Annotated in this window: 112 protein-coding genes, 1 tRNA gene, 1 other RNA gene and 1 riboswitch (2 of these 115 cut by a window edge); of the genes, 76 read left to right on the top strand and 38 right to left on the bottom strand. The window is 51.0% G+C overall.

Annotated elements, in window-relative coordinates; translation table 11 throughout:
* The 5 genes in view from ROJ03_RS03600 to ROJ03_RS03580 are tightly spaced (at most 49 nt apart) and all read right to left on the bottom strand, a layout consistent with a single transcriptional unit that may run on beyond the window.
* Positions 1-1,664, bottom strand: partial view of an adenine deaminase C-terminal domain-containing protein gene (locus ROJ03_RS03600; RefSeq protein WP_313725621.1) — the 5' portion only. The gene continues 10 nt to the left of window position 1, outside the view; only the first 1,664 of its 1,674 coding nucleotides appear in the window; it begins with the start codon at positions 1,662-1,664; its stop codon lies off the left edge, out of view.
* On the bottom strand, positions 1,664-2,719 hold the full coding sequence (locus tag ROJ03_RS03595; protein WP_313725620.1) for a polyamine ABC transporter substrate-binding protein: 1,056 nt from the start codon (positions 2,717-2,719) through the stop codon (positions 1,664-1,666). The genes ROJ03_RS03600 and ROJ03_RS03595 overlap by 1 nt, the downstream gene beginning before the upstream one ends.
* Positions 2,720-2,768: 49 nt before the next feature.
* A complete protein-coding gene (locus ROJ03_RS03590; RefSeq protein WP_313725619.1) occupies positions 2,769-3,776 on the bottom strand; it encodes an ABC transporter ATP-binding protein in 1,008 nt (335 codons plus the stop codon).
* A 13-nt stretch (positions 3,777-3,789) separates the two neighbouring features.
* Entirely contained in the window at positions 3,790-4,590 is an 801-nt protein-coding gene (locus tag ROJ03_RS03585) for an ABC transporter permease (protein WP_313725618.1), read from the bottom strand.
* Positions 4,583-5,419: an ABC transporter permease gene (locus ROJ03_RS03580; RefSeq protein ID WP_313725617.1), complete on the bottom strand. Its 837-nt coding sequence runs from the start codon at positions 5,417-5,419 to the stop codon at positions 4,583-4,585. The genes ROJ03_RS03585 and ROJ03_RS03580 overlap by 8 nt, the downstream gene beginning before the upstream one ends.
* A 370-nt stretch (positions 5,420-5,789) precedes the next feature.
* Between ROJ03_RS03580 and ROJ03_RS03575 the strand changes: the two genes are divergently transcribed.
* A complete protein-coding gene (locus tag ROJ03_RS03575) occupies positions 5,790-6,566 on the top strand; it encodes a hypothetical protein (RefSeq protein ID WP_313725616.1) in 777 nt (258 codons plus the stop codon).
* Position 6,567: 1 nt separating this feature from the next.
* A complete protein-coding gene (locus tag ROJ03_RS03570; RefSeq protein WP_313725615.1) occupies positions 6,568-7,158 on the top strand; it encodes a CYTH domain-containing protein in 591 nt (196 codons plus the stop codon).
* A gap of 34 nt (positions 7,159-7,192) precedes the next feature.
* Here ROJ03_RS03570 and ROJ03_RS03565 read toward each other — a convergent pair whose 3' ends face one another.
* The 7 genes from ROJ03_RS03565 to ROJ03_RS03535 all read right to left on the bottom strand — a co-directional run bounded on the left by ROJ03_RS03565 (position 7,193) and on the right by ROJ03_RS03535 (position 12,833).
* Positions 7,193-7,687, bottom strand: coding sequence for a heme-binding protein (locus ROJ03_RS03565; RefSeq protein WP_313725614.1), 495 nt, complete (start codon positions 7,685-7,687; stop codon positions 7,193-7,195).
* Positions 7,688-7,689: 2 nt separating this feature from the next.
* Complete coding sequence (locus ROJ03_RS03560; RefSeq protein ID WP_313725613.1) at positions 7,690-8,658, bottom strand: Gfo/Idh/MocA family oxidoreductase; 969 nt, start codon at positions 8,656-8,658, stop codon at positions 7,690-7,692.
* 78 nt (positions 8,659-8,736) lie between these two features.
* Complete coding sequence (locus ROJ03_RS03555; protein ID WP_313725612.1) at positions 8,737-9,507, bottom strand: hypothetical protein; 771 nt, start codon at positions 9,505-9,507, stop codon at positions 8,737-8,739.
* A gap of 2 nt (positions 9,508-9,509) precedes the next feature.
* Positions 9,510-10,181, bottom strand: a complete 672-nt coding sequence (locus ROJ03_RS03550) for a lysophospholipid acyltransferase family protein (RefSeq protein WP_313725611.1) — start codon at positions 10,179-10,181, stop codon at positions 9,510-9,512.
* 42 nt (positions 10,182-10,223) lie between these two features.
* Complete coding sequence (locus ROJ03_RS03545; RefSeq protein ID WP_313725610.1) at positions 10,224-10,982, bottom strand: ABC transporter ATP-binding protein; 759 nt, start codon at positions 10,980-10,982, stop codon at positions 10,224-10,226.
* Positions 10,975-11,955, bottom strand: a complete 981-nt coding sequence (locus tag ROJ03_RS03540; protein ID WP_313725609.1) for an iron ABC transporter permease — start codon at positions 11,953-11,955, stop codon at positions 10,975-10,977. Before ROJ03_RS03540 ends, ROJ03_RS03545 begins: the two co-directional genes overlap by 8 nt.
* Positions 11,952-12,833 (bottom strand): ABC transporter substrate-binding protein, encoded by an 882-nt coding sequence (locus tag ROJ03_RS03535; protein ID WP_313725608.1) that lies wholly within the window; start codon positions 12,831-12,833, stop codon positions 11,952-11,954. Before ROJ03_RS03535 ends, ROJ03_RS03540 begins: the two co-directional genes overlap by 4 nt.
* A gap of 62 nt (positions 12,834-12,895) precedes the next feature.
* A riboswitch (cobalamin riboswitch) is annotated at positions 12,896-13,082 on the bottom strand.
* Between the two features lie 42 nt (positions 13,083-13,124).
* Between ROJ03_RS03535 and rnhA the strand changes: the two genes are divergently transcribed.
* Genes rnhA through ROJ03_RS03520 form a run of 3 tightly spaced genes read left to right on the top strand, consistent with a single transcriptional unit; the run spans position 13,125 to position 14,683 of the window.
* Complete coding sequence (rnhA, locus tag ROJ03_RS03530; RefSeq protein ID WP_313725607.1) at positions 13,125-13,580, top strand: ribonuclease HI; 456 nt, start codon at positions 13,125-13,127, stop codon at positions 13,578-13,580.
* Between the two features lie 3 nt (positions 13,581-13,583).
* Complete coding sequence (locus ROJ03_RS03525) at positions 13,584-14,138, top strand: chromate transporter (protein WP_313725606.1); 555 nt, start codon at positions 13,584-13,586, stop codon at positions 14,136-14,138.
* The gene (locus ROJ03_RS03520; protein ID WP_313725605.1) at positions 14,138-14,683 is read left to right on the top strand and encodes a chromate transporter; all 546 of its coding nucleotides are present in this window, start codon (positions 14,138-14,140) and stop codon (positions 14,681-14,683) included. The genes ROJ03_RS03525 and ROJ03_RS03520 overlap by 1 nt, the downstream gene beginning before the upstream one ends.
* On the opposite strand, the gene ROJ03_RS03515 is transcribed toward ROJ03_RS03520, so the two are convergent.
* The 3 genes from ROJ03_RS03515 to ROJ03_RS03505 form a co-directional block, all read right to left on the bottom strand.
* A complete protein-coding gene (locus tag ROJ03_RS03515; RefSeq protein WP_313725604.1) occupies positions 14,628-15,239 on the bottom strand; it encodes a hypothetical protein in 612 nt (203 codons plus the stop codon). The two genes, ROJ03_RS03520 and ROJ03_RS03515, sit on opposite strands and share 56 nt — an antisense overlap.
* Positions 15,236-16,300 (bottom strand): uracil phosphoribosyltransferase, encoded by a 1,065-nt coding sequence (locus ROJ03_RS03510; RefSeq protein ID WP_313725603.1) that lies wholly within the window; start codon positions 16,298-16,300, stop codon positions 15,236-15,238. The genes ROJ03_RS03515 and ROJ03_RS03510 overlap by 4 nt, the downstream gene beginning before the upstream one ends.
* A gap of 62 nt (positions 16,301-16,362) precedes the next feature.
* Entirely contained in the window at positions 16,363-16,614 is a 252-nt protein-coding gene (locus ROJ03_RS03505; protein WP_313725602.1) for a hypothetical protein, read from the bottom strand.
* A gap of 129 nt (positions 16,615-16,743) precedes the next feature.
* Here ROJ03_RS03505 and ROJ03_RS03500 point away from each other — a divergent pair, with 129 nt between their 5' ends.
* Together ROJ03_RS03500 and ROJ03_RS03495 are read left to right on the top strand one after the other, a co-directional pair.
* On the top strand, positions 16,744-17,370 hold the full coding sequence (locus ROJ03_RS03500) for an adenylate kinase (protein WP_313725601.1): 627 nt from the start codon (positions 16,744-16,746) through the stop codon (positions 17,368-17,370).
* A 473-nt stretch (positions 17,371-17,843) separates the two neighbouring features.
* Entirely contained in the window at positions 17,844-18,371 is a 528-nt protein-coding gene (locus ROJ03_RS03495; RefSeq protein WP_313725600.1) for a hypothetical protein, read from the top strand.
* A gap of 30 nt (positions 18,372-18,401) precedes the next feature.
* Here ROJ03_RS03495 and malQ read toward each other — a convergent pair whose 3' ends face one another.
* From malQ to ROJ03_RS03465, 6 genes are read right to left on the bottom strand one after another with little or no spacing between them, the layout of a single operon-like run.
* A complete protein-coding gene (malQ, locus tag ROJ03_RS03490; protein WP_313725599.1) occupies positions 18,402-19,994 on the bottom strand; it encodes a 4-alpha-glucanotransferase in 1,593 nt (530 codons plus the stop codon).
* Positions 19,991-21,058, bottom strand: coding sequence for a LacI family DNA-binding transcriptional regulator (locus ROJ03_RS03485; RefSeq protein WP_313725598.1), 1,068 nt, complete (start codon positions 21,056-21,058; stop codon positions 19,991-19,993). Before ROJ03_RS03485 ends, malQ begins: the two co-directional genes overlap by 4 nt.
* Before the next feature lie 2 nt (positions 21,059-21,060).
* The gene (locus ROJ03_RS03480) at positions 21,061-22,881 is read right to left on the bottom strand and encodes an alpha-amylase family glycosyl hydrolase (protein ID WP_313725597.1); all 1,821 of its coding nucleotides are present in this window, start codon (positions 22,879-22,881) and stop codon (positions 21,061-21,063) included.
* 3 nt (positions 22,882-22,884) lie between these two features.
* The gene (locus tag ROJ03_RS03475) at positions 22,885-23,760 is read right to left on the bottom strand and encodes a carbohydrate ABC transporter permease (RefSeq protein ID WP_313725596.1); all 876 of its coding nucleotides are present in this window, start codon (positions 23,758-23,760) and stop codon (positions 22,885-22,887) included.
* A 1-nt stretch (position 23,761) separates the two neighbouring features.
* Positions 23,762-24,670 carry a sugar ABC transporter permease gene (locus tag ROJ03_RS03470; protein ID WP_313725595.1) on the bottom strand — a complete coding sequence of 303 codons (909 nt, stop codon included), beginning with the start codon at positions 24,668-24,670 and terminating at the stop codon, positions 23,762-23,764.
* A gap of 46 nt (positions 24,671-24,716) precedes the next feature.
* Positions 24,717-26,195 (bottom strand): hypothetical protein, encoded by a 1,479-nt coding sequence (locus ROJ03_RS03465; protein ID WP_313725594.1) that lies wholly within the window; start codon positions 26,193-26,195, stop codon positions 24,717-24,719.
* A 168-nt stretch (positions 26,196-26,363) separates the two neighbouring features.
* Here ROJ03_RS03465 and ROJ03_RS03460 point away from each other — a divergent pair, with 168 nt between their 5' ends.
* From ROJ03_RS03460 to ROJ03_RS03395, 14 genes are all read left to right on the top strand, one after another.
* Positions 26,364-28,223 (top strand): glycoside hydrolase family 13 protein, encoded by a 1,860-nt coding sequence (locus ROJ03_RS03460; RefSeq protein ID WP_313725593.1) that lies wholly within the window; start codon positions 26,364-26,366, stop codon positions 28,221-28,223.
* Between the two features lie 105 nt (positions 28,224-28,328).
* Positions 28,329-29,639 carry an extracellular solute-binding protein gene (locus ROJ03_RS03455; protein ID WP_313725592.1) on the top strand — a complete coding sequence of 437 codons (1,311 nt, stop codon included), beginning with the start codon at positions 28,329-28,331 and terminating at the stop codon, positions 29,637-29,639.
* 71 nt (positions 29,640-29,710) lie between these two features.
* A complete protein-coding gene (locus ROJ03_RS03450) occupies positions 29,711-30,598 on the top strand; it encodes a sugar ABC transporter permease (RefSeq protein ID WP_313725591.1) in 888 nt (295 codons plus the stop codon).
* 6 nt (positions 30,599-30,604) lie between these two features.
* Positions 30,605-31,453, top strand: coding sequence for a carbohydrate ABC transporter permease (locus tag ROJ03_RS03445; RefSeq protein ID WP_313725590.1), 849 nt, complete (start codon positions 30,605-30,607; stop codon positions 31,451-31,453).
* A gap of 62 nt (positions 31,454-31,515) precedes the next feature.
* On the top strand, positions 31,516-32,286 hold the full coding sequence (locus tag ROJ03_RS03440) for a copper homeostasis protein CutC (RefSeq protein WP_313725589.1): 771 nt from the start codon (positions 31,516-31,518) through the stop codon (positions 32,284-32,286).
* Positions 32,283-33,758, top strand: a complete 1,476-nt coding sequence (locus ROJ03_RS03435) for a M81 family metallopeptidase (protein ID WP_313725588.1) — start codon at positions 32,283-32,285, stop codon at positions 33,756-33,758. The genes ROJ03_RS03440 and ROJ03_RS03435 overlap by 4 nt, the downstream gene beginning before the upstream one ends.
* A 475-nt stretch (positions 33,759-34,233) precedes the next feature.
* Entirely contained in the window at positions 34,234-35,211 is a 978-nt protein-coding gene (locus ROJ03_RS03430) for an ROK family protein (RefSeq protein ID WP_313725587.1), read from the top strand.
* A gap of 109 nt (positions 35,212-35,320) precedes the next feature.
* Complete coding sequence (locus ROJ03_RS03425) at positions 35,321-36,829, top strand: IMP dehydrogenase (RefSeq protein WP_313725586.1); 1,509 nt, start codon at positions 35,321-35,323, stop codon at positions 36,827-36,829.
* Positions 36,830-36,931: 102 nt separating this feature from the next.
* Positions 36,932-37,003: transfer RNA gene (locus ROJ03_RS03420), tRNA-Val, on the top strand.
* A gap of 50 nt (positions 37,004-37,053) precedes the next feature.
* Positions 37,054-37,992: a DMT family transporter gene (locus ROJ03_RS03415; protein ID WP_313725585.1), complete on the top strand. Its 939-nt coding sequence runs from the start codon at positions 37,054-37,056 to the stop codon at positions 37,990-37,992.
* Between the two features lie 40 nt (positions 37,993-38,032).
* Positions 38,033-38,857, top strand: a complete 825-nt coding sequence (locus tag ROJ03_RS03410) for a putative ABC transporter permease (protein ID WP_313725584.1) — start codon at positions 38,033-38,035, stop codon at positions 38,855-38,857.
* A 4-nt stretch (positions 38,858-38,861) separates the two neighbouring features.
* On the top strand, positions 38,862-39,554 hold the full coding sequence (locus ROJ03_RS03405; RefSeq protein WP_313725791.1) for a YggS family pyridoxal phosphate-dependent enzyme: 693 nt from the start codon (positions 38,862-38,864) through the stop codon (positions 39,552-39,554).
* The gene (locus ROJ03_RS03400) at positions 39,554-39,889 is read left to right on the top strand and encodes a hypothetical protein (RefSeq protein WP_313725583.1); all 336 of its coding nucleotides are present in this window, start codon (positions 39,554-39,556) and stop codon (positions 39,887-39,889) included. The genes ROJ03_RS03405 and ROJ03_RS03400 overlap by 1 nt, the downstream gene beginning before the upstream one ends.
* Positions 39,889-40,833: an RluA family pseudouridine synthase gene (locus ROJ03_RS03395; RefSeq protein WP_313725582.1), complete on the top strand. Its 945-nt coding sequence runs from the start codon at positions 39,889-39,891 to the stop codon at positions 40,831-40,833. The genes ROJ03_RS03400 and ROJ03_RS03395 overlap by 1 nt, the downstream gene beginning before the upstream one ends.
* Before the next feature lie 2 nt (positions 40,834-40,835).
* Here the strand turns inward: ROJ03_RS03395 and ROJ03_RS03390 are convergent, their stop codons facing one another.
* Positions 40,836-41,444, bottom strand: coding sequence for an MBL fold metallo-hydrolase (locus ROJ03_RS03390; protein WP_313725581.1), 609 nt, complete (start codon positions 41,442-41,444; stop codon positions 40,836-40,838).
* Positions 41,441-42,019, bottom strand: coding sequence for a pentapeptide repeat-containing protein (locus ROJ03_RS03385; protein WP_313725580.1), 579 nt, complete (start codon positions 42,017-42,019; stop codon positions 41,441-41,443). The genes ROJ03_RS03390 and ROJ03_RS03385 overlap by 4 nt, the downstream gene beginning before the upstream one ends.
* Before the next feature lie 72 nt (positions 42,020-42,091).
* Between ROJ03_RS03385 and rsgA the strand changes: the two genes are divergently transcribed.
* The 5 genes from rsgA to udp all read left to right on the top strand — a co-directional run bounded on the left by rsgA (position 42,092) and on the right by udp (position 47,142).
* Positions 42,092-43,066: a ribosome small subunit-dependent GTPase A gene (rsgA, locus tag ROJ03_RS03380; protein ID WP_313725579.1), complete on the top strand. Its 975-nt coding sequence runs from the start codon at positions 42,092-42,094 to the stop codon at positions 43,064-43,066.
* The gene (locus ROJ03_RS03375) at positions 43,047-45,383 is read left to right on the top strand and encodes an endonuclease MutS2 (RefSeq protein WP_313725578.1); all 2,337 of its coding nucleotides are present in this window, start codon (positions 43,047-43,049) and stop codon (positions 45,381-45,383) included. The genes rsgA and ROJ03_RS03375 overlap by 20 nt, the downstream gene beginning before the upstream one ends.
* A 90-nt stretch (positions 45,384-45,473) precedes the next feature.
* A complete protein-coding gene (locus ROJ03_RS03370) occupies positions 45,474-45,824 on the top strand; it encodes a GIY-YIG nuclease family protein (protein ID WP_313725577.1) in 351 nt (116 codons plus the stop codon).
* Positions 45,821-46,300 (top strand): DUF6530 family protein, encoded by a 480-nt coding sequence (locus ROJ03_RS03365; RefSeq protein ID WP_313725576.1) that lies wholly within the window; start codon positions 45,821-45,823, stop codon positions 46,298-46,300. The genes ROJ03_RS03370 and ROJ03_RS03365 overlap by 4 nt, the downstream gene beginning before the upstream one ends.
* A gap of 65 nt (positions 46,301-46,365) precedes the next feature.
* Positions 46,366-47,142: a uridine phosphorylase gene (udp, locus tag ROJ03_RS03360; protein ID WP_313725575.1), complete on the top strand. Its 777-nt coding sequence runs from the start codon at positions 46,366-46,368 to the stop codon at positions 47,140-47,142.
* A gap of 7 nt (positions 47,143-47,149) precedes the next feature.
* On the opposite strand, the gene ROJ03_RS03355 is transcribed toward udp, so the two are convergent.
* Together ROJ03_RS03355 and ROJ03_RS03350 are read right to left on the bottom strand one after the other, a co-directional pair.
* The gene (locus ROJ03_RS03355; protein WP_313725574.1) at positions 47,150-47,584 is read right to left on the bottom strand and encodes a hypothetical protein; all 435 of its coding nucleotides are present in this window, start codon (positions 47,582-47,584) and stop codon (positions 47,150-47,152) included.
* A 45-nt stretch (positions 47,585-47,629) separates the two neighbouring features.
* A complete protein-coding gene (locus tag ROJ03_RS03350) occupies positions 47,630-47,938 on the bottom strand; it encodes a hypothetical protein (protein WP_313725573.1) in 309 nt (102 codons plus the stop codon).
* Positions 47,939-48,153: 215 nt separating this feature from the next.
* Between ROJ03_RS03350 and ROJ03_RS03345 the strand changes: the two genes are divergently transcribed.
* From ROJ03_RS03345 to ROJ03_RS03305, 9 genes are all read left to right on the top strand, one after another.
* Positions 48,154-48,756, top strand: coding sequence for a V-type ATP synthase subunit E (locus tag ROJ03_RS03345; RefSeq protein WP_313725572.1), 603 nt, complete (start codon positions 48,154-48,156; stop codon positions 48,754-48,756).
* A gap of 9 nt (positions 48,757-48,765) precedes the next feature.
* Positions 48,766-49,299: a DUF2764 family protein gene (locus ROJ03_RS03340; RefSeq protein WP_313725571.1), complete on the top strand. Its 534-nt coding sequence runs from the start codon at positions 48,766-48,768 to the stop codon at positions 49,297-49,299.
* 11 nt (positions 49,300-49,310) lie between these two features.
* A complete protein-coding gene (locus tag ROJ03_RS03335; RefSeq protein WP_313725570.1) occupies positions 49,311-51,068 on the top strand; it encodes a V-type ATP synthase subunit A in 1,758 nt (585 codons plus the stop codon).
* Positions 51,069-51,078: 10 nt separating this feature from the next.
* A complete protein-coding gene (locus ROJ03_RS03330) occupies positions 51,079-52,383 on the top strand; it encodes a V-type ATP synthase subunit B (RefSeq protein ID WP_313725569.1) in 1,305 nt (434 codons plus the stop codon).
* 9 nt (positions 52,384-52,392) lie between these two features.
* Entirely contained in the window at positions 52,393-53,004 is a 612-nt protein-coding gene (locus tag ROJ03_RS03325; RefSeq protein ID WP_313725568.1) for a V-type ATP synthase subunit D, read from the top strand.
* A 1-nt stretch (position 53,005) separates the two neighbouring features.
* Positions 53,006-54,844, top strand: coding sequence for an ATPase (locus tag ROJ03_RS03320; RefSeq protein ID WP_313725567.1), 1,839 nt, complete (start codon positions 53,006-53,008; stop codon positions 54,842-54,844).
* A 32-nt stretch (positions 54,845-54,876) separates the two neighbouring features.
* Positions 54,877-55,314 carry a V-type ATP synthase subunit K gene (locus ROJ03_RS03315; protein WP_313725566.1) on the top strand — a complete coding sequence of 146 codons (438 nt, stop codon included), beginning with the start codon at positions 54,877-54,879 and terminating at the stop codon, positions 55,312-55,314.
* Between the two features lie 328 nt (positions 55,315-55,642).
* On the top strand, positions 55,643-55,837 hold the full coding sequence (locus ROJ03_RS03310) for an SHOCT domain-containing protein (RefSeq protein ID WP_313725565.1): 195 nt from the start codon (positions 55,643-55,645) through the stop codon (positions 55,835-55,837).
* A gap of 11 nt (positions 55,838-55,848) precedes the next feature.
* Positions 55,849-56,118, top strand: a complete 270-nt coding sequence (locus tag ROJ03_RS03305) for an SHOCT domain-containing protein (protein WP_313725564.1) — start codon at positions 55,849-55,851, stop codon at positions 56,116-56,118.
* 63 nt (positions 56,119-56,181) lie between these two features.
* On the opposite strand, the gene ROJ03_RS03300 is transcribed toward ROJ03_RS03305, so the two are convergent.
* Together ROJ03_RS03300 and ROJ03_RS03295 are read right to left on the bottom strand one after the other, a co-directional pair.
* Positions 56,182-56,643 (bottom strand): methylated-DNA--[protein]-cysteine S-methyltransferase, encoded by a 462-nt coding sequence (locus tag ROJ03_RS03300; RefSeq protein ID WP_313725563.1) that lies wholly within the window; start codon positions 56,641-56,643, stop codon positions 56,182-56,184.
* A 99-nt stretch (positions 56,644-56,742) separates the two neighbouring features.
* Positions 56,743-57,342 (bottom strand): nitroreductase family protein, encoded by a 600-nt coding sequence (locus tag ROJ03_RS03295; RefSeq protein ID WP_313725562.1) that lies wholly within the window; start codon positions 57,340-57,342, stop codon positions 56,743-56,745.
* A 263-nt stretch (positions 57,343-57,605) separates the two neighbouring features.
* On the opposite strand from ROJ03_RS03295, the gene ROJ03_RS03290 reads away from it, so the two are divergent.
* From ROJ03_RS03290 to ROJ03_RS03215, 16 genes are all read left to right on the top strand, one after another.
* Entirely contained in the window at positions 57,606-58,046 is a 441-nt protein-coding gene (locus ROJ03_RS03290; protein ID WP_313725561.1) for a YhcH/YjgK/YiaL family protein, read from the top strand.
* Positions 58,047-58,129: 83 nt separating this feature from the next.
* Positions 58,130-59,173 carry a (E)-4-hydroxy-3-methylbut-2-enyl-diphosphate synthase gene (gene ispG, locus ROJ03_RS03285; protein WP_313725560.1) on the top strand — a complete coding sequence of 348 codons (1,044 nt, stop codon included), beginning with the start codon at positions 58,130-58,132 and terminating at the stop codon, positions 59,171-59,173.
* Positions 59,163-61,997 (top strand): excinuclease ABC subunit UvrA, encoded by a 2,835-nt coding sequence (gene uvrA / locus ROJ03_RS03280; RefSeq protein ID WP_313725559.1) that lies wholly within the window; start codon positions 59,163-59,165, stop codon positions 61,995-61,997. Before ispG ends, uvrA begins: the two co-directional genes overlap by 11 nt.
* Entirely contained in the window at positions 61,984-65,106 is a 3,123-nt protein-coding gene (locus ROJ03_RS03275) for a hypothetical protein (protein WP_313725558.1), read from the top strand. Before uvrA ends, ROJ03_RS03275 begins: the two co-directional genes overlap by 14 nt.
* Before the next feature lie 8 nt (positions 65,107-65,114).
* Entirely contained in the window at positions 65,115-66,098 is a 984-nt protein-coding gene (locus ROJ03_RS03270; RefSeq protein ID WP_313725557.1) for a PhoH family protein, read from the top strand.
* Positions 66,095-68,329 carry an HDIG domain-containing metalloprotein gene (locus ROJ03_RS03265; RefSeq protein ID WP_313725556.1) on the top strand — a complete coding sequence of 745 codons (2,235 nt, stop codon included), beginning with the start codon at positions 66,095-66,097 and terminating at the stop codon, positions 68,327-68,329. Before ROJ03_RS03270 ends, ROJ03_RS03265 begins: the two co-directional genes overlap by 4 nt.
* 11 nt (positions 68,330-68,340) lie before the next feature.
* Entirely contained in the window at positions 68,341-68,841 is a 501-nt protein-coding gene (gene ybeY / locus ROJ03_RS03260; protein WP_313725555.1) for an rRNA maturation RNase YbeY, read from the top strand.
* Positions 68,838-69,608 (top strand): hemolysin family protein, encoded by a 771-nt coding sequence (locus ROJ03_RS03255; RefSeq protein WP_313725554.1) that lies wholly within the window; start codon positions 68,838-68,840, stop codon positions 69,606-69,608. Before ybeY ends, ROJ03_RS03255 begins: the two co-directional genes overlap by 4 nt.
* Before the next feature lie 76 nt (positions 69,609-69,684).
* Positions 69,685-70,689 (top strand): type I glyceraldehyde-3-phosphate dehydrogenase, encoded by a 1,005-nt coding sequence (gene gap / locus ROJ03_RS03250; RefSeq protein WP_313725553.1) that lies wholly within the window; start codon positions 69,685-69,687, stop codon positions 70,687-70,689.
* Positions 70,690-70,774: 85 nt separating this feature from the next.
* Entirely contained in the window at positions 70,775-72,706 is a 1,932-nt protein-coding gene (tpiA, locus tag ROJ03_RS03245; RefSeq protein WP_313725552.1) for a triose-phosphate isomerase, read from the top strand.
* Between the two features lie 18 nt (positions 72,707-72,724).
* Positions 72,725-73,075 (top strand): preprotein translocase subunit SecG, encoded by a 351-nt coding sequence (gene secG / locus ROJ03_RS03240; RefSeq protein WP_313725551.1) that lies wholly within the window; start codon positions 72,725-72,727, stop codon positions 73,073-73,075.
* 74 nt (positions 73,076-73,149) lie between these two features.
* Positions 73,150-73,563, top strand: coding sequence for a hypothetical protein (locus ROJ03_RS03235; protein ID WP_313725550.1), 414 nt, complete (start codon positions 73,150-73,152; stop codon positions 73,561-73,563).
* A 64-nt stretch (positions 73,564-73,627) separates the two neighbouring features.
* Entirely contained in the window at positions 73,628-74,677 is a 1,050-nt protein-coding gene (locus ROJ03_RS03230; protein WP_313725549.1) for a peptidylprolyl isomerase, read from the top strand.
* A gap of 4 nt (positions 74,678-74,681) precedes the next feature.
* Positions 74,682-75,143 carry a transcription antitermination factor NusB gene (gene nusB / locus ROJ03_RS03225; protein WP_313725548.1) on the top strand — a complete coding sequence of 154 codons (462 nt, stop codon included), beginning with the start codon at positions 74,682-74,684 and terminating at the stop codon, positions 75,141-75,143.
* A complete protein-coding gene (gene map / locus ROJ03_RS03220; RefSeq protein WP_313725547.1) occupies positions 75,121-75,879 on the top strand; it encodes a type I methionyl aminopeptidase in 759 nt (252 codons plus the stop codon). Before nusB ends, map begins: the two co-directional genes overlap by 23 nt.
* A gap of 15 nt (positions 75,880-75,894) precedes the next feature.
* Entirely contained in the window at positions 75,895-76,518 is a 624-nt protein-coding gene (locus tag ROJ03_RS03215; RefSeq protein ID WP_313725546.1) for a phosphoribosyltransferase family protein, read from the top strand.
* 51 nt (positions 76,519-76,569) lie between these two features.
* Here the strand turns inward: ROJ03_RS03215 and ROJ03_RS03210 are convergent, their stop codons facing one another.
* On the bottom strand, positions 76,570-77,220 hold the full coding sequence (locus ROJ03_RS03210) for a hypothetical protein (RefSeq protein WP_313725545.1): 651 nt from the start codon (positions 77,218-77,220) through the stop codon (positions 76,570-76,572).
* 74 nt (positions 77,221-77,294) lie between these two features.
* Between ROJ03_RS03210 and ROJ03_RS03205 the strand changes: the two genes are divergently transcribed.
* From ROJ03_RS03205 to ROJ03_RS03180, 6 genes are all read left to right on the top strand, one after another.
* Positions 77,295-77,912 carry a YesL family protein gene (locus ROJ03_RS03205; RefSeq protein WP_313725544.1) on the top strand — a complete coding sequence of 206 codons (618 nt, stop codon included), beginning with the start codon at positions 77,295-77,297 and terminating at the stop codon, positions 77,910-77,912.
* Between the two features lie 168 nt (positions 77,913-78,080).
* Positions 78,081-79,403, top strand: a complete 1,323-nt coding sequence (locus tag ROJ03_RS03200) for an extracellular solute-binding protein (protein WP_313725543.1) — start codon at positions 78,081-78,083, stop codon at positions 79,401-79,403.
* 77 nt (positions 79,404-79,480) lie between these two features.
* Positions 79,481-80,383, top strand: a complete 903-nt coding sequence (locus ROJ03_RS03195; protein ID WP_313725542.1) for a sugar ABC transporter permease — start codon at positions 79,481-79,483, stop codon at positions 80,381-80,383.
* Complete coding sequence (locus tag ROJ03_RS03190) at positions 80,373-81,257, top strand: carbohydrate ABC transporter permease (protein WP_313725541.1); 885 nt, start codon at positions 80,373-80,375, stop codon at positions 81,255-81,257. Before ROJ03_RS03195 ends, ROJ03_RS03190 begins: the two co-directional genes overlap by 11 nt.
* 11 nt (positions 81,258-81,268) lie before the next feature.
* The gene (locus tag ROJ03_RS03185) at positions 81,269-81,997 is read left to right on the top strand and encodes a glycerophosphodiester phosphodiesterase (protein WP_313725540.1); all 729 of its coding nucleotides are present in this window, start codon (positions 81,269-81,271) and stop codon (positions 81,995-81,997) included.
* On the top strand, positions 81,994-82,905 hold the full coding sequence (locus ROJ03_RS03180) for an MBL fold metallo-hydrolase (RefSeq protein WP_313725539.1): 912 nt from the start codon (positions 81,994-81,996) through the stop codon (positions 82,903-82,905). The genes ROJ03_RS03185 and ROJ03_RS03180 overlap by 4 nt, the downstream gene beginning before the upstream one ends.
* A 3-nt stretch (positions 82,906-82,908) precedes the next feature.
* On the opposite strand, the gene ROJ03_RS03175 is transcribed toward ROJ03_RS03180, so the two are convergent.
* The 6 genes from ROJ03_RS03175 to ROJ03_RS03150 form a co-directional block, all read right to left on the bottom strand.
* Positions 82,909-83,769, bottom strand: coding sequence for a glycerophosphodiester phosphodiesterase family protein (locus ROJ03_RS03175; protein ID WP_313725538.1), 861 nt, complete (start codon positions 83,767-83,769; stop codon positions 82,909-82,911).
* A gap of 25 nt (positions 83,770-83,794) precedes the next feature.
* A complete protein-coding gene (locus ROJ03_RS03170; protein WP_313725537.1) occupies positions 83,795-85,078 on the bottom strand; it encodes an ABC transporter substrate-binding protein in 1,284 nt (427 codons plus the stop codon).
* Positions 85,079-85,146: 68 nt separating this feature from the next.
* Complete coding sequence (locus ROJ03_RS03165; protein ID WP_313725536.1) at positions 85,147-85,998, bottom strand: carbohydrate ABC transporter permease; 852 nt, start codon at positions 85,996-85,998, stop codon at positions 85,147-85,149.
* A 10-nt stretch (positions 85,999-86,008) separates the two neighbouring features.
* A complete protein-coding gene (locus ROJ03_RS03160; protein ID WP_313725535.1) occupies positions 86,009-86,758 on the bottom strand; it encodes a sugar ABC transporter permease in 750 nt (249 codons plus the stop codon).
* Positions 86,759-87,109: 351 nt separating this feature from the next.
* Complete coding sequence (locus ROJ03_RS03155) at positions 87,110-88,288, bottom strand: hypothetical protein (protein ID WP_313725534.1); 1,179 nt, start codon at positions 88,286-88,288, stop codon at positions 87,110-87,112.
* Positions 88,289-88,297: 9 nt separating this feature from the next.
* A complete protein-coding gene (locus tag ROJ03_RS03150) occupies positions 88,298-88,888 on the bottom strand; it encodes a TP0733 family outer membrane beta-barrel protein (protein ID WP_313725533.1) in 591 nt (196 codons plus the stop codon).
* Between the two features lie 187 nt (positions 88,889-89,075).
* On the opposite strand from ROJ03_RS03150, the gene ROJ03_RS03145 reads away from it, so the two are divergent.
* The 11 genes from ROJ03_RS03145 (at position 89,076) to ROJ03_RS03095 (ending at position 101,738) form a co-directional block, all read left to right on the top strand.
* A complete protein-coding gene (locus ROJ03_RS03145) occupies positions 89,076-89,960 on the top strand; it encodes a bifunctional 5,10-methylenetetrahydrofolate dehydrogenase/5,10-methenyltetrahydrofolate cyclohydrolase (protein WP_313725532.1) in 885 nt (294 codons plus the stop codon).
* Positions 89,957-91,252 (top strand): tRNA (N6-isopentenyl adenosine(37)-C2)-methylthiotransferase MiaB, encoded by a 1,296-nt coding sequence (gene miaB / locus ROJ03_RS03140; protein WP_313725531.1) that lies wholly within the window; start codon positions 89,957-89,959, stop codon positions 91,250-91,252. Before ROJ03_RS03145 ends, miaB begins: the two co-directional genes overlap by 4 nt.
* A 49-nt stretch (positions 91,253-91,301) precedes the next feature.
* A complete protein-coding gene (locus ROJ03_RS03135) occupies positions 91,302-92,111 on the top strand; it encodes an NAD-dependent protein deacylase (RefSeq protein WP_313725530.1) in 810 nt (269 codons plus the stop codon).
* A gap of 37 nt (positions 92,112-92,148) precedes the next feature.
* Positions 92,149-93,726, top strand: a complete 1,578-nt coding sequence (locus tag ROJ03_RS03130) for a response regulator (protein ID WP_313725529.1) — start codon at positions 92,149-92,151, stop codon at positions 93,724-93,726.
* Positions 93,719-94,741: a histidine kinase gene (locus ROJ03_RS03125; protein ID WP_313725528.1), complete on the top strand. Its 1,023-nt coding sequence runs from the start codon at positions 93,719-93,721 to the stop codon at positions 94,739-94,741. The genes ROJ03_RS03130 and ROJ03_RS03125 overlap by 8 nt, the downstream gene beginning before the upstream one ends.
* Positions 94,738-96,210, top strand: a complete 1,473-nt coding sequence (locus tag ROJ03_RS03120) for an ATP-binding cassette domain-containing protein (RefSeq protein WP_313725527.1) — start codon at positions 94,738-94,740, stop codon at positions 96,208-96,210. The genes ROJ03_RS03125 and ROJ03_RS03120 overlap by 4 nt, the downstream gene beginning before the upstream one ends.
* 79 nt (positions 96,211-96,289) lie before the next feature.
* On the top strand, positions 96,290-97,810 hold the full coding sequence (locus ROJ03_RS03115; RefSeq protein WP_313725526.1) for a sugar ABC transporter ATP-binding protein: 1,521 nt from the start codon (positions 96,290-96,292) through the stop codon (positions 97,808-97,810).
* 12 nt (positions 97,811-97,822) lie between these two features.
* Positions 97,823-98,836, top strand: coding sequence for an ABC transporter permease (locus ROJ03_RS03110; RefSeq protein WP_313725525.1), 1,014 nt, complete (start codon positions 97,823-97,825; stop codon positions 98,834-98,836).
* A 45-nt stretch (positions 98,837-98,881) separates the two neighbouring features.
* Positions 98,882-99,790 (top strand): ABC transporter substrate-binding protein, encoded by a 909-nt coding sequence (locus tag ROJ03_RS03105; RefSeq protein WP_313725524.1) that lies wholly within the window; start codon positions 98,882-98,884, stop codon positions 99,788-99,790.
* Between the two features lie 107 nt (positions 99,791-99,897).
* Positions 99,898-100,274, top strand: a transfer-messenger RNA (tmRNA) gene (gene ssrA / locus ROJ03_RS03100).
* A gap of 492 nt (positions 100,275-100,766) precedes the next feature.
* Positions 100,767-101,738: a calcium/sodium antiporter gene (locus tag ROJ03_RS03095; protein ID WP_313725523.1), complete on the top strand. Its 972-nt coding sequence runs from the start codon at positions 100,767-100,769 to the stop codon at positions 101,736-101,738.
* Here the strand turns inward: ROJ03_RS03095 and ROJ03_RS03090 are convergent.
* Entirely contained in the window at positions 101,728-102,465 is a 738-nt protein-coding gene (locus tag ROJ03_RS03090; protein WP_313725522.1) for a metallophosphoesterase family protein, read from the bottom strand. The genes ROJ03_RS03095 and ROJ03_RS03090 overlap by 11 nt on opposite strands.
* Before the next feature lie 263 nt (positions 102,466-102,728).
* Between ROJ03_RS03090 and ROJ03_RS03085 the strand changes: the two genes are divergently transcribed.
* Positions 102,729-105,179 (top strand): excinuclease ABC subunit UvrA, encoded by a 2,451-nt coding sequence (locus ROJ03_RS03085; protein ID WP_313725521.1) that lies wholly within the window; start codon positions 102,729-102,731, stop codon positions 105,177-105,179.
* Here the strand turns inward: ROJ03_RS03085 and ROJ03_RS03080 are convergent.
* The 3 genes from ROJ03_RS03080 to ROJ03_RS03070 form a co-directional block, all read right to left on the bottom strand.
* Complete coding sequence (locus ROJ03_RS03080) at positions 105,156-106,370, bottom strand: tyrosine-type recombinase/integrase (RefSeq protein WP_313725520.1); 1,215 nt, start codon at positions 106,368-106,370, stop codon at positions 105,156-105,158. The two genes, ROJ03_RS03085 and ROJ03_RS03080, sit on opposite strands and share 24 nt — an antisense overlap.
* 848 nt (positions 106,371-107,218) lie before the next feature.
* Positions 107,219-107,689, bottom strand: coding sequence for an SsrA-binding protein SmpB (gene smpB / locus ROJ03_RS03075; RefSeq protein WP_313725519.1), 471 nt, complete (start codon positions 107,687-107,689; stop codon positions 107,219-107,221).
* Entirely contained in the window at positions 107,690-109,009 is a 1,320-nt protein-coding gene (locus tag ROJ03_RS03070) for an SUMF1/EgtB/PvdO family nonheme iron enzyme (RefSeq protein ID WP_313725518.1), read from the bottom strand.
* A gap of 198 nt (positions 109,010-109,207) precedes the next feature.
* Between ROJ03_RS03070 and lepB the strand changes: the two genes are divergently transcribed.
* The 7 genes from lepB to queA all read left to right on the top strand — a co-directional run.
* Complete coding sequence (lepB, locus tag ROJ03_RS03065) at positions 109,208-110,215, top strand: signal peptidase I (protein WP_313725517.1); 1,008 nt, start codon at positions 109,208-109,210, stop codon at positions 110,213-110,215.
* Positions 110,215-111,411, top strand: a complete 1,197-nt coding sequence (gene hemW / locus ROJ03_RS03060) for a radical SAM family heme chaperone HemW (protein WP_313725516.1) — start codon at positions 110,215-110,217, stop codon at positions 111,409-111,411. Before lepB ends, hemW begins: the two co-directional genes overlap by 1 nt.
* 97 nt (positions 111,412-111,508) lie before the next feature.
* Positions 111,509-112,258 (top strand): YebC/PmpR family DNA-binding transcriptional regulator, encoded by a 750-nt coding sequence (locus ROJ03_RS03055; RefSeq protein ID WP_313725515.1) that lies wholly within the window; start codon positions 111,509-111,511, stop codon positions 112,256-112,258.
* Positions 112,259-112,261: 3 nt separating this feature from the next.
* Entirely contained in the window at positions 112,262-112,756 is a 495-nt protein-coding gene (locus tag ROJ03_RS03050) for a crossover junction endodeoxyribonuclease RuvC (protein WP_313725514.1), read from the top strand.
* Complete coding sequence (ruvA, locus tag ROJ03_RS03045) at positions 112,753-113,385, top strand: Holliday junction branch migration protein RuvA (RefSeq protein ID WP_313725513.1); 633 nt, start codon at positions 112,753-112,755, stop codon at positions 113,383-113,385. Before ROJ03_RS03050 ends, ruvA begins: the two co-directional genes overlap by 4 nt.
* A 12-nt stretch (positions 113,386-113,397) precedes the next feature.
* Entirely contained in the window at positions 113,398-114,459 is a 1,062-nt protein-coding gene (gene ruvB, locus ROJ03_RS03040; RefSeq protein WP_409530489.1) for a Holliday junction branch migration DNA helicase RuvB, read from the top strand.
* Positions 114,434-115,343 carry the 5' portion of a tRNA preQ1(34) S-adenosylmethionine ribosyltransferase-isomerase QueA gene (queA, locus tag ROJ03_RS03035; RefSeq protein WP_313725512.1) on the top strand. The gene runs 125 nt beyond the window's last position, so the window shows 910 of its 1,035 coding nt (coding positions 1-910); its start codon is at positions 114,434-114,436; its stop codon lies off the right edge, out of view. The genes ruvB and queA overlap by 26 nt, the downstream gene beginning before the upstream one ends.

The following is a 115,343-nucleotide window of genomic DNA, read 5'->3' as shown; positions in this document are numbered from 1 at the left end:
TAGGTTCTCCAGTCGACTAGACGTTTGTGTACCACATCTATCAGGCCCTTGTCACTGATCTTGACAGCCGGTGAGACCGGTAGGGCTAGCACTGCAAAGTTCATCAGCTCCTCATGGGCCCTATACCCATGCTCCTTCAGCCAATTTCGCACATCAGCAATTTCCCCAGCAAGGGTTTCCATCGGTTCGAGGGAGATGATGCCACCATAGGAGAGAGGGACAAACTGTTGCCTGTCCTCATCAACAAGGGCTATCCCTCCCTGCCGTTCCAACACCAGGTTGACTGCACGTGTGGCAAGTTCCACGCTGGTGGCAAGGACCAGAAGGTTGTGGCTGTCATGCGCCCAGGAGGTACAGATAGCCCCAGCTTTCTTCAGGCCATTCTTGACGAAGGCGGGCAGGATAGGGCTTTCATGCCCATATCGCTCTACCACAGCTATGAGGCTAAGTCCATACTGGGCAAAGGGAACGACTCCATCGGTGATGGTGACCCTCTGTTTTGCAAAGCGGGTGAAGGTGGTGGTCTCTTCCCGTTCCATGACCAGGATATCCCTTGTTCCGTTAGGGCAGTCGATGGTGAACTGGCTAGGGGAAACCGCCTTCCTTCGTAAGGAATGGAGGTAGCTATCTTTTATGGTAGGAACAGGGAGGCGGTTGATAAGGCCCTCTGTTGCATCAAAGACCTTCATGCCTGACTTGTAGACCGCATGGATATGGAGGGTATTCAGGTCATCGACCAGGATGAAGTCTGCAATCTTTCCTGGGGCTATCGAGCCACGGTCGAAGAGGCGCATGCGCATCGCAGGACTGTAGGTAGCGGCATAGATTGCATCATGTACGTCAAGTCCACAGCTCAGGGCGTTGCGCAAGACGGCATCGAGATGGCCCTTGCTGAAAAGGATGTCAGGCATCACATCGTCGGTGCAGAAGCAGTATTTTCCTACCAGATGGGGGTCGGAGAGGGCTGCGATGGTCTCCCTGTTGATGCTCTTGTCCTGGATTTCCAGGAACATGCCGGCGGAGGACTTCTCCTGTATGGATAGCCCTGTCTGTTGGGTATGGTCCGAGTCAACGCCCCCTGCTATGAAGCGGGAGAGCAACTCCTGAGATATCTTGGGGCAGTGTCCTTCGATGGGGAAGTTCCTCTTCTCCTCCTGGAACGCCCTGATGATGCGTTTGGTCCGGTTATCACCCTCTGAGAAGAGGTCATTGGCATTCATGATCTCTCCAAGGGCTATGATGTCATCCCGTTTGCAAAGCTGGTGGACCTCTTGCTCGTCAATGGAACCCCCACTGGTTTCCAGTTCAGCCGATGTGGAGGGGACGCTGGAGGGTATGGCATAGAAGACATCGAGTTCGGAGGGCAGGTCCATATAGTCGCTGAGCCCATCTGCGCCAAAGACATTGGCAACCTCATGGCAATCAGCGACGACGGTTGTCGTGCCATGGGGGAGGACCGTATTGGAGAACTCCGTTGGAGTGGTCATGGAAGATTCGATATGCATGTGGATATCGATGAGGCCAGGGATGAGGTACAGTCCCTCACCCCCCTCCTCACCGAAGCGTCGATCGACATGAGCTATCGTTCTATCAAACGATAGGGAACCCCAATCGAAGCTTCGGTAGGCTGTATTGTACAGCCATATGTTTGCAAGCTTGGTCACTATTTGTTCATCAACCGGTTGAAACGGTCAACCCAGGAAGCCATCAGGGGATTCACCACGGTAAAGTCGACCATAGCAGCTCGTGCTGCAACGTCCCCTACGGTCTTGTTCTCAGCCAGCTCTGGTGAAAGCTTAACCTTTGCATTGACCGGTGCCTCATTGAGGGCCTTTGCAGTCCTCAGCTCGGTCTCAGCGTCAAGGCGGTAGTTGATGTATGCTACTGCAAGGTCACGGTTCTTGGTATTCTTTGCAATGTTGATGACGTTGAAGTTGGCATAGGTGCCAGAGGCAGGAACGACATAGACTGCATCCGGGTCAGCTTTGGTGATTACCGGCACACCAAAGTCACCGACGATTGCTACTGCGATCTCTCCGTTCTGGAAGAGGGAGGCAACATCGGAGGACTTTGCATAGGTTCTCAATACGTTGGGCTTGAGCGCCTCGAGGGCCTTGAAGGCAGTTTCACCCTTGTCTGAAGCAAAGTCAACACCCTTGACGTCACTGCACATGACCATGAAGGCAGGTCCAAAGGTGGTGGTGATGTCTGGGATGGAGATCTTGCCCTTCAGGGCAGGATTCCACAGGTCATCCCAGCTGTCGATGGTAATGCCTGCAGCTTTGGGGTTGTAGATGATCCCGATGCTGTTGAGGGTATAGGATGCACCTGATCCGATTTTCACCAGGTCCTGTGCTCCCTTGATCAGGTCGTTGTATTGTTTTACATCGCTGATCTGGAGGGTTGAGAAGAGGCCGTCGGCAACCCCGTCAGCAGTATTCTTCTGGGAGAGCTCGATGACGTCCACCTTGGTGTTGGGATCGCTCTTGAGCTTGGTGTACCGCTCCTGGGCATTGCCGGTATCGAGGATGACTTTTACGTTATACTGTTTTTCGAAGGGCTCATACACTTCACTCCACAGTGAATCCTCAGAAAGACCCCAGGTGGAGACAATCAGTTCCCTTGGTGCGGCCTTTGCCTCGGTTGACCCTGCAGCACTCACAGCTGTCATGGCAAGGAGCAGCAACACCCCTATGACCAATACTTGTAGCTTCTTCATAATTCCTCCCTACTATCGTTCCATCGTCTGATGGAAGCTAATCGATCGCCTAGCGATCGAGAAACACCACGTTCTCCTGGGCAACAGCGAGCCCAACCGTATCCCCAACACTTCTGGGTGGCTCCAGGCTGCTCGAAAGGGTCACCATCCCCAGCTTCGTACGAACTTCATACTGGTAACAGTCGCCAAGATAGGTCCGTACCTCAATGGTTCCTGTCAACGATGCACCGGATACGGCTGAAAGCTCCACATCCTCCGGGCGGACACAGAATAGGGTAGCATCTTGCACATTGGGTAGAGGGGCTAGGCCGAACTCTTTGCCCTGTTCTACGGGAAAGAAGTTCTTGAAACCCACGAATCTGGCTATCATCTCACACGCTGGATGGCTGTAGATGGTTTCTGGATTGTCGCACTGCTCAATCTTTCCTTTCTGCATGATCGCTACACGGTCAGAGATGGAAAAGCACTCTTCCTGGTCGTGGGTGACAAATACCATGGAAATTCCCAGTTCCTGCTGAATCCTTTTGATGGAGGAGCGCATCTGGACCCTCAGTTGGGCGTCAAGGTTGGAAAGCGGCTCGTCAAGCAACAGGAGCTTCGGTTCGATGACCAGGGCACGGGCCAGGGCTACCCGTTGGCGCTGTCCGCCGGAAAGCTGTTTGGGAAACCGTTTTTCAAGCCCGTTGATCCCACAGACCTCCATGATCTTTCCCACTCTGGAGGCGTAGGTTGCGCTCTCGATGTGCCTCAGCTTCAGGCCAAAGGCGATGTTGTCAAAGACGCTCAGGTGGGGAAATAGTGCATAGCTTTGGAATACCATGCCGAAATCCCGTTTATGGACCGGTACGTGGGTCATGTCGGTCCCGTCGAGGGTGAAGGTCCCCCCAACCGTATCGACAAGACCTGCAATGACCCTGAGGGTTGTAGTTTTTCCACAGCCGGAAGGACCAAGCAGGGAGAGCAGTTCGCCCTTGTATATGTCAAGGTTGAGGTCGGAAAGGATGAGGTTCTTCTTGTCGTAGCTGACATCGATATGTCTAAGTTCTCCAAAATGCATGGTTCTCTCCCTCTTATTCGCCCTTGGTTATTTTTGTCCTGGTCTGTTGTGTGTTCATCGATCGGTCCAGCAAGACCATGAAGATAAGGGTCATGGCCATAAGCATGACCGATAAGGCACTCACTGTCGGGTCATAGTTGTATTCGATATGGTTCATCATGGCATAGGGCAGGGTGTTCAAGCCTGGGCCCTTGAGGTACATGGAGACCGGGATGTTGTTGAAGGAGTTGATGAAGGAGAGCATGAAGGCCGAAAGTATTGCAGGTCTGAGGTTGGGAAGCACCACAGTCAAAAAGGCCCTGGTTGGAGGACAGCCCAGGGTACGTGCTGCTTCCTCAATGCTTTCGTCAAGTTCTTTCAGGCTCGCGCTGATGATTCGTACACAAAAGGGCAGTACGATCAGAAGGTGGCCCAGGATGAGCGCAAGGTTCAAGGGAATCTGCAGGACAACCACCAAAAACCGAAACAGGACATAGCCAATGACAATCCCTGGGATGAGCGATGGGGAGAGGAAGATGGAAAGCAGGGTGTTGCTGACTTTTCCCGGCCTTTTCACCAGAGCCATGGATGCCACCAAACCGATGACGATGCCAATGACCGAGGCAAGGAGGGCAAGGGTGAGGCTGTTCTTGAAGCTCTGCATCAGGGAACGGGATTTGAACACCTTTGCGAACCATTGGAGGCTGAAGCCGTCAAGGGGGATGGAGATGGTATTGGCGCTGTTGAAGGAGGTGATGACGATCAATATGAGGGGGAGGAAAATAAAGGCAAGGGTGAGGATTGCTATCAGGGCAATGAAACGATGCTTATACATGGTCAGCTCCTCTCTTGTCGATTCTGGATGCCATAAGGTTGAAGAGCTTCATGACCCCGAGGCTGACCACGATCATGATGAAGGCGATTACCGCTGAGTTCGTCCAGTTCGAAAGGGTGTTGGACTGTTGGTAGAGCAAGGATGCGAGCATCATGTTCTGGTTTCCACCCAAAAGGGTCGGGGTAGTGTAGGCGCTGATGGTGCCGGAAAAAACCATCACAGAGGCTACCAGCAGGCCAGAAAAGGAGAGGGGGATGATCACCTTGAAGAAGGTATGCATGGGGGAGGAGCCTAGGCTGTAGGCGGCCTCAACCACATCGTCTCCAATACCCTCCATCACAGAGGTAAGGGTTGAGATCATGACAGGAAGAAAGAGGTAGACCGACCCAACCACAATGGCAAAGTCAGTGTAGAGCATCTTCAATGGGGAATCGATGATATGGAGGTTGAGGAAGAGCTGGTTGATAATCCCATTCTTTCCTAGGATGCTGATCCAGGCAAATCCTCTGACAACTGCATTGGTAAGCAGGGGAAACATGATCAGTGAGACAATGATCTTACGTTTTTTCTCTTTCATGAGGCTGATGTAATATGAGGTTGGCAGCCCGACTGCAATGCAGATGAGCGTCGTTATGGCCGATAGCCTGATGGAACGGAAGAAGATGCCACGGGTAAAGGAATCAGCGAAGAAATCGGTGTAGAAGTGGAGGGAGAAGGAAGGGACAAAAAAGCTTGGAATGATCGTAAAGACAAGGGGGATGATCAAAAAAGCGACTGCCAGAACGATGGAGGGCCCTACTGCGAGAAGATAGCGGTGGGTTTTCATCATAGACGATCCTCCAGGGTAGAAGCTTGCGATGTAGATTGCACCTTCAGTATACCCCGAGTTTTCGCCCCTATGTCAATATAGTGTTTTGATAAGCCGGTAGCCTTTGAGGATAGGCTAAAACAGGAACCCTGCACGAGCGTTTTTTGCAACTGTCAAGAGGATATAGCTTTGACGATTCTAGGGTTTCTGAACAGAATGTAGAGCATGTACTCATGACGCAAAAAAATAACCAAGAAACTTGCTATACGTTTGTCCGTTCGCCCTGAGGTGATATTGCCAATACGAAAAACAAAAGGTGTTTTTGTTTGGTGCTCTGCTCTGTGATGCTAAAAAGCTTGCCTTATTACTGCTATATCGCTACTCTTGTCCTATGATTGGATTCTTCATTAAAAAAGCATTTTTCGATGGCTGGGATAACCTCATTGGCATGGTAATCCATAACCTTGGATTTCTTCTGGTGCTGCTCTCCCTGATGGGCAGTATGGGCCTTGCCGAAGTAAACGGAGTTCTGAGCATGTTGGGCCTTCTCCTCAGCTCTGGCCTGTTCTCCTTCTTCTTTGCCGGGAGCGCCAGTTCCACCTACTCCTACAGCCGCTATGAGCGGGGCGGCTTCGATGGATTCAAGCGTGGTATCCGTGAATCCTGGCGGCATGCCCTCCTTTTCTGGGCCCTGCTGGTTCTGGACATATCCCTCATCTTCCTGGTCATTCCCTTCTACCTCAGTTATGGAAACGCAGTGGGGACAGTGCTTTCCGTACTGCTTTTCTGGGTATTTGCAGGCCTGAGCCTTGCGCTCATGTACTTTTTCCCCCTGTTTTACCAGATGCGCGGGGACCGGCCCCTGAAGACTTTGAAGAAGAGTTTCATCATTGTCTTTGACAACCTCTGGTTCTCCCTGTTCCAGGCCCTCTACCAGATAGTCACCCTGGTAATCTCCCTCTTCCTGGCTGGCCTTGCCCCAGGGGTTACGGGCATGCTGCTCATCTCAAGCGACGCCACAAAGCTGCTGATGTACAAGTATGACTATCTTGAGGAGAATCCTGATACTGACAAGAAGCACATCCCCTGGGATGAGCTCTTGTATGAGGAACAGGAGAGTGTGGGACACCGCTCCCTGCGTAACATGATATTCCCCTGGAAGGACTGATATGGGTCTGGAAGTCGAGCTGAAAGCCCATGTCGAGGATCCTTCTCACATCCAAAAGCGGATAGAGGCCCTGAGGGGCATCTCAACCGCTGTGTGTGAGATAAAGGAGGACATCTACTTTTGCAAGAAAGGTGAGGATGCCCTCTTCAGGTTGCGAACAGAACAACGAGGCCCCAGTTTTGCTCAGATGCAGGGCTCATTGCTCTTCACCTACAAGACCAAGCAGATGAAAGAGGGCATCGAGGTCAATGATGAGGTGGAGTTTACCGCCCCGTCTGACCAGTACGAAGGGGCCTTGCAGTTTTTCCTCTCTTTGGGTTTTGTTATCTACATCACCAAGACCAAAAAAGGGTATTGCTATACCTATGCCCCCGACAAGAAGCTTCCTCCCCTTACCCTGGAACTGGTGGAGGTGGTGGGACTCGGCTGGTTTGTGGAGATGGAGTTTGTCCTGGAGAACACGCTTCTTGTAGAAGAGGCAAAGCTAGGGCTTCTGGCCCTCCTCGCAGAGCTTGGCATTGAGAAGTCAGCCATCGAAAGTGGCTACTACATGCATCTGCTCAAGGAGACAAAGAAGAGACCCGAAGCGTAGGCTCCAGGTCTCTTGCAATTCGGTTACAGGCTCATCAGATCACTGGATAGTGGGGGACATCCTCCTCATCCAGGTACCTGCTGATGCAGTTGACAAGAACCTCATGGTCACGGATATCGGTCAAGCCCGATACGATTGCAACCGCTACGGTTCCCACCCCTTCGACACAGATGGGAAAGCCACCTCCACATGCAACAAACTTGGTTGGGTCGAGCCCCCTCTCTGCCAAGGTGGTCCCTCTCTGCTTGAGCCACAAGGCGTAGTGAAGGGTGCTCATCTCAAAGTTCTGCACAGTTCTGAACTTGCGGTCGATCCAGGTCTCATTGCTGAGGTTAGCACCTTCAGCAGCGTACTGAAACAAGGTAAGGCCGCTCATTAGCTTGATGGAGATAGCAATCTTCAAATCATTATCCATAGCCTCTGCTACGAATATCTTTCCCAACTCCCATGCGTCCTCATGGGTAAAGGTCTCAAACTTCAGCAACTCTTCCTGTGCTGAAACAATTGCCAATCTCTCGTCAAGTTCCATACTCACTCCGTTGGGAAGGTTATTCCCCATTGTTTTCTCAATGTGTCCATGACTTCCATGACACGGATGATCTCGCTATGCGGCATCTGCTTGCATTCGAGCTCCCCATTTTCGATAGCCTTCCTGCACGCTTCCACCTGGTGTTCGAACCCGGTGATGTACCTGAAAGGCTTATATGTCTCCACAAGGTTATAATCCTTGTCATAGACGTTGATACCCTCGCAGTTATTGATGTTCAAAAACTCAATATACCCACGACTGCCAAAAATTGCCCCTCTCCTGTCTGAGGTGCTTACCATGGAGCTATGCAGCACAGCCATCTTCCCCCCCTTGAAGGTAAGGGTAATGCTGTTCGATTCATCAACTCCGGAATCGGTCTTGATGCAGGTGGAGTCAATGGTCTCGATCTGGTTGCCAAATACCATCATCGCAAAGTTGATCGTATAGACACCCACATCCAAAAGTGCTCCTCCGGCAAGCCCTGGGTCGACGAGCCTCCTTACACCCTTGATAGGGTAGCAGAGGTTGGCTGTCAGTGCATGGGGCTCCCCAATGACCCTTCGCTCAAGAATCTGGTCCAGAACAAGGCGCATCGGAAGATAGCGGGTCCAGATAGCCTCTGCAACCAGAAGATTCTTCTTCTTGCCATAGTCCAGTACCTTCCTTGCCTGCTCGGCATTCATGGTAAAGGATTTTTCGCACAATACATGTTTGCCATGTTCGAGGCAGAGCATCATATGCTCGTAGTGCAGGGAGTGTGGGGTGCAAACATAGACCAGGTCGATTTCAGGATCGTTGACCATCTCCTCGTAGGAACCATATGCTTTCTGGACATTCCATTTTTTCGCAAATTCCTGAGCTTTCTGTAGGTCTCTGGACGCAACTGCATAGGATTCGACATTCTCCATCTCAGAGATGGTGGCTGCCATCTTGCGTGCAATGTTACCAGCACCTAAAATTGCCATTTTCATACGCTTTCCTCCTCGTATAGGATAGTATAGGCGTTCTCTTGGTGATTTGAAAGTCAAATCTAGGGCAAAATTCCAAGTTTACAGAAGAGCCAAAAGGTTGAGCAGCAGAGAAAGGATACCGATGATGGCCAGGGTAGAGTTGCTTTTTATCCGAATTCCAGGCTTTGCGACCAGGCTGACCAGGGACCACAGGCCAAAGAGGGTGGCTGTCGTCACCGAAGAGAGGGTGAGGTTTGCATAGAGAGGGAGGTAGGGTAGCACCACACAAAAAGCCAGGGAGGCCTTTGCCCCGCCTTGGGTCCCCAGGGAAAGCAGCAGGATGGAGACAGAGCCGATGAGAAGGGTGAAGAACAGCACCGATGAGGAGGTCTCGAAGGAGGCGAGCATCGACAGGGCGATGTTTGCACAGCCTAGGGCAAGGACCTTCAGGGTTTCCTTCACATTGTAGAAGACAAAGCGAACCTCACTTTCTCTGTTGAAGAGGTGAAAGAGGGTACTTATGATAAAAAAGGCTGTGAAGCAGCTGTAGGAGAGCAAGACCAGGATCTGTGCGGCTCCAAACCCTGCAGGGCGGTCCTTGATGAAAAGGGCCAGAATGACAAGCAGGGTAATGGCTGCAGAGGAGCCCACGATATCCACAACCGCATTGAAGACTGAACCCGGGTTGTAGGATCGTTTACCCTCTTGGTTGAACTTCCGGTTGTAGGTGTCGCTGTTGTAGGAAAAGTTGAAGTAGGTTCCGTTACGCAGCTTCGCCGAAAAGTCAATCTTGTGTACCTGCTGTGCGTGGGAGGTTATCTCTCCAACCTGTCGCTCAAACTCAGAAAACAGATCTTGTACTTCATCCATGTTCAACTCCAGAACTTTTCAGTCTTGATCTCTTCGATCAGGCGCGATACCTCAATAGCCAGAAGGGAACAGATCATCTGTTCGGCTGCAGCAGGATCACTTTTCGCAAGCTCGATGGCCTGGGGGAACTCCATCGGCTTTCCTATATTGGCATAGTAGTTACGACTGACCACTGTCATGCTTCTTCCAGCGGTCTTGGATGGTTTTCTCCTAACTCTTCTTCTGGGTGCCAGCAACCCGATGGGAATGATGGGCACAGGCTTTGCAAGATAGATACGTGCAACACCCGGGCGAAACAGGTCAAGTTGCCGCTGGGTGTTGAGCCTCCCTTCGGGAAAGATATAGACACTCTCCCCCTTTTCCAGATAGGAAGCGGCAGTTGGGACAACCGCTCTCCTGTCTTCCGGGGTCAATGCCCTGATCTGTTCGGTCCAGCCAAGGAAGGCCCCTACGATGGGAATGCCAAATCCTGGCCCTATGACCACATGCAAGGGATCCTTCATGAGGGTGGTGACAAAATGCACATCGCTGCTGCTGAAATGGTTGGAGCAAAAGAGCTTGGCCCCTGGTGGTAGGCTTTCTTCCTGCCATGTCTGGAAGTCATAGTTGAGCTGCAGGACCAGCTTTACTATTGTTCTGTAGATTGCATGCAAGAAAAGACTGATTTTTTTCACCCAGAACTCCTATGACGAGTGTACAAACTGGAGGGTAGTCGGTCAACACCAGGTAGGCATCCAAAGGTCCCTGCCAAGGGAGGGGTCATGTACCTTGTGGGCCTCTATGGCATAGACCTCCTTGAGGTTGTCGTGGCAGATGACCGATTCGGTTGGGCCGTTTGCGAAAATCTCACCCTTTTTCATAAGGATGGTCTCATCGCTGTAGACCTGGACCAACAGCAGGTCATGCAAGACACAGATGACGCTCAGGTTCTTCTCGACCAGACGTTTGAGCAGGTTCATGATTGTCCTCTGGTGTTTGACGTCAAGATGGTTCACCGGTTCATCAAGGAGCAGGACGCTTCCGTTCTGGCAGAGCGAGCGGGCAAGGAGGACCCGTTGCATCTCGCCCCCAGAGAGTTCAGTCACCCTCTTGCGGGCCAGGTGGAGGATGTCACAATCCTGCATTGCCTGCTCAACCGTCCCCTCTTCATCGTGGCCCGAGTAGGCATAGCGGCCCATCTCGACAGCCTCAAGGACAGAGAAATCATAGTCAATCCTCCCATTCTGTGGTACAAAGCCGAGGTTTCTTGCCAGCTCCTTCTGCTTTAGTGAGGAGACATCCTTGCCGTCGATGTAGACTGCGCCTGTTGTGGGAACAAGCTCCTTGTAGAAAAATTTCAGCAATGTGCTCTTTCCGCTTCCATTGGGGCCGGTCAGGGCTATGAACTTGCCTTTGGGAATCACCAGATTGAGGTTGTTGAAAACCTCCTGTTTGTCATAGCCTCCGGTGAGGGCCTTTACTTCCAGGCTACACATAGGCATACCTGCCCTTACGGAGCATCCAGATAAAGAGCGGGGCTCCCAGGATGCTGGTTATGACCCCTACCGGCATCTCGCCGGAAGGGAGCACCAACCGTGCCAGGGTATCGCTACCCAACAGCAGGAGGGAGCCAACCAGACAGGTGGGTGCGAGCATCCTGCTGTGTTTGGGGCCAACGAGCAACCGTGCCATATGGGGTGCCATCAGGCCAATGAAACCGATGACACCGAAAAAGGCGACGCAGGTGGCGACAGCCAAGGTGGAGAGCAACAGGAGGAGGATCCTGATTTTCTGTACAGGAAGGCCTGAGGCAAGGGCCGATCCCTCATCGAGCAGGAGCATGTCCATCTCCTTGTGGCTAAGGCTGAGGGGGACCAGAAAGACAAGGGTGGTCAAGAGCATGAAGGTTACCTGTTGCCAGGTACTCGAGGAGAAGCTGCCGAGGGTCCAGAAGAGGATCCTGTCATACTGTTCATGGTTGAGGAACATCAGCAGGGTCATGGCGGCCGAAAGGATATAGTTGGCAGCAACGCCGGTAAGCAACAGGGTCGTCTGGCTGACCTTATGTCTGGAGCCTACCAGGAAGATCAGCAAGGTGGTCAGCAGGGCTCCCAAGAGGGCGGAGAAGGGGAGCCCCAGCAGGGTTGCATACCCCAGGGTAATGGAAAGGGCTACCCCAAAGGAGGCTCCAGAGGAGACTCCAAGTACAAAAGGGTCGGCCATGGGATTGCGAAGGACGGCCTGGAAGACTGCTCCGGCAGAACCAAGGATGGCCCCACAAAAGATGGCTGTGAGAACACGGGGAAGCCGTAGCTGGAAGATGATGTAGGTCTGCGATGCATGGCGTGCCCGCCCAGTTAGGGTAAGGAATGTATCAGTAAGTGATATGCCGGCAGGGCCGAGGGTAAGGGCGATCATCCCAAGGAGGATAATCGACAAGGACAGGGCTAATGCCAGTCGCTGCCTCATAGCCAATCTTTCCCATGGACAGCCTTGGCCAACAACTCCAGGGCTTCTGCACTTCTCGGTCCCTGGCGGCTGATGGTATCGGAATCAACAAAGACAAGATTGCCTTCCTTGGTGGCCCGTAGGTCGCTGTAGGGCTTTGTGGTTGAGAATTCAGCCCTGGTCTCCTCTTCGCTCTCTCCCCAACGTGCAGTCATGACAATAAGGTCAGGATCGTTGGTAACAAGCAACTCCTTGCTGTAGGTCCAGCGGGTAGCATCCTGGGCAATATTGATGGCACCCACCATGTGCAGCATCTCGCTGATGTAGGTATCGCCAGTCGCCGTGGAATCGAAGGATCCGAAATCAACCATGAAGTAGACCCGCTTCTTTTCCAGAAGCCTGGCTTTTTCTACTGTTTCCTTGACCTGGTTCTGCATTTCCAGGATAAGCAGTTCGCCCTCCTTGACCTTGTTCACACGTTGGGCAATCTTCCTGATGAGCGAATAGGTCCCGGCAAAGGTTTCCTGTTCGTTCAGGGCAAGGACCTCGATGCCAGCCTTCTCTAGTGATTGCAGCATCTCATCACTGACAAAAGCCGAGGAAATTGCCAGATCAGGTTGCAGGGATATGAGCTTTTCCAAGGATGGGTTGTAGAGGGTCCCAATGCTTGGGAGTTTCTCCGCTTCCTGGGGATAGTTGCAATAGTCAGTGCGTCCTGCCAAAAGGTCTCCTGCACCAAGTGCAAAGAGTGTTTCTGTTACGTTTGGTGAGAGGCTTACTATCCTCAGGGTATCTGGCCCCTGATTTTTTTTCTCCATAAGTGGCTGTGCTGTAAGGATAGTGGACAAGCCGACTATGACGAGCAGGACCAAAAGGAGAGATCTTCTATGTTTCAACATGTGCAAAGTGCCCCTTTGGAATAATGGGCATGAACCATACCCAAGCCTATACTCCGTAGGCTTTACGTAACTGTTGCTGAGTCAGGTCTCCTGGCTAAGGCTTACCCGGAACCTGTGACTTCCCGCTTTTGGCAGTGTCATGATACAGATTCCCAGCCATTACAGTGGCGGGACCGCAGGGGAGTGTACCCCTTTCCCTTGGCATCAGCAAATCTTATCGTACGGTTGTACTCAAAAGCTGTCAAGTGATTCTGGTTGACCTAGTTTTTGCTCTGCTATACTATCGCTCCTATGAAGTACAACCATATTGAGATCTATTCAGATGGAGGTTGCAGCGGCAACCCTGGTCCCGGCGGCTGGGCCTTTACCCTCAAGGCTGATGAGGTGTTTGAAAAAGAGTGTAGTGGGGGATCCCCTGCTACCACCAACAACAGGATGGAGCTGACAGCTGTTATAGAGGCCCTGAAAACCTGTATTCCCTATCAACCTGAGAAGGTGGTGATCCACACCGACAGCCAGTATGTCAAGAACGGGATTACCCTTTGGGTCAAGAACTGGAAACGCAATGGTTGGCGAACAGCTTCCAAAGACCCAGTCAAGAACCAGGAGTACTGGATCGCCCTGGATGAACTGAACAACAAGCTCCCCGTCGAATGGAAATGGGTAAAAGGTCATGCTGGGATAGAGGGCAATGAGCGTTGTGATGCCCTGGTACGCCTGGAGATGGACAAGTTCCTGAAGGGCTGATCGATGGAAACTGAAAAAACAACGCTCTGGCAGCTCTATGTCTCTTTCCTGAAGGTCGGAGGCCTCACCTTTGGAGGTGGGCTGGCTATGCTGCCCATGCTGCAGAGGGAGGTCATCGAAAAACGCAAGTGGGTGACGGAAGAGGACCTTTTGGACATCTATGCCATTGGGCAGTGTACCCCCGGCATCATAGCCATCAACACAGCCTCCATGATCGGATACAGGCAGCGTGGGGTAATGGGCAGTATCGTCGCTACCCTTGGGGAGGTGACACCCTCGTTGGTGCTCATTACCCTGCTAGCCTCGATCCTTACCCAATTTGAGGGAAATGTTTGGGTGCAGAGGGCCTTTGGGGGTATTCGTGTTGCAGTCTGTGCTCTCATAGCGCAATCGGTCGTAACCCTCTACAAGAAAAGCATTGTCGACATCCCTACGTTGGTCCTCTGTGGCGTAACAGTGGTCGGGACCATCTTTTTGCACATCACCCCCATCTTGTTTGTGGTTGTGGGCATCCTCTTTGGCCTTGGGATGAAGAAATTCAAGAGGAGGAACGGGTGATGGTACTCTTCCAACTATTCTTTGAGTTCTTCAAGATCGGGCTGTTCTCCATTGGAGGTGGGCTTGCGACCCTACCGTTCATCTACTCGTTGGCTGAGGCGCAACCCACCTGGTTTTCTGCCAAGAATATCGTGGACATGATAGCCATCAGTGAATCGACCCCAGGACCCATCGGCATCAATATGGCAACCTATGCCGGCTACCTCACAGCTGGTCCATTGGGCGGCCTCATAGCCACTATCGGGGAAGTTACCCCCAGTGTCATCATCATCTGCATCATTGCACGGTTTTTGAGCCAGTTTGATAAGAACCCGTTTGTTCGTGATGCCTTCTACGGCCTGAGGGCTGCCGTAATTGGCCTGATCATCTTTGCAGGCTCCAAGGTGTTTGCGGTAACCCTACTCAACCATACCGATATACGGTATGTGGAGGCAGCACTCTTTGTAGGCCTGTTCTTGCTGGCGATGAAATTCAAGAAGGTCCATCCGCTTATCTGGATTGTGTCGGGCGCTGTTCTTGGCCTTGTGTTGAAGCTTCCTTCATGAGGTCCCTTGCCAGGGCATACCAGCTCTCTTCACCTTCCAGAGTTGCCAGGACGGTAAAGGCCCTTGCCTCCTCCTGGTGTACAGAAATCAGATAGAGTGCCCTCTCCTTAGCAAACTTGACAACTCCCTCTTCCAGGGAAAGCTCCATCAGCTTGGCTTGCAGGCTGTAGTTTGCCTTGTCCTTGTCGACTATTTCCTGGTAGAGGGTGAAAGCCTGCTCAACCTTTCCCATCTTCCGTAGGGCATAGGCCTTGGCCAAGGAAAAGTTCAGGTTTGCGGGAAACAGGAGGGATGAGCCATCGCTTAGGACAATTGCCTCATCATAGGATTCGGCTGCCAAGAGTGCGAGCAGGAGATTGTACCTGGCCTCCTCACTGTTCGGTTCAAGCACAAGGGCCTGTTTCAGCTTTGAGACCGCCCCTTCATAGGAACGGCCTTGCAGCATTCCGATAGCCTCAGTTTGCAAAACCAGGCTTTTCTCCCTCTTCGCCACGGTTGTTGAACAGGAGCCCAACAAGAGAAGAGAGAGAAAAAGGGTGAGGATCAGGCGTTTCACGAATGGAGTACCGTCCTCTCTATCTCCTTGACCTGGGAGCGATAGAGGTTGGTGATCGAGGATCCATAGTCTGCAAGCAGCTGGATCATGTTCCTTGGGTTGTCCTCCGCATCCTTGCCGTTGAGCCTGTCACCTGCATCGCCAAGGCCGGGTAGGATATAGGCTGCATCGTTGAGCACAGGATCCATCCAGAGGGTGTAGACCTCGGCCCCTTCAATCGCCCTACAGATCCTCAACGAACCCTTCAGGGCACTGATGACGTTGATGAACTTTACCGATTTGGGTTTGATGTTGTTGTCGGTCAGATATTTGACAATGGTCACAAGCGAGCCGCCGGTGGCATTCATGGGATCGGCGAAGATCAGGTCCTTGCCATCGAGTTCCTCAAGCTTGAAGTAGGATTTGTCAAGATCGAGGATGTAGTCCATGTTTGCCTCTTTCTTGGTGTCATCCCTCTTGATCTTGAACAGGGCAAAGGGTGTTACGAAGTCGTCGGAGGAGTACTCCTGGATCTCCTTGCTCAGGATCATGCTGGGAAGCAGGGCTCCACGGAGCATGACGCACATGACGCTGTTCTGGATGAGGGAGTCTACATCTGGAATCCTGTGTACCGCATAATTTCTGACTGGGCTGGTTACAGGTGTCTTGGTGATGATGCTTCTCTTGTTGGGAAGGGCAGCATCTGCATATACGTGGGAGAAAAGCATCTCGTAGGCACGCTGGATAAAGTAGAGGAACTCCTCGTGGTCGGTACTTGGGTCCCTAAGCTTTGCGATGAGGCGGGATGCCTGTCCATGCTGCTGCTTTGGTGTCTCGAAGGAGTAGACGTGGATATTTGGTTCTTCGGCAAAGACTTCCTTGAGATAGGAGCCTATCTCCTTGGCACTCTCTACCAGGCCTTTTCGGGCCGCTTCAAGCTGCATGAGGTCCGTTGCACTCTCCAGCACGGCACAGTAGCCAAGGGAAGTCTTATACAATTCATCAACATGGGCAATCTTTTCCTTGTCACTATCCTTAAGGTATCCATCAAGGTCTGTTGCATGCAGCACAATTTTGTTCATTGGGTATATTCTCCTGTATCTTTGCCGATTTTACCCCAACCTGAAGCTTTGTACAAGGAATGTCAACCTGTAACTGAGCCTGAGGGGACCCCTTTTGTGCAATGTTGGCCTATGTTCAGGGAGAGCATATGGGTCGATATAGCCGAAAGGGTGAGGACTGCCAGCCTTTTTGGCCAATCCCTCTGGTATTGGCCGAAGAGCTGGGTAACCCCAAAAAGGAGGGTTTTCTGGCTTTCAATGTTGATGATAGGGAGGGGCGAAACAAGAGGATGGAAGTGCTGAGGGACGCTGTTGCAAGTATGGGAAAGTACCATATCCCCAATAGGATGCCCTATGTATGTAATTTGCTAAAATGAAACAATAGATCATTAATTATCTTTAGCTAGGGACAAAAAAATGATAGTATGGTATTGTCTATGCATCTTTCTCTAACGAGGTGAACTATGAATCTTGTGTTTCTCGGCCCTCCAGGAGCCGGAAAAGGGACTATAGCGTCCCAGGCGAAAAAACATTTTGATATCCCTCACATTTCAACAGGGGATCTGTTCCGTAACCATATCAAAGGGGAGACAACCTTGGGCAAGCAGGTCAAGGCAATCCTTGCAAGTGGCGATCTTGTCCCTGACACCATCACCATTGCCATGGTGGAGCAGAGGCTTGCTGAAGCTGATGCCAAAAAGGGGTTCATCCTTGATGGATTTCCCCGGACGATTGCTCAGGCAGAGGCATTGAACTCGATGACAAAGCTTGATGCTGTGGTCAATTTTGAGCTTGACCGGGAGCAGATCATCAAAAGGCTGTCAGGGCGCAGGGTCTGCAAGTCCACCGGCAGGACCTACCACCTGGTGTTCGACCCTCCGAAGAGAGAAGGCGTGGACGATGAGACCGGTGAGGCCCTCATCCAGCGTGACGACGACAAGCCTGAGGCGATCGCACACCGCCTTGATGTCTACCTCAAGCAGACAGAACCCCTGATCGCCTTCTACCGCAATGCTAAGCTGCTTGTCGATGTCGATGCATCCCTCGCTCCAGAGGCTGTATTGGCTGAGATGGTTTCCGCCCTAGCATAAGAGGGCACCACGTTTCCCTGGAAACGTCTGATACAAGGGCCAATGCAACCTCCTGTTGCGTTGGCCCCAATCATTTTTTCCTCATCAGTAGTGTTTCGGTAGTTTTCTTCAGTATGCACCCTAAAAACATCTGTTTTTCTGCAACTGCTTTTGGCTCATGGCCTCCCTGCATTCTGTCCACCATATAATGCACCCCTTCAGGGTCTAGTTTTTTTCCCAAAGTCAGAGAAATCAAAAAAATATGCACAAAATAGTATTCATAGTGCAAGAAAATGATTGCTATGTCATAAGTATTGTTGATAATATAATTAGTAATTAACTATATATAAAGTATTTAAAAAACTAAATAATTGTTTTAAGTAAAAAACCTGTGATATTGTCGAAAGAATTGACATACCTGCACGATTGCCATACTATAAAGGGGGCTGAGGAAAACAGCCAACAAAATCTTGTACTGGACCAGAGGGCTTCTGATGAGAAAACATGGTATAGCGTTTGTGATAGCAATACTACTTACCTCTTTTCAGCTCTTCTCAGCCACTGAGGATTTTACCATATCGTCCATGGTGAATGAGGTGGGGTTGATGAAGGTCTCTTCCTCTGCCGTCACAGAAGATACTCTTGTTGCATTCAATGATTCCGGTGACCTGACGACCTATGAGGTTTTGGCAGGAGGGAATCAAACCTCCTTTCAAGCCTACCTTACGACCATATCCAACAAACGCTCCGGCTATTCTGTAGCCATGACGGCTACTGCCATGGAAAGCACCGAGAGTGGAAAAACTGCCTACATTAACTATTCCGTTACATGCAATGGTATTAAGGTTACGACAAACAATGCAAAGGTGATAGCCAGCAAAACGGTAGTGACCAAAACAAATATCACGGGCCTTACCGCCTTATCCTGGCCGATAATCCTCAAGGTTACTCCAAACTCCTATAACAAAGCCGTTGCGGGCACCTACGTCGGTACCGTAACTTTTACCTTTTCCGCTACCTGAACACCACAGCATGGATAGCGCCTTTCGCCCCTAGAAGGAGGACTCTCCCTTCCTTGTCCTTGCAGTCTGTGCTAGCAGATGTGCAAGTTCCTCTTCCTCAGCCAGGTTCCCACTTCTTCCGAAAAGAGCAATGAGCCTTTCCAGCTTTCCCAGGCTTGCATCGACTTCGAGCCTCTCGTCGATCCTCCACGCCCAGTTGTGCGAACCACAGGTGGAAGGGGTATTCATCCTTGCCTTGGAATTGAGGTCCAGGATGTCCTGCATGGGGAAGATTGCATACTTGGCATAGCTTGAAACCACTGCCCTTATCATGGCCCATACTACATCCTTGGTTGTGCAGCCAAGATATTCCAGTACCATCTTCCGGTCATGGTCGGTCAGGCTTTCGAACCATCCACGCACCGTATCGTTGTCGTGGGTACCCGTATAGGCCACGCAGGGGTAGGGGTAGTTGTGTGGCAGGAACGTATCAAAGGGATTTGGCCAGTCCGCTGTGTCCCGGGAAAACCCGAACTGGCATATGCGCATGCCAGGGAAGTTGTTCTCATCGCGTAGCTGTTCTACCTCGGCTGTCATGAAGCCCAGATCCTCTGCAAGGATGGGAAGGTCCCCAAGCTGTTTTCGGACCTCCTTGAAGAAATCGCTTCCAGGTGCCTTTACCCATGACCCATGTTCCGCTGTCGTGTTCCCATAGGGAACCTCCCAGTAGGACTCGAATCCCCGGAAATGGTCGATGCGAAGGATGTCGCACTGGTGCAGCAACGCCTTCATCCTCTCGATCCACCACTGGTAGTTGTCCTTTTTCATGGCAGCCCAGTCGTACACAGGATTTCCCCACAGTTGCCCTGTTGCACAAAAGCAATCTGGTGGGACTCCGCTGACACCGGTGTAGTGGCCGCTCTCGTCAGTTTTGAACAGGTGGATGTTGCTCCAGGTGTCGACCGAATCGGCAGCCACGAAGATGGGTATGTCCCCAACGATGGAGACTGAATTTGCATTTGCATAGCTTTTCAGGTTTTGCCACTGCGTTTCAAAGAAAAACTGCAACGCTTTCCATAGTTCCATCTGCTTGGAATACTGCTTCGCAAGCCTTGCAACCATCTCCTTTGTGTAGAAGCCATCCTCCCTATTCCAGACACTGAACCATCGGGCATCCTTGTAGCGCTCGTACAGGATCATGAAGAGGGCATAGTCATCGAGCCAAAACTGGTTCTTTGTACAGAAATCCTTGTAGGATGCATCTGTCTGTTCTGTCTTGAGGAAGTTCTTTGCCGCTTTTTTCAGAAGTGGCATCTTCCATGCATCGACCATGGAGTAGTCGACATGGTCGGTAGGGAAAGGGGGAGGGGATGCAATCTCCTCCTTGGTAAGATACCCATCCTTTGCAAGCAGCTTCAGCGAGAGCAGCAGTTCGTTTCCTGCAAAGGTGGATCGGGATGCGTAGGGTGAGTTCCCGTACCCTGTAGGTCCAAGAGGTAGGACCTGCCAGAGCCTGACATTGGCCCTCTTCAGGGAGTCGACAAAGGCATACGCCTTGGGCCCAAGGTCCCCGATGCCAAACTTTCCCCCAAGACTGGTAGGGTGGAGGAGAATCCCACAATAACGCCTGAGATCAGTATTCATATCTTCCTCACCTCACACAGTGATTGCCGTTCGACGATACTGAAGGGAATTTCCATGTGTGTTGAACCCAGTTCCTCCCCATTGATCATCCTAAACAGAGCTTCAGCTGCCAAATACCCCTTATCCCCTGCCGGCTGGTCTACCGTGGTGAGGGTTGGGGTGATGAACTGGCTCTCCACAATGTTGTCGAAACCGACTACCGATATCTCTTCCGGCACCCCTATGCCATGGTCCTTGAAATAGAGGATGCACCCGATGGCAACGATATCGCTCATGGTAATGACGCAGGTAGGCCTCTCCTTCTGCTTGGAAATGAGATGACCTGTATGCTTTCCATCCTCAAGGGTACATTCGCTTACCATCTGGGTAACGCTGCCCTGGAGGTCATAGAGGCTCAGGCCATACTCCTTGAGTGCCTTCTCATACCCTCGCTTCCTTCGCTTGGGTACACTCGCCTCAAATTCATCCGAATCAAAGGCATCTTCACTCAAGCTCACGATGGTAATGGTTCGATGGCCTTTCTTGAGTACCATCTGCATCACCTGGTAGGCTGCCATCTCATCGGCAATATTGACCGAAGGCATATCCTCAGAAGGTGTTCCGTCTATCGTGACAAAGGGGAGCTTGCGGTTTTTCATGACACTGACGATATCCATGCCTACCTGCATGCCCATGGTGATGAGCCCATCCACGGCAGCAGTCCGTACCGCATCGGTGATGGACTCATTGAGTGGGGGAATGAGGGTGAGGGTGTAGCCATATTTCTGGCAGACACTGCCTATGCCCTGGATTACCTGCAGGGTGTAGGGGTTTCGCATCGAGTAGTGGATGATCTGGGGAAGCAGGAACCCAATGCTCAGGTGCCTACGCAGGGAAAAGTTTCGGGCCATCGGGTCGGGGATGTAGCCGAGCCGTTCCGCCGTTTCCAGGATGGTCTGCCGTGCCTTGGCACTGATCCTCGACGGTTCGTTGAATGCGAAGGAGACAGCTGTTTTTGAGTAGCCACTCTCTCGGGCGATATCCTTGATAGTCGGTCGTTTTCCTGGTGTGTGTGGCTGGTCCATGCTTACATCCTTTTGAGTAGAAGATATTGGTAGGGTCCTAGAATGAAAGGCTCATTTCCAAGGGTTAGTTTTCTGTCGGAAAACATCTCGCGGTACCTGCCCGTGATTTGCTCTCCCCAAAGGACAGACTTCTGGTATTCACTGAAATTGGCCAGGACGAGGTGCTCTTTCCCCCGTTTGAGGGCCAGGACAGAAATGTCCGAGGACGAGAAAACCTGTTCTGGTGAATCGCACCGGAAATCAGTTTCTTGTGAGCGGTATCGTATCACATTTTGCAGGGTGTTGAATATAATGGAAGAGGCGGTATCCTTGCCAGGTTTTGTGCTTTCCCAATCAAAGGCTGGCCGGTGGAGGTTTCGGCTATCCTTAGCAAGGATCGGGTCCTTGTGGTAGCCATAGTCGTTTAGGGTGGCCACTTCATCGCCGCTGTAGAGCACCGGCAGCCCTTTGCAAAAGTAGATGAAGCTATGGGCGAGCATTAGCCGCTTGATGGCCAACTCTTGCTGGTAGCTGTCCCTCTCTTCGGTCGCTCTCTGTAGTCCGCATAGGGATGCCGCTGTCCCGCAGTTTCTTGCATCATGGGTCTTTTCGTTGTACTCGTACAGCTCCCCCCGTGAAAAGGAGCCGGGAAAGGTGCCCTGGAAGAACCTGATAAGGAACCTCTTGTGCTCATAGGGTGAGAAACCGAGGCTGCGCAGCTGCTCGTCCTCAATTCCCCAGCCAATGTCATCGTGGCAGCGCAGATAGTTTACCCAACAGGCCGAAGAGGGGATTTCTGTGGGAAGGTCTGATAGGCAACGTTGCAAAAGCCGGGTATCGCGGGTTGCAAGGGAGTTCCACATCTGGACCATCAAGGAGACATTGTAGAGCAGGTGGCACTCAGGTGCCTGCTCGGTACCAAAGTAGGGGGCAACCTCCCTTGGGGCCATGACCACTTCCCCTTTGATGATGCATAGGGGGGCCACTATCTCAAGGGCAAGGCGAAATATCCTCACCAGAAGATGCACCTCAGGAAGGTTGCGGTTGCTGGTTCCCCACCGTTTCCATATATAGGGGATGGCATCGAAGCGGAACACCTCCACCCCATAGTTTGCCAGGGTCAACATGGCATCAAGCATGGCCAGCAATACCTCACTGTTTGCATAGTTGAGGTCCCACTGGAACCTGTTGAAGGTGGTCATGACATACTCACCACTCTCCGCCAGATAGGTGAAGTTGCCAGGTGCCTGTTGGGGAAATACCTCAGAGGTTGTTGCCTCATAGGCATCGACCTCAGCCGTATCCCTGGTAAAGAAGAACCTCTGCCTGTACTCTTGTTCGCCCTGTTTCGCCCTTTGTGCCCACTCATGGGTATCGGAGCAGTGATTGAGGACAAAATCCATGCAGAGGCTGATATTCCTCTTCCTGCAACTTGTTGCCAGGGATATGAATGAAGCTGTATCGCCCAGGCGAGGGTCAAACTGCTTGAAATCCTCGACTGCATACCCCCCATCATTGTCAGTGAAGGGCATCTTGAGACAGGGCATCAAATGCAGGTAGCGAACCTGTAGCTTCTCCAGATATCCAAGCTTTTCCTCCAACCCTGAAAAACTCTGGTTGAACTTGTCGACATAGAGCATCTGTCCGCTCATTGCCGAAGAAGCATACCACAGCGGTTCGTCGATTCTTTTTTGGTCAAGCCGCTTCAGATGTGCATCACGTTCGGCAGCCTTCTGCTGCAGAAGGGCATAGAGGCTCTCAATATCCTTGTCCTTATAGAGCTTTCCCCAAAGGGCAAGGAGCTCCTGTTTCCTGAGGGAAAGCCTTGTGTTGAATCTATTCACGGCCTAGCTCTTGATGGCACCATCGCTGATCCCCTTTACGATGAACTTCTGCAAGAAGAGATAGACGATGATGATCGGGATGATGGAGATGAGCACGGCTGGAAATATCAGCTGCCAGGGGTTGCCAAACTGGCCTGCGGTGATTCGTGCAAAGTAGAGCTCCAGGACCAGAGTCTTGGTACTGCTGTTTCCTATCACGAGGAAGGGCAGGAGGTAGTCATTCCAGATCCACATGGAGTTGAGTACGATTACGGTAACCGTAATGGATTTGAGCAGGGGCATCACCACATGCAGGTACATCTGGGCTATGGAACACCCATCGATGGTTGCTGCCTCCTCCACCCCCTTGGGGACCCCTTTGACAAACCCGTGGTAGAGGAACACTGACATGGAGAGGCCGAAGCCCCCATACATGAGGATGAGGCCACCGGCGCTCTTGAGCCTGATGTCATCGAAGAACTGAATGAGTGGGTACATGACAGCCTGGAAGGGTATGAGCATCGCAGCGACAAAGAGCATGAATACCAGCTGGCTTGCACGGCCCTTGTTGCGGACCATCATCCAGGCGGCTAGGCTACTCACCACCACAATGAGCAAAACCGAAAGGCTTGTGATGACAGAGGTGGTCAGCAGGGCCTTGAGGAAGTGAATCTCACCTGCTGCCTTGGTGATGTAGGCGAGGGAAACGTTTGCAGGCAGGCCCAGAGGAGAGGCGATGATCTGGGCCTGGTCCTTGAAGGAGTTGACCAACAAGAGCCATAGGGGTGCAAGGGTATAGAGGGCGATGAGGCTCAACACGATGTAGAGCACTACCTTCTGAATTTTCTTTTTGAGGAAATAGCTTTCGTTCATGGAGGTGACCATAGACAGTTCTTTCATGTTACATCTCCAGTTCTTTTTTCTTGGTGATGGCGACCTGTGTCAAGGTGATGACTGCAACCAGGACAAAGAAGATGACCGCCTGCGCCTGGGCCTTGCCATAGTTGGGTGGTGAGGTGTCCTTGATGGTCCTGAGGATCTGCATTGCAAGCATGCGGGTACCGAACTCACCGTCGGTGAGTGCCACGTTCTGGTCCAGCAGCTTGAAGCTGTTTGCCAAGGTCATGAAAAATACAATGGTAAAGGAAGGCATGAGCATGGGGATGGTTATCTTGAAGAAAGAGTGCCAGTAGGAGGATCCGTCGATGCTTGCAGCCTCATAGTAGTCACTGCTGATGTTGTTGAGCCCAGCAACGTAGATGATCATCATGTAGCCGGCATACTGCCAGGTATTGAGGAGTGCAAGGGCAAAGAGTGCCTTGGTCGAGTCCTGGGTCATGTAGCGGAAAAAGGGGATGTGCAGTGCATCAGGGCTGAAGAGCATGTCGGTAAAGATGATCTGGAATATGAATTGCCAGATGAATCCCAAAGCCAGCCCCCCAAGCATGTTGGGAAGAAAGAAGATGGTCCGGTAGAGGCCTGAGCTCCTGGTAATCTTGGTAACCATCAGGGCAAGGGCAAGGGCAGCTACGTTGACCATGATGACAGCTATGAAGGTGTACTTGACGGTATAGACAAGTGAGCTTACAAAGCGCTTGTCCCTGAAGGCTTCCTTGTAGTTGTCAAGCCCAACAAAGGAGTTTGCCATGTTGGTGGCCCGGGTTCCCGTTTCCGGGTCAAAGTAATAGGTTCCCCTCCAGGCCAAAAAGGAGTTGACCATGCCCATGATGAAGGGGTAGAGGATTACCATGGCGAAGAGGAGCAACGACGGCATGACCAGCGGCCAAAACCATTTCTTGTAGATGTTCATGCAATACTCCTGGAAACGTGGGGCCGGACTTGCCGGCCCCTGATCCTTATTTCATCTCAATCCACTTCTGGATTGCATAGTCAGCGATGGCCGAATAGTCATCATTGGTCCAGGTCTTCTTGGTCAGGTAGTTCTCCATGACCCTGAGGCCGACGGTATCCCCGCTCCAGGAAGCAGGTGAGCCGTTGTAAGGAGCCCCGATGATGTGTCCGCTAGCAATGTAGCCGATGATCGAGTTGCCAAGGCTGTTGGGAACAGTCGTGGTCTTGGGGTCTGCATTGTAGGGGATGAAGGCAAAATCCTCGGTGATGAACTTCTTTCCTGTCTTGCTGTTGTTCATCCAGTAGAGGAAATCGAAGGCTTTCTGCTGTTCGGCCTTGCTTGCCATTGCGTTTACCGCATAGAAGTTTGGTACGAACACAGGAATTGAGCTGTTGAGCATTGCGACGGTCATCCCGTCATTGCGCTTGATGTCTTGATTCTGGAAAGGCATCTTCACAGGAAGGAACTCCAGTCTCTGGGCCTGCTCTGCATTGACCCCTGCGATGTTACCAAATGCCCAGTTGCCCTGCTTGAAGAAAATTGCCTTGTTGTCTGCGAAGATCTGGACGACCTGGTCATAGCCAAAGTTGGCGCTGGAGACGAAGTCCTGTCCACGAACTGCCTTGCCCTTGAGGCCAGCAAGGTAACTGGTCTTGAGGTCGAGGGCCTTTGCGTATGCAAGCAGAGCACCCTTTGCACTCTGTACTTTCGCTGCATCAGCCTTGTTTGCATCAAGCTCGTTGGTAAATACGGCATTGAGGGCTACGTTGATGAAATGGTCCCCATAGGTCCATTTCTCGGCACCCATGACGGCGAATACCCCATTGAGGTTGGAGGTGAGGCTTCCCTTGGAAGAGGCGAGGGTATAGGTTTTGCCACTGAGGGTGACGGTGGTGGCCTTTGCTGAGGTTATCCATGCGTCAAGTGCTTTTACCAGGGCTTCCCACTCAGGATAGGTTGCGCTCTTGATGTCAGCAGTTACTGCATCGACATTGGAAGGGCCAAACAGTTCAGCGAGGATGCCGCGGTCAACGATATAGCCGTAGCCTTCTACGTTGTAGGGGACGCCATAGCTGGTCTTGCCATCATTGGTCAGCCTCAGGGACTGGGGAATGGCACTTACCATCTTGCCGAAGTCGCCTGTTGTGACTGTGTTGAGGTCAAGGGCGAACCCGCCCTGGCTCCACTCTGCCAATTCCTTGATTCCCTGGATGGAGAAGACGGTCGGCTTGTTCCGGCTGTTCATCTCAGAGCGCAGGGTCTCCATATGGTCCTGTCCACTGCCGATCGAGAAGTTCTTGACCTTCACGCCGGTTTCTGCCTCATAGGCAGCGCACATGGCTGCAAACTGGGTGGCATTCTCTCCCTTTGAGTTGTAGACATAGATGTCGTAGCCCTTGCTGGCTTCTGAGGTGCCCTGAGCGAACAGGGATGCTGAGAGTGCCAATAGGACGACCAGAAGAACGACCAAACTTTTTTTCATACAATTCTCCTTGTGTTTTTGAAAGCTTTGAACATGGTTTGCCAATGCTGTGGTTTTGCTTGATAAGGCCACCAGCTTGGTATATACTTATACTAAACCGGTTTTCTAAACCAGTCAACCTTTATCTTTTATCAATATATTTGCTCTTTACCCCTGCCTGGAGGCCCTATGGATGATATTTGGAAATATTCAGTAGACAGCTCGGTAAGCCAACTCTATGTAGAACCGCTCTACCCAAAAACCGGTCAACAAGTGGAGATACGCATACAGGTCGGCCTGCACGATAGGGTAACTGAGGTGCTGTTGTTTTCCTTTTACCGAGGAAGTGAACACCCCCAGGCATGCACAGTCGAGCAGCTTGGCAAACGGAAGATATACAGCGCTTCGTTAGAGATGCCTGATGAATTACTTCGTTGGTATTTCGTCCTCCTTGCCCCCGACCGGGCCTATTACTACTCCCTTTTGGGCGTGACTGCCTCGGTACCCTCCCTTAGGGATAGCTTTTCCCTGAAGCCTGACCTTGTGCCTGTCTCCTGGGTGGGGGGATCGACCTGCTACCAGATATTCCCAGACAGGTTCAGGGAGGGAGACACAGGCGTTGGAGCTACCCCTGGAGCCTACTCCTTCGATGGAGCTGCGGTGCAAAGCTTGTCTTTCCATGAGAAGCCACTCTCTTTTGCAGAGGGAAGGTGCCTTGATTTCTTCAACGGGGATCTGAAGGGCATTGAGGATGCTATCCCGCACTTCAAGGCCCTGGGGGTCAATGTGCTCTACCTCAACCCCATCGGTGTCTCCCGGACGACACACCGCTATGACTGCTGTGATTTCTTCCATATCGATGAGAAGCTCGGAGGTGACGAAGCCTTTCTCTCCTTGTGTAGGAGCCTGCATGAACATGGCATACGGATCATTGTCGATATTTCCATCAACCACACGGGGACGGAACACCCCTGGTTGCTTGCTGCCCAGAGGGATAGGGGCAGTGAGGAGGCCTCGTTCTATTATTTCAATGAAGACGGCAGTGTTGCCTGCTGGAATGATGTGCCGACCCTGCCGCAGCTAAACTACTCAAGCCCTCGTCTACGCGATATCATCTACAGGGGTGAACACTCTGTTTTGCGCAAGTTCCTCAAGGACCCATTCCTCCAGGATGGTTGGAGGCTCGATGTGGCCCCTGAGGTGGGCAGAAGGGGCAAGGACCAGTTCTGTGAGGAGATATGGCGCGAAGTTCGCACTGCAGTAAAGGAAGAGAATGAGCATGCCTACCTTGTCGGCGAGGATTGGCTTGATGCCTCCCCCTTCCTGCAGGGGGACATGTGGGACGGGAGCATGAACTACCTTGGTTGTAGCCGACCTTTGCGATCCTGGATGGGGGAGAGTGACCGATTCCTTTCAGAGGGGTGGGGCCATGACCCACAGCCAACCCGGGCCTATACAGGCCTCGAGCTTGCCCAGGCCCTGGAAAGCCAGCTTTCAGGCCTTCCTGCCCAGATGTGGCCGATGCAGATGAACCTGATCGATAGCCACGATACGACGCGCCTCCATGCAAACCCAACCCTGTTCAACTTCTCTGTCTACAGTGGATGTATCATGCTGATGTACCTGCTGCCAGGGATGAGCTGTCTCTACTATGGTGATGAGATCGGCCTTGAAGGCCCCTACGGGTCGGTTGAGGCTTCACGCTACCCCATGAAGTGGGAGAGGAAGGAGTGGGACGACCGCTTCTATTCGCTCTATACAAGCCTGGGTGCGCTTCGAAGTACCTATGCCCAACTGCTCAGTGCAGGGGCATGCAAGGTTCTCTACTCTGATGAGCAGAGCCTGGTGTTTGCCAGATATGACCACAGTAGTGCCCTCCTTGCTGTGCTGAACAAACGAGAGGATGCCCATACGGTACGGATTCCCAACATGATGTTGCAGGCGAAAACGGTCACAGGATCCAAGAGTGGTGATGTCTTGGTGAGTGAGGAGGCTCTCTTGCTGAAGCTCGAGGGAGGGGAGAACTGCATTATTGAGTGTAGGCGGTAGGGTTTAGGAGAGAGTTGCAACTTTCAAAAAAAATATATTGACAGAACCACAAAGCCAATCTAATAATTATTTCAGTGAATGAAATAAAACTTTGGAGGTTTTTTTATGAAACGAACTATCGCTTTAGTGGTTGCACTTGTCGTTTTGGGCAGTGTAATGGTCTTTTCCGCTGGCAATAAGGAAGCGGCTGCAGCAGATGGGAAAATCCACCTTCGTGCCTACATGCAGGTCGAACCAGCTGATTCCCAGTACGCAGGACACAATGCCATCATGGCAAGTTTTGCAAAAGAGTACCCTAACATTGTAATCGAGACCGAACATGCCTCAGGTGAAGCTTTTCACCAGAAGTTTCAGGCTATGGCAGCCAGCAAGCAGATGCCGGATGTCTTTACCTGCTATGGTGGAGCTAGGACAGCCTATGTAACCGAGGCTGGTCTGGCTCTCGACCTTGCTAAAGAATACCTGACTGAAGATTTCAAAAAGGGGTATTCTTCTGCGACTTGGGCACCACAGGGTAAGAATGGGGAGATTTGGATGGTACCTCCATCGCTTGCAGTTTGTCATGTTGTCTACAGCAACGACAAGCTTCTTGCTCAGTTAGGGCTAACATTTCCCAAGACCTATGATGAATGGCTGACCCAGATTCCTGTGATCCGCTCAGCAGGGTACTATGTAGCTTCTTTGGGAAACAAAGATCCTTGGGTAATGAATTCATGGATATTGAGCCTTCTTGTCGACCGCCTTGGTGGTCCCCAGTGGTTCATGCAAGCAGCTCAAGGAAAGGGAGCTTCCTTTACTGACCAACCTTTCGTACGTTCGTTGGAAATTATCCAGGAGATGACCAAGAAAGGCATGTTCTCTCCAGGTGTCAACCAGATGTCAAATCCAGAGGCTGACCAGGAGTTCTATCAGGGCAAGAGTGTATATCTCATCGATGCCGGATGGAGAACTAGTGCCATGGACTCCGACCTCCCCGTCGATCTGAAGGAAAGCATCTCCATGCACGTGTTCCCAGCAATTTCCGGCGAAGTAACCCATAACACATCAACTGCAACAGTTAGTGAGGGTTTTGGGATCAGTGCATCCTTGAAAGGCACTGCAAAGGCCGATGCGGCATGGAAATTCATCGAGTATTACAGTGGCCCGATTGGGGCAGCCATCCGTGCTGAATATGGTGAGGTCCCTACCTATAACCTCGACTTGAACAAGATCAAAATGGATACCATGCAAAGCAAATTTGCCAAGTTCCAGAGTGAATATGGGATGGGCTATGTCTTTGATGCCATCATGGGAGGCGAAGGTGTCAACATGCTTAATGAAGATATCCAAGCCATGATGCTGGGTAATGGCGAACCGAAAGCCATTGCCACGAAATATGAGAAATTTGTCGCAGCAAACGACCTGAACCGTTTATAGGTCACTGACCGAAAAGGTGCGGAAATCCTAACCGTTTTCCGCACCCAAATTATACTCAGGAGGGACGATTCATGATCCAGGAAAGGGGCAAACACCGCGCGTATATCTCTTTGTTGTTACCCGCTCTTCTTATTTACACGCTTATCATCATCTATCCTATTTTCATGAGTCTAGGGCTCTCCTTTACTAAATGGAAGCATTTCAAAATGGTGGGGTTTGTAGGGTTCGACAATTATCTGGCAATTATTGCCGATCCATCCTTCCAAACCGCCATGTGGCACAACATTCAAATCATGTTGATTTCCGTGCTTGGTCAGATTCCTCTGGGGATTATGCTCGCGTACCTGATCTATCGCCAATGGGTCAAGCATTCAAAATTTTTCGAGATGATGATTTTTCTGCCTATTACGATAAGTTCTGTAGTGGTGGCCCTTCTTTGGAATAGGGTATTCTCGCCAGTAGGAATTTATACCGAACTGATCCGTACGATAACGCATAACCCTGACTATGTTGTCAAAATTTTTGAAAACAAGACCTTTGCGATGATACCCATCCTGGTCGTCCTTCTATGGCAGCATACCAGCCTCTACATGGTCATTTTTCTTGCAAACCTGCAACGGATACCCGAAAGTATCTTTGAGGCGGCAACATTGGATGGGGCCAAGGAATCGACCATCATCACCCGTATCGTTCTGCCTTCCCTGTCAAATGTAATCTTCACCTGCTCTGTATTGGCTATCAGCGGGAGCCTGAAGAGCTTTGACCTTGTCTATGCCATGACTGCTGGAGGCCCGGTTGACTATACATCGGTGATGGCCCTCTACCTGTACAAGCAGACCTTTACCTACAACAACTACGGGTTCGGTAGTGCTGTGTCGATCATCATAGTGCTCTTGAGTGTCGGTCTTATCACGTTCGTGAGATACCTCTATGCCAAGGCACAAAGGAAATACGAGTAGGTCAGTATGAAACAAAACACAAGAACACAAAAGATTTCTGGGAGTTGGACCATTTTCGCCTACACCTTCCTCGCATGTTTTACCTTTATAACCCTGGCACCCCTTGTTTGGATGCTATACTCATCCTTCAAACTGAATGGGGAGATAATGCTGTTCCCGTTGGGCTTGCCAAAACAGCCAACCTTTGCAAACTACCATAAGGCTTTTGAGTACGGCAATCTTTTGAGTGCCTTTCTGAATAGCATCATCTATTCTGGCTTCTCAACAGTGTGTACCGTTTTGTTCTCCCTATCTGCAGGATTTGCACTAACTAAGTTTGGTTTCAGAAGCAGCAAATTCTATATGGGAGCCTTTACCCTTGGCCTGTTGATCACCGTAAACTCTGTTATCACTCCATTATTCATCATGGAAACAAGTGTAGGTCTCTACAATACCCGCTTGGGTGTCATCCTTCCCTATATCGCATTCGGTTTGCCAATGGCTATCCTTATAGCCAGTTCTTTCATCCATGGCATTCCCAATGCACTCATCGAGGCAGCCCTGATCGATGGTGCTAATTATTGGTATATCTTCTTCAAGATTATTCTGATGATCTCAACTCCTGTGATGGCTACGGTTTCCGTATTGTCCTTTTTGGGAAACTGGAATGAGTTCCTTTTGGTCTTTACCCTAACAGGCGGAGAGTCGATGCGTTCGTTGCCAGTTTCTGTCAACTCTTTTGCAGGTAGGCTTAACCAGGATTATGGTCTTCAGTTCGCAGCCTTGGTGATAGCCACCATTCCCATGTTCATATTTTATTTCGTTGCACATAATTCCATCGTCAAAGGTTTTGGTGAGGGTGCGATCAAGGAATAACTTGATCAAGCCTGCTTGGATTGAAATAACACTATTCTCACAAAAGAAGGAATAAGGACATCATGATTGTACAAGAAAAAGCACAAGGCAAGGTAACCATTGAAATTTGCCTTGAATCGATAGAGAGCGTACTGGCTGCCGAGAAGGGCGGAGCCGACCGCGTCGAGTTCTGCGCCGACCTGTTCGAGGGCGGCACCACACCCTCCCTCGGTGCCTTCAAGGTTGCCAGGCAGCACAGCACCATCAAGATGAGCGTCATGATCCGCCCCCGGGGCGGGGACTTCTGCTACTCCGACCTGGAGTTCGAGGCGATGAAGGAAGATATCCGCCTGTTCAGGGAAGCGGGTGCAGACTGCGTGGTATTCGGCATCCTCACCCCCGAGGGGGAGATAGACCTGGAGAGGACCAGGCAGCTCATCGAGCTTGCACGCCCCATGGAGGTCACCTTCCACCGCGCCTTCGACATGACACCCAATGCACAGGCCTCCCTGGAGACCCTCATCGGCCTGGGTGTCGACCGCCTGCTCACCAGCGGGCTCGAGGCCACGGTGATCGAGGGCATCGAGACCCTTGCGGCCCTGGTCAGGCAGGCCGGGGACAGGATCATCGTGATGCCCGGATGCGGCATCACCGAGCGCAACTTCGCCTACCTGGACAGCAAGGTCAAGGCAAAGGAGTACCATGTATTCCTTCCCGGCACCACCGAGTCGAGGATGACCTACCGCCCCGAGCACATCTACATGGGGGGGATGCTCAGGCAGGCTGAGTTCTCCATCAGCCATACCGACACGGACAGGGTCGGAACCATCACCAGGATCGGGGGCACGCTATGAAGAAGAGGGTCTTTGTGGGTGGGCTCCACCACGAGAGCGACACGTTCAACCCCATCATCACCGGCAGGGACGACATCTGGGTCACCAGGGGTGAGGACCTCCTGGCCAACAAGGGCCGCAGTTCCGTCAACGGCATCATCGCCACCCTTACCTGTGCAGGGTATGAGGTCATCCCCTCCCTCATCGCCAGGGCGGTGCCCAATGGGGTGTGGGACAGGGAGTACTACCTGGAGCTGAAGGAAGAGTTGCTGACTGCATTAAAAAAGGCAGGAAAAATAGACGGCATAAGCTTGTCCCTACACGGCTCGATGAGGGTGGACGGCATCGGGGAGGCGGAGCAGGACCTGCTTGCATCCATCCGGCTGGTCCATCCGAAGCTTCCCATCATCACCAGCCTGGACATGCATGCCACCCTCACCAGGAGGATGTTCTCCTCCCTCGACGGCATGGTCGGCTACAAGTGCGCCCCCCATACCGATACCTATGAGACGGGCATCCATTCGGCCCTGATGATGATCCGTGCCCTGGAGGAGGGCTTTCTGCCCACCAGCGCCGCATGCCGCATCCCGATGCTTATCGCAGGCGAGCAGAGCGAGACATCGGTCGAGCCGATGAGGAGCCTGATAGAGGAGTGCAGGAGAATTGAGCGGACCGAGCATGTGCTCTCCTGCTCCTACCTCCTGGGCTTCCCCTGGGCAGACGGGGAGGAGAACGGTGTGCATGCGGTGGTCACCACCGATGGGGACCAGGGCCTTGCCGACAGGCTGGCCAGGGAGATGGGCGAGCTGTTCTGGGGCCGGCGCAGGGAGTTTGGCTTCTACAACGAGACGAGGATGCCCTCCGATGCACTGGAGGCGACCAGGAAGTCGCTTGAGGATGGAGTTTTCCCAGTGGTCATCAGCGACAGCGGGGACAACCCCACAGCCGGCTCGAGCCAGGATGTGACTACCTTCCTCTCCCTCATCCTGGAGGACAAGACTCTTTCCAGCCTTACTCCACCGTTGGTCTACCAGGGGTTCTATGACCCCGAGGTTGTGATGCTGGCGAAGGAGGCAGGGGTGGGCAAGACCATAGGGACCACCCTTGGCGCCAAGTTCGATACGCTCAAGAGCAAGGGCATAGCCATCAGGGCTGAGGTGAAGGCCATCGTCGAGAAGTGGGAGGGTGCATACAACAGTGACCTGGTCCTGCTGGATGTACAAGGTATCGATGTGGTGGTCACGGGCAAGCATGTGGGCTGCTACGACCCTGAGATGATGAGAATCCTTGGGGTAGTTCCTGAGGAGAGGAAGGTCATCGTGGTGAAGCTGGGGTATCTGGAGCCTGAGATACGCTCCATTGCCAGGAGGTCGATGATGGCCCTTACCACCGGGTCCACCGATGAGCTGTTCGAGAGGCTGCCCTACAGGAAGCTCAAGAGGCCGATCTACCCCCTGGACGGGGAGTTCGAGGCTGAGCTGGTGCTGCTGTAGGAGAGGCCAAACGGTAACCAACCAGATAATCTGAATAGTATTCAGCATATCTGGCTGGTTTCATTCCTGGGTAAACACTATCCCGGCAAGCCAAGGGTTTGTCCTTATTACAGATTATGATTGCTCCTTAGCTGGAATGTGGGTATTCTTCAGATACCCACAAGGTGACTACAGTAGATATGTATGCTACCGAAGATTGTGGGCCTGATATGGTGTGTGATAAGAAGCCTACAATCAGTTTCAGAAAAGGGGAAATTGGTGTGAAGATATGAAAATTGTCGGAAACAGTCGGTATCAGAAAGAGGCAAACGCTCTTTTGATCCTAAATCTATTACGAAGACACCCTACAAGTAGAGTAGATATTGCACATGAATTGGGGCTCCAGAATTCAACGGTATCCTATAACATAGTACGCCTGCTACAGAATGGATCCATTCTGGAAGGGACCCCTACGTCTGATGGACAGGCTACAGGTGTGAGAAAAGGACCTAAGGCAAACCTCATGAAGCTTAACCCTGAATTTGGACGGGTCGTAGGCATTGAGATGTTGAGTTCACTGTATCGCATCTATCTTAGTGACATTACGGGCTCTCCACTTTTTAAGGCAGAATTTCCCTATAGAAGCCACCTGGTTTCTGGAGACCGAGCTCGATTTGAAGACCTTGTAGTGGAAGTACTGGCCATGGCCAAAGAGAAATCTGGATCCGTTCCCCTTTTGGGCGTATGTATTGCTGTCCCTGGAATTGTAATGGAAGGCAACACTACCATTGATGAGTGCTGGACGCATGGGCTCTATACTGAAAATTTCGCACAATTTCTGACAAAATTCCCTTTTCCTGTGATTTTTGAGAATGATGCAAACTGTTGTGCAGTCAAGTATCTGTTCAACAATGATGATTCCTATGATAGCTATTTCTATCTATTATCAAGGATGCACCGCCAGGAAGTGGTTCCAGATGAAATTCCCACCATTGGCCTGGGCTTGGGGGTGGTGATACGTGGAAAGCTTTTTAGAGGAACGTTCTCACGTTCTGGTGAGTATCGTTCCAGCTTGCTGATGGGTACAGACTCCAATGGCCAGATACCCCTTACCAAAGCCCAGATGCTCAACCTGGATTCCAACGTCGAAATTCAAAAGGAATGTATACGAAACCTATTGTCAGACCTGTTTTGTACCATGAGTATTTTTGACCCAAGCTCTTTGTATATTGGCGGGTTTCTTGCCTCATCCCCCTATCGGGAAACACTGACAGAGGTGTTCAAGACGGAACTGACCGACTCTTGGATCAGAAACAAATGGAATGGAGAGTTGATTCTGGTTCATGAGACGGTTTTTGATCCTGCTGAAGGGGCTGCTGATGTTGTCCTGGATTTGCTTTTTAGGGTACCCCAGGTTGGTCACTCATTGCCCGAAAACCTCAATTGGAATGCCCTGCTCAATGGAATTATCTAAAGCAGGATAACCCTGCAACAAAACTGCACAATTTTGTTGCATCAGCATTGCACAAAGCTGTACAAAGGTGCAGAATGAAGTGCCATAACCTGAGAGGAGAACTTTTAGTATGGCATATTTTTTTGATGCACCTTCCCGCACATTCAGCGAGTACCTTCTGGTACCTGGATACTCCGATGAACATTGCATTCCTTCCAAAGTAAGCTTGCGCACCCCGTTGGTAAAGTATGCCAAGGGTGAGAAGCCTGCCCTTAGCCTGAACATTCCCCTGGTCAGTGCTGTCATGCAGTCAGTCAGTGGGGAGGCGATGGCTAGGGCCCTTGCACGTGAAGGTGGGCTAAGCTTCATCTTCGGGTCGCAGAGCATCGAGGATGAGAGTGCCATGGTTGCCAGGGTAAAGGCTTTCAAGGCGGGGTTTGTACCCAGCGACTCCAACCTCAGGTCCGACGATACCCTGAAGGAACTCATAGAGCTCAAGCAGCGGCTGGGACACAATACCATTGCCATAACAGACGATGGCACCGAAAATGGCGTCCTTATGGGAGTCGTATCCAGCAGGGACTGGCGCCCTAGCAGGATGGCTCTCGATACCCCCATCTCCTCCTTCATGACCCCATTTTCCCGCCTGGTATATGCTAGGGAAGGGGTTACCCTCAGCGAGGCAAACGACATCATATGGGAACACAAGCTCAACTCCCTTCCCATTGTGGACGAGAAGAACCGCCTGAAGTTCTTTGTGTTCCGCAAGGACTATGAGAGCCACAAGGAACACCCGGATGAAGTGCTGGACAAGCAGAAGAGGTATCTGGTTGGGGCAGGCATCAACACCCGTGACTACCAGACGCGAGTCCCCGCCCTGATAGCCAGTGGGGCCGACGTACTGTGCATAGACTCCTCTGAGGGGTTTACCGAGTGGCAACGGAAAACCCTCACCTGGATCCGCTCCACCTATGGGGACAGGGTAAAGGTCGGGGCTGGCAATGTCGTCGATGCAGAGGGGTTTCTCTTCCTTGCAGAGAGTGGAGCTGATTTCGTCAAGGTCGGCATCGGTGGCGGATCCATCTGCATAACACGGGAGACAAAAGGAATCGGTCGTGGCCAGGCAACAGCTGTGATAGAGGTGGCGAAGGCCAGGGACGACTACTTCAAGAAGACCGGGATCTACATCCCCATCTGTTCTGATGGTGGCCTTGTCCTAGACTACCATATGACCCTTGCCCTCGCCATGGGAGCAGACTTTCTGATGCTTGGCCGTTACTTTGCCCGTTTTGACGAAAGCCCGACAGAGAAGGTGAACGTCAAGGGCTCCTACATGAAGGAGTATTGGGGTGAGGGATCGGCAAGGGCAAGAAACTGGCAGCGCTATGATCTTGGTGGGGATGGCAAGCTCTCGTTTGTCGAAGGGGTAGACTCCTTTGTTCCCTATGCAGGGCCGCTGAAGGACAACGTGCAGCTATCCCTGAGCAAGATGCGCTCGACCATGTGCAACTGTGGTGCCATGAGCATCCCAGAACTGCAGAGCAAGGCAAAGCTTACCTTGGTATCCTCAACCTCCATCGTTGAGGGAGGGTCCCACGATGTGCTGCTCAAGGATACCAACGAATATCCAAAGAAATAGGATAGAAAGCCAGGCATACGCTGATGGATCTGCCATCTTTCGTAGATTTATCATCTTCGTAGTTGACACCTCCATTGGCTTCGTGCTACTTTCTTTCAAGTCGGCCGGATAGCTCAGTGGGAGAGCGGTTGCTTTACACGCAACTGGTCGGGGGTTCAAATCCCTCTCCGGTCAAAAGCGTACTCCTCGTGGGTACGCTTTTTTGCTTATTAGGATGGCCCCCAGTGAAACGAACGGTGTTTGAGAATCCAAGGCTCGCAATCCTCATTGCCATTTTCTGCAACCTGCTCTGGGCGACACCGCTACCCATGATCAAGATCGGGTATCAGCTGTTTGCGATAGGGGAGAGCGTAAGCTCGAAGCTCCTATTTGCCGGCATCAGATTCTTCTCCTCAGGCGTCCTGCTTTTGGTCTACCATAGGCTAAGCTCGAGAACCTGGGCAACAGTTCACCGGCAGAATTACCTGTTGGTGCTCATCCTTGCCCTGGTCCAGACCACCGGCCAATACTTCTTCGCCTATCTCGGTGTGGCACACACAACAGGAGCGGCTGCAACCATATTTTCTTCCGTCTCTGCCTGCTATGCAGTGGTCCTTGCACATTTCTTCTTCAAGGACGACAAGCTTACGGTGCAGAAGGTGGTAGGAAGCCTGGTTTGCGTGTTTGGGATTTTTATCTCGACACTGGGGGAGGGTACCATCAGGTTCTCCTTCAACGGTGAGGGGTTTCTCCTGCTTTCCCAACTCTGTTTCGCCTTTGGCTCCATCTTCAGCAAGAAGATTACCCGCACCGATGGCCCCCTTGCCGTTACTGCGATCAACCTTACCCTTGGTGGTCTGCTCCTCATCCTCATCGGCCTCGGAGGAGGGGGGTCCCTTCCCGTTGTTTCCCTCTCTGGGATCCTTGTGCTTGCATATCTTGTATTCGTTTCAGCCATGGCCTTTACCCTCTGGTCCCAGTTGCTCAAATATAACCCAGTGGGCAAGATCAGCGTCTTCACCTTCATCATACCCATTGCAGGGACCCTTTTCTCGGCCTTAGTGCTGGGGGAGGATATCATGCATGTCAAGTATCCCATTTCCCTGGCGTTGGTTACCGCCGGCATCTATGCGATATATTGGAAACAAAAGAAAGTTGCACGAACTTCCCAGTTGCCCTCATAACCTCTATTGGGTATAGTTTGGGAATGAGACGGAGGGTCTGATGGTGTTTGACCAATATTTCCTGTATTTTTTTCTCTATGCCATGATCGGCTATGTATGTGAAGTCCTCTACTGTTCCATCCCCTTGAAGAGGTTTGTGAACCGGGGCTTCCTCCATGGACCCTACCTGCCTATCTACGGCTTCGGAGCCCTCATCGTAGTGGTGAGCCTATCGTTCTTCAATGCCCACCCGATCGTGGTGTTCCTGGTTGCAATGGCCCTGACCAGCGCCCTTGAGTACGTAACCAGCTACCTTCTGGAGAAGATCTTCAACACCAAGCTCTGGGACTATTCCAAGCACTTTGCGAACATCAACGGAAGGGTATGCCTGCTCAATGCAACCCTTTTCGGCCTCATGGGCTTGGTCGCCACCTACTGGATCCATCCAGCCCTTACCCGTTTTGTCTCCCATATCCCTGATGGTGTCCTTCACCCCCTAAGCAGTGGCTTGTTGTTCATCATCTCAGTGGATGCCACCTCCAGTATCTTCAGGATGGCCGCCTTCCAGAAACAACTTGCTGAATTCAGGCTTAGGACGAAGGAACTTGAGGAGAGGATCGAGGTGCTGGCAAAACAGGGCTGTACCCCCTCCTTGGATCGCCTCCGAACTCGCCTTGATGAAGAACGTGAAGAACTCAAGGCAAGGCTCAACAGGCAGTCTCGCCGTTTCCTCAATGCCTTCCCCTCCATTACTTCCAAAAGTCAGGAACAGAAGGTGCAGCTTGAACTGTTGAAGATGAACCTGCGCGAGTACCGCTCAAAAATGCAAGAGCAGAGGCAGAGGTTGCATACGGCAGCAAAAGAGCTGAAGAACAGGGGCAAATGAGATGATGGTGCAAAAACGACTGGAAGAGACCCTAGGGGAGATAGAGCGGGCTGCCGCCTCCATTGGCAGGGCTCCTTCTTCCATACAGTTGATGGCAGTAAGCAAGACCCACCCCTATGAGGAGATCCTGGAGCTGTTTGGCTGTGGGCAATTTCTCTTTGGGGAGAATCGGGTGCAGGAGGTGGTTGAGAAGTTCTCGTCCCCCCGTCCTGAAGGGATGCGTGTCCATCTTATCGGGCACCTGCAATCCAACAAGGTAAAGAAAATAGTCGGGCTCGTCGATGCGATCGACAGCGTCGATTCCCTCAAGGTTGCATCCAAAATCAGCGAGGCGAGCCTGGCCCTCAACAAAAGGATGCCGATCCTTTTGCAGTACAACACCAGCGAAGAGGATTCCAAGAGTGGGTTTGAGAATGAGGCTAGCCTCTATGAGGCCTTGGACAGCATAGCCCAATTGCAAGGGGTCACTGTCAGGGGTCTCATGACCATCGGGCCACTGCATGGAGGGGAAGAAGAGACACGAAAGGCCTTTTCCCTGCTCAGGGCCTTGCAGGACTCCTGCATTTCCCGCTATCCCCACCTCGATTTCTCAACCCTGAGCATGGGCATGAGCGGTGATTTCCCCCTGGCAATCCGTGAAGGTGCCACGATGGTGAGGGTTGGCACCCGCCTATTCGGCAAACGGGAGTACCTGTAATGAAAAAAGGTGTCCTCCTGTTGCTTCTGATGGTGTTTTGCCTTTCCCTCTACCCTTTGGCCAGTGAACCACTTGCCGGATATGTCCCCTATCAGGAGCAGGAGTTCCCCTTGTGGAGCTATAAGCTCAGAAGGGCAGAGATCCTCTTTTTTGGCTCCTTTGTCCTGACCATGGGCATTGCAACGCTTTCCTACAACATTGCGGTAAACGCAGGATGGGCTCCCCCCGCAAAGGACGCCCTGACGGCCCTGCTCATTCAGGGAGGCATTGCCTCAGGCCTCTCGTTGGGCATAGCTGTTGCCGATTATGTCATCGGTGAAGTGGGGCAGCAGTAATGGCGTACAAGGAACAGACCGTAGAGCTGACCGTCTCAGAAATGGTGGAGAAGGTTCGCCTGGATTCCTACCTTGCCCAGCAAGGATTCAAGCGTTCGATCTTCTCGGACCCTGGGACCCAGATTCTTGTAGACGGGAAACCTGCAAAGAAAAGCAAGTTGGTCAGCCAGGGGGATACCCTCACCATAACCTATGGGCAAGAGGTGTTTGAAGGGCTTACGGCCCAAGACATTCCCTTGAAGGTCCTCTACGAGGATGAGCAGCTTTTGGTGGTCGACAAAGAGCAGGGCATGGTTGTGCATCCAGCGGTGGGAAACCATGATGGGACGGTGGTCAATGCCCTCCTGTTCCGGTATGGCATCGGCTTTGATACAGGAAGCTCTGATGATGGGGAAGAGGAAGAGGTTTCGCTCTCCTCCTCTGCAATTCGCCCAGGTATTGTCCATCGTCTGGACAAGGATACCAGTGGAGCCCTGGTCATAGCACGGACAAGGGAGAGCTATCGTTCGCTTCTTGAGCAGTTCAAGGCCCACACCACCGGAAAGACCTACATAGCCCTGGTAAAGGGAAATTTCAGGATCAGATACGGGACGATAGAGAGCAACATCACCAGGGACGAGAAAAACCGCAAGCGTTTCACTACCTGTGCCAACGATGAGGGAAGGTCAGCCTTTACCGAGTATACGGTGCTCAGGGATTTCAAGGGGTTTTCCCTGCTGCGTATCGTCATCCGCACCGGGCGTACCCATCAGATACGGGTGCACCTCGCTTCGTTGAACCACCCGTTGGTTGGGGATGTCATCTACGGCAAGGAGGATGGGACCACCCTTATGCTCCATGCACTGAAACTTGCGATAGACCACCCTGAGACGGGAAAAAGAGTGGTTTTCACTGCACCCTTGCCCGCCAGGTTCCTCTCCTACGTACAAAGCCACCGAACCTGACCCTACTCCTCATCCCTCCAGTTTTGCCTTTCTGAGGAGATTGCCCCAAGCTCGAGCAAGGGGTGGTTGAACATCCGTTCGATACGGAGTTTGCTCGCTGTCCCATGGCCAGGAAACAGCAGGATATTCTCATCGAGGCTCATCAGGCGGGTCCAGATCGATTTCAGCAGCAGGGCCTGCTCACGATACCCCTCGGTTGAGCCGACCCTTCCGCACATCAGGGTATCCCCGGTAAAGAGCGCATGGTCGATCTTGTAGACCATGCTGTCCAGGCTGTGGCCAGGGACATGGATTACCTCCACCTCAAGCTCGGAGAGGGTGAGGACCTGGTGGTCGCTGATGGGTTTTACCGGATACTCGTAGGAGGAGAATGCTGAGGCGTAGATGGTCGGGTTGTAGATCTTCATCAACGTCCCCAGCCCAGCTGTATGGGCCTGGTGGCGATGGGTGAGCAGCACATGCTTGAGCTTGAACTCATTGCTCTCTATGAGATGGATGAGCTCTGTATCCACATGGCCTGGGTCGATGAGGATGGCTTCACTTCCTTTTTCCGAACCTATGAGGTAGGTATTGCAGAAACCCACGACAGAGAAGTGCTGGTATATCCTCAATGGTGTGCCTCCGAGTAGTTGGAGTAACGGAAGTCAACCCTACGCTGGTCGGTGTGGAGAAAGTCCGCTTTCTTGAGGTTGCAGTCCACAAACTTGGTATCCCGAAGATAGCTGGTACCAAAGTTGGAGAAGTAGAGGTCACAATCGCTGAAGTCACAATACAGGGTGTCTATGCCGACAAAGTTTGTATGGTTGATCACCGAGCCGCTGAAGTCACAGTCCAGCATCTTGCTCCCTGAGAAGATTGAGTACCTGCTGGTTATCTCATTGAAGTGGCAGCCCTCAAACAGGCAGAAGTCGAAAAAGCTGGTGATGAAGGTGCATCGGGAGAAGTCGATGTTCCTGAAGGTGCACCATGCCATGTTGGAGGATATGAAAGCCTTCTTGGGTATGGTCAGGTTTTCAAACTCCCCTCCGGTAAGGGAGAGGTCCAGGATATCCTGTTCCCCAAGCAGTGCATCGGTGCAGTGGAGGAGAAGCTCATCCTGATTCGGGCTGTGGTGAAAGCAGAAGGGCCCTTCTTCACAGATATATGCATGGCACTGGGGGTGGGCGCAGGTCTTGAAGTTAAACATAGGATAACAGTATCAAATACAAGCTGGTTGTCAAGCATAGGATTTGCTTGTACAGTGCTTTTAGGAGCAAAAATGGAGCAATACGTAGGGAGTGTAACCAGAGGGATCAACAACATCTACACGGTAGTGGATGGAGAGAAGAGCTACCTCTGTCGCATAAAAGGCAAGCAACTCTCCTCTGTTACCAACGAGTACAACCCGTTGGCAGTGGGTGATAGGGTCTCCTTTGTCATTACAGGAACCTCAGAGGGGCTCATCCTCGATAGGCTTGAGCGTACCAACTGCTTCCAGCGTTGGAACATCAAGGGAAACAGCAACCAGACCGTGGTAGCCAACATGGATATGATCGTCTGTGTCTGCAGTGCCGACTCCCCCCCATTCCGCCCCAGATTCATCGACCGTGTCATCGCCTGCAGCTTTGATGTCGAGGTGATGATCGTCATGAACAAGAGTGACATACTGCTTACCGAGGATGAGTTTGAGCGCTTTTCCCTCTACCACAAGCTGGGATATACCATCAGGGGGGTAAGTGCAATAACCGGAGACGGGCTGCCTGAATTTGTTGAGCTCCTGAAGGGGAAGACGGTTGCATTCATCGGCCAGAGCGGGGTAGGCAAGTCCACCCTGATAAACAGGATCCTTGATGTCGACCAGAGAATTGGGGATATTTCGGAAAAGTATAACCGTGGCAAGCATACCACCAACTACTCGCTGCTCATCAAGGGACCCGACTTTACCCTCGTCGATACCCCCGGCGTCAGGGAGATTTTTGTACCCCATGGGGATCCCCAGAGGATTGCAAACTCGTTCCCTGAATTTACAGAACCTTCCAAGATCTGCTCCTATGACCACTGCCTGCACAACGATGAACCCGATTGCGAGGTGAAACGGCTGGTTGAAGAGGGGAAGATTCACCATGACCGCTACGAAAGCTATCTGAGGATGCTCGCCTCCCTCGATGACAAGGCTCCCCAGTGGATGGGCAAGAGCGACCAGAGCCGCGAGCGATACAGAAATATGGACAAGCATGAACAAGAAGAGTATTGAGGACCTGGGGTTTCTCCAGGTACTGAAGAAGATACAGGACTGTGCCCTCAGCCAGGATGGAGTAGGGCATCTCGCCTCCCTCGGGTTTCTTGCTGAGCAGGAAGCCTTGCTAGACCGTCAGGCTAAGGTAGCAGCTTTTGTATCGCTGCTCGGGAGGTCCGACCTCCCTTCCCCCTCCCATTTTGCCGATATCGGGCAGGCGATGGCGACCTTGGAGAATCCCCTGCTCTCTCTTGATGGGCCGCTCTTGGTAGCCTTGGCCAGCTATATCCAAAGTGGCGAGATGTTCCTGCACTACTGCAACCAGGGGCAGGAAAGCCTGGAACCTATTCAGGGACTCCTGGGTTGTGAGATTGAGCCCAAGCTCCTCCACCTGGTCCAGAGCATCCATTCGATACTCGATGAAGGAGGGCAGGTCAAGGAGAGCCATCCTGCCATTCGTTCCTTGCGGAAGCAGGTTGAACAGGCCAAGGGTGAGCGCTCCCGCTTCACAAGCGACTTCATCCGGACAAATAGCGCCGTGGTGCAGAGCGACCAGGGCGCCTTCCGTGACGGCAGGCTGGTCATCCCTGTACGAAACGACCGTCGCACCGAGGTCCCGGGTTTCATCAGCAGCAGTTCCTCCTCTGGCAGTACCGTCTTCATGGAACCGTTCCGTCTGGTGGAGATGAACAATGCCGTGGTCATGGCTGAAAACCAGATCCTCATCGAGATAGCAAAACTGCTCTCCCTGCTCGATGGACAAGCCAGGGCTTGCAAGTGGGAATTGCAGACCTTGCGCCAGAAGGTAGGCCAGGCTGACGCCCTCTTTGCCTGTGCCAAGTATAGTTTCGACCACCACGCCATCAAGGTCGATATAGCCAGCGACACCTGTTCCCTCATCGAGGCACGCCACCCCCTATTGGGCAAGAAAGCGGTGCCCATCACCGTGATGCTCGATGAAAAGGTCCGTTCCGTGGTAATTTCCGGTCCCAATGCCGGAGGAAAGACGGTCACCATCAAGACCGTTGGGCTCATGACATTAATGAACCAGTTCTGCGGCTTCATCCCTGCAAAGGAGGGTAGTTCCCTACCTCTGTTTGACGAGGTATTCACCGACATCGGTGACGAGCAGAGCATTGAGGAGGAACTCTCCACCTTTAGCGGCCACATGAAGCAGGTCGGCTACATCCTACGCAACATGACAAGCCGTTCCCTGGTCATCATGGATGAGCTGGGTAGCGGCACCGACCCTGTTGAGGGGGCCGCCCTAGCCAGGGCCACCCTTGAATACTGCCTGAAAATGGCCAAGCTGACGTTGGTTACCAGCCATCATGGGGTACTGAAGCAGTTTGCCTATGCCAAGGAGAGTGTGATAAACGCATCGATGGAGTTCGATGAGGATACCCACCTACCCACCTTTCGGGTCATCAATGGCATTCCAGGCGACAGCCACGCCCTCGATACTGCCAAGGCGATGCACCTTCCCGTCGAGGTATTGGAGAAGGCCCAGCAATACCTGGGCAGTGAGGCTGTACAGATCGGGGAGATCATCAAGGGCCTTGAGAGAAGGAAACGGGAGGCAGATGCCCATGAGGAGAAGCTCCGCCAGCGCCACTACCATCTGCAGCAGCAGGTCAAGCAGGTCGAGCTGAAGGAGCTCAAGCTCAGGCAGGATGAACTCATCCTCAAGCAGGAGCAGTCGAGTGAGCTCTCCCGTTTCATGCGTGAAAAGCGTAGGGAACTGGAGCACCTGGTTGCTGAGCTTCGTAGTGGCGAGATCACCCGTGAGAAAACCCTCCAGGTCAAGGGATTTGTGAACTCCCTGCAGGAGAAGCAGGAACTTGTTGAAGCCCAGATCGAAAGTGAACTGCAGGTTCTGCCCCTCTCCCATGCTTCCTCGATTGAATTCCATCCCAACATGGATGTGCTCTGTACCAGTGCCAGACGGGAAGGGAGGATCATCCGCAAGGCTGCAAAAGGCAAGTGGGTGGTAGCGGTGGGGACTATGAAGTTTACCCTCCCTGAGAGTGAACTCTCCCTTCCGAACAAGACCGACAAAAAGGTCCAGGTACTCTACCAAAGCAGTTCTCCCCCTCCCAAGATGACCCTTGATGTACGGGGTCTGACCTTGGAGGAGGCCCTCTCTGCCTTGGATATCCAGATCGAGAGCGCCCTGGTCCACGGATTCACCACCTTTTCCATCATCCATGGCTATGGGGATGGCATCCTCAGCAGGGGGATAGGGGAGTACCTGAAAAACCATCAGCGGGTTACCGATTATCGGTTTGCCCTTCCCGAGGATGGAGGAATGGGCAAGACCTATGTGTTTTTCTAGCAGGCAGGGGCTTAGCCCTTGTCTTTTTTTGTCCTATCTGGTATTTACTAGATTAGTAATTTAGTAAATAGAGTATTTGTTGGAGCGAAAATGAAACTTGATCGCAAACACCTGAAAGAGCAGTACAGAGAAGCCAAGGCCCCTATGGGTTGTTTTTCCCTACAATGCACAGCTACCTCGGAAATGTTCATAGGATGTGCAAAAAACCTAGAGACTGCCAAAAACTCCCTCCTGTTCAGGCTCTCTGTTGGGGCTTTGCTCAATGAACCTGAACTTCAGAGGTTGTATGGACTCTATGGACCGGACCAGTTTACCTTCTCCGTCCTTGAAAGTCTGGCGTACGATGAGCACGATGAGTCCAAGGAGTATGGCAAGGATCTGGAGGCCCTCCTTAGCCTCTGCCTTGAGACATACCCTAAAGCAAAGGAGATACATATATGAACATCCCCACAACCCTCAAACACAAGCCGGTTATGGTAGTCGAGAACTACAGTGAAGTTGATGGACGCAATGCGAACAATGGCGATGCTCAAGGCCTTTCCATCGGTCTGGCACAATGGAATGAACGGGGTAGCGTGGAGGCTTCGGCCAAAGTGTGGCGCCATACCGGTGAGAAGTGGTCCCGCCAGAGCGAGGAGTTGCCATTGAACCGTGTCCTTGACCTTGCTATCCTGGTTTGCAGGACCAGCCTCTATTTCCAGGATGCCTATCGCTTTCCTTTGTACTATGACCCTAAGAACCCCAAGATCGACAGGATAGGGATGCAGGGAGAGGCCATGACCGTCGAGGTATGCACGGACAATCCCTTCATAGATACAGACATTCGCCTCCTGGCTGATGCCCTGGGGAAGGACGGGGAGTTGCTGGGTGAACGGTTCAGGGTCCTTTCGGCCCTGCTGAAGGATATGGGGTATTGAACTGGTCGGGGATTTGTTGCTAACTTGGCGTTGGCGTGGTACGATTTTTCCATAAGGAGCCTACTATGTCTGATTATATGAATGGAACTGGTGTCCAATACCATCTGCATATCAAAGAGAGTGATGTCGGCAGGTATGTCATTCTTCCCGGGGACCCCAAGCGCGTCCCTCTTATAGCCCAGTATCTTGATGATGCCCATCCCGTCGCTGACAACCGCGAATATGTGACCTATACCGGAACGCTCGAAGGGGAGAAGGTCTCCGTTACCTCTACAGGAATCGGTGGACCCTCAGCCTCCATAGCGATGGAGGAGCTGTACAAGTGTGGCAGCGATACCTTCATCCGAATGGGGACCTGCGGAGGCATTGCCCTGGAGGTCGTTGGAGGTGATGTGGTCATCGCCACCGGTGCTGTCCGTATGGAGGGTACAAGCCGAGAATATGCACCCATCGAGTTTCCCGCTGTCGCCCATTTCGATGTGGTTACCGCCCTTGTGCAGGCAGCAAGACAACTGGGAAACAGGAGCCACACAGGGGTAGTGCAGTGCAAGGACTCCTTCTACGGCCAGCACGACCCTTCTGTGATGCCTGTATCCTACGAGCTCATCAACAAGTGGGAGGCGTGGAAGCGTCTTGGTGTCCTTGCAAGTGAGATGGAGAGTGCTGCCCTGTTTGTGGTGGCCGCCCATCTGGGTGTCCGTTGCGGCAGTGCCTTCTTTGTGGTGGGTAACCAGGAGAGGGAACTGTTGGGTATGGACAATCCCAAGTTCCATGACACCGACTCTGCCATCAAGGTGGCAGTTCAGGGGGTACGTAACCTCATCCTAAGCGATAGGGCCTAATAGGTCCTCACTCTTTCTGGAGGCTCCCCGATGGGGAGCTTTTTGCTTGGAGGATGGTCCGCAGTGTAAGGGTAGTGGGTAGTGGTCCTTGTTTGCCCAGGGAGGAGAAGCAGCAGCTTTTGTGGTACGCTTCATAGTGTGCGCACAGAGGGTACTCTTTCCCATATTTTGGCAGATGGTGGCCTATGCTGCCAAACTGCTGCAAAAGCAGATCCTCAGTCGGGATGCTTTCGATCGAGCACTCTCTTGGGAAGAGGCCCTGCAGGGAGGCCCCCTTTGCAATGTATACCAGAAGGTCGAGTTGGTTTGGCAAGAGGGAGTAGTCTAGGATGGATCCCCCTTGCTGTTCCAGGGCGAGGTAGAGTTTCAGCAGGAGCTTGTTTGCCCTATTGCAGTCCGAATATAACGGGTTCTTGCTGTAGAGACGGATTCGGTAGAACATCTCTCTCCTCCTTGCATTAGGAGGGATGATGTATGCACAATCGCTTCAATCTGCGTAGAAGGATACACCCATGTCCAGCAATGCTTGTTTGCTGGAAGCAAGGAGTTTGTCAAGGTTCTCTCCTTGTTCAGCCAGGATGAGGGCCTCGATGGAAAAAATCTCTAGGCCCTGCTTCTCGTACTCGCTCTGTAGTGGCTGGTTGGGGAAATTCCCAAGGTCGAGGGAGAATCGAATAGCCTGGATATCCTGGGTCAGGTCCTCGCTTTTCACTACCAGCGATGTTTCAGTCTGGAGGTTCCAGATGCGGATGATTCCTCTCGTAGGTTGGGAGGAGAATAGGTGCGTGTTGTTCATGGTCTGCAAACTATAGGGAAAAAATGCGGTTCTGTACACCTCATTGCTGGTTGGCAGGGGTAATCATGGGACGAAAACCTATGATTGGCTTGCAATTTTTCTCGCATTGGCCAATACTTGCTATCGTTTGCCCCCTGGTGCAAGGGTTTTTCGTTTGTTGCATATTTAGAGAGAATCCTTTATCATAATTCAGATATTACAAGGTAGGAATTCAGATGGCTCAACAAATTCAGGATTTGGTCGCTTCCATCCGTAAGGATGGGATAGAAGCTGCCCAGAAAGAGGCGTCGCAACTTATTGCCGATGCTAAAGCCCAGGCTGACGAGATAGTCTCCTCGGGACGCAAACGTGCTTCCCAACTCATTGATGAAGCTCAGAAAGAGATTGATGTCCGTGACCAGAGTGCCCGCGCCAGTCTCCATCAGGCTAGCAGGGATGTCCAGCTCTCCCTGAAAAAGGCCATCCAGGCCCAGCTTGATCTTCTGCTTGTGGAAAAGATCGAAAAGGCTTTTGATTCTGATGCCGTGGTTGCCCTCATTGGAACCATTGTGGAAAGGCTCTCTGACGGTGCGGCGAAGGAAGTCCAGCTCAGCGAGAAGGATTTCAAAAAACTTGCTGCATCCTTGAAGAGTGCCCTCTCCGATAAGATCAAGGAAGGCCTTGAGATCAAGGCGGTCCCTACTGTGACTACCGGTTTCCGTATTGCAGAAAAAGACGGTTCTGGTTTCTATGACTTCAGTGCAGAGGAAACGGCAAGCCTTATGGCCCCATTCCTTTCGCCAGCAATTGCCGAAATCGTCTTCGCCCAAACGAAGTAAGGAGCAGAGATGGCTTCCTATTACTATCTTGTAGCGACACTTCCTATGCTGCGCTACGATGGTCAGCTCCCTTTCGATACACCCTCTTTTCTTGCTTTGTGCAAACAGCAGGTGAGCCCTTCTGACTATAGGCATCTCTCTGATGCTGTCCATGGAAGCTCCTCATCCCATCCTTTCTTGAAAAAATGGCAGAAGTTTTCTTCCATGGTAAAAAAAGAGCTGAACGACCAGCGAAGCAAGAAGCTTGGCCTACCAGGTGCAAAGTACCGCAATGATGGGGAAAAAGAGTACCGTATCAGTGAGGCTGTTCGCCAGGCACTGTCAAACGAGAATGCTTTGGAAGCAGAAATAACCCTCCTTGCACTCAAATGGAAATATCTTGATGAACTGGCAAGTTTGCACCTCTTCGATATTGAAGGGTTGCTCTCCTATGCCATCAAGCTGCAGCTGCTCGAGCGCAAGAGTCTCTTTACCAAGGAGGAGGGCAATGCTGAATTCAAGCGCCTCTTCTCCAATTTACAGTCAGAAATAGCTAATACGTAGTGGAGTTGGATATGGCAAATACAAGTGGACGTGTTATTGGCGTCAACGGCAATATGGTTTCAGTGGAATTTGATAGCGCCATCTCGAAGAACGAAGTAGGGTACATCTGCTTAGGTGACATCCGTCTCAAAGGCGAGGTCATCAAGATCAACAAGAATGTGGCATCGCTTCAGGTTTTTGAGATGACTGAAGGGATCAGTGTCGGGGACGCTGTTGAGTTCTCCCACGAGATGCTGAGCGTCGAGCTCGGGCCTGGGCTGCTGCAGCAGATCTATGACGGCTTGCAGAACCCTCTTCCCGAACTGGCCGCCCAGTGTGGCTTCTTCCTGCAAAGGGGGGTCTACCTCGACCCGATCCCCAACCAGGATTGGGAGTTTACCCCTACCGCCAAGGTTGGGGACATCCTCAGGCCTGCCGATACCTTTGGCACGGTTCCCGAGGGTCTGTTTACCCACCAGATCATGATCCCCTTCTCATTCGCACCAGTCGATTGGAAAGTGGTCTCCATCAACAAGAAGGGCACCTACAATGTCAGGTCCCATGTTGCGACCGTCGAGGACCCCAAGGGGAACAGGCGGGAACTCTCCATGGTATTCACCTGGCCGGTAAAACGTGCCATCAAGAATTATGAGGAGCGCCTCCGCCCCGATGAGACCCTGGTTACCAAGATCAGGATCATCGACACCTTCCTGCCTGTGGCAAAGGGTGGTACCTACTGTACCCCTGGACCCTTTGGCGCAGGAAAGACGGTATTGCAGCACATGACCAGCCGAAACGCTGATGTTGATATTGTCATCATCGCCGCTTGTGGCGAGCGTGCAGGTGAGGTCGTTGAGGTCCTCAAGGAGTTCCCAGAGCTCACCGACCCCAAGACCGGTCGTTCCCTCATGGAGCGTACCATCATCATCTGCAACACCTCTTCGATGCCAGTAGCAAGCCGTGAGGCATCTGTATACACAGCGGTGACAATGGCAGAGTACTATCGCCAGATGGGACTCAACGTCCTGTTGCTTGCTGACTCCACCTCCCGCTGGGCCCAGGCCATGCGTGAAATGAGTGGCCGTCTTGAGGAGATCCCTGGTGAAGAAGCCTTCCCTGCCTACCTGGAGAGCCGTATCGCAGAGTTCTACGAACGGGCTGGAAAGGTCAGGCTCAAGGATGGACGGATCGGGTCGGTAACCATCGGCGGAACAGTCAGCCCTGCCGGAGGAAACTTTGAGGAACCCGTTACCCAAGCTACGCTGAAGGTCGTCGGGGCTTTCCATGGCTTGAGCCGTGAACGCAGTGATGCCCGAAAGTATCCTGCCATCGACCCCCTTGGCTCCTGGTCAAAATACGGGGGAGTCATTGCCGTCAACAAGGTAGAGTATGCACGCTCGATTCTTTTCAGAGGAAGCGAGATCAACCAGATGATGAAGGTAGTCGGCGAGGAGGGAACCTCCATTGCTGACTATGTTGTCTACCAGAAGAGTGAGCTCATCGATTCCTGCTATCTGCAACAGAACTCCTTCGACCCAGTTGACTCCTCAGTATCGGTCGAAAGACAGAGGCATGTGTTTGCCCTGCTGTTCAGGGTCCTTGCATCCCGCTTTGAGCTGGAAAACAAGAAACAGGTACGCTCCTTCTTCAATACGGTAAGGCAGAAGTTCCTCGACTGGAACAATGAAGAGTTCAACAGTGAACGGTTCGCCCAGATAGAGGGGGAGATCATAACTCTCTATAAGGGCAAGTTTGTCCAGTACGATCCTGTTGCCGAGAAGTTGATGTAAGGGGTAGATGATGCAAAAAGTATATTCTAAAATTGAATCGATCGTAGGAAACGTCATAACTGTCCGCGCAACCGGCGTAAGCAACGGTGACTTGGCCATCGTGAACTCCTCACAGGGCGAAAGCTATGCAAACGTCATCAAGCTTGATCGGGACCTTGTTTCCCTACAGATATTTGCAGGAGCTCAGGGTGTCTCCACTGGAGACCAGATCCGCTTCCTGGGTGTCCCGATGCGGGTCTCCTACAGTGAGAACCTCCTTGGCCGCATCTTTGACGGTACTGGCAAACCCCGTGACAAGGGCCCTGCCCTGACCGAGAACATGATCGCCATCGGGGGTCCTGCAGTTAACCCTGCAAAGAGGATCATTCCCCGGAACATGATCAGGACCGGAATTCCGATGATCGATGTGTTCAACACCCTAGTAGAGAGCCAGAAGCTTCCGATCTTCTCGGTAAGTGGAGAGCCCTACAATCCCCTGTTGGCACGCATTGCCATGCAGGCTGAGGTTGACCTCATCATCCTCGGGGGCATGGGCCTGAAATATGACGACTACCTCTTTTTCAAGGATACCTTGGAAAGCAGTGGTGCCATGAGCCGTACCATCATGTTTGTCCACACTGCAAGTGACCCAACGGTCGAGTGCATGCTTGTCCCCGACTTGGCCCTTGCTGTTGCAGAACGGTTCGCCCTTGACGGGAAGAAGGTTCTGGTACTGCTGACCGACATGACCAACTTTGCTGACTCCATGAAAGAGATGGCCATTACCATGGACCAGGTCCCTTCCAACCGAGGCTATCCGGGAGATCTCTACTCCTCCCTTGCTTCCCGGTATGAGAAGGCTGTTGACTTTGAAGGTGCAGGCTCCCTTACCATCCTTGCTGTCACCACGATGCCAGGCGATGACGTGACTCACCCGGTTCCTGACAACACCGGCTACATCACCGAGGGACAGTACTACCTCAAGGGGGGAAGGATCGAGCCGTTTGGTTCACTTTCCCGCCTGAAGCAGCAGGTCAACAAGGATACCCGTGATGACCACCGTGCCCTGATGGACGGTATGATCAAGCTTTTTTCCTCCTACAAGGAGTCCGTGGAAAAGAAGTCCATGGGTTTCATGATGACCGAGTGGGATGAGAAGTTGCTCAAGTACGGGCACCTGTTCGAGAGCAAGCTGATGGACCTCTCTGTCAACATCCCCCTTGAGCAGGCTTTGGATTTGGGCTGGGAGATCCTGGCCGAGTGTTTTGAACCGAATGAGACAGGTTTGAAGAGCGATCTGATTCTCAACCGTTGGCCGAACAAATCGGTTGACTAAGGGGGAGCGATGGCCGTCAAACTGACGAAAAACGAGCAGAAGCTGCAAAAGGACCGCCTGAAGCAGTATCAGCGTTATCTGCCCACCCTGCTGCTGAAGAAACAACAGCTGCAGATGGTGATACGGCAGATAGAGGCTGAAGTAGCTCTTATGCGCCAAAAACAAAAGCAGCTTGTTGAGGCAATGCAGGTGTGGATTGCTGTCTTCAATGAGAATACTGCGTTTGCAGAGGCATTTGACCTTGAGAACTTGGTGAAGATTGATAGGATAGAGAAGGCTGTGGGCAATATTGCAGGGGTATCCATCCCTGTATTCAAGGCCCTTACATTCTTTCCCATAACCTATGATCTTGACGACTACCCCTTGTGGGTCGACCAGGCTCTGGAAAGCCTTAGGGATGTATCCCGCTTTGATGCCTTGATCTCCACCCTTGAACAACAGGTGAGCCTGCTGGGCAAGGAGTTGAGGACAACCAGCCAGAGGGTCAACCTGTTCGAGAAGGTGAAGATTCCTGAGGCCAAGGAGAATATCCGCAAGATTGGCATCTATTTGGGGGACCAGCAGACCGCTGCTGTCGTTCGCGGTAAGATTGCCAAGAAAAAATTGGTAAAGGAGGCCTGAGATGATCGTTCCCATGAAAAAAGTATCTGTCATTGTACAGGCCCACAACAAGCATTCGATGCTGAAGGCCCTCCGCAAGGAAGGGGTGATGCACATCTATACCGAACAAGTCCGCACGGAAAAGAGTGATGACCTGAAGAAACGGTATGACGAGCTTGTGCACATCAAGAATGCACTCTTTGACCTCTCTGGTGGCAAACCCTCGCAGGAGCAAAAAGCTGTTTCCGAAGAGGTCTTTGTAGAACTTCACGACAGGTACCACGAGCTATTTGCCAAGAAAGTAGAGCTTGAGGAAGAGATCGCCAAGGACAATGCAGCCATAGAGGAGCTGCGAGCCTGGGGAGATTTCAACCCCGAGGATATCGCCCAGCTACAGGGACAAGGGGTTTCCCTTGCCTTCTATACCATCTCCAAGAAGGACCTCAAGGCCCTGGAAGGGAAGGTCCAATATCTTGAACTTGCTCCGGTAGGACCCATGCAGGCGATAGCCGTAGTGAATTCTGAGTTGGATAGTAGTGTCGGGGCAACCAGGTTTATCCTTCCCGAGCTCGGGTTGGCTTCTTTACAGGAACGCAATGCCTTTGATAGGCAGTGCCTTGTCGAGATAGAGGCCGACCTCAAGGAGGGCATTGCCTATCTTGATGCCTATCAGCAACGGCTGAATCGGTCGGAGCAAGAGATGCGGTACGACCAGGTTGCAGCTGCCTCCGAAGGCGGGGATGACCTGTGCTGGATCACCGGTTTCCTACCGGCACCTGAAGAGAAGGCCTTTAGCAGCTTTGCATCCAACCAAGGGTGGGGCTATCTTATCGAGGATCCCAGTGACGAGGACAATCCTCCGACCCAGATCAAGTACAAGAAGGGGACCGGAATCATCAAGCCGGTGTTTGACATACTGGGAACCGTGCCGGGCTATCGTGAAAACGATATCAGCCTCTGGTTCCTGCTGTTCTTCACACTCTTCTTCTCCATGATCATCGGTGATGCTGGGTATGGCCTGATATTCCTGCTTGCGGCAGTCGGGCTGCACCTCAAGGCGAAGAAGGCCAATACGATGGTATTGCTTCTCTATGTGTTGAGTGTGGCCACCATGGTCTGGGGCTCCCTTACCGGTACCTGGTTTGGTTCTAAAACGATCCTGGAATCGGTTCCTTTCCTGCAGAAACTGGTGATCCCATCCATATCCAACTATCCTGAACTCTTTGGTCTGGATGCGGTAAGTGCACAGAATCAGGTGATGAGGTTCTGCTTCATCATCGGGACAGTACAGCTATCCCTCGCTTGTGTGCTGAACATCGTGCATAAGGTTCCGAACAAGAACTTGAGCCTGTTTGCTGATCTCGGCTGGATGATAGATGTACTTGCCCTCTATTTTGTTGTTCTGCAACTGGTAGTGGGCCAGCCACTGCAGGCTCCCATCATCGTAGGGGCTCTTGTTGTCGGCTTCTTGCTTGTGGTGGTGTTCGGCGCACAAGGTCCTGGAATTCCCTTTGGTAAGGGACTTGCTTCGGGTCTTGGAGGCTTCTTCACTACATTCCTCAATACCATCAGCTGCTTTTCGAACATCATGAGCTATATCAGGCTGTTTGCTGTAGGTATGGCCTCTGTCGCCATAGCCCAGAGCTTCAACAGCATGGCAAGTGGCATGATGAGCGGATTTGCCGTGGTTGCTGGGGTCCTTGTCCTGATAGTCGGCCACTCCCTCAACCTGGTGATGGGCCTGCTCTCTGTCGTAGTACATGGTGTACGATTGAACCTTTTGGAATTTTCCGGACAACTCGGTATGGAGTGGACTGGAATCTCATATGAACCGTTCTCACAGACGGTCAAAGAAAACTGAATCGTTGTTTGGATACAACTAAGGAGAAAAAAATGGCTAATTTGGAATTTATTGGAATGGCTTGTGCGCTATCCCTTTCAGCCCTGGGTTCTGGTCTAGGTGCAGGTGTTGCCGCTCAGGCAGCAGTTGGTGGATGGAAGAAGTGTTATGCGAACGGTAAGCCCGCTCCCTTTATCATGGTCGCGTTTGCTGGTGCTCCTCTTACTCAGACCATCTATGGCTTCCTGCTCATGAATTTCATTGCTGCAGCTATTGCTGCCGGTGCTTCTTCGATGCTTGCCCTGGGTGTCGGTGTCTTCGGTGGCCTGGCCATCGGTCTCTCCGCCTGGATGCAGGGAAAGACCTCTGCCTGTGCTTGTGATGCCCTTGCAGAGACCGGAAAGGGTACAGCAAACTACTTTATCGTCATTGGTATTGTTGAGACTGTAGCACTCTTTACCTTGGTCTTCAGCTTGCTTGCCCTGCAATAAGCAGCTACCGAACAACGGTTCTCATACACCAGAGAGCACTCCCGTCAGGGGGTGCTCTCTGGTGTGTAGAAAGGAAATGTACCCTTCAGAGCTGAAGGGGCTTGCTTTTCGAACAAGAACCTGGTTTGCCCATTCAGATGGGGAGTGCTTGCACACCGTACCTTCCTGCATTTGTCTTGAGGTATCTATATGTACCTAGGGTAACTACGCACCAAAGTTCCTGAAGAGAATGGTTAATTCACACTAAAATAGTGGGTTATGCAATTGACTATTTGCCTGTAGGGGCTTACATTGAGAGTATACCCCCAAGGGGTATAAGGAGCGGCGTATGATGTTTGTACCCTTATTGCTTGTGATCCTGCTTGGGTACCTGGTACTCCACGGAGGCGAAGGCACAAGAGGACATGTTTCCAAAACACATGAACGTTCTGCCTTGGATATTCTCAAAAAGAGGTATGCAGAGGGGACTCTCTCACAAGAGGAGTTTCTTCGCATGAAAGAAGAGCTCAGCAAAGAAGAGTAGGAGGCTAGCATATGCATGGGTATTACATGGGTTTCCGTGGGTCCCCACGGTTTGGTGGCTTTGGCTGTCTGAACTATGTGGGTTCCCCTGTAGGTTTTTGGCTTATGGCTGCCATGATGGTCCTTGTGGCGTTGGCAGTCGTCTTGATTTTGGTGGCTTTGCTTAAACGACACAAACATGGTCTGCTGGAATCTGAGGCTTTGGCGATCATCAAGCGCCGCTATGCCAATGGCGAGATCACCTCTGAAGAGTTTCAAAGGATGAAGAAAGAGCTGAGGTAGGAGCTGGCTTTGGTCTGTGTTGGTCTTTGGGCTCAAGAGTTGGTACAGTCAGGAGAGAGGTTCTTATCGGTACCGCTTCTCCAGATCCAACAGGGCAAGCTTGAATTCAAGGCCTCCTGCATACCCAACCAGTGTCCCATCCTTTCCAATTACCCGGTGGCAGGGGATGATGATGCCGATCTTGTTTCTGTTGTTTGCCATTCCCACAGCCCTGAAGGCCTTGGGATTTTCAATCTCGAGGGCGATGTCTGCATAGGAGCAGGTTTCTCCGTATGGAATACGCAAGAGGGCATTCCATACCTTTTGTTGGAAAGGGGAGCCTTTGGTACTCAGGGGGACGGTGAAGACCTTCCTTTTGCCAGCAAAGTATTCATCAAGCTCAAGTTTTGTTTTGTCAAAGAGCTGAAGTGTCTGGCCCCGTGTCGTGAGCTTGTCCCCAAAGTCCAGACCTGTGAGGGCTTGTCCATCACTTTGCAAGGTAATGGGCCCAAAGGGTGAATCGTATCTTGTAACGTAGCTGTCCATGGTCATACGGTACCTCCCCTCCATCATACGGTGCAGGCCAAAGAAATGAAAGGCCAAAACGAGCCCAATCCGAGTATCGGAAAGGGCTCTTTCTCAACCTTAGGCAAACACCTTGACCCGGTCCTCAATATCCTGATATTGCTTTTCCCCAGCGGGGTTTTCGATCGAACCGAAGGGCATCTGGGCGATGAGCGACCAGGAGAGGGGGATGTTCCATGTTTTCCTGACTTCATCCTCCACCAGGTTTCCATAATGTTGCAGGCTGGCTCCAACCTTGATGTTGGCAAGTGCACTCCAGATCGAGAACTGGGTTATGCCGGTTGCATGGGCACTCCAGAGAGGGAAATTGTCTGCATAGAGAGGAAAGCCCTTTTGCAAAGATGCAATGACCGATGTCTCCTCAAAGACCATGGCAGTTCCGGCTCCTCTTGCAAAACCCTCTATTCTGGCTTTGGTATCGGCCACCTGTTCGCTAGGGATAATCTTCACCAGTGCAGCAAAAATCATATCCCACAGTTTCTTGCTCTCGTTTCCATAGAGAACCACAACCCGGGCACTCTGTGAATTGAAGGCAGAAGGGGCCAGCCTTACCGCTTCCTTGATGGTTTTTGTCACTACTGATTTGTCAACCGGAAGAGTGGCTCCCAGTCCATATGTTGAACGCCTAAGCGAAATGCTATCGAGAAATGAATTGTTCATATGAATAATCTCCTTGCGAACAATATAATTGAAAACAATATAAATGTACAGGCGGAACCCTTGATTCATCAAAATTGTTTTGGATTGGTCAAATGAAACTCCTTTTGGCAGGAATTCCAGGATATACCCTGAAAACTACCCCAAGTGGTTCTAGGAAAACTCCGCTATTTCTGGTTGTGTATCTCACTCTGTTCCCATCCTGGCCAATCTTGTCCTTTCTGCATAAACCTGTATACTGAGTAAACCAAAAATGAGGAGCTGCTATGTTGTATGATGAACTCTCTTCCCTTGGAACCTATGGATCGCTTGTCCATGACCTCCCCTTGGTGGTTGCAATCCTCAAGGAAAAGCCGTGGGAGGGTTTTGGTACCTACAAGACAGAGAACCCGAAAGTTACCTATACCGTCCTCTCCTATGAGAGTTCCTCTGTGCCCACCCCCTATGAGGTCTACAAGGAGAAGACACAGCTCCATGTCATTCTTGCAGGGGAGGAGCTGATGGCCCTGTCATGGAGGGAACACGCACGATCAGCCGTATGGGATGGCGAAGGCAAAGCAACCCTTTCTGGGGACCCTATAGGGGTAATACACGCCAAAAGCGGACATTTTGCCCTGTTTATGCCCGGAGAACCCCATACCGTTGGCATGGAATCATCAAAAGAACACAACAAGGTTACAAAGGTCCTCTTCTCCATTGCAGATTAAAAATGGTATACAAGTGTTTACCAGCCTCTTAACAAAGAGTTGCAAAAGCAGTAGAGTGGGTTTCGTGTAAGAGAGGACAGATCATGAGTGAAACCCACAATGCCATCATTGGCAACAAGATCATAGGAAAAGGGTTGCCCGTACTGGTGCAGACCATGTATGACAGTGCAATTCCCAAAGATATGGTTGAGCTGGACATCCTGCTCAGACGCATTGGTGAACTCAATGCGATGGGATGTGATATCCTGCGATTCTCCTATCCAAGCTTGGATGACCATGAGGGTTTTTCCTGGCTCTGCAGAAATTCACCCATTCCCCTGGTTGCTGACATCCACTTCGACTACAAGCTCGCCTTGGATGCTATTGCCTGTGGAGCACATAAGATTCGCATAAATCCCGGCAACATAGGCGCCCGTTGGAAGGTCGATGAGGTGGTCAGGAGTGCCTTGGACCACAATGTCGCCATCCGGATCGGCCTGAACAGCGGGTCCCTTCCCAAGGGAGACGACCCCATGCCAGTCTTGATGAGCAACACGGCCCTTGACTACCTGTCCTGGTTTGAATCCTTGAACTTCTATAACTCGGTGGTATCGCTGAAAGCCAGTGATGTCGAGACTACCTATGAGGCAAACAGGCTGTTTGCGGCAAAGAGCGGCTATCCCCTCCATCTGGGAGTGACGGAAGCCGGTTCGGTTGTCTCTTCAGTGACCCGCTCTACCTGGGCCTTGGGCAGGCTGCTCGACCAGGGCATTGGAAACACCCTGCGCATCAGCATTACCGGGGAGATCGAGACCGAGGTGCAGGCGGGTGTCGAGTTGCTTCGGACCCTTGGCCTCAGGAAGGGAGGCATACGGATCGTCAGCTGTCCACGGTGTGGGCGCCACAGTTTTGATTCGCAGGCCTTTTTGCAATCGATCGAAAAGGAACTGATGATGGTCCAGAAGGACCTGACACTGGCGATCATGGGCTGCCAGGTTAACGGGCCCGGTGAAGCACGTCATGCCGACATTGCAATAACGGGTATCGGCAAAGAGATATTTTTGTATGAACATGGCAAGCTTGTGCGTAAGGTGCGGCTTGAAGAAGCTAGGGAAGCAGTATTGGAAGCGGTAAGGAATGCAGAATAAGTTAATCATCAAGGGTGCGCGCGAGCACAACCTGAAAAACATAGATATTGAACTGGAAAAGAACAAGCTTATCGTGATAAGCGGGCTATCAGGCAGTGGGAAAAGCTCCCTTGCCTTTGATACGATCTTTGCTGAGGGCCAGAGGCGGTATGTGGAGAGCCTCAGCTCCTATGCCCGTATGTTCCTCGACCGTATGGATAAGCCCGATGTGGACTACATGGAGGGCTTGAGCCCTGCCATCGCCATTGAGCAGAAATCGACGCAGAAGAACCCCAGGTCCACCGTCGGTACCATAACGGAGATCTACGACTACTACCGCCTGTTCTGGGCCAGGGTCGGAACCCCCCACTGCCATAAGTGTGGCCGTGAGATCACCGAGATGAGTATCGACCAGATCATTGACGCCATCTACCATGCCCAGGATGAAAGCAAGATCATCGTCAGCGCCCCTGTTGCGATCGGCCGTAAGGGCGAGTACAAGAAGGTGTTCGAGGATGCAAAGAACGGGGGATTCCAGCGTGTCAAGGTTGACGGTGCCATGCTATCCCTTGATGAACCCATCAATCTGGACAAGCAGCAGAAACACTCCATCGATGTGGTGGTCGACCGGCTCATCCTCCGCCCGGATGCCCGGCAAAGGCTTGCTTCCAGCATCGAGACCTGCAACGAAATGACCAATGGCCTGGTAAAGATAACCTTCATAGGCTCCGACGAGAGTGAACATGAGGAGATCTACAGCGAACGGAACAGCTGCTCGCACTGCGGACTCACCTTTCCCGACCTGGAGCCCCGCCTGTTCAGCTTCAACAACCCCTTCGGTGCATGTCCCGATTGCAATGGCTTGGGGGTCAAGACAGAGTTCGACCCTGAGCTCATCATTCCCGACTACTCCAAAAGCTTTAACCAGGGTGCCATTGCCACCCAGAATCCTGAAGCCGAGTGGTCCCGTGTACCTTTTGAAGCCTTGGCCAAGCAGTATGGGTTTACCCTGGACACCCCGTTCAGCAAGCTCAAGGCGGAGGTCATCGAGGCTATCCTCTATGGGTCAAAGGAGAACCTTACCATGGAGTATACCCGTGAGAAGCGTAAGGAGCTCTACCGGGTGGAGAAGCCTTTCCCAGGTGTCATCCCCGACCTGCAGAGACGGTACTACGAGACGGCCAGCATGCAGATCCGCATGTGGATGAACTCCTTCCAGAACTCTCATGTCTGTGACAGTTGCCATGGGGACCGCCTAAGGCCGGAAGCACTCTCGGTAACCATCAAAGGGCTGAACATCATGGAGGCGACCCGACTTTCGGTCAAAAGCTCCCTCGAACTGTTTAGGGAGTTTTCCCTGACCGAAAATCAGATGATCATCTCTACCCAGGTCCTGAAGGAGATCCGTGCAAGGTTGCGCTTCCTCAGCGATGTGGGTCTGACCTATCTGACCATCGACCGTTCAAGTGCCACCCTCAGCGGAGGGGAGGCACAGCGGATACGGCTCGCTACGCAGATCGGCTCCGCCCTCAGCGGAGTGCTCTATGTATTGGATGAGCCTTCCATCGGTTTGCATCAGCGTGACAACCAGAAGCTTATCGATACCCTGAAAAACCTGAGGGACCTTGGCAATACCGTCCTGGTGGTCGAACATGATGAGGCCACCATCCGTGAAGCCGATTATGTGGTGGACCTTGGCCCGGGTGCCGGCGTCCATGGTGGATACATCACCGCCCAGGGAACTCCCAGCGAGATCGAAGCAAACCCTGCAAGCATAACCGGCCAGTTTTTGAGCAGGAAGCTTACCATTCCCATCCCTGAAAAAAGAAGGAAGGGCAATGGCAAGCAGATTTCCATCAAAGGGGCGTGCAAGAACAATCTCAAGCATGTCGATGTCGATATCCCCCTGGGAAAGTTGGTGGTACTTACCGGGGTCTCCGGTAGTGGGAAAAGCTCCTTGCTCAACGAGGTGCTCCTTCCTGCCGTCAAGAGGCAGCTTGCCCAGAAGAACCCCAACTTTGATGGATACTCCTCCTTGACCGGGGTAGAGCTCTTGGACAAGGTCATCAACATAGACCAAAGCCCTATCGGCAGGACACCCAGAAGCAACCCTGCTACCTATGTTGGGGTGTTTACCCCCATCAGGGAGCTCTATGCATCCCTGCCTGAGAGCAAGGCCCGCGGTTACAAGAGTGGTCGTTTTTCCTTCAACGTCCCCGGTGGGCGGTGTGAAAACTGCAAAGGGGACGGGACACTCAAGATTGAGATGAACTTCTTGCCGGACGTCTATGTAACGTGTGATGTCTGCCATGGGAAAAGGTTCAACAAGGAGACACTCTCGGTACGGTATAAGGGAAAGAACATCGATGAAGTGCTCTCCATGACGATGGATGAGGCTGCAGAGTTCTTCAGCGCCATCCCCCGTATCAAGAGAAAGGTCGACACGGTCATCTCTGTGGGCTTGGGGTATATCAAGCTCGGCCAGAGCGCCCTGACCCTCAGTGGTGGTGAAGCCCAACGGGTCAAACTCAGCCTGGAGCTCTCCAAATATGGGACAGGGAAAACCCTGTATGTCCTTGATGAACCTACTACAGGCCTCCATTTTGCTGATGTGAAAAAGCTGATGGAAGTCATCAACCGCCTGGTTGATGGGGGAAATACCGTAGTGCTCATCGAGCACAACCTCGATGTCATCAAGCAGGCAGACCATGTCATCGACCTTGGCCCCGAAGGTGGGGATGGGGGAGGGATGGTAGTAGCCAGTGGAACTCCTGAACAAGTTGCCCTATGCAAAGACTCATTCACAGGGTATTATCTTGCTCAGACGCTCCATGAAACAGATTGATGGGATACTATTCAGAAAACTGACTGTTTTGGCACTCTTGTTGCTGGGGTGTTGTTTTTTCATACTTGCTTCCCCGGTTGAGGATTCCCTGATCCTCTCGCTCTCCATCGCCCAGGCGACCGACAAGGAGCTGAGGAACATGGCCCTTGCAAGGGGGCTTGCTTTTGAGAGTGCCGATTCCATGCGGGAGATGCTCTACTCGCTCTACCATATCGAACCGCTTGCCATCCAGGAGACCCCTTCGGCCAAGAAGACCTATACCCTTACCATTCTCCATGCTGACCTGGTAACCTCAGCTGGTGCCAATTCCTCCCTGGTGGAACTGAACGGCAATGCCTTGGTACAGTTTTCCCTGCAGGACGATGAGAGGGTGCGCAAGCTTTCTGCAGACAGGATGATCATCGACCTTGACAACACCTTGCTCAGTGCCTTTGGCTCGGTCATCTTCGATGACTCTGAGGACAAGGGTTCCGTACAAACCATAACCGGTTCCATCGTAACCCTGAACTGGACCGACCAGTCGTTGTTGGTACGTGGAGGGTCCACCACCACGGAACGGAAGAACAGTGAGGATGAGGATGTCCGGTTTTTTACCTCAGGAGAGCTCATTACCTACAATGGTTCTGGTGACGGCATTTTTTTCGACAAGGGGTTCATCACCACCAATGAAAAGCACGCCTACTCATCGATAACCGCAGATAGATTGGCCTTCCTCAGCGGAGGGGACCTGCTGGTAACCAACGCCTACCTCTCCATCGGGAGGGTCCCTGTATTCTGGGTCCCTGCCTTTTTTTTCCCCGGGGTCAGGATGGTCGGAAACCCTGCGATAGGATTTACCAGCGACAGGGGGATGTTTCTCAACACAACGTTTGAAATCTATGGAAGGTATCCAAAATTCAAGAAAGGGGAGACCAGCAGTTTCTCCAGTCTGCTTTCCGGCGAGAGTGATGCTTCATTCGTCCCTGACGGTCCGGTATATGGCGAACAAAGAGGCGAGCCTACACCCTTTGTAAGATGGACGGAAAGTAGTGGCTCCTATCTTGTCTTGTTGGCAGACTCCTATGAATCGAGTGGGATCAGCATTGGGTTGGAAGCACACCATGCCTTTTTTGCAAAAAAGGTTCTCCTTGATACAGAGATGCACCTAGCTGTCCATCCCCAGGGGAAGGAGATACTCTCCAGCTATGCGAGTTTCCCTAAGGTAAGGTATTACGGAACCAATGCATTGACTGTAGATACCTCATGGGCAGATCTGCAGGTCTCTCTGCCCTTCTATTCAGACCCAACTGTCAAACGCCTCTATGCCAACAGGCTCAGCACTTTTGCGATAGACTCCCTCTTTGGCAAGAAGCAGGAGTTCCCTTCAGACTATCTCAGCGACATTGGCTCCTTTACCTGGAAAGCCAACGGGAGTTTTGATTTTCCCACCAAGGTGTTCGGAGAGCTGGTGCAGAGTGCAAAGATAACGACCTTGAATGCCCTTATCGACTGGAGGTGGGAGCAACAGGATTCCCTCTACTCCTATGTGGTGCAGAAAGTCACGCTGCCAGAACTCCAGGGCCTCATCAGCGGCCAAATCTTCTCCTGGACGCAACCTATTGCGTCCAAGGCCACATCTGGTGAAACCAAGGCAATCCCAACGGGAACCTTTGCCCTCGACGATACGCTGGCAAAGGCAATGGTCCCCACCCCGACAACAAAGACAAAGACCCAGGCCTCTGCCATGAACCGCTCCATATCCCTAGGCTATTCGGTTGAGGAGAAGCTGCTCTACTCGGCCAACAATCTGGATGAGGATAGCAACTGGGATAATTCCAGGTATTTCTATACCTACACCAAGCCATCGTTGACCCTGTATGTTGTTGCCCATCCATCCTATTTTACCCTGAAGCAAACCTTCACCTCCCCGTTCATCAGCAGCGAAGACCAGACCAAGGATATCTACCTCACCAGGCAGGTACAACTCACCTCATCCACCATAGCAACTGTCCCTGCACTGGGGCTGACCTATACCCTGGACGAGAAGCTCTACTCCTGGAGGGACTCCTTTTCACGGATTGGGGGTCGTACATGGGAAGAGAAATCGTTTGCATTTACCAAGGAGTTTGTCACAAGGCATGAGGTGAAGGTAGCAAAAAGCTTTATGGTGGGGGAGGGGACCCTTTCCCCTTCCGTTACCGCAACCCTATACCCCTTGGTCCAGTCATTGCTTCCCTCCCTTGGCTATGGAATCGGGCCCTGGGCCTTCTCTTCCTCGCTCAAGATCCTTCAGCAGGATGAGGGTCTGCAGCCAGAACTGCTCTCCTCCTCTGCAAGTTTCACCCTCCCAACCGTAGCCTTCTCCCTGTTGGGCACCTACGATCTCTCCCTTGAGGAGGCTGACAGCTGGAAGCCCTTTGCCCTGTCGGGCAGTGGCAAGCTTTCGTTGTTTGCCAACCAGGTCTCCCTTAGGGAGAGCTTTTCCTTCATGGCTTACTCAACCCTCTATGGCGAGAACTATTTCAAGGATGTGACAACGACCCTCTCCTTGCCCTACCTGAGCTCGACGCTGGTCCATGCAGGCAGTATAGGCTCCTTGGAGGCCCAGAGCCTTACTACCCAGGTTGCCATACAGGACCTCTCCTATTCCTGGTGGAAAAGACGCATCCAGCTGAAACTCGGCTTGGACGCAAGGCTTGCCATCAATTTCATCGATCCCTATGCAACGGCCCTCAACCTTACGGCAAAGGTTGGCTTCTCCATAGCCGAGTTCCTTGACCTTTCCTTCTCCCTTACCAGTTCAAACCGTGGTTTCCATCGCTACTATTCGGCAGGGGCCTTTTCGTTCCCCCTCATGTGGGAAGACCTGCTCAGGTCCTTCGACCTGGTTGGTGATGGCCGATCTTCCACCCAGTTCAACATGAACTCGATCTCCCTGGAATTGGTCCATTATATGGAGGATTGGTCCTTGAATTGTAAATATACAGGAAGTGTTGTACTATCAAACAACCAGTATACATGGGTCCCTGTTGTTTCTGTCTTTCTCCAATGGAAAACAATACCTGAGCTTAAGGTAGAGGAAAATTGGACTGAATCGGATGGAATTTGGTATAGCAGGCCCTCTTCATAAGGTAGGAAATGGAAAGTAGCATCGATTTTGATGATGAAGAACAGATGGAACGTGTCTGTGGGATCAATGACCGCAACATACCCTATCTGGAAACCCTGACTGGTTGTGAACTCTTTGCCAAAGGTATCAGGCTCACCTATTCCTGTCCTGATGAACTATCGGAGAACAGGGTTAGGCTTCTGATTCCGCGCTTGAAGGGCTTGGCCAACATGCAGGAGTACATCAGTGAAGCTGAGATATTCATGGAATTCCAGAGCCTGAGGCATATTCGGCCCGTGATGGACCTTGCCCAGCATGGGGAACCTGAACAGAAACCCTCCATTACCGTCCAAAACCGAATAGCCTACCCCAAGGGGCTGCGACAGGAAGCCTATTTGCGTTCCATGCAGAAGAGCCAGATTGTGTTCGGCATTGGCCCCGCTGGGACAGGGAAGACCTTTCTGGCTGTATCCTATGCCCTTAGCCTGCTTTTGTCGGGTAAGAAGCAGAAGCTGATATTGACCCGTCCCATCGTGGAGGCTGGTGAGAATCTGGGTTTCCTTCCAGGAGACCTGGCACAGAAGATCAATCCCTACCTACGCCCCCTCTACGATGCGATGGAGGCCATGGCAAGCCTCTCGACCATCCACCGCCTGGAGGAGAACGGGAGCATCGAGATAGCCCCGTTGGCCTATATGCGGGGTCGTTCGTTGCAGAATGCTGTGGTAATCCTTGATGAGGCGCAGAACACCTCGGTTGAGCAGATGCAGATGTTCCTGACCCGCCTTGGGGAACAATCCATGGCAATTGTAACCGGTGACATTTCCCAAGTCGATCTTCCCAGGCACAAACAAAGCGGGCTTGTGCATGCTTTGCAAATCCTGCAGAATATTGAAGGTATAGAGTTTGTCCTGTTTGATTCCAAGGATGTTGTCCGCAGCAGGATCGTGCAAAAGATCATTGATGCCTACGCCTTGGATGGTGATGGCGGCAAAAAAGGTATGCATTCATGAACAAGAAAACGTACAGGAGAGAGGCAAGCCCACAGAATCCCACACGCCAGAAAAGTCTGGCGATTGGCCTGATTGCCTTGTTGTTGGTTTCGGCGATGGTGGTTCCTCTGGTGGTGACCCGTAATCCCGGTACCGCCCTACGTACCTTTGAATCCCGCTATGAGGTTGGTTCCCTTGCAAATGAGGATGTCTTTGCCTTCTCCTCCTTCGAATACGTGGATGGGGAGAAGACAGAGAGGCTTGTTGCTGAGGCAGTGGCCAAGGTGATACCCTATTTTTCCTACTCACTGCATGCCACCTCGGCTTCTGTATTGAGGGTCCAGAAATTCATAGAGTATTGGAAGAACGAGAACAATGGCTTACAGACCCTGGACCTTGCATTGCCGGCAGATTCAGCGAATGTCTTGGCGCGGTTTCGGGAATTGGACAGCGATGAACGTTCCTTCATGCTCGCAGCCCTTGAGGAGACCAGCGAACTGGTTTTGCAGAAGGGGTTGTTCTCCTCGGATGACATCCAGAAGAACCTGCAGTCTGGGTATGAGAATTTCTATCTGGAGAACAGTATTTCGATGGACAAGGTCACTTCCTTGGTTGCACAGAGCCTCGATTCGGCCATGACATTCCAAACCATGCAGGAAAACCTTGCTTTTTGGCTTGCTGCCTACACAAATGCCCATTCCAGCTTCCAGCCCCTCTTGTTGCTGGACACCCTCTCCTTGCTGGTCGAAAGCAATGTGCAATACAATGAGGCAAAGACCTTGCACCTGCGGGAACTTGCAAAGGCCGAGGTCAAACCCCAGATTGTAACCATACAGCGTGGGCAGAAGATCATTGCCAAGGATTCTGTCATAACAAGCGAACAGATGGCTTTGATCACAAGGATGAGCGACTCAGCCTTTGACTACACGGTCCTTGAGCTGATAGGACGGTTCGTCTTTGTCGTGTTGGCAACCGGTGCAGGGCTGTTGGTCTTCCACCAGTTTCTCAAGCATGAGAAACGGTACTACCTCTACCTGAACCTGCTGCTTGCATCCCTGGTGGTGACCTTGGGCCTGCTCTACCTTGTGGCCCATTGGACAACGCAAAATTCGGTACAGTTCATCGACTCGTTTCTCCCTGTCCTTTTTGCCCCGATCTTCCTGTCCCAGATAACCACCAAGAAACGGGTGGGCCTGGTCAGTGGTTTCATCCTTTCCTGCTATGCGATGATTTTGCCCTATAGCAACTCCATGACATTCTTCTTTACCATGACCACGGTGGGTACCTGCCTCTACTTTTTCCAGTTTACCATCAAGAGGCTTGATGAAATCTTCAACTGGTTCTATGCCTGTCTGGTAAGCTGTTTCATGGCGATAGCGTTGAACCTGCTCAATGGGTTCTCCTTCAATGGGGTGGGCGCCTTGCTCGGTGGCCTAGTGATAAACATCTCCTTGTCCGTGGTCTTTGTGGCTGCCTTGGTCCCGTTGTGTGAACAGCTGTTCAACATCCCCACCATCTATCGCCTGAGTGAACTTGCACTTGCTGAGAGCCCTGCCCTTGAGCGGCTTGCAGTCGTTGCACAGGGAACCTATACCCATAGCAGGTATGTAGCGGATATTGCCTACACTGCGGCTAAGGCGATAGGGGCAAATGCCATGTTGGCCCGGGTCGGGGGTATGTACCATGATATCGGCAAGTCCGACCACCCTGAGTATTTTATCGAAAACCAAGGCGTTGAGAACAAGCATGACGAGATCAAGCCGAGCCTCTCTGTTGCCATCATCAAGAGTCATGTGAAGCTCGGGGTTGAAAAGGGTAGGGAGGCTGGCCTCCCCCAGGAGGTCCTGGACATCATAGCCCAGCACCATGGCAATGACGTGATCCAATTCTTCTTCCATGAGGCCAAGGAACAGGCCCAGGCCCTGGGCCTGGATGTGAATGAGGATGACTACTCCTATGCCGGAATTAGGCCATCCACCCCCGAGGCGGCGATCGTCATGCTCGCCGATTGCGTGGAAGCTGCTAGCAGGACCTTGAAGAAGGCAACGCCTTCCAAGTATGAAAAACTTATCCATACGGTAATCATGGGCAAGATTGCAAGGGACCAGCTGAAGGACTCCCTGCTCTCCTTGACAGATCTTGACCTCATAAGCGCCTCTTTCCTGCAATCTCTCGTAGGAAGGGACCATCACCGTATTGAGTATCCAGATGATGCAACGGATACTATTAGTAAAGCCCCTGTAAAGGGATAGGTAGGAAACTGATGAAAAATAGTTGGATAATTGATATATCCTATGGACATGAGTCGTTTAGGGAAGAGGCCCCCGAAGAGTTGGTGCAACAGCGGGTCAGTTCCATTTTGGAAACTCTTGGTGTCGAGCCTTGCGAACTGTCTGTCAGCTTTGTGAGCGACGATGAGATACAGGAGCTGAACAAGACCTATCGGGATAGGGACGAGACTACGGACATCCTCTCCTTTGTGCAGGATGATGAGGTCGAGGATTTTTCCTGGCCAGAACTGGTCTATGAGGATGATGCTCAACCTGCAGAAATCAGGGTGCTGGGGGACATGGTACTTTCTCTGGATACCTTGAAAAGAAATGCACAATCATTTAGTGTTGAGACGGACGAGGAGCTGTTTCGGCTCTTGATTCATGGGGTGTTGCATCTTCTGGGCTTTGATCATGCAACCAATGATGAGAGTGAACCGATGCTTGTGCAACAAGAACAACTTCTCGTAAAACTTGGGGGTAGTAAGCGTTGAATTGGCGATTGAAGGATCTGTTCAAGAAAAAGCATCAGAACCTGGATCAGGAACTGAAGGAACAGGTCGAAATTGAAGAACGACAGACAATGATTGAAGGGATTGGGGAATTGAATGACAAGACTGTCAAGGAGATCATGGTTCCCCGGGTAGACGTTCAATTCATTAGCTGTGACATTACCCTGGATGACCTCTATGGCATCATTCAAGAACAGGGCTATTCCCGCTACCCTGTCTATGAGGAGACCATAGACAACATTGTAGGCATACTCTATGCCAAGGACATTTTGCGCCATGGCGTCGAAAATGGCTTCGATGTCCATAAGCTCATGAGGAAACCCTATTTCATTCCCGAAAGCAAGCATCTTGATGACCTGTTGAGGGAGTTCAAGATCCGTAAGGTGCACATCGCCATAGCTATCGATGAATATGGCGGGGTAAGTGGAATTGTCTGTATGGAGGACATCCTGGAGGTCATCGTCGGGGATATCCAGGATGAGTTCGATGAGGATGAGTCCGATGGAATTCTCAAGGTTGAGGATAAGACCTATATGGTCGAGGCGAGGACATCAATTGATGATGTCAACGATGCCACCGGCCTGAAGATCGATGAGGATGATTTTGAGACAATCGGCGGCTACGTATTTGAACTCTTTGGCAGGATCCCTGCAAAGAATGAATCTGTCGAGGATCTGCAGGCAATCTTTACCGTAGAGGACATCGAAGGACACAAGATCAACCAGCTAAAATTGGTTGTAAAATCGTAAGATAGATACGTTGACCCTTGCTAAGGGAAAACAGTATATTAATATCGATACAGAACTTAATTTCCCGGAGGAAAACATGAAAATTGCAATTAATGGTTTCGGAAGAATCGGACGCAACGTATTCAAGGTTGCTTTTGAAGACAAGAGCATCGAGATCGTCGGTATCAATGATTTGACCAGCCCAAAGACCCTGGCTCATCTTTTGAAATATGACTCAACCTACGGAGTGTACGCCAAGAGCGTTGTAGCAACTGATAATGCAATTGTCGTTGACGGCAAGACCATTCCAGTATTTGCCCTTCGCAATCCTGCAGAACTCCCATGGAAAGCCCTCAAGGTCGATGTAGCAATTGAATCAACCGGTGTGTTCACCATGGCTGAGAGCCCCAAGGGTGGGTACAAGGATCACATCAAGGCTGGTGCCAAGAAGGTTATCCTGACAGTTCCTGCCAAGGACAAGATTGACCAGACCATCGTCTGTGGCGTCAACGACGACAAGCTTGACCTGAGCCTGGAAGCCTATTCCAACGCATCCTGCACCACAAACTGTCTTGCCCCCATCGCCAAGGTCCTGAACGATTCCTTCGGCATTGAACGCGGCCTTATGACCACCATCCATGCATATACCAATGACCAGGTCATGCTTGACCAGCCTCACTCAGACCTTCGCCGTGCACGAGCTGGCGCAGTATCCATCATTCCTACCACCACCGGTGCAGCCCGTGCTGTTTCCGATGTCATCCCTTCCCTGAAAGGCAAGCTCAATGGTATGGCAATGCGCGTACCTGTACCTGCTGGTTCCATCGTCGACTTGGTTGTCATGCTTGAAAAAGATGCAACTGTAGAAGAAGTCAATGCAGCAATGAAGAAAGCAGCAGAAGGCCCGATGGCTGGAATCCTCCAGTACACCGAGGATCCGATTGTTTCCCACGATGTCATTGGCAACAACCACTCCTCAATCTTTGATGCTGACCTCACCATGAAAATGGGTGAGAAGATGATCAAGGTTCTCAGCTGGTATGACAACGAGATGGGCTATTCCACCCGTGTTGTCGACCTTGCCAAGAAACTGGTGAAATAACTTCACATATATATTGTGCAGGCCTGTTGCAAAGCAGGCCTGTAGTTTGCTTAGGCCCTAGAAGAGAAAAAGAGAGAGGAAAGCCATGATTTTACACACTATCAGAGACTGTGATTTTGCCAACAAGAGAGCACTTGTCCGCGTCGATTTCAACGTTCCATTGAAAGATGGCGTGGTTACCGACGATACGAGAATTTGCGCTGCGCTACCTACCATAAACTACTTATTGGATGCTGGTGCCAGTGTGGTGGTGATGAGCCATTTTGGCAGGCCAAAAGGGAAGAAGAATCCTGAATTCTCCATGGCTCCCATTGCCAAGAAGTTTGCTGAATTGCTGGGCAAGCCAGTTATCCTCGCCTCTGATGTCATCGGCAAAGAGGTGACTGAAGAGGTAAAGAACCTCAAGAAAGGTGAAGTTCTCCTCCTGGAGAATGTCCGTTTCTATGCTGAGGAAGAGGCCAATGACCCTGATTTTGCAAAGGCCCTCTCCCTTTTGGGTGATGTCTATGTGAACGATGCCTTCGGTACCGCCCACCGCGCCCACGCTTCGACAGAGGGTGTAGCCCACTACCTGCCTTCCTATGCCGGTTTTCTGATCGAGAAAGAGGTGAAGTTCATGGCTCCTCTGCTTGAGAATCCTGAGAGGCCTTTTGTTGCCATCATCGGGGGTTCCAAGGTCTCCAGCAAGATCAGTGTGCTTGAGAGCCTGGTAAAGACCTGTGATACCATCGTTATCGGTGGAGGCATGGCCTATACGTTCCTCTCTGTCCAGGGCCATTCCATTGGCAAGAGCCTGGTTGAAGAGGAGTTCAAGGATACTGCATCCTCCTTTTTGGCCAAGGCCAAAGAGAAAGGTGTCTCAGTCATCCTTCCTGTTGACCACCTCTGCGGAGCAGAGTTCAAGGATGGGACTGCTGCCATCGCAATTGATAGTGTAGACATTCCTGAAAACCTTATCGGCATGGATATCGGACCGAAGACAATCAAGCTGATCGTCGAGGCTGTCGAGCAGGCAAAGAACGTTGTCTGGAATGGTCCGATGGGTGTCTTTGAGTTTGACGCCTTTGCCCAGGGGACCCTCTCCGTTGCCAAGGCTCTTGCTGCTTGCAAGGGTACCACGGTAGTAGGTGGTGGGGACTCCGTCGCAGCCATCAACAAGTTCGATCTTGCAGACAAGATCAGCCACGTAAGCACCGGTGGCGGTGCATCCCTTGAATTCCTGGAAGGAAAGGTCCTCCCTGGCATCAAGGCTTTGGAGAAACAGATGAGAAAGCCCTATATCGCTGGAAACTGGAAAATGAACATGACACCCTCTGAAGGTTCCGCCTTTGCCAAGGAGCTTGTAAAGGCCCTGGCAGGCGTTTCCACCAAGGTCATGATTGCTCCTCCTTTCGTAACCATTCCTGCCGTGTTGGAGGCTGTGAAGGGTAGCAATATCATTGTTGCTGCCCAGAACATGAACGACAACAAAAGCGGAGCCTTTACCGGTGAGGTCAGCGCTGCCATGCTCAAGGACCTTGGGGTGAATACCGTCATTCTTGGCCACAGTGAGAGAAGGGCGATCTATGGGGAAAGCGACGAGCTTATCAACAGGAAGGTGTTGCTTGCAATTTCCGAGAACATGGATGTGGATCTCTGCGTAGGGGAGACCCTCCAGGAGAGGGAAGCAGGAAAACTCGAGGAAGTGCTTACCCGCCAGGTGACAGTTGGACTGCAGGGTGTTTCTGCAAAAGATATGGAAAAGATTACCATCGCGTATGAGCCAGTCTGGGCAATTGGAACGGGAAAGACCGCAACTCCAGAAGATGCTGATGGCGCACATGCATTTATTCGTTCTCTTGTGGCAAAACTCTATACAAAGGGTGTTGCAGAAGAGCTAATAATACAGTATGGTGGTTCAGTAAAGGCTTCAAATGTTAAGTCTTTGATGTCCAAGGAACATGTCGATGGGGCCCTTGTTGGTGGTGCATCGCTCTCTGTAGAGCAGTTCTTGCCAATCGTCTCTTTTGATATGTAACATAACCGGAGTAGTGAAATGGGTGTTTTGAGCGTAATTTTGTTGGTACTATTCGTGATCGTCAGTCTCCTTTTGATTTTCCTTGTAGCTGTACAGGATGAGCAAAGCGAAGGATTGGGCGGCATCTTCGGTGGTGGTAGCAATACTGCTTTCGGATCTCATGCAAGCAGTGTCGTAACCAAAGCAACTGCTACGCTGGCTGTGGTGTTCATGATTCTTGCTCTGGTTGTAGCCTTTGTCAACAAGAGCCCGTCTCAAGACAAACTGCTCGACTCAGTAACCACTGAACAGGTTCAGCAGTCCACTGACTGGTGGGTGAACTCTGAAGCACCTGCTACTCCAGTCCAAGCTCCTGCCGCAACCAACTAGGTCGGTAGATGCCATTAGTTATTTGACTGCCGGCCGCATTCTGTGCGGTCGGTATCTGTTATAGGGGATTTCATATGAAAGTTTGTGTATTGTACGCTTCTTCCTCCAAGGATAATGATCGGATCAAGCTCATTGCAAAAGCATTGGCAGAAGGGATTTCCTCCCAGGGTCACATGGTTGACCTGCTTGATATGAGTCTCGAACAGGGTAAGAAAGTATCTTTCTATGACTATCTTGTCATCGGCACTGAAGCCACTACCTTCTTTGGTGGGAAAATCCCCTCCGCCGTCTCCAATTTTCTGAAAAGCTCAGGTTCTGTATCCGGCCTTCGCTGTATGGGTTTTATAACCAAGGGCGGAGTCCGTTCGATGAAGACGTTGCAGGCTTTGATGAGGACAATGGAGCAGGAAGGGCTCTTCTTGAAGAAGAGCGAGATCATCACCAAGGCCGACTATGGAAGGGCCGTTGGAAAACACCTGCAAATTTGATTTCCATTTGACTTGCTTACCACTTTTTTGTACTCTTGACCCAAGTATTCACTAGGAGAAATGCATGAAACGATTTTTAGTGCTGGCAATTTGTTTTTCCCTGATTTCAGCCTCGACCCTTTTTGCTGCAGCCATCGGGGCTCCTGCTGCAACAGTCCGCCTTACCAAGACAACTCCCATCACCGTGGCTGAACTTGAGACTGAGGTCAAGAAATACCAGGACAGTGCCGTAAAGAGCGGAACCGACCCTGCTACAGTAGACCCTTTGCAGGTTCTCAATCTCTTGATCAACAACGAACTCTACCGCCAGGGTGCAGCACGAGATGGCGTCAAGGTCACCGATGCCATGATCGACCAGGCATATGCTTCACAGAAGGCCAATATTGAATCCTCCTATGGCCAGAAACTGACAGATGAGGAATTTGCAAAGGTCATCAACTCCAATTTCGGCACAGTGGATGCCTACAGGAAGATGATCGGCGAGCAGCTGATGGTCGACACCTATGTACGGATGAAGAAGGCTGCTGACCTGAACAAGCCAATAACCATCTCTGAGACAGACATAGCCTCCTACTACCGGAAGAACAAGACCCAGTTTGTCAGCCCAGAGACTGTCAAGCTCAGCCACATCTTCATCCCTTTCACCGATGATGAGAAAACAAACAGTGATAACAAGGCACTTCTGGAAACTGTTGCTCAGCAGCTGAAGAGTGGGTCCCTTACCTTTGAGAAGGCCGTAGTACAATATTCCAAGGATGACCAGAGCAAGATGAAGGCTGGTGATATCGGCTGGCTTACCATGGACAACACTGAAGCGATGGCAGGCCTTGGAGAGACCTTCTTTGATGTGGCCTTTACCACCGAGGTAGGCGATACCAGCTCTGTAGTGACATCCAATACCGGCTACCACATCCTGAAGATCCTTGCCTACAACGAAACGAAGATCCTGGGCCTTACCGACCAGATCAACCCAAATACCACCAGCACCATCCATGATTACATACAATCCCAACTTACAGGAGTAAAACAACAGGAAGTGTACTATGGCGCCATCAACGCTTTGGTTGATGATCTGCGCAAGAGTGCGACTGTAAACATCCTGTACAAGAAATAACCCTATGAAAACAAGACACAAAGCAAGGGAACTTGCACTACAGACGCTCTACGCCATGGATTTCAACAATGTCTTGACCAAAGAGGACATCCCTAGGATTTTCAGCGGTACCACCGATGCCGAATATGCCGAACTTGAGGAAGAGGTAAAGATCTATGGTCAGTACCTTGTGCAGGGGACCATCGAGAACCTTGCCCAGGTTGATGAGCTCATTTCAAAATTCTCCTTGAACCGCCCTCTGGACCGTATCGATATCGTTGACAGGAATGTCCTTCGTATGAGCGTGTTTTGCCTCCTGTATGGGGATATACACCCCCATATCATAATCGATGAGGCAGTTAAGCTTTCCCAGGATTTTTCAACGGAAGTTAACTACAAGTTCATTAACGGTATGCTTGATACGATGCAAAAGCAACTGTTTCCCTTAGGAGGGAAAGCTACCTATGATAAGACTGAAGACAACTGAACAGATAGCGGTGATACGCGAAGCATGTCACCTGACAGCACGTTTGATGAACCAGCTTCCCTCGTTTATTGCTCCTGGTATGTCCACCTTTGATATTGACCAGTTCTGCTATGACTTTATGGTCAGGCACAAGGTCAAGCCTGCATTTCTTGATTATGAAGGCTTCCCTGCTACAGCGTGTATTTCCATAAACGAGGAGGTCATCCATGGTATTCCCTCCAAGCAGCGGATCATCAAGGAAGGGGATCTGATCGATGTTGACCTTGGCATAAACATGAACGGCCATTTTTCTGACATGGCACGGACCTTCATCGTTGGCACGACAAATCCCGATTGGGAGAAGCTCTGTTCTGTTACCCAGCGCTGTCTCTCCTTGGGGATAGAGGCTGCAGGAAAGAAGGGCGCCCGCATCCAGGACATCAGTGCAGCAGTCTACAAGCTTGCAAACTCTTTTGGATATGGCGTTGTGCGCGATTACTGCGGGCACGGGGTAGGGCTTGCCGTGCATGAGGAGCCTTCCATCCCAAACTATGTCAGTGCATACATGCCAAATCCCAGGATACGGGAGGGGATGGTCTTGGCCATTGAACCCATGATTAACCTGGGGACGAAGAGCACAAAGACTATGGAGAACGGCTGGACAGTAGTAACTTCCGACGGCAAGCCTTCCGCCCATTTTGAGGATACCATTGCCCTGACGAAAGATGGTTTGGAAATCTTGACGGTAGAAGCATAGGTGAGGAGACCAAAGGTGATAAAAGAGTTCATTTCCGGAGACACAATTCGAGACAGCGCCCTGAAACTAGCTCATAAGATGTATGTTGAGGACCATTTTATTCCAGATATCATCTATGCCTCCCTACGGGGCGGAGCCTATATGGCAAATGTGTTCAGCGAATACTACAAGATGGTACGAATTCGTGAGAAAGGCCGTCCTGTCTTCTATGCTGCAGTGGTAGCCCGTTCCTATGGGTATCTCAGAAGCCAGACCAATGTCATGGTCGATGGCTGGACATACTCTCCCGAACATTTGAGAACCGGTGACAGAATCCTAGTCGTCGATGATATCTTTGACACGGGCAAGACGGTAAATGCCCTAGCAGAGGTAATCATGCACAAGGGCATTCCCCGTGAAGACCTGAAGATTGCTGTCTATGACTACAAGGTACCACTCTACAAGGAAGAGGAACCTTTGCCGATCCAGCCTGACTACTACTGTCGCAAGCATGTGCTGCATAGTGCAGACCAGGAGCAGTGGATACATTATAACTGCCATGAGTTCCTAGGTCTTACCTCAGATGAGATCGACACACAGTTCACCGACCCTGAAGTAAGGCAGATCTTGCATGAGGTTCGAGGGGATAATGTTCAATAACGTAAAGAGGAGCGGCTGAAAGGCCGTTTTTTCTTTTTTGGAACCAATACTTTATTTTTTCATCTGTGCAAACTCAAGGAATGCAAGGACCATGGCAGGATGTGGGCTTGTCTTTGGAATAACCATAAAGAGAGGGGTTTTTCCTTTGAAACGGGTAAACTGTAGGTCAAGCTTGTACAAACCCTCCACTCCATCAAACGAAAGGCTGGTGTGTAGGTGTGGTTCCAGTGCCGAGAACAAAGCCCTGTTATTGGGATCCTGCAAGGAAGTGAAGTCACGCATGGGAAGGGCAGAGAGGTAGTGGTCGACCACAAATTCAGGGCCGATGAGGAGGTCAAGTTCCTTGGTAGCCATGTATGCATAGATCTTGGCCATACTTGCCTCTATGTAGTGATCTGCACTCTCCAGGTTGACATAGAGCGAGTCATCAAAGACAACCGCCTCATTCTTTCCAAGCCCTAGGTATGCACTGAATTCGGTGGTTACAAGTTTTTCATCGAAAAGTTGTTCGTCATCATTTGCCACAAAGCCCTGCAACACAAAGGTCCTTGTGCTCTGGTGCACTACATCCCCAAGATAGAGGACAAGCAGCAAGGCAGCTGTGAGAAATAGTGCAGGCCAGCGGTAGTAGGTAGTGAGATACCCGACCTTTTGCCTTAATGTCATGGCTTGTAATTTGTCTTTCTCAGTTTTCCAATCCATGGTTTCCATACCCCTTACAAAGACACTATGATACACTCAAGTAGATAGAACTGAAAGCAAGAGGAGCCATTTCCATGTCCAAAACCTCTCTATTCGACCCGGAAAACAGTTTTTGGTCATTTTTGAACCGTATTTTCTCTATTGCCTATGCCGGGCTTCTCTGGTTTTTGTTGAGTTTGCCGATTGTCACCATCGGTGCCAGCACCACTGCCTTGTACTCCTACGCTTTCTCAGTGGCAGAAAATCGTGAGGGGTATATCGGAAAAACCCTGTTTTCCTCATTCAGGCAGCACTTTGTGCAAGCAACCATCCTCTGGTTGGGCATGCTGGTCATCAGTGGCTTCCTTTTTTTCGATGCCTATCTGGCTTCGACAGGTACCACGTTATTTTCCAAAATGATGTTTTTTATGATCGTGGCGGTGGCAATCATCCTGGCAATGGTGTTCCTCCATATCTTTGCTTTGCTATCCAAGGGGACCCTGAAAAATACCCAGCTCCTGAGAAAAGCGTTTGTCCTGGGTATAGGTGGTTTGCCCATATCCCTTACCCTGCTGGTGCTCAATGTGCTGTTTTTTTGGCTGGTCTACCTCTTTCCCCTTACGGTAGTTTTCGGCTATGGGTTTGTGGTTGTCCTCTCCTCCCTGTTTGTGCGCGTAGCCTATGCGCGATCTGAAGAATTGCATGATATATGAACGCTAATGGTGACTAATTGTGCTTTTGCTTAATTTTGTTGAATTAATTTGTGCGAATTACCAGTTTTCTCATCAATTTTTCACCCATTATTTAAATTCAATTTGACTTATAAGGGGAGTGGACCTAGACTAATAGGTGGATTATCAACAAAAAATGGAGGTTGATTAATGAAAAAAAGCGTAATGCTCATCCTATCTCTTCTTGTGGTCTGTTCTATGCTGTTCGCCGGTGGAGCCGGTGAAAAGGCAAAGGCTCCGACTGCTGATGCACCTAAGATTTCTTATGAGGTGACTGAACCCATAACCATCGAATGGTGGCATGCCCTTGAACAGCAGTATTGGCCCTTGGTTGATGAGATTGTTGGTGGGTTCAACCAATCACAAAAACTCATCACAGTCGATGCCAAGTACATTGGCAACTATGCAACTGTCAACGAGACCCTGGTTGCGGCCCATGCGGCAGGTACAGGCCTTCCAGCCCTCACTGTGGCAAATACCCCGTATGTTGCCGAGTATGGCAAGGGTGGCCTTTGTGAAGACCTCAACCCGTACATCAAGGCAACAGGCTATGACATTGATGACTTCGGTGAAGGCCTCATTGTTGCAACCACCTACGAGGACAAGCAGGTAACCCTTCCGTTCCTCATTTCTACCCAGGTCATGTACTACAACAAGACCATGGCTGATAAGGAAGGGATTGTCATCCCAGCAAAGCTGAACGACATGGAGAGCTTCCTTGCCAAGGCAACCAAGAAGGGACCAGATGGAAAGACCACCCGTTGGGCAACCATCATCCCCGGTTGGGACCAGTGGTATTTTGAGACCTTCTACCTCAACAATGGGGTAAAGATTGTCAATGATGACAGGATGACCACTGACCTTGGAGGAAAGGCTTCCAGTGACATAACCAAGCAGTTCCAGAACTGGGTCAACAAGGGCTATACCTACTGGGCATCCGGTACCAGCGCTTCATCCGTAATGAGGCAGAACTTCATCGACCAGAAAGCTTTCTCTGTCATCCATACCAGCTCCCTGTACAATACGTACAAAAGCCTTGTAAAGGATTTTGAGGTTGGCATGGCTTGGCTTCCTGGTGGGGAGACCAAGATCAGCGAAATCGGAGGCAGTGTCCTTTTGATCCCTGCAAAGAACAGCCAGGCTGTGAAGAACGCAGCATGGGTATTCCTGCAGTACCTTGTTGGTAAGGATGTGAACATGAAGTGGGCAGATGGAACAGGATACATTCCTACCAGAAACTCAGTTCTTTCTTCACAGGAGGGGGCAGAGTTCCTCAAGAGAAAGCCTGCTTTCAAGGCTGTCTTCGACAATCTTGATGAGATCAACCCAAGAATCCAGCACGCTGGCTGGAACCAGCTTTCGACCATCTGGAGAGCCTATCTTGACCAGATCATGATCGAGAACTCCAATGTTGATACCCAGCTCAAGGCAATGTCCCAGGAAATCAACGAAGTGCTTGCTGATTCAGAATAACGTACTGTTCTTGCTGCCGCCCGATCCCTATCGGGCGGCACTATGTGGTTTATCTCTTTTGAAAGGAATCCTATCAGATGAAGCTACAGCTATCCAGACGATCCTCAAAACAAGTAGGGGACTTTGCAACGGTCCTTCCTGCACTGTTGTTTCTTGCCTTGTTTGTCTACTATCCCGTGGTCCAGGTTGTGAGGATCAGTTTCACCAACTGGAACCTCATCAATGACAACTACCAGAATGTCGGGTTCAAGAACTGGATCTGGCTATTCAAAGGTTCTGGGACCAAATATCTTTTGAATTCATTGAAGGTGACTACCCTCTATACCCTAGGCGAGCTGTTTGTGACCATTGTCGGTGGCCTTATGCTTGCCATGATATTCAACAGGATGGCCGGTTCCTTCTCCCTGATGCGTGCCCTGGTATTTCTACCCAAATACATTGCCATGTCATCGGCGGCAGTAGTATTCCTTTGGATATTGAATACTGATAACGGCATCCTCAATTTTTTTCTCACCAAAATCGGCGGTTCCAAGGTCAACTGGCTTGGTGACAAGAACCGGGCCCTCTTTTCCATCCTTCTGCTTACAGGCTGGCGTACCATTGGGTACGGCATGATGATATACCTCGCTGCCATGCGGGGGATAAGTACTACCTACTACGAGGCCGCCTCCATCGACGGGGCCAGCAAGTGGACCCAGTTTTCCAAGATCACGCTTCCCCTGCTTTCCCCCACAACGCTCTTCTTGTTCGTCACTACCTTTATTTCTGCTATGAAGGTCTTCCAGTCGGTAGATGTCATGACCAGCGGTGGGCCGTATCGTTCAACCGAAGTGATAGTGTTCATGATCTACAAGTATGCCATGGTAGATTTCAGGATGGACCGTGCTTCGACGGTAGCAGTATTCTTCTTCATTGTGCTGCTTGCGATAACTGCCGCCACGATGAAGATTTCCAACAGGAGTGTGAACTATGATGTATAATTCACAGAACGACCAGGCACTTTCCTTGAACCGCAAGGCGATTGCACATAGGCGTATTCAGACTACCATCCAGTATGTCCTTGCAATCATGGTTACTCTGGTCATGCTCTTTCCCCTCTATTGGATGTTCATTACCTCGTTCAAGTCTCAGCAGGAGGTGTTGCTCAGTGTCCCTACATTCTGGCCAAGAGAGTGGCATTTTGGGAACTATCGGAACGTTTTCAAGCGGGTCAACTTCAGCAAGTACTATTTCAATACGACGGTCATGACAGTCGGAATCCTGTTCAGCCAGGTGGTTACCGGTGTCCTTGCAGGCTATGGGTTTTCCAAAGGCTTCTTCAAGGGCAAGAATGTGCTGTTTGTCATAGTCCTTGGGGCCTTGATGATCCCCCTTCAGGTAACCTTCATTCCCCTCTACATCATGTTTGCAAACTGGAAGCTTACCGATACGTTTCTGGGTCTCATCCTACCTGAGGCTGTTTCCCCGTACTACATCTTCATGATGCGTCAGGCATTCCTCTCTGTCGATGACAGCTATGTGGAGGCTGCCAAGATCGATGGGATGGGAAGGCTAGGGATCATCAGCAAGATCCTCGTTCCCATGACCAAGTCGACGCTCATCACCATAACGTTGGTGACTTTCACCAACGGGTGGAACAGCTATTTCTGGCCCAAGATCATTGCAAAGAACGAAGCTAGGCGGGTACTTACCGTCGGGTTGGTCCATCTTCGCAATACCTTCGCCGGCCTCGATACCATGAACAACCATGAGATCATGGCGGGGGCTGTGATGGCAGTCCTGCCTGTGATCATCCTGTTCTTCCTCTTCCAGAAGTATATGCTTACTGGATACGAAAAGACTGCAATGAAATAAGAAGGGTTGAGATGCTAGTATATGCACATAGGGGATCCAGCGGTGAATACCCAGAGAACACGATGCTCTCCTTCAGGAAAGCATATGAGAGTGGCTGTCAGGGGATCGAGCTGGATGTACATCTTTCCAGGGATGGGAAGTTGGTTGTCATCCATGATGAGAGAGTGGACAGGACTGCCGATGCAAAGGGGTTCGTAAGGGATTGTACCCTGGAGGAACTCCAAGCCATCAACGTGGGTAGTAAGGATAGCTTTGAAGGCATACCTTCCTTTGAGGAGTACTGTCGATGGGTAGAGCATCTTCCCATCATCACGAACATTGAGATCAAGACCAACCTCCATTACTACCCGGGAATTGAGGAGAAGGTTGTTGCAATGCTGAGACAGTTTGACCTAGAGGCAAAATCGGTTATCTCCTCCTTCAACCATGCCTCCTTATGGAAGGTCAAGGCACTGAACCCGAACCTTCGTTGCGGGATGCTTGTTGGCAGTAGGGGAATTGGCAATGCCGGCTCCTATGCTGCTACCATGGGGATGGAATATTTCCATCCTGACGGTTCGACCCTCACCGAGGATGTTGTCAAGGAGTGCCATGCCCATGGCATTGGGGTGAATGTCTGGACCATCAACGATATGGCACTCTTGAAGAAGGTCATCGCATGGGGTGTCGATGGGATCATCACCAACTATCCTGATGTGGTGGGCTCCTGGATTGCACACAACAAGGAAATTGACCGATGAACAAGAAATGCTTGACCATACTCCTGATAGCGCTTCTTCTGCTTCCGAACGCCCTTTTTTCCAAGGATGTGCTTGTTCGTGAAGAGGGGAAGCTCTGCATCTATTTCCTCGACCTTGATGTGGATGCGACTGCCGAGGACAAGAGTGGTGACTCCACCATCATCATCTCCCCTGAAGGGAAGGTGATGCTCATCGACTGTGGCCACCCTCAGAGTGGCCACCAGGTGATAGATGCCCTCAAGGCCCTTGCTGTCGACCATATCGACATCTTTGTAGCCTCCCATCCCCATATCGACCATATAGGGTCGTTTGCACAGATAGCTGCAGCCTTTCCCATAGGGCAGGTCTACCGGTCAGCGCTGGAGTATCCTACCAGCCAGTATGCAAGCTTTGTGTCGGCGATCGTTGACAGGCAACTGCCGGTAACGATTCTTTCTGAGGGTGACAGGTTTTCCTTTGGGGACAAGGTCAGTGTCAGGGTATTCAATCCTGGAGATCCGATCACCTACCCGGCCAACTACCCGGCCAACAGCACCCAGTTCGTAAACAACCAATCGGTGGCTCTGAAGCTCACTTACGGCTCTTCCAGTGCCTGGTTTGGTGGGGACCTCTATATGGTACAGGAAAGGGCCCTGGTGACGAAGTACGGTCCTGAGTTGCAAAGTGATGTGGCAAAGGCAAACCATCATGGAGGGGATACCTCCAACACCCTTACCTGGATCAAGGCGATCAAGGCTAAGATTGTGGTTGCCATGAATGATGGCCTCGATAGCATGACGGTATGCAACAACTACAAGAAATATGGGGCCGAGTATCATCTGACCCAACTTGATGGGACGGTGAGGGTCGTCATGGATGACAAGCAGAACTATACGGTAACCGACACCAAGGATAGCTGGATGAACTGAATCCTATTGGAGTTTGGAAAGGAGAGCTCGTAGGAGGTCTGAGCGGTTGGTGGTGATGAAATCGAGCCCCATGCGCACAAACTTCTTCATGGTCGATGGGCTATCTACGGTCCAGACCCCAACGCCGAGACCCTTGCGCCTAAACTCACCATACAGTTTCTGGTTTAGGTAGATATGGTTTATCCCCACATACTGGACGGGTAGGGAAGCTATCTGTGTAGCTATTGCCTTTGGCCCGGCTTTCCCAAAGCCATTCATATATTCCTTGCTGACAAGAGCACCAAGGGCTAGTTCGGGCTCCAACGTGTGCAGTCTCTCCAGGGTAGGGAAGTCAAAGGTTATGGCCACGGTCCTGTCTAGGATTCCGTATAGTTGCAGGGTATCGATAAGCTTTTGCTCGATGCCAACATAGCGTGAGCCATCTTCCTTGAGCTTTATTTCGATCTGATAGTGAACTGGTTGCTGGGAAGTATTTTCCACCAGTTCAATGACCTCTGCAAGGGTGGGGATCTTTTGGAAGCCAAATGGGTGGTTCTTTGCATATCTAGCGGCTGCATCAAAGGTTGCAAGAGTGTTGGAATCATAGTCGGAAACAGACCCTTGTTGGCCTGTGGTACGTTCCAGGAGGGTGTCGTGGATCACCATCAGGACCCCATCATTGCTGAGATGCACATCCATTTCAACAGTATCAGAGCCATGTGCCAAGGCAGAGGAGAATGCAGCCAAGGTATTCTCCGGAGCGAGGGCAGAGCCTCCCCTATGGGCAACAACCAAAGGTCCTATTTCCTGTTTTGCCGTACCGTTACAGCTCGAGAACAGTACAGCGGAGAGGAAAATGATGATAGCCGCGTTTGCGGCTATCATTGTAGAACTAAAAAAGCCAGAAGCATTATTTGAAGGACTCATTGTATTCCTTAAGTAGATCTGCTGTGGTCTCCTCCATGACTTTTTTGGGATCCCTATTGCCTATCAGCAGCTTTTCTACCATTTGACGAAGTATTTCCGTACCTTTGCCTAATGATATCACACTCGCTTGTGGGCATGTATAGATCAACTGGTCAATTGCAACCTTTCTAATCGGATTTGCATCAAAATATGCAACTGTCGCTGGGTATACCATAGATGCTTTGCTGATGGGCATATAGCCTGTTTTTATGACAATCTGGGAATTTGATTCAGCATTCGTCATGAACTTCATGAATTCCCAGGTCGCCTCCTGTCTTCTCTTATCGCTGCTCGTCATAGCAATGACTGCTCCACCGACAGGAACCTGATTTTTCACCTGTGCAGGCATGAAGGCTGGGATCACCTCAAAGTCTGCCCTGCTGAGCAAATTTCCCATGCTTCCCGTCGAACCAAATACCATTGCAACCTTTTTATTCAGGAAATCATCATGGCTATTCGAAGGAATTGCCGTCTTGTCTTTGAACACCATATCCTGCCAGAGTGTTGCCAATTTGATTGCAGGTTCTTCATTCAAATGAATTCCGAAATTTTCATCTGATACCTGACCACCAAAGGAATACACTCCGCCTTGGAAATACCAGTGGGCAGTGGTCTGGCCAATGGTAAACCCTGCTCCTTGCTGGATAGGCTGTCCAGCTTGATCAAACTTGGTCACCTTTTTACAGAACTCCCTAAATTCATCCCATGTTTTAGGGGCACGGCGGGGAAGGCCTGCCGCGGCCAGCATGTCGCCATTTACATAGAGCAGAGGAGTACTACGCATAAGAGGCAGAGCGTACAAAGAGCCTGCATAGTATCCGTCCTGCATGAGACCCGGTATGAAATCCTTCAGATTGAAGCCTGAGGTGTCCTTCTTTACGAATTCATCAAGGCTAACCAGGGCTCCATCCTTGGCAAACAGGGTGACAAAGGGGGAATCCAACAAGACCAGGTCAGGCATTTCCCCTGCTGCCAATGCTGCGAACAGCTTCTGTAGCAATTCAGCGTAGGCTCCTTGGAATTGTGCTTCCACAATCACTTTGTCTTGTGATTGATTGAATTTTGCAACTAATTCATCCTGGACGTCTCCCGCCACTCCTGTGAGGCTTCTCCAGTAGACTATTTTTGTTGGTCCTTCTGGAGCCTTTTCCACTACTGCTCCTGCCCATAGGGGCAGGGTCCCAAGAACACAAAGCACGACTAGTGACAACAACAAGAACTTTCTCATAAAAACCCCCTTAGATTTTTACAACCACCTGAATCTTCCAGATTGAGATTCTCTTTTTTTATCTCTACCTATCCTTTTACAGCACCTGCTGCAATTCCTTCGATCAACTGTTTTTGAGCAATGAAATAGACAATGAGGGGTGGTACTAGCACAAAGAGAGATGCAGCCATAAGGTGTTCAGGTCCAATGGCATATTCTGCGGTCCTGACCATTGCCAACCCGACAGGTAAGGTTCGCATGCTTTGGGTGTTTGTCACGATTAGGGGCCAAAGATAGCTATTCCATTTGGCTAAAAACAAATAGAGCACGAGGGTCCCCAATACCGGCCTTGCCAGAGGAAGGGCGATATAGAATAAGGTTTGCACATGACCAAGCCCTTCGATCTCAGCCGCGTCGTAGAGTGCTGAAGGTACCGAGAGGAAATACTGTCTCAAGAGAAAAGCTCCAAACACACTTGAAACATGGGGAATGACAATTCCTTGGTAGGTATTGATCCACCTGAGATGTTTCAAGACAACATAGTTGGGGATTAGCCCTATCTGGCTAGGGATCATCATGGCTGCCAACATTACCAAGAACAAGATGTCCCTATATTTGAAACGTATTCGGGCAAAGGCATATGCAGATAATGATGCAATTGCAACTTCAAGGACTACGCCGGTTGAGGCTGTGATGGTGCTGTTGAGGTAGAACCTCCCAAAAGGCGCAAGGTTCCAGGCTGTAATGAAGTTATCCCATCTGATCACCTTGGGCCACCAGATGGGAGGAAATATAGCCACTTCCGCTGGACTTTTGAGGGAGGTGGTTACCATCCAGAAAAAGGGGAGGCCAATGACAAGAGATATGGTCAGAAGGATTATTTGGGTGCCCAACCTTCCGAGATACCATCTGAAAGGACGCTTCTTAGCAACGTTTCCCATACTGTACCTCCTAGTAGTGGACCCAACGGCTCGCCAACTTGTTCTGAATCAGTGTGATTATCATGATGAGAAGGAATAGGATAAGGGAGATCGCAGAGGCATATCCCGTTTTGAACCATTGGAAAGCATTCTGGTACAAATAGAGTACATATACATTGGAGGTGTTCAATGGGCCCCCTTCGGTCATGATGGAAATGATGTCGAAGGCCTTCAAGGCTCCAATGAATGAGGTAATGGTAAGAAAGAATGTGGTAGGGCTGAGAAGAGGGAAGGTGATATATATGAAGTTCTGCCAAGGAGATACTCCATCAACAAGAGCTGCATCATAAATTTCAAGGGGTATATTCTTTAGCCCTGCCAGGAACAAAACCATATCATAGCCAATGCCACTCCAAATCAAAACGATGATCACAGCAGGGAGTGACCACTGTACACTATGTACCCAGTCAGGGCTTGTAGAGCCAAGGGCACGGAAAAGGTAACGAAAGAGTCCGTAAGTGGGTTCGAAAATCCAAGTCCATACCATGGCAACAGCAACACTGGTTGTAAAGGTAGGGCTGAAAATGATTGCCCTGTAGATAGATCCGCCTTTTGGGTTTCTGTTCAGTTGCAATGCAATTGTGAGCGCAATTGCAAGCTTGATGAATACGGTAAACAGGGCAAGGGTTAGGGTGTTCCTGGTGACTTGCCAGAAAACCGGGTCAGAAAACAGGGCTTGATAATTAGCAACCCCCAAAAAGGTTTTCTTGGGTGAGATCATGTTCCATTTGAAGAAGCTTAAATATAGGCTATAGATGATTGGCCAAAAAACAAAGACTCCCAAAAGTAAAAAATTGGGGGCGGTGAAACCGATAAAAGCAAACATATCCCTGCGTGCTCTTCTGGACATCCGCAATCTCTTCATAAGCCTAACCTTTTCTCTGTGATAGACAAATGCTAGGTTTAGTATATCCTATCAGGGAATTATTTCAATGATTTTCATATACGAAAAGAATTAAGCAAAATTAAGCATTTATACTTTTGGGAGAAACGCAATATTTGGATATCAAATGATATGACAAAACAAGCTCCCCAGTTACGGAGAGCTTGGATCAACAAACCAGATAATGAGCTAGAAAGTATACTTTTCAGCTGCAGTGGTAGTACCTGACCCATCATTCGAACCAGCGGTCGAGGGCACTATGGTGATCTCATACATACCGTTGAGGTAAGTGGCAACAAGAAGATGGTTTGCCACAATTTCCTGTGCACTGACTATGGTAGCTAGCGACAGGTCCTTGGCATAGCCTGTGCTTACATTGGTTGGGGTTGCGTTTGTAGTCTCTCCATATGCAAAGCTAAATACATGCAATGGCGCGGTCTTGTCCAGCGGCTTGGTAACAAGATGGTAATTGGTTCCATCATCGACAGGGTAGGCAAATGCATTTGTATCATAGGTCAGGGAACTGGTTTGCATAAGGGTCCAAACTCCAGCTGTAGTTACATGATAGAGTTTCCCATCGGTGGTGAGTACATATATTGTTGTTCCATCATGGTAGAAGAAACTTGCAATACGGATTGAGTTCGAACCGATGAGGGTAGGGAGTGCGCCTTCTGTAGTTACAAGGTAATGTTTGAAATTTCCTGTCCCAGATTCTGGGCTTTCAACAAACGAAACAAGCACAGGATTGGTTGAAACAGCTTCTTGTTCCTTGGTTGTTTGCTGGATCACCCCTGCAAAGTCATATCCAGCTGGAACAAGGGTGGAGTCAAACTGGGCAACGGAGGTCCCAAAGCTCCCAGTATAGTATTTGATCAACTCAAACAACTTATTGGAACTTCCATCAGTGCCTGAAATCATGACAGTAGAATTAGCGTACAGGTTTAGAATTGATAGGTTGCTAGTAATAAATGTTGAAGTTGGGGTTACCGTTGTGATCGTACCGGGGGTGGTTGTTAAAAACGTCCGAATCTTGTTCTCCTCAGCATCGGCCTGATTGTTGGTGAGGTAGAAGATTATTTTGTCTGCGGCAACATAGGACGCAGCCTGGATAATGGAATCTTTTTTGCTTGTTACCATTGTTTCGCTGTTCCTGGTGGAGTCAACCCTATAGATGCCAGTCTCTGTCCTGAAGTAGAGTCTGTCAACTGCTGTATTGAACCCCAACAGCTGTTGGTACCTGATCGACAGTGGTTCCTTGGAATCAGCAAGTTGCCTGAATATGCCCGAGGATGCATCCATATTGCAGGAAGCAAGGAAGAGGGTAATAAGGAGTATGGAAAGCAGAATGTATGTTGTTTTATTCTTCATGGTGGTCTCCTATTGGCGGTATGTAACCGAAAGCGTGATGGGGATGAAGCCACCAAGGGCATTGTCAGATTGCAACTCCTCACGGTAGTTCAGCTCAGGGATCAACCACATACCGGTTGAGATGCCAAAGCCCCAGTTCTTGCCAGGATACCAGATGGCACTGATCTCGAGGTTTGTGTAGAGTGCCATGAGCGAGCCGGTCTTGTATTTGATGTATGCTCCACCAAGTCCCACTGAAATGGGGAGGTCAAAGGTCCCTTGTACAGGGAAATAGGAGTACTTGGCAAAGAAGGGAACGGCAGAGAAGAATTCATTTTCAGCTGAGAAGTTGAAGTTGTATCCAATCTCCCCACCGATTGAGGTTTTGGGAGAGTTGAAAACCTGGTAGCTTATCGAACCGTAGCCACCCATCTTCATACCGGTATTGCCTTCACCTGGGCCAACCTTGAATTCCTGGCTATCGAAGAAGTAGAGGAAAGTAGGGACATTGGTCCCGATCCTGAAGGAGAATTGCTGGCTTCCTGTGTCATAGAATGAAGCTGAAAAAAGCGAAAGGGGAAGCAGAAGTGCTATGAGACATAGCAAGAGAATCTTTTTCATGGTTACCTCGTGTTACCTCTGAGAACAATGCGACAAGTCATCAGTTACATACCTCCATCATACGAAAAAAAAGGAGGTATGAGCAAGTATAGTAAGGGATATTGGCTATAGGCAAACGATGCTGGTTTGGTTTGTTGCCTTACTGTGCCATTTTAGGGTAGTCTAGGGCCTAGGAAAGGAAGAAGCAATGCACATATTGTCAGGAAAAGAGGTCTCAAAGGCAGTATATGCCGATTTGCACGCCCGTACAGCCTCATTTATCAAAACCTATGGATATGCCCCCACGTTGGCCGTGGTGTTGGTGGGTAGTGACCCTGCAAGCCAAAGCTATGTGAGAAGCAAGAAGAAAGCATGCATAGAGCTCGGGTTTGGCCATCAGGACTATGTTGTTCCTGAAACCATCACCCAACTTGAACTGGTCAATCTGGTAAAACGGCTAAACCAGGATAGTTCGGTTCATGGAATCCTTGTCCAGATGCCCCTTCCTTCCCATCTCGACAGCAACGAAGTCATAGAGACCATAGACCCCCATAAGGATGTCGATGGCTTCCATCCCATCAGCGTAGGCAAACTTTTGATCGGGCTTCCGACCTTTGTAAGCTGTACACCCCTTGGTGTAGTTGCAATGCTCGACCACTACCAGATTGAGACTGCTTCAAAACATGTCGTCATCATCGGCAGAAGCAATATTGTCGGAAAACCTTTGGCAGCCCTGCTTATGCAGAAGGGTCGTGATGCCACGGTCACCGTCTGTCACTCCCGGACCCGAGATCTCTCCTCCCTCACCCTGACAGCTGACATCCTCATCGCCGCAATGGGAAAACCTCTGTTTGTGACCCCTTCCATGGTCAAGGAAGGCGCTGTTGTCATCGATGTAGGCATCAACCGCATTGAAGACCCCTCAGACCCCCGCGGCTATAGGCTTGTCGGGGATGTCGACTATGCTGGTGTCTCACCACACTGTTCGGCTATCACCCCGGTTCCTGGTGGTGTTGGAGTAATGACCATCGCCATGCTCATGAAAAATACATTGCAGGCTGCAGAGCAGCTTGCTGACAAGGATACGCTATGATTCGCTCCTATTGGATAGAAACCTATGGGTGCCAGATGAACATTGCAGAAAGCAATGCCCTGGAACTCCAACTCAAGGGGGCCGGCCTGGTCCCTGCAAAGAGTGCCGAAGAGGCTGATTGTGCCATCCTCAACACCTGTTCGGTACGGAAGACCGCAGAAAACAGGATTTGGGGAAGGCTGGGGCTGTTTGCCCACATAAAGACCATACACCCCCTCACCCTCATCGTGACCGGGTGCATGGCAGAACGGCTTCAGGAAGATCTCAAGGATGATGCACCCCATGTGGACTACGTCCTGGGTACCAACGACAAGCAGAAGATCCTTGAGGTTCTCACATCCCCTGAACAAGCTTCCCTGAATGCCGACACCTACAGCTTCGGCTCCTCCTACTACCAGCAAGGGGAGTACTCATCCTATATACCCATCATGAACGGGTGCAACAACTTCTGCACCTACTGCATAGTCCCCTATGTACGGGGAAGGGAAATCTCCCGCCCAGTAGAGGAAATTCTCAATGAGGTCCGCTACCTCTCCGAAAAAGGGGTGAAGGAGATTACCCTCCTTGGCCAGAATGTGAACAGCTACCACTTTGAGGAGAATGGGGCAGTAGTTACCTTCCCCTCGCTCCTGGAGAAGATCTGCACTGTTGCAGGCCAGATCGAATGGATCAGGTTCGAGAGCCCCCATCCCAAGGATTTCTCCGAAGACCTGATCCGGGTCATCAAGGAACAGCCAAAGGTAGCCAAACACCTGCACATACCCATGCAGAGCGGAAGCAGCAGGATCCTTGGCCTCATGAACCGACGCTATAGCCGAGAGCGGTTCCTCTCACTTATACGGACCATACGGGAAGAAATCCCCTCGGTTACCTTTGCAACCGATGTCATGGTAGGGTTTCCCTCGGAAACCGAGGAAGAGTACAAGGAGACCCTTTCTGCCCTGGAAGAGATGGGGTGCATCGAAGCCTTCATGTACTACTTCAACCCCCGTGAAGGGACTGCAGCTGTTACGTTCGAAGGTGAGATCCCCGAAGAGGAACGGGGCAGAAGGCTTACAGAGCTTATCGAATTCCAGCACAAGATCTTTGCAAGGCAAAAGCAGGGACGCTCTTCAGCCCTAGTCAAGGTATTGGTAAACACCGTCTCCAGAAATGACAAGGCTCAGATGCTCGGAAGGACAGAGCACAACGAGATGGTGGTATTCAAGGGAAACCCTCCGGTTGGAAGTATGGTTACAGTCCGCCTTACCGGATTGAAGGGGAACACCTACACGGGAGTGTTGGAAGCATGAGTAGGAACTTTCGTACAAACAGCCAGTTAGTTTGGTATACTAGAGATCTATGAAAAACAATGCTGAATCCAGTGCGCAATTTGAGAAGAAGTTCTCCATCCTCAAGCCTCTGATCCTCAACTCCAAAAAGATGACACTCTTCACGGGAGCTGGGGTATCGACCCTTTCCGGTATCCCTGATTTCCGCAGTTCCCAAGGGATATACTCCAAGAAGTGGCAAAACCTGGACGTAGAGCATATCCTGAGCCTCTCATTCTTTCTCCAGAACCCTGAGGTATTCTACGCATGGGCAAAGGAGTTCTGGTACCACCTGGATGACTACCAGCCAAATATGGTGCATAGGACCCTTGCCAAACTGGAAGCCAAAGGGTATGTGAAAGCCCTCTATACCCAGAATATAGACATGTTGCACCAGAAGGCAGGCAGCAAGAAGCTCTATGAGGTACATGGGGGAGCTCTGCACCACCACTGCACCAACTGCAATGCCTACTACCCCTATTCCCAGATAGCGCCCATTGTCCTGCGTGACGAAGTACCCCGATGCAAGGCGTGTGGATCGCTCATCAAGCCGGATATCATATTCTATGGTGAAAACCTGGACCCTCTCGTTCTCAGCCGTGCATATGAAGATTTCAGCCACACTGACCTCTGTCTGGTCCTGGGTTCCTCCCTGAGGGTGCAACCTGCTGCCTCCTTTCCGCTCTATGCCACCAGCAACGGAGCCCCTCTGGTCATAGTCAATGCACAGCAGACCACCCAGGACGGTGCTGCAACCCTGAGATTCCTTGACTTGGAAAAGCTGTTTACAGCCCTGGAGGGGTGGGTAGATTCCCTGGAACCAAGAAAAACCGTAATTTGACTATCGAATTTCAGCTTTAGGCCTTACAATCATCCTTATGAAGGTAGTTGTAGCAGATGACGAACAGCGAGTGTGTGCCCTTATATGCGCACTCATCGATTGGGACCGGTTGGGCCTTGAGCTCTGTGGGACAGCCTACGACGGCATCTCTGCCCTGGCCTTGATCGAACAGGTCAGGGCTGACCTTGTCATCACGGACATCCGCATGCCTGGCCTCGATGGGTTGGAACTCATCAAGAAGGCGAAGGAGGCCAATCCCTCCTTGCAGTTCATCATCATCAGTGGGCACAAGCAGTTCGACTATGCCCAGACAGCCATCAAGTATGGGGTTGCCGAATACCTGCTCAAGCCCATCAAACAGCATGAACTGGAACAGACCCTGCTTAAGATGCTGGCAAGGCACCATGAACAGCAGACCCTCCTGGAGAACTCCCAACAGCTCCAACAGAAACTCCTGCAAGATAGAAAGCAGAATCGCCAACTCACCTTCAACCTCCTTTTGCAGGATAAAAGGACCGATCTTCTGGACACCTGTTTTGTACGCTCTACAGCGATGAGGATCCTGACGGTAAAACTTGACCTGCTCAAAGGGTTCCATGCCCCTGAAGCTGATCTTATCCTTACTTCAAAGGTAGGGGAGTTCCTGGGCAGGGAGTGTAGCCACATCTGTTGTGATAGTTTCTCGGCTTATTTTGAGGGCAGCATCTACCTGTGGGTCTCCTATGCCCAGAATCAGGCAGACCTGTTTCTGAAGCAGACCGATAGCTTGTTGCAATTTCTCAAGACGCAGGCAGAAATATATGGAAACATCCTCTTTACCCTTGGTGTTGGCGTGGAGGTCTCCTCCTTTGCTGATGTGCCATCTTCCCTGCTTTCCAGCAAACAGGCAGTAGCCGAAAGGCTGGCCCATGGCCCGCTTGGCCGGTATATTGCCAACCATGTCGAACCCCTTTCCGACAGCAATCTCGTACAGCCCTTTGTTGAGGACCTGCAACGCAGCTTCGCCCAGAATTCGCCTGAGTTGCTTGCTAGTCAGTGTAGGGAGTTCCTTTCCAGGCTAGAGGACCTCCAGCTTTCTGCCTATAGCCTCCAGAGTACCATCATGGATTGCTTTTCCGAAAGTTCGGCCTATGTACTCTCCCTCCTGGGTTCGGATGAGAACTGCGAAAAACCAATCCTAGGCATGAGACAGCAGCTGGAAAACGCCCATTCCCACCACCTGCTGCAACAGGCTTTCCAGGAAAGCCTTGCCAAGCTTCTGCAACTCTGTATGCAGGAGAAGGAGGAGAGCCTCAGCAAACCGGTACGCAAGGCCCAGGAGTACCTTGCCCAGCATTTCCATGATGAGTTGATAAGCCTGGAGAGTGTCAGTGAGGTTGTGAATCTCAACAGCTCCTATTTCAGTGCACTGTTCAAGAAAAGCTGCAACCAGGGGTTCTTTGAATACCTGGTGAACCTCCGTATAGCAGAAGCAAAGAAGCTTCTGGCAAACAGCACCTACAGCATCTCAGAAATTGCCCAGAGGGTAGGGTACCGAGACCCAAAACACTTTTCCAGGGTCTTCAAGAAGGCCTGTCAGATAAAGCCCAATGAGTACAGGAAACTGTATGGCTAGGAGAACGCGCTACCTCGAGCAGAGGGTCTATCTGTGGATGGCCATGCTACTTGGCCAGATCATCACCCTTCTTTTTTTGGCCCTGCTCTATCAGGCTGGAAGGATTAGTTCGGGATTCTGGATGGCCATCCCCCTTGTATCTCTCTTTTCCAGTGTTGCCTTTCTCTATTTTCTGATAGTCATTCCCTACAAGAGAACCAAGCATATCCTCCAGCTCTTTGCCTCAGGGTATACCTTTGAGAACATCACCGACAAACGCCTTCCCCTGAACCGGGAGATGGATGCTGTCGATGCAAAGCTGCACACCCTGCTGAATACCGACCAGATCATGAATGCAAGCAAGAGGCAGGCACAGTTCCTTGCCCTGCAAAACCAGATCAACCCCCATTTCCTCTATAACACCCTGGAGGGGATCAGGTCGGAAGCACTCCTGGCAGGTCTGGAGAATGTGGCCTCCATGACTGAGGCCCTTTCCACCTTCTTTCGCTATACCATCAGCAACGTGGAGAACCTGGTAACCCTGGAGCAGGAACTTGAGAATACCCGCAACTACTTCTTTATCCAGCAGTTCAGGTTTGGAAGCCGGATGAAGCTGGAGGTAATCATCGATGACCTGGATAAGGCTGAAATCCTCTCCTATAGGATACCCAAGCTAACCTTGCAACCCATCGTGGAGAACTGCATCATCCATGGTCTGGAGTGCCAGGTCGGTGAGGGCATGCTCAGGGTCCATATCGAGACGACACAATCACGCCTGTTGGTTACCGTCAGTGATGATGGAGTCGGTATGGAAAGCTCAGTTCTGGAGAAAATGAACAGGGATCTCTCCTTCCGCAGCTTCGACTATATGAAGCGTGATGAGCACCATGGTGGGATAGCACTGGTGAATGTCAACAATAGGATCAAGCTTCTTTTCGGCGAGCAGTACGGCCTTACGGTCACCAGCCAGGTAGGGGTTGGGACCGATGTGCTGATAGCCCTTCCCAGGAGCATTGGCGGAGAGGAGAGGCTATGAAACATGAGGTCTTCCGCCTCGAGCAGGTCTCCCTTCCCCCCTTTCTCTTTGACATCAACCTCCATCTCTACAAGGGGGAGATTGTTGGCCTCATAGGGCTCAACGCCTTAGGTATCGAGCAGCTGTTGACCATCTTCCAAAAGAATATCCCCATCCACTACGGCCATGTCTATTGCAATGACATCCTCATCAATGACTATCTCTCCAGCTCGCGCAGACACAACCGGGTAACGGTTATCCAGCGTGATTCCACCCTCATAGATTCCATGACCGTTGAGGATAACCTCTTTGTGCTTCGCAAAGGATTCCGCAAGCGTATCATCAACCAGAAGGTGCTGGGCGAACAGATGGACCAGCTGCTTGAGCCTCTCTCCATCAGGATACACCACAGGACCATCGTGGGGGACCTGAACCCGTTCGAGAAGCTGGTAATCCAATTCCTGAAGGCAAGCATCTCCAAGGCCGATCTGGTAATCCTTGAGGAGATATCCAACTTTGTCAGTGAGATCGACCTGTCAAGGCTTGAGACGGTGATGCACTATTTCAGGCAACAGGGTATGACCTTCCTCTATTTGTGCAACCATCACCAGGAAGCCTTCCGGTTTTCCGACCGGTGCTACCTGATGCAGGAGGGGAGGATCATCAAGCATCTGTTCACCTACCAGATGACCAGTGAGGTCATATCCCACTACAGCTATGTGTTTGAGCAGAGCATGGAGCGGAAGCAACGGTTGGAACAGTATGAGACGAAACACGAGTCGAATACGCCATTTTTGGAGTGTGAGGACCTCTGCTTCGAAAACCTGAACCTCCTCTCCTTTTCCGTAGGGAGAGGGGAGACCGTGGTTATCCTCGACAGTGAAAATCTCTGCATTGGGTCCTTGTTTTCCCTGTTGAGTGGCAATGCCATCCCCGAGCAGGGAAAATTGTTGCTTGAGGGAAGACCTCCTTCAAAGGATGACCGCAATGTTGCGATCATCCCTGTAAAACCATATGAGTCACTCTTGTTCCCCCAGTTGCCTGTCATCGACAACCTCTGCTTTACCAGTGATGGGAAGATCAGGGGCCTGTGGTTACGCTCCAAGCGGAGGAGGGCCATAGCAAAGGAACTGGAACCGATCATAGGGAAGGAGCTCTACAAAAGTAGCCTGCAGGACCTCTCCCTGGAGATGCTGCATACCATCGTCTACCAACGGGTTCTCATGCAGCATCCTACCTTTGTCTGTGCCATACAACCCTTTGCTTCAGTTGACATGTACCAGAGAATCCAACTGGTCCACTATTTCGATGCCTTCAAGCAGAAGGGCATGACCTCCCTCATCCTTGCGGTTTCCCTTTCCGATACCCTTCAGGTTGCAGACCGCCTGATCATCCTCTCCGGTGGGCGGGTAGCACGCATGCTCAACCGTAACGAATTCTCCCAATATGGGGGAATTGCCGGTTCCATTCCCATGGAACCCAAAGAATAACCACCCCTTTCCAAAAAATAGCTACCTATCGTCCCCTGAAACTCCATGGGATACTATGAGGGTAAAGGAGAGCCGTTGCATGAGTGATTCCCAATACAGCGTCCAGATGCGCAACATCACCAAAACCTTTCCCGGGGTACGCGCATTGGACGATGTCTCCTTTACCCTCCGACCAGGTGAGGTCATGGCACTGCTTGGTGAGAATGGGGCAGGCAAATCCACCCTCATGAAGATTCTCAGCGGTGTCTATACCCGCGACAGTGGAGAGATCCTCCTGTTCGGGACCTCCATTGAGGGGGACCTCAACCCAAGGAAGGCACAGGCTCTCGGTGTCTCGATGATTCACCAGGAACTGAACATGTGCAGCCACCTCACTGTTGCCCAGAATATCTTTTTGGGAAAGGAACTTACCAGAGGTAGCCTCCTCAGCGAGCGGGAGATGAACCAGCAGGCCAAGGATGTCCTTGACTCCCTACAGATAGACATTGACCCTACCATGGTCCTGGGTTCGCTTGCAGTTTCAAAGCAGCAGATGGTAGAGATAGCGAAGGCTTTGCAGTCAAAGGCAAAGATCCTCATTATGGATGAACCAACCAGTGCCCTCACCAGCGTCGAGATTACCCAGCTCTTTACCTTGATACGAAAGCTCCGGTCAACCGGCTGTAGCATTGTCTACATCAGCCATCGCCTGGAAGAACTGCAGCATATTGTCGACAGGGTGACCATCATGCGCGACGGGAAGTTCATCACCGAACAACCCTTTTCGAGCTTGACCATGAACCAGATCATCTCCTATATGGTAGGCCGTGAGATCAAGGAAAAATTCCCCCGGATTCCAGCCAATAGAGGCAAGCTTACCCTCTCCATCAGGAATCTCAATGCCGGTAGGATGGTCCGGGACATCTCCCTGGACCTCTACCAGGGTGAGATCCTCGGGATCGCAGGGCTCATGGGAGCCGGGCGTACCGAGACTACCCGGGCCTTGTTTGGAGTGGATCCCAAAGAAAGCGGAGATATTGTGCTCGAAGGAAAGGCCGTTACCATTACCTGTCCCGAGGATGCGATTGAGGCCGGTCTGGTATTGGTTCCTGAGGACCGCAAGCGTGATGGCTTGTGCATCAAGCTCTCTGTCCGGGAAAACATCGGCTTACCGAATCTGGATATTCTCTGCAACAAGGCGGGTATAATCAACCGCAAGCGTGAACGAACGATGGTAAAGAAGGCTGTCCAGGACCTGGGGGTGAAACTGCCTACCAGTGAGGTCGATGCATCCTCCCTTTCGGGGGGAAACCAGCAGAAGGTGGTGGTGGGCAAGTGGTTGGCAAGGGACAGCAAGGTCGTCATCTTTGATGAACCTACCCGTGGCATCGATGTCGCTGCAAAGGTCGAGATCTACCATCTGATGAATGAGCTCAAACAGAACGGCATTGCCGTAATGTTTGTCTCTAGCGAGATGCCGGAGATCCTTGGTGTTTCCGACCGCATCCTGGTCATGTGCGATGGCAGGATCACCGGCGAGCTCGATCGTTCGGAAGCTACCCAGGAGAAGATCATGGAGTACGCCACCCGTTTTGAACATAAACTGGAAAACCAGAACTGATAGGAAGGGATAATGAGCAGAGAACAGGGCAATCCAATCAAACGAATATTGGCCGTACGCGGGATAGGGCAGGTGCTTACGGTTACCGTGGGACTCATTGTGCTGTACGTGGTGTTTGGCATCATGAACCCAGTGTTCTTCTCTTCGAGGAACATATCAAACCTGTTGCGCCAGATCGCCCCGATCATCCTGATCGGCATAGGCCAGTCCTATGTGCTCATAACCGGCAACATCGACCTCTCCATTGGCTCTGTGGTGGGCATGAGCTGCATGATCAGCGCAACGATGATGACCAAAGGGGCCAATCCCTGGGTTGCTGTCATCGTCACCCTCATCTGCTGTCTTGCAGTAGGGCTTGCCAATGGTCTTCTGGTCTCCTTTGCGAAGCTCCCTCCCTTCATTGCAACCCTGGGCACCATGACCATAGCCCGGGGAATCGCACAGATAGCGAACAACAACTACAACACCGACAGCATCGGTGAAGCGGCACAGGGGTTCAGGGATTTCTTCTACTACGGAAAGACCTTCGGCCTGTTCAACACCATCTGGATAGCGGCGGTACTCTGGTTCATATTCAACTTCATCCTGACACGCACCCGTAGTGGAAGGCATATCTACGCGATAGGTTCCAACGTTGAGGCAGCAAGGCTCAGTGGGGTGAACGTCATTAGCGCCACAAACAAGGCCTATATGGTTTCTGCCTTTGTTTCCGGTGTGGTAGGGCTCATCACCAGTGCAACCAGCGGCATGGGTACCATGGATGCGGGTAACAGCTATGAGCTCTACGCTGTCGCTGCCTCGGTAATCGGGGGAATCTCTACCTTGGGTGGCCAGGGGCTGCTCTTTGGTACCGTAATAGGCGCTTCCATCTGGGGCGTATTGCAAAATGGCCTGCAGTTTGCAGGGGCACCCGTTGCCATCAGGAACATTGTCATCGGGGTCATCGTCGTGGTCTCTGTCCTGCTGGATGTCATTGTACGTTCAGGAAAGGGCTTGAGAAGGAAGCGTGGAGCTTCTGCTGTTTGAATACTAACACGTGAGGTGTAGTACATAGAAAAAAGGAGAACTGTTATGAAAAAGATTGCGATCGTACTGTGTGTACTCGTTCTGGCAACCTCGTTGTTTGCCCAAGGTGCAAAGGAAGCTTCAGGGTATAAAATCTATCTGATCACCATGGACCAGATGGACCAGCACTGGGTAAATGTTGACAAGGGTGCTCAGAAGGCCGCTACCGAACTTGGTGGCATCACCTACAAGTGGCTTGCCCCCGACGTAAAGGATGATGCAAAACAGATTGAAAGCATCAACAATGCCGTCGCAGGCGGTGCCAATGCCATCCTGCTCGCTGCAAACGGACCCAATGCCGTTACAGCCGCCCTCAAGGAAGCAGAGAGTGCTGGTGTGAAGATTGTCTATGTTGACTCTGCAGCAAACTATCCTGCAGTACAGACCCTTGCAACCGACAACACCGCTGCCGGTGCTACTGCCGGTAAGGAACTGCTCAATGCCCTGAAGGGTAATGGCGTAACCTCCGGTAAGATTGGTATCATTTCTGTCAACAGCGCAACAGCATCCACCGTTGCCCGTGAAGCTGGCTTCCGCAAGACCTTTGAAGGAACTGGTTTCCAGCTTCTTGAGACCCAGTATTGTGATGGTGATGCAGCTCGTGCCAAGGACATGGGTGCAAACTTCATAACCCAGGGCGTTGTAGGACTCTTTGGTGCAAACGAAGGATCAACTGTTGGTGTCGGTAATGCTATTGCCGAGGCTGGCAAGAAGGTCGTTGGCGTTGGTTTTGACAAGTCCGATATGATCCTCTCCCTTATCAAGAGTGGTAACCTCCTGTGCACCATGGCCCAGAATCCTGATGTCATGGGCTATGAGGGCATGAAGACAGCAGTACGTGCCCTGAAGGGCGAAGCCATCGGTGCAGCCTATTTTGACACCGGCGTTTCGGTACTGACCAAAGCCAATCTCTAGGCGATAGAGAGTCGTAGCTTCGAAGGGACTATCCTTGTGGGTGGTCCCTTCTTGCCTTTATAGCCTTTTTTTTGTATAGTATGGTTACTCCAAAGGATTTTTCCTTCGGGGGTGTTTCGGTTTCGACTGGCGGAAGATCAGGCCAATGGCTGCAAGCGGAGCGCCAACTCCTAAAACTAGCAAAAATTTTAACTGCCAAAAAAGAAGACGAAGTCTCCTTCAACGCAGAATACGCTCTCGCTGCCTAATAGCACGAATGCGTACAGGCCTGGCTGCTGCCGCTCTTAAGCACCGGTAACCTGTAAAAATAGGGGCTTACTCCCAGAGAGGCCTGCGATCTGGGGGGAAACTACAGTAGGATACGAAGGAAGCGCGTTTTGCTGGTGTACCTAGCTACCTTCGGAAACAAAGAACATTGGCTAAGCTTGTAGACGTCATTGGGTGGCACGTTAGGACGGGGGTTCGAATCCCCCCACCTCCAAAACACCAATAGCCGGATTGCTCAAAAGAGTGGTCCGGCTATTTTGTGGTTCAAACCAAACATCAGTGGGTTCTTAAATACCTACATAATGCACTTGGTTTTTGAAATTTGATAAAGGGCATCTCTTCTGTTAGTATTGATTAACCACTAACAACACTAAAGGAAGGATGCCCATGGACCAGTATACCAATACTTTTCTAAGTTTGCCACACTACAAAACAACAAGGTTGCCTACAATCTCCGTCAAGGATACAAATTGGGGGACCGTCGTCACCGAGACTATGCATGGGGTTGTCACCACATCCTCCTCTTTGGCCCTGGATGCCGTAGAATAGGTATATAGCAGACACTATCACCTACCTTTGCCACAGAATTGAAGGAAGGAGTGCAGGTTTACCTAGTTGAGAAATCTTGCCAAACTATGCTATGATGATATGCAAGAACGCGTCCGGTGTGATCGCGTTCTTGTTCTTTCTCCCCATGTAAAGGATTTTTATGCTTATACCCAGTATTCTTCTTGTTTTAGGTCTTTTGCTTTTGTTGTGGAGTTCTGATCGTTTTGTAGAGGGTGCCTCATCCACCGCAAAGTTCTTTGGCATGCCCTCCCTGCTCATTGGAATGGTTATCGTAGGCTTTGGCACTTCAGCCCCTGAGTTGGTGGTATCGACCTTTGCCGCAATACAGGGAAATCCTGGGATTGCCTTGGGAAACGCCTATGGTTCGAATATTGCCAACATAGCACTCATTCTTGGGCTTACAGCCATCATCACCCCAGTACGGATACACTCGGCAATCCTACGCAAGGAGTTGCCGATACTTACCTTCATTACCGGTATCTCTATCCTTTTGCTTATGGACCTCTACCTCTCATTTTGGAATGCACTCTACCTTCTGGTGCTTTTTGCCTTTCTGATGACCTGGTCAGTTATCCAGGGGATGAGGAAGAATACCGACTCTTTGGGTAGGCAGACCGAGCATGAGATGAAAAAGGATGTTATCCTTTCCAAGGCCATCTGGAAACTGCTCTCAGGCCTGGTCATCCTCATTGGCAGCTCCAGGGTATTGGTATGGGCTGCTGTAGAGATAGCACACCACTTTGGGGTCAGCGATACCATCATTGGCCTGACCGTAGTGGCAGTAGGCACCTCCCTGCCGGAGCTTGCCTCCTCGATCGTGGCAGCACGAAAAGGGGAGCCTGACATCGCCATCGGCAATATCATCGGCTCCAATCTCTTCAATACCCTGGCTGTTGTCGGGATTTCAGGGGTCATCCACCCCACTGCAGTCGAAAGTACCACTGTCTACAGGGACATGACCCTAATGGCACTGCTTACCATATCCTTGTTTGTCATTGGCTACGGCTTCAATGGCAGGAAGGGAAGGATCAACCGGTTTGAGGGAGCCTTCCTGGTATGCATATACCTCTTGTACACTTCCTACCTCATCAAGACAATAGTTACGCCTTAGGGTCGGGCCTTCCATATTTCAGTGCATAGGCCAGACTGGCAAAGGGCCTGAAGCTATGGGTGGCATGCTCAACTTCACTCAAATACATCTCACGGTCATAGTCAACCCGCCTGATGATGGCATTGACTCTCTGGTTCTGTATGTCCAGGAGGGCGTAGGAGGGTCTGACATCACCATCAAAGCTGTAGCCTACGGCTCCTGGATTGATGATGCGTTTTTCCCCAAGCATAAAATCGGCTGGCACATGAGTATGACCACAGAGAATGACCGATGCGTCCTCACCCATGAGCTTGTCATAGAGTTCCGAACCAACCTTCATATCGGCTGTGATGGCCTCATTGAAGGAGTATGGGCTTCCGTGGCAGAAAATGAATGGGTCGTTGCCTATTTCCCCCCGTTGGGAAATCGACCAGGTCTTCAACAGCTGTTTTGATTCTTGTTTCATGCGGATGTCTGTATAGCGGACAAACTTGTGCATCTCTTTTTCACTATCAGAAGTGGGTACATTACCCTTGATGCCTTCAATAGTGGCGTCAGTATTTCCTTTTATGGTTACCAAGGGCTTGTTTGTCATCAACAGGTCAAAACAGGGTTGCGGATCGAGGCCCATATAAACCAGATCCCCAAGAAAGAGGATATGGTCAACACCCAATTCCTTGGTATCAAGGAGCACTGCTTCCAGGGCCCTATAGTTTCCATGAACATCACTGAGAACTGCAAGTTTCATCGTTTCTCCTATCTATTACCTAGAAAAGTTATCCAAACTGTACCATGCAACGCAAGTCAAGGAAACTAGTTGACCCGCCAGAATACGCAATTCATGCCTGCAATCGCTTGAACAACCATTTCAACCATACCTTTGGCTACGAATCCTTGCTATTGTACAGGTATTTCACAGCTTCCAAGGGGTTTTGTACGCTGTAGGCTTTTGCTCGTATATCCTAGTTAGACACCTTGTTTTCTCGCTCCATCTCATCCTAGAATACAGCCATGAAAGAGTACATCTTCGTACAGGGAGCCTATGAGAAAAATCTCCAACACATTTCCCTGGCTATCCCTCGGAACAAGCTGGTTGTGTTTACCGGGGTTTCAGGCTCGGGGAAGACTACTTTGCTCTATGATGTATTGTTTCAGGAGGCCCAGCGCCAATACCTGGAGGCCATGGGCTTTCAGGGAATGGCAAAGCCGAAAGTAGAGTCCATCACCAATCTCTCACCAGCGGTACTCATCTCCCAGACAGACAAGAACAGGAATCCCCGATCGACCGTAGGGACCGTTACCGACATGTATACTGACCTGAGACTTGTCTTTGAAAAAATCTCCCAGAGGAGCTGCCCCTACTGTGCTGGCAGCTTTGCACAATCTTCTGTCCTTGATGAAGTGGTCAAGGAGCAGGATCAAGTCCTAGTCTACCAGACTTGTCCTCACTGCAAGAAGCAGATGCGAAAACTAACCTGTACTGAATTTTCCTTCAACACCGCAGAAGGTGCTTGCCCTACCTGTCAGGGTTTGGGTGTGGTCTGGGAGATCGATGCCAAGAGGGTGCTCCATGACGGGCTCAGCTTGGATGAAGGGGCTGTGGTGTTTTGGAAGCAGCGGTACAAGGAGTACCAGATCGAAACCTTCAACAAGGCGCTGAACCATTACTCGCTTGCTCCCGTAGCAGGCCTCAAGCTTGGCAATTTCTCCCATGAACAGAGGACCTTGCTTTTGTATGGGACGGGAAGTGAACAGGTCAAAGGGTTGTTCCCAACCATTGGGCTGCCAAAAACCCAAGCAGAGGGAAAATTCGAAGGGGTGTATACAACACTGCTGAGAAGGATTGCAGAAGAGAAGGGTGTCACTAAGGGACTGCAGGAGTTCTTTGTCCAAACGCCCTGTCCGGCTTGCCATGGCGAACGGCTGCAACCCCTTTCACGGGAAGCCACCCTCTTGGGTAAGCGCCTTCCTGAGCTATCAGCCATGAATGTGCAGGATCTCCTGCAATGGGTCGAACATCTCTCCCAATCCCTCGACCGACAACAACACCTGTATGTTGAGTCCTATCTGCTTGCGCTCTTTACCAAACTGGAGGGTCTCATGCAGACAGGGCTTGGATACCTCTGTCTCGATAGGCAGACCATCACCCTCAGCTCAGGGGAGATGCAGAGGCTTAGGCTTTCCTCCGCCTTGAACTCTTCGCTTACCGGTATCATCTATATGCTTGATGAGCCAACAACGGGCCTCCATCCCAAGGATACGCAGAACCTGATAACACAAATGAAACTGCTCAGGGACAAGGGAAATACCGTTCTGGTGATCGAACACGACCCAACGGTCATGCAACAAGCCGATATGATTTTTGACCTGGGCCCCGGTGCAGGCAGATATGGTGGCCGCCTGATAGGCAGTGGTACCCTCAACGAATTGCGATCGCAGCCGAGCTCTGTTACCGGTTCTTTCAGGCAGAAACAGATTGAGAGGAATCCCAGGGATGGCTCTCAGCTTTTCCTTACCGTAACCAATGCAACAAGGCACAACCTTCACAACCTGACCGTCCAGTTCCCCATTGGGTGCCTGACCGTCGTTACCGGCGTTTCTGGCTCCGGCAAGACGACGTTGGTGTTTGACCATTTGGCAGAGGAGCCCACGATCACCTCAGCGTTTGATGAGGTGGTTGTACTCGACCAGCCTTCCATTTGGGCGATGAAACGATCGAATGTTGCTACGTTCATGGATATCTATACCCCGATCCGGAACCTGTTCGCCCAGGAAGCCAAATTGGATAAGCCCCATCTTTCGGCCAAGAGCTTCTCGTTCAACAGCAAAGGGGGAAGGTGCGAGCGGTGTGAAGGATTGGGTTCCATCGAGAACACCTTGCTGTTCTTTGCTTCCAGGGAGGTTGTCTGTCCTTCCTGCAACGGAAAGCGTTTCAATGAGGAGGTTCTCTCCGTCTTGCATGAGGGGCACTCCATCAACGATATCCTGCTTTTGACGGTGGAAGAGGCCTCCCATCTGTTTTGCAGCAACTGGCCCATCCAGCGGTTGCTCACTATCCTGCTGGATGTCGGCCTTGGATACCTTGAGCTAGGCCAGACCATCCCGACCCTTTCGGGTGGGGAGGCACAGAGGCTGAAATTGGCCAGGGCCCTGTCCAGACAGAAGAGGCAATCCAAAAAGGTGCTCTATCTCATGGATGAACCAACGATTGGTCTACACCCCCAGGACGTTGAGCATTTCATCTCCCTCCTCCAGGAGATGGTCAAAAGAGGTGCAACCCTTATCGTAGTGGAGCACAACCTGCAGTTGATCCAACAATCAGACTGGATCGTAGACCTTGGCCCCGAAGGTGGGGACAAGGGTGGAGAGCTGTTGTACAGCGGTCCCTTGTCAGGGATTGGTAGTGCCAGCAATAGCTATACAGCACGATACCTTGGTCTAGGGAGTATCCTCACCCAGTAGGGGAAGTATATTGTTCTGCTGTGCCAACTCAACGCTCTTTAGCCCCCTCTGGCTCAGGTGTGTATAGAGGTCGGATAGCTGTTCGCTGCTGTGTCCTATGGTCAAGCGAAGTACATGCTCGTCAACCGAGCCCCTCAAAAGGGTATTGGCAATATGCCTGAGTGAGTGGAAGGTGATATTCCGTTCAACCATCTCCTCTTTCGTCATCACTCCAGATCGTTCCAGTTCCTCTTGCAATCGTTCGCTGAAATAGTGGCTGGAAACAAAGCCACCTCCTCTCTTGCTCCAAAATACCAGATGGTGGGCATTGGGATTGGGGTTTGCTATGGATAGATCCCTCAAGGCATCACAGAGGAATGTGGGACACGGGACATATCGGGTTTTCTTCCCTTTGGGTTCCTTAAGTCCTGCCTTGTCTGCATATGCCTGGTCAACGGTGATGATCCCATCCCCTATGGCAGTAAACTGCAAGGCACGCAATTCTCCGCTACGCATGCCTGTCAAAAGCGAGAGCAGGCAGGCAAGGTAGATCCTCTCCTCTCCCTGCTTCTTCAAATAGTGCATGAAAGACCTCAATTCATCCTCGCTGAGTATGCCCCGTACCCGATGGACACTCTTCAATGGCTGTACCCTATAGGCGAGGGTAGAAGGGATCAGGGACCTTTTCTGGGCTTCACCCAAGGCAAGAGAGAGCGCACCCATGCACAAGTTGATGGTTGTCGAAGCTAGTTTTCCCTCTTTTACCAAAGAAAGCTGTATTTGTTCCAACTGGTTGAGTGTAACTGCAGACAAGAACAGATTGGGTTTGATTCGTGGCAAGATATGATTGGCCAGCAAGTTCTTTCTGGTAGCTATATAGTCCTTGGAGATACTGCCGGGATCGAGGAGGTTTCGCCTCTCCACATAGGGGCTGCTATCCCAATCGTAGAAACTCTTCAGATAGGAGTACAAGGTTATCGGTTCCCTCTTCCCAAAGATCAAGCCTTGGTCCAACGCTTTCTGGCATATGAGGATAGCTTCATCACGTCGTTTGACAGGATGCTGGGAAACTATTCCCAGTTCCTTGCGGAGCATCTCTACGCTCTTCTTGTTTGTACGCTCTCCTGTCTCGGGATTCCTGAACAGGGCATACCAATATATCCTCTCAGATCGTGTAATCCTGCATAGCGTGAAGGGTGCACTGGTCACCATGGGTAATCCTCCAAAAGAGTGAATATGTTCAAACATCTGTTCAATCATGTGGTTTTGTTCACTTTCAAAGCACTAAGAATAAACCGTATAAAAGACTTCTATATAGTAGTTTATCACCAAATATATGTCAAGATTTCCTTTTCTATCTTCTTACTTGTTAAAAGTAAGTAGGTAAATTGGAGGTGAACAAAATTGATATGTATACCTATTGTGTAACCATTGTAAATGCATTCCATTTACATTTCGTACAATTGATAAATAATCTAAAACAAATATAATATATCTTATTACACCTGAAATAATTTGGTTAAAGTACAAATTATTTTAGTTTAAATAACAGTATTATGGTATTCGTCGGTATAGTTGGAATTTTATTAGGTAGTTACAGTATATTTTATTATACTTGTAAATTTGCATGTATATACATATACAAAAATTTATGCAAATTTACATAAAACAAAATTGCTATTTATAAAAACTGGAAAGGAAACTAATAAGAAATATTGATATACCAATGCATTTGTATCTAAAATTTATATAAAAATTTGGGTATTATTATCTAATATTGATAAAACCTTGTCTATTGGTATTAGTTTTTTGTAATTTTTTAGTATAAAAGTATTGTTTTTGTATTTTTTATCAATTGGACAAGTCTTTTTAGATGCTTGGCAGGAGTATTCATGCCGCTAGCCCTATCCATTACCCCTTGAGGGAAGGGGGATAGCCTGTCATTGGGAGTCTTGGCCAAGTGATTGGCTATCTCTGTCCTTACAAACAGAAAAGCCCTCTTCATGTATGAAGAAGGCCCTGTTTTCAGTTGGTAATCGTTGGAGGAACTATTGTACCACCTAGTACTGCATCTGCTTGATCTCTCTTCTCATGTCAATGTTCATATCCTTCTCCCTGGCGGCGGCACGCTTGTCGTGCATCTGCTTTCCTCTACAGAGGGATACCTGGACCTTGACCAGGTTGCCCTTGAGGTAGATGGAGGTAGGTACAAGGGTAAAGCCCTTTTCGTCGACCTTCCGCTTGAACTTCTTGATCTCCTGCTTATGGGCAAGCAACCTTCTGTTTCTCATAGGGTCATGGTTGTTGAGGTTTCCATGGGTGTAGGGCTGGATGGTAAGACCTACCAGCGTCAGGGCGTTATTGCTGACTGTCACGTAGCTGTCTGAGAAGCTGAATTTGCCATCCCGGATTGACTTGACCTCGGTACCAGCGAGTGCGATACCGCACTCGAGATCCTCGATCACCTCATAGTTGAAATATGCCTTCTTGTTTTTCTGCAGTGGCTTGAATGTATTCTTGTCCTGTTTCATTTACTCTTTCCAGGCGATGCGGAACCCAATGAGGTCTCCGCATGCAGTAGGGTCGACAGCTCCAACCGTATGTTCGGTGATGGAGGCAGGGGGGTTCAGGTAGCTGCCACCCTTTACGATGACATCTGAGGTGAGCGCACATTGTGCATAGAGCCTTGCTACCTGCTGGTAGTCCGTAAGGCGTTGTAGGGGGATGTAGGGGGTCTGGGTGAACTCCCAGACGCCTCCCAGCATTGCCGATGGGCTCGTGAGGTCTTCGTCGGTGATGGTCAGCGTCCGTGTGTAGGATTTCCCGCTGGCATCCTTTGCGCCAACTGTCCACATCTCTTGGCTAGGGATGAATACGGTTTTTCCTGTCTTGGCGGTGAGCCAGGAGCAGAAGGCCTGGGCGGCCTTGTAACTGATGTTGGTTACAGGCTTTCCCGTGGCAAAGACGACTGAGGGAAGGATTCCGCTCAGGTAGAATGAATCGGTGAGCTCTGCTGATTGAAGGTTCGCCACCTGGGTTTTATCCCACTGGGGGTTTTCCTCGATGAAGAGGGCCCACTGGTATTGGCTTACAGGAGTGGTAGCAAGGCTGAACGGTTCAGTCGTTACGGTGACCCCGGCCTTGTTGGTCTCAGGGAAAATGGAGGGGGTGGTTGATCCCATCACAAAGGTGAGAGAAGGGTAGGAGAGTCCACTCTGGATAAAATCACCAGCTTGGAGCTTCGTCTGTCTTCCCTTGGTCGTGAGGGCCTGACCCTGCAGTCCAACCCCAGCGGTTGTCGCATCCTTGAACAAATCATTGGCTACCTGCAAGGTCTTTTCAATGAGGGGTGTTGTAATGGCGAGCATCTCTTTTGCCTGAAGGGCATCTTCGAACATCGCTTGGGAGGTTATGAAGTTTGTGGCCAGGGCAAAACTGTCACCTAGGGTTTTTTCATCCAGATCCATGGCAAGTGCATCTTGAGCAAAATTGGTGAAGACCGGCGGGTATGGATGGACTACATCAAAAGTGGTGATGCTGCTGTATGCGATGACTTCCTGCAAGTTGAACCTATGTATTGCCAGCTTGCTCTCTTTCGAAAGGCCGGTGATGTCAGCTTCCAGTTTTGCAGTTCTATGCACTAGCCAGGTCAGGAATAGGGGGTGGTCAACCTTGAGTGTCGTTTTCTGCACCTCTACACCACCTTTGGTAAAGGTGACCTCATGCTCCCCGCTCTGTACAAAGAATTGGTAGGGCGTCCCCCCCAGATAGGTGCCGTCAATAGAGACACCTGTTTGCGTAAGGGGGCTCGTGAAGGTGACATATCGCCCTCCCTTGAGAATTCCCGGCAAGAAGCATAGCACAAAAACTGCAATACCTATTGCAAGTATAAGCAAAGTCAGTATATATACGCCAGGTCTCAGGCCTAGGAAGTGAGGAAGCTGCACTTCATCTACGTTGGGAAGTTCCATATGTCTTTTCATACTTGCTAAAGGTATCCAGCATGGCTCTGCTTGTCAACTCGAACCTATTGTGATAGTTTGGTTTCTATGGATGAAATGCTGACAAACCTAGAAAAGACGACTGTGCGCATTCTTACTCGACGGAAGGCAGAAAAGGCCTTGGAGTTGGCCAACAGGCAACCCCGTACCCTCCTGGGTGAAGTAAAAGGGTGGGCCGATGCCCTGGTATTTGCAGTCTTTGCAGTGCTGCTCATCAACCAATACCTCTTCCAACTCTTTCTCATACCCTCGCCCTCCATGGTGTCCACCATGAACATAGGGGACAGGGTGTTTGTCAGCAAGACCATCTACGGCATCGAGGTCTATCCCGGTGGTCCCAAGGTGCTCTCAACCAACCGTCAGGTGCAGCGTGATGACATCATCACCTTCTACAACCCTGAATATGTTTCCAAGGGACCTTTCTTTGATGTGCTGTCACAGATCCTCTATATGGGAACCTTCTCCCTGGTCAACATCGACAAGAACGAGGATGGCTCAGTAGCCGAAAGACTCTATGTGAAGCGTGCCATTGGCTTTCCGGGTGAAGTCGTCCGGTTCCGTGATGGGAATGTGCAGATAAGGAAGGCAGGATCGAATGAGTTTGTCCCTGAGGAGCTTTTCCGAAAAGAGAACTCCCTGGTCGATGGCCCCCATCGCTCTGTTTCTCCCTCCTTGTATGCAGGGATACAGGCCTGGGGTTCCTTGTTTGGATACAAGGATGTGTCGGTTCCTTCCCAGTCTGCACCTTCCTACCTGAGCTCAGCCTATGCATCTGTACAGGATGACAACTACCCTGACGACATGTATCAGTTTGAGGCCTCCCGAGCCAGGACAAAGGACCTCTATGACCCTAGCAACTTCTCCTACAGAAGTGACAGTGCAAGGTACCAGATGGGCACCTATGTACCCCATGGGTCCATCCTTCCCCTAGGGGACAACCGTGACAACTCCCGTGACGGTCGGTATTTTGGCCCTGTTTCCCAGAAGAAGATCAACGGCAGTGTACGCTTCCGTTTCTGGCCTTTCAAGAGAATAGGCTACCTAGGGAACAAATAGTGCCACCCTCTGCAAAACCCTCCTCCCATGTTTTTTCGACCCTTCCTGACCAGCTTTCCCTCTATGTGCATATTCCGTTTTGTACCACCTGCTGCTCCTACTGTGCCTTCTACTCGGAACCAGAAGAGAGCTGGCTGGAACATAGGCAACCGTACATGGACCGCCTTATGCATGAGCTGGAGGAGATTGTCCTCCGCCATGATCGGCCTTTTTCCTCCATATTTATTGGGGGAGGAAATCCAGGCTGTCTGACCTACCAACAACTTGATGGCATGCTAGCTCTTGCCCAATCCCATGGGAAGAGCGAAGAGTGCACCATCGAGATGAACCCTGAGACCTTCGACACCTCCTTGTTTCCCCTGTTTGCCTCAAAAAAAGTCACCAGGCTCAGCATGGGCATCCAGAGCATGGATGACACAGTCCTTGCTACCTTGGGAAGGAATGCCCGACGCCATGATAACCTCAAGGGTATTTCCCTGGCAAAGGAGGTGCACGACCTCTATGGTACGGACCTCTCCTTTGACCTCATGGTCTGCCTTCCAGGGCAGACCCTTGCGATGGCAAAGGCCGATATCGATGAGATCGTCTGCCTTGCCGACCCGTCCCATATCAGCCTCTATTGCCTTACCGTGGAAGAGGGTACCGCCCTATCGGACAAAGTGTCAAAAGGTTTGCTGCCTGTCCTTGATGAAGATGGGCAGGAGGCCTTTCTCTGGGGGGTGTGGGACCATCTGAAAAGCCTTGGGTTCAGCCATTATGAGGTATCGAACTTTTGTAAAGGATCCAAATACTGCAAGCATAACAGAACCTACTGGAATCTTGAAAGCTATCTGGGTTTGGGAAGCAGCGCAGTCTCTGCCATAAGAGGTGGGCAGACGCTCTGTCACTACAGCCAGGAAGAGGACCTTGCGACCTATGCCCAGGGGAAGGATTTCTCAGGATATGTGGCAGAAACGCTTACCGAAAAGGAACACCTGGAAGAGTATTGCATGATGGCACTTCGCACTGATGTGGGCATTGATAAAATAGTGTTCGAGAAACGTTTTTCCCTCTCTTTTGACGAAACCTTTGGGTCTGTAGTAGAGAGTTTGCAGGATGATTGGTACGCCAAATCCCCACAAAGATTTGTCTTGACTGAAATTGGATATATGGTCCTGGATGAGATCGTACTCCGATTTGCCTTGGCCCTAGGATAACCAACAGGTTTATCACCCCTTGACCGGTATGGAACGTTGTGATAGCTTTGATGGGTTGCAATATACGCAAGATTCTATAAATTTAAGAGGTTCAATTATGTCAGGCCATAGTAAATGGGCTACTATCAAACACAAGAAGGGTATCGCTGACGCAAAGCGCGGTCAGAAGTTCACGAAATTGATCAAAGAGATTTCAGTCGCTGCAAAGATGGGCGGTCCTGACCCCGAATCCAATGCAAGATTGCGTACTGCAGTGCTCAAGGCAAGAACCGAGAACATGCCGAAAGACAATATCGACAGGGCCATCAAGAAGGGTTCTGGAGAATTGGGAACTTCCGTGTACTATGAGCTCACCTATGAAGGATATGCTCCTGGTGGTGTGGCCCTGATCATCGATACGCTCACAGACAACAAGAACCGCACGGCCAGTGATGTCCGAAGCACCCTCACCAAGAGCGGTGGTACCCTCGGAGCAACAGGCTGCGTTTCCTATATGTTCCAGACCAAGGGTATCATAACCTATGATGCTACCAAATATACTGAAGAACAGGTTTTTGAAGTCGCCCTGGAAAATGGAGCCGATGACGTGACCTCCTCTGATGGAATGATCGAGGTAACCACAGCCCCCTCTGACTTCGCCAACGTACTGGAAGCCCTCCAGGCCGCAGGTTTTGAGCAGGAGAGCGCTGAGGTAGAAAAGGTTGCAGACCAGACCGTTTCCCTTGATGCAGAGAAGGCCCGCAAGGTTCTTAAGATTATCGACAAGCTCGAGGAACTTGATGACGTACAGCAGGTTTCCACCAACTTGGAGCTTCCCGATGATTTTGAGGACAGTGACGAAGAATAACCTATGCTCATCCTAGGTATAGATCCAGGATTTGCTCAGACAGGCTGGGGTGTTGTCGAATCCAATGGACAACGCAACCGGCCTGTTTCTTTTGGTGTCATCAAGACCCAGCCTGCCATGGCGGACAATGACCGGATCCATTTCATTGCAAAGTCGGTCGGGGAGATAGCCCTTGCCCAGAAGATAGCTGTCTGTGGCATGGAGGACATATTCTTTACCAAGAATGTGAGCTCTGCCATAAATGTCGCGAAGGTGATCGGGGCCATCGTGCACCAGCTTGCCCAGAACTCCATTGAAGTGCACCTTTTCAGTCCCATGACGATAAAGAGCGCTGTCACAGGCTATGGGGGGGCTGACAAGAAACAGGTCCAGGAGATGGTCCGCCTGCTGCTGGGTTTCCAGACAATTCCCAAGCCTGACCATAGTGCAGATGCCTTGGCTGCAGCAATCTGTTATTCAGTGTATAATGCCACCCAGGTAAGGATGAACATAACATGATCAATGCAATTATCGGGGATATCGTCTCCGTCACAGAAACATCGGTAGTTCTGAGATGCAATGACATTGAGTACAACCTCAATGTCTCGGCCCAGACCTCCAGCCGCCTGAGCAACCTGAAGGGAGAGGAGCGGGTAGGCGTACGTCTGCTTACCACGTTGGTCCACCGTGAAGACAGCATGACGCTCTTTGCATTCATCGATGAGGCTGAGCGTGAAGCGTTCAAACAACTGCAGACCGTCTCAGGGATCGGCTCAAAGCAGGCATTGAAAATACTCTCTGGCATCAGCGTGAAGCATTTGGCAGAGGCTCTGGACAGTGGTAATGTGAAGCTGCTCTCCACAATTCCAGGAATTGGACCCAAGACCGGGCAGAAGATGATACTGACCCTGCGCAATGTCCTGGTCCTTGAAGACGAAAAGATGCCCGCCTCCGCTTCCTCCAAACGCACATCCCTCAAGATGTGGGGTGACATACTCGATGCATTGGTAGAGATGGGCTATGACCGGAGAAGGGTTGAGGATGTGGTTGAGAAACTGGTGACTGAGGAGAAGGAGAAGCTCTCTGCCCTTAGCCACCACGAAACGGAAGAGTACCTTTTCCGTAGTGCCATCGTGGCACTGGGGTAGAGCATGGATAGCATGGAAACCAATATGAGCGAGCTCGATGTACTGCAACACAGTTCTGTCGTCTCGACCTCGTTCCAGCAGGAAGCTGACAAGCAGGAGAACATCCTCCGACCCAAGATGCTCTGTGACTTCCAGGGGCAGCAACGGCTGAAGGATAACCTCGCAGTCTTTGTCCAGGCAGCAAGGGGGCGAGGGGAACCTCTTGACCATACCTTCTTGATCGGGCCCCCGGGGCTGGGAAAAACCACATTGGCTACCATCATAGCCAATGAGATGGGGGCAGAGATCCGCATGACCAGCGCCCCTGCATTGGACAAGCCAAAGGACCTGGCGGGAATTCTCACCAACGTCACAGAAGGCTCTGTATTCTTCATCGATGAGATCCACCGGCTCAAACCAGCCCTGGAGGAGATGCTCTACATTGCCATGGAGGATTTTGAGATCGACTGGGTGATAGGCCAGGGTCCGGCTGCCAGGACAATGCGCATCCCTCTTCCCAAGTTTACCCTCATAGGAGCCACCACCAAGGCCGGTTCGGTATCCAGCCCCCTCTCCTCACGATTCGGCATTACAGCGCATATCGAGTTCTACAATGAAAAGGAACTGGCCCAGATCATTGAACGGTCTGCCCATATCATGGATATCGAGATAGCGAAACCTGCCATCGTGCAGCTTGCAAAGTGCAGCCGGGGTACACCCCGTATTGCCAACCGCCTCCTGAAACGGTTACGGGATTTTGCCGCAGTCATGGGCGACGGGAAAATAACTACCGAAATTGTCAACCATGGGCTGGAACGGCTGGGAATCGATACAAAGGGCCTGGAGACCCAGGACAGGAACATCCTCAGGACCATCATCGAGTTCTATGACGGAGGCCCTGTCGGGGCTGAGACCCTTTGCATATCGGTAGGGGAGGCCATCGAATCCCTTGAGGATTTCTATGAACCCTACCTTATCCAGAAAGGATATCTGAAACGCACGCCAAGGGGTAGGATGACAACCAAGAAGGCATACGACCTGCTTGGGATACCCTGCAAAAGGAACATGGATGAAGATCAAGGAATACTCTTTTGAGCTACCTCCTGAGCTGATCGCACAGAGCCCTGCCGACAAGCGGGGCGCTGATAGGCTTATGGTAGTGAATAGGGCAACCGGTATGGTTGTCGACTCATATATGTCCAGCTTTGTGGACTTTCTGGAAGAAGGGAGCGTGCTGGTGGTAAACAACAGCAAGGTGCGCAAGGCACGTCTCTTTGGAACCAGTGAAACCGGTGGTATCGTGGAATTTCTCTTCCTTGAGGAAAACCTGGACAAAAGCTGGCAGGCAATGGTAACCAAGTCCAAGCGGCAACATGTCGGAAAACGGTATACCTTTGGTGAGGAACCCTCGCTGTATCATGCACAGATTCGTTCGGAAAACGAAGACGGGACCAGAACCGTCCAGTTTGATGAAGAGGTAGGGGAGCTCTTTTTCCAGCAGTATGGCCATGTGCCACTGCCTCCCTATATCAAGCGCGAGGATGACTTTCAGGACGAGAGCCGCTACCAGACCATCTATGCCCGCAGTGAAGGCTCGGTAGCGGCCCCGACAGCTGGGCTCCACTTCACATCTGTAATTCTTTCTCGTATCAGGGAAAAGGGGTGCACCATCGTTCCCATCACCCTGCATGTGGGGCCTGGTACCTTTTTGCCTGTACGGACAGAAGATCTTGAGGACCACCACATGCACTATGAACGCTATGAGATAGATGGGGAAAGTGCACGAATCATCAACCAGGCCAAGGCAGAAGGTAGACCCATAGTCGCTACAGGCACTACCAGTGTCAGAACCCTGGAAAGTGCCTATGATGCAGAGAAAGGTGGGGTCGTCCCAGGCCTGAACAGGACAAACCTCTTCATCAAGCCAGGATACACCTGGAAGGTTGTTGACCGTTTGCTGACCAACTTCCATACCCCGG

Source organism: Sphaerochaeta sp. PS (genome assembly GCF_032144095.1).
Lineage (GTDB): Bacteria > Spirochaetota > Spirochaetia > Sphaerochaetales > Sphaerochaetaceae > Sphaerochaeta.
The sequence above is the reverse complement of the archived record's forward strand: the minus strand, read 5'-3'. Positions and strand labels throughout refer to the sequence as shown.

Coding starts and splice junctions, on each gene's coding strand:
- ROJ03_RS03210 (WP_313725545.1), bottom strand. CDS start 77,220: ATGGATTGGAAAACTGAGAAAGACAAATTACAAGCCATGACATTAAGG.
- ROJ03_RS03405 (WP_313725791.1), top strand. CDS start 38,862: ATGGTGCAAAAACGACTGGAAGAGACCCTAGGGGAGATAGAGCGGGCT.
- ROJ03_RS03410 (WP_313725584.1), top strand. CDS start 38,033: ATGGTGTTTGACCAATATTTCCTGTATTTTTTTCTCTATGCCATGATC.
- ROJ03_RS03580 (WP_313725617.1), bottom strand. CDS start 5,419: ATGATGAAAACCCACCGCTATCTTCTCGCAGTAGGGCCCTCCATCGTT.
- ROJ03_RS03570 (WP_313725615.1), top strand. CDS start 6,568: ATGGGTCTGGAAGTCGAGCTGAAAGCCCATGTCGAGGATCCTTCTCAC.
- ROJ03_RS03305 (WP_313725564.1), top strand. CDS start 55,849: ATGCATGGGTATTACATGGGTTTCCGTGGGTCCCCACGGTTTGGTGGC.
- ROJ03_RS03080 (WP_313725520.1), bottom strand. CDS start 106,370: ATGGTGACCAGTGCACCCTTCACGCTATGCAGGATTACACGATCTGAG.
- ROJ03_RS03460 (WP_313725593.1), top strand. CDS start 26,364: ATGGATGATATTTGGAAATATTCAGTAGACAGCTCGGTAAGCCAACTC.
- ROJ03_RS03110 (WP_313725525.1), top strand. CDS start 97,823: ATGAGCAGAGAACAGGGCAATCCAATCAAACGAATATTGGCCGTACGC.
- rnhA (WP_313725607.1), top strand. CDS start 13,125: ATGAAGTACAACCATATTGAGATCTATTCAGATGGAGGTTGCAGCGGC.
- ROJ03_RS03505 (WP_313725602.1), bottom strand. CDS start 16,614: ATGGTACTTTCCCATACTTGCAACAGCGTCCCTCAGCACTTCCATCCT.
- ROJ03_RS03560 (WP_313725613.1), bottom strand. CDS start 8,658: ATGAAAATGGCAATTTTAGGTGCTGGTAACATTGCACGCAAGATGGCA.
- ROJ03_RS03520 (WP_313725605.1), top strand. CDS start 14,138: ATGGTACTCTTCCAACTATTCTTTGAGTTCTTCAAGATCGGGCTGTTC.
- ROJ03_RS03170 (WP_313725537.1), bottom strand. CDS start 85,078: ATGAGAAAGTTCTTGTTGTTGTCACTAGTCGTGCTTTGTGTTCTTGGG.
- ROJ03_RS03535 (WP_313725608.1), bottom strand. CDS start 12,833: ATGTTGAAACATAGAAGATCTCTCCTTTTGGTCCTGCTCGTCATAGTC.
- ROJ03_RS03105 (WP_313725524.1), top strand. CDS start 98,882: ATGAAAAAGATTGCGATCGTACTGTGTGTACTCGTTCTGGCAACCTCG.
- ROJ03_RS03355 (WP_313725574.1), bottom strand. CDS start 47,584: ATGTTCTACCGAATCCGTCTCTACAGCAAGAACCCGTTATATTCGGAC.
- ROJ03_RS03370 (WP_313725577.1), top strand. CDS start 45,474: ATGAAACTTGATCGCAAACACCTGAAAGAGCAGTACAGAGAAGCCAAG.
- ROJ03_RS03200 (WP_313725543.1), top strand. CDS start 78,081: ATGAAAAAAAGCGTAATGCTCATCCTATCTCTTCTTGTGGTCTGTTCT.
- ROJ03_RS03330 (WP_313725569.1), top strand. CDS start 51,079: ATGCAAAAAGTATATTCTAAAATTGAATCGATCGTAGGAAACGTCATA.
- ruvB (WP_409530489.1), top strand. CDS start 113,398: ATGGAAACCAATATGAGCGAGCTCGATGTACTGCAACACAGTTCTGTC.
- ROJ03_RS03475 (WP_313725596.1), bottom strand. CDS start 23,760: ATGAAAGAACTGTCTATGGTCACCTCCATGAACGAAAGCTATTTCCTC.
- ROJ03_RS03130 (WP_313725529.1), top strand. CDS start 92,149: ATGAAGGTAGTTGTAGCAGATGACGAACAGCGAGTGTGTGCCCTTATA.
- ROJ03_RS03445 (WP_313725590.1), top strand. CDS start 30,605: ATGAAACAAAACACAAGAACACAAAAGATTTCTGGGAGTTGGACCATT.
- ROJ03_RS03115 (WP_313725526.1), top strand. CDS start 96,290: ATGAGTGATTCCCAATACAGCGTCCAGATGCGCAACATCACCAAAACC.
- ROJ03_RS03085 (WP_313725521.1), top strand. CDS start 102,729: ATGAAAGAGTACATCTTCGTACAGGGAGCCTATGAGAAAAATCTCCAA.
- ROJ03_RS03265 (WP_313725556.1), top strand. CDS start 66,095: ATGAACAAGAAAACGTACAGGAGAGAGGCAAGCCCACAGAATCCCACA.
- lepB (WP_313725517.1), top strand. CDS start 109,208: ATGGATGAAATGCTGACAAACCTAGAAAAGACGACTGTGCGCATTCTT.
- ROJ03_RS03145 (WP_313725532.1), top strand. CDS start 89,076: ATGCACATATTGTCAGGAAAAGAGGTCTCAAAGGCAGTATATGCCGAT.
- ROJ03_RS03190 (WP_313725541.1), top strand. CDS start 80,373: ATGATGTATAATTCACAGAACGACCAGGCACTTTCCTTGAACCGCAAG.
- ROJ03_RS03540 (WP_313725609.1), bottom strand. CDS start 11,955: ATGAGGCAGCGACTGGCATTAGCCCTGTCCTTGTCGATTATCCTCCTT.
- rsgA (WP_313725579.1), top strand. CDS start 42,092: ATGGAGCAATACGTAGGGAGTGTAACCAGAGGGATCAACAACATCTAC.
- ROJ03_RS03155 (WP_313725534.1), bottom strand. CDS start 88,288: ATGAAGAATAAAACAACATACATTCTGCTTTCCATACTCCTTATTACC.
- ROJ03_RS03565 (WP_313725614.1), bottom strand. CDS start 7,687: ATGGAACTTGACGAGAGATTGGCAATTGTTTCAGCACAGGAAGAGTTG.
- ROJ03_RS03345 (WP_313725572.1), top strand. CDS start 48,154: ATGGCTCAACAAATTCAGGATTTGGTCGCTTCCATCCGTAAGGATGGG.
- ROJ03_RS03230 (WP_313725549.1), top strand. CDS start 73,628: ATGAAACGATTTTTAGTGCTGGCAATTTGTTTTTCCCTGATTTCAGCC.
- ROJ03_RS03295 (WP_313725562.1), bottom strand. CDS start 57,342: ATGAACAATTCATTTCTCGATAGCATTTCGCTTAGGCGTTCAACATAT.
- ROJ03_RS03365 (WP_313725576.1), top strand. CDS start 45,821: ATGAACATCCCCACAACCCTCAAACACAAGCCGGTTATGGTAGTCGAG.
- ROJ03_RS03150 (WP_313725533.1), bottom strand. CDS start 88,888: ATGAAAAAGATTCTCTTGCTATGTCTCATAGCACTTCTGCTTCCCCTT.
- ROJ03_RS03350 (WP_313725573.1), bottom strand. CDS start 47,938: ATGAACAACACGCACCTATTCTCCTCCCAACCTACGAGAGGAATCATC.
- malQ (WP_313725599.1), bottom strand. CDS start 19,994: ATGAATACTGATCTCAGGCGTTATTGTGGGATTCTCCTCCACCCTACC.
- ROJ03_RS03335 (WP_313725570.1), top strand. CDS start 49,311: ATGGCAAATACAAGTGGACGTGTTATTGGCGTCAACGGCAATATGGTT.
- ROJ03_RS03160 (WP_313725535.1), bottom strand. CDS start 86,758: ATGATCTCACCCAAGAAAACCTTTTTGGGGGTTGCTAATTATCAAGCC.
- ROJ03_RS03500 (WP_313725601.1), top strand. CDS start 16,744: ATGAATCTTGTGTTTCTCGGCCCTCCAGGAGCCGGAAAAGGGACTATA.
- ROJ03_RS03595 (WP_313725620.1), bottom strand. CDS start 2,719: ATGAAGAAGCTACAAGTATTGGTCATAGGGGTGTTGCTGCTCCTTGCC.
- ROJ03_RS03165 (WP_313725536.1), bottom strand. CDS start 85,998: ATGGGAAACGTTGCTAAGAAGCGTCCTTTCAGATGGTATCTCGGAAGG.
- ruvA (WP_313725513.1), top strand. CDS start 112,753: ATGATCAATGCAATTATCGGGGATATCGTCTCCGTCACAGAAACATCG.
- ROJ03_RS03185 (WP_313725540.1), top strand. CDS start 81,269: ATGCTAGTATATGCACATAGGGGATCCAGCGGTGAATACCCAGAGAAC.
- udp (WP_313725575.1), top strand. CDS start 46,366: ATGTCTGATTATATGAATGGAACTGGTGTCCAATACCATCTGCATATC.
- ROJ03_RS03585 (WP_313725618.1), bottom strand. CDS start 4,590: ATGTATAAGCATCGTTTCATTGCCCTGATAGCAATCCTCACCCTTGCC.
- ROJ03_RS03195 (WP_313725542.1), top strand. CDS start 79,481: ATGAAGCTACAGCTATCCAGACGATCCTCAAAACAAGTAGGGGACTTT.
- ROJ03_RS03450 (WP_313725591.1), top strand. CDS start 29,711: ATGATCCAGGAAAGGGGCAAACACCGCGCGTATATCTCTTTGTTGTTA.
- ROJ03_RS03555 (WP_313725612.1), bottom strand. CDS start 9,507: ATGGATGAAGTACAAGATCTGTTTTCTGAGTTTGAGCGACAGGTTGGA.
- ROJ03_RS03275 (WP_313725558.1), top strand. CDS start 61,984: ATGAAACAGATTGATGGGATACTATTCAGAAAACTGACTGTTTTGGCA.
- smpB (WP_313725519.1), bottom strand. CDS start 107,689: ATGAAACAGGACAAGAATACATTCAAGCCACTGCAGAAAAACAAGAAG.
- ROJ03_RS03235 (WP_313725550.1), top strand. CDS start 73,150: ATGAAAGTTTGTGTATTGTACGCTTCTTCCTCCAAGGATAATGATCGG.
- ROJ03_RS03470 (WP_313725595.1), bottom strand. CDS start 24,670: ATGAACATCTACAAGAAATGGTTTTGGCCGCTGGTCATGCCGTCGTTG.
- map (WP_313725547.1), top strand. CDS start 75,121: ATGATAAGACTGAAGACAACTGAACAGATAGCGGTGATACGCGAAGCA.
- secG (WP_313725551.1), top strand. CDS start 72,725: ATGGGTGTTTTGAGCGTAATTTTGTTGGTACTATTCGTGATCGTCAGT.
- ROJ03_RS03525 (WP_313725606.1), top strand. CDS start 13,584: ATGGAAACTGAAAAAACAACGCTCTGGCAGCTCTATGTCTCTTTCCTG.
- ROJ03_RS03050 (WP_313725514.1), top strand. CDS start 112,262: ATGCTCATCCTAGGTATAGATCCAGGATTTGCTCAGACAGGCTGGGGT.
- ROJ03_RS03315 (WP_313725566.1), top strand. CDS start 54,877: ATGGCTAATTTGGAATTTATTGGAATGGCTTGTGCGCTATCCCTTTCA.
- miaB (WP_313725531.1), top strand. CDS start 89,957: ATGATTCGCTCCTATTGGATAGAAACCTATGGGTGCCAGATGAACATT.
- ybeY (WP_313725555.1), top strand. CDS start 68,341: ATGAAAAATAGTTGGATAATTGATATATCCTATGGACATGAGTCGTTT.
- ROJ03_RS03135 (WP_313725530.1), top strand. CDS start 91,302: ATGAAAAACAATGCTGAATCCAGTGCGCAATTTGAGAAGAAGTTCTCC.
- ROJ03_RS03270 (WP_313725557.1), top strand. CDS start 65,115: ATGGAAAGTAGCATCGATTTTGATGATGAAGAACAGATGGAACGTGTC.
- ROJ03_RS03175 (WP_313725538.1), bottom strand. CDS start 83,769: ATGATAGCCGCAAACGCGGCTATCATCATTTTCCTCTCCGCTGTACTG.
- ROJ03_RS03400 (WP_313725583.1), top strand. CDS start 39,554: ATGAAAAAAGGTGTCCTCCTGTTGCTTCTGATGGTGTTTTGCCTTTCC.
- ROJ03_RS03510 (WP_313725603.1), bottom strand. CDS start 16,300: ATGAACAAAATTGTGCTGCATGCAACAGACCTTGATGGATACCTTAAG.
- uvrA (WP_313725559.1), top strand. CDS start 59,163: ATGCAGAATAAGTTAATCATCAAGGGTGCGCGCGAGCACAACCTGAAA.
- ROJ03_RS03545 (WP_313725610.1), bottom strand. CDS start 10,982: ATGTGTAGCCTGGAAGTAAAGGCCCTCACCGGAGGCTATGACAAACAG.
- ROJ03_RS03300 (WP_313725563.1), bottom strand. CDS start 56,643: ATGGACAGCTACGTTACAAGATACGATTCACCCTTTGGGCCCATTACC.
- ROJ03_RS03120 (WP_313725527.1), top strand. CDS start 94,738: ATGAAACATGAGGTCTTCCGCCTCGAGCAGGTCTCCCTTCCCCCCTTT.
- ROJ03_RS03205 (WP_313725544.1), top strand. CDS start 77,295: ATGTCCAAAACCTCTCTATTCGACCCGGAAAACAGTTTTTGGTCATTT.
- ROJ03_RS03465 (WP_313725594.1), bottom strand. CDS start 26,195: ATGAAAAAAAGTTTGGTCGTTCTTCTGGTCGTCCTATTGGCACTCTCA.
- ROJ03_RS03385 (WP_313725580.1), bottom strand. CDS start 42,019: ATGTTTAACTTCAAGACCTGCGCCCACCCCCAGTGCCATGCATATATC.
- ROJ03_RS03310 (WP_313725565.1), top strand. CDS start 55,643: ATGATGTTTGTACCCTTATTGCTTGTGATCCTGCTTGGGTACCTGGTA.
- ROJ03_RS03375 (WP_313725578.1), top strand. CDS start 43,047: ATGAACAAGAAGAGTATTGAGGACCTGGGGTTTCTCCAGGTACTGAAG.
- ROJ03_RS03425 (WP_313725586.1), top strand. CDS start 35,321: ATGGCATATTTTTTTGATGCACCTTCCCGCACATTCAGCGAGTACCTT.
- ROJ03_RS03180 (WP_313725539.1), top strand. CDS start 81,994: ATGAACAAGAAATGCTTGACCATACTCCTGATAGCGCTTCTTCTGCTT.
- ROJ03_RS03590 (WP_313725619.1), bottom strand. CDS start 3,776: ATGCATTTTGGAGAACTTAGACATATCGATGTCAGCTACGACAAGAAG.
- ROJ03_RS03455 (WP_313725592.1), top strand. CDS start 28,329: ATGAAACGAACTATCGCTTTAGTGGTTGCACTTGTCGTTTTGGGCAGT.
- ROJ03_RS03320 (WP_313725567.1), top strand. CDS start 53,006: ATGATCGTTCCCATGAAAAAAGTATCTGTCATTGTACAGGCCCACAAC.
- ROJ03_RS03575 (WP_313725616.1), top strand. CDS start 5,790: ATGATTGGATTCTTCATTAAAAAAGCATTTTTCGATGGCTGGGATAAC.
- ROJ03_RS03095 (WP_313725523.1), top strand. CDS start 100,767: ATGCTTATACCCAGTATTCTTCTTGTTTTAGGTCTTTTGCTTTTGTTG.
- ROJ03_RS03325 (WP_313725568.1), top strand. CDS start 52,393: ATGGCCGTCAAACTGACGAAAAACGAGCAGAAGCTGCAAAAGGACCGC.
- ROJ03_RS03090 (WP_313725522.1), bottom strand. CDS start 102,465: ATGAAACTTGCAGTTCTCAGTGATGTTCATGGAAACTATAGGGCCCTG.
- ROJ03_RS03340 (WP_313725571.1), top strand. CDS start 48,766: ATGGCTTCCTATTACTATCTTGTAGCGACACTTCCTATGCTGCGCTAC.
- ROJ03_RS03440 (WP_313725589.1), top strand. CDS start 31,516: ATGATTGTACAAGAAAAAGCACAAGGCAAGGTAACCATTGAAATTTGC.
- ROJ03_RS03495 (WP_313725600.1), top strand. CDS start 17,844: ATGAGAAAACATGGTATAGCGTTTGTGATAGCAATACTACTTACCTCT.
- ROJ03_RS03290 (WP_313725561.1), top strand. CDS start 57,606: ATGTTGTATGATGAACTCTCTTCCCTTGGAACCTATGGATCGCTTGTC.
- tpiA (WP_313725552.1), top strand. CDS start 70,775: ATGATTTTACACACTATCAGAGACTGTGATTTTGCCAACAAGAGAGCA.
- ispG (WP_313725560.1), top strand. CDS start 58,130: ATGAGTGAAACCCACAATGCCATCATTGGCAACAAGATCATAGGAAAA.
- ROJ03_RS03125 (WP_313725528.1), top strand. CDS start 93,719: ATGGCTAGGAGAACGCGCTACCTCGAGCAGAGGGTCTATCTGTGGATG.
- ROJ03_RS03485 (WP_313725598.1), bottom strand. CDS start 21,058: ATGGACCAGCCACACACACCAGGAAAACGACCGACTATCAAGGATATC.
- gap (WP_313725553.1), top strand. CDS start 69,685: ATGAAAATTGCAATTAATGGTTTCGGAAGAATCGGACGCAACGTATTC.
- ROJ03_RS03435 (WP_313725588.1), top strand. CDS start 32,283: ATGAAGAAGAGGGTCTTTGTGGGTGGGCTCCACCACGAGAGCGACACG.
- ROJ03_RS03055 (WP_313725515.1), top strand. CDS start 111,509: ATGTCAGGCCATAGTAAATGGGCTACTATCAAACACAAGAAGGGTATC.
- nusB (WP_313725548.1), top strand. CDS start 74,682: ATGAAAACAAGACACAAAGCAAGGGAACTTGCACTACAGACGCTCTAC.
- ROJ03_RS03395 (WP_313725582.1), top strand. CDS start 39,889: ATGGCGTACAAGGAACAGACCGTAGAGCTGACCGTCTCAGAAATGGTG.